This is a genomic window from Streptomyces sp. NBC_00038 (genome assembly GCF_026343635.1).
Classification (GTDB): Bacteria; Actinomycetota; Actinomycetes; order Streptomycetales; family Streptomycetaceae; genus Streptomyces.
In genome coordinates this window covers 5,037,573-5,152,915 of record NZ_JAPELQ010000001.1, presented here as the reverse complement: position 1 = coordinate 5,152,915, position 115,343 = coordinate 5,037,573, and the positions used below count along the sequence as shown (strand labels likewise).

Genomic DNA, 115,343 nt, shown 5'->3' with positions numbered 1-115,343 from the left:
CCCCGCCCCGGACTGCCCGGTGGGCCTCGTCCAGGGCGAGCCGCATCGCGGCCCGCCAGTGGTCGCGTACCGGATCGGGTCGGGGGGTCTTGTCGGCGGTGCTCACCCGGGGAACCTAACGGACGGTCTCCAGGACCTCTGCGGCTCCCAGGGCGTCGGCGATCGTGCTGAGCGCGTCGCCTTCGTCCAGGGCGAGCAGTTCCTTCTCGCTCACACCGAGGTCGGCGAGGATGTCGCGGTCCCCGACGGGGCTGTGCGACACGGCCTCACCGGAGGTGGCGGCTTCCTCGTCCTCCTCGTCGGAGTCGTTTCCGTTGTCGGGCTCACCGTCCTCCGTGCCGTCCAGGTCCAGGGAGTCGAGGTCGGCGACATCGTCGTCGCCGGGCTCCCTTCCGAGCAGTTCGTCGGTGAGCAGGATCTCGCCGTACGAGCTGCGGGCAGCCGCGGCGGCGTCAGAGACGTAGATGCGAGGGTCTTCCTCGCCGTCCAGGCGGAGGACGCCGAACCACGCGTCCTCCTGCTCGATGAGTACGAGTACCGTGTCCGCCTCCTCCGAGGCTTCACGTGCCAGATCTGTCAGATCCGACAGGGTCTCCACATCGTCCAGCTCTGTGTCGCTCGCTTCCCACCCGTCTTCGGTGCGCGCGAGCAGTGCGGCGAAGTACACCGTGACTCTCCCACTGTCATAGGCGTGCCGGTTGGCGGTCCCCCCGGCGGAGGCTGTGGGCGGGGAGCGTTTCTCCGAGCCCCACCCACTCGGAATCGTGGCAGAAACAGAGCCCTCAGGGGACGTCTTCGGCCTGCTGTGTCTGCCTCTTTTGATCGCTAACAGCGGATCGTACGCGGCTGTCGGCACCACGTACGCACCTCCCGGCCCTCACGGCGTGGGCGGCGCGCGGGCGGGCTACCTGCGGATGTCGCGCACCCGCACGGCGTGGCTACCGGCGGATGATGCGCAAGCACATGGTGCGACCGCCGGTGAAGGGCGCGCAAGCACCTCGCGGGGCCCTCGGCTGTCGGCGGATGCCGTGCGCGCGTGGCGCGGCACCACCAGCGATGGCTACCAGCGGAACGTGCGCATACGCATGGCGTGGCGCAGGCGCGCCGTCTTGGCGCGGCGGGGCTGGACACGGTCGCGCAGTTCGCGCGCCTCGGCCAGGTCGCGGAGGAACTGGGCGCGGCGCCTGCGGCGCTCGGCGTCGGTCTCCGGCCGCTCGGGAAACTCCTCGTCCGGGTCTCGCACAGGCACACCACCCAAGGTCCGTCCTTCCCACTTTCCCCCTGATGGGCGGTTTGATGCGAGCGGACGGGTGAAGGGGAGCGCCGGACCGTACCTTGCGGGATCAGGCGGGACAGTGGCGGGCGCCCGGAGCGCGGTTACTGTTGTGGACATGCGTCTCCACGTCGTCGACCACCCCCTGGTCGCCCATAAGCTCACCACTCTGCGCGACCGGCGCACCGATTCCGCGACCTTCCGGCGGCTCGCCGACGAGCTGGTCACCCTGCTCGCCTACGAGGCCACCAGGGACGTGCGCACGGAGCAGGTCGACATCGTGACCCCGGTCTCCCCGACCACCGGCGTCAAGCTCTCCTACCCCCGGCCCCTCGTCGTCCCGATCCTGCGGGCGGGCCTCGGCATGCTCGACGGCATGGTGCGGCTGCTGCCGACCGCCGAGGTGGGCTTCCTGGGCATGGTGCGCGACGAGGAGACGCTCCAGGCGTCCACGTACGCGACCCGCATGCCCGACGACCTCTCAGGCCGCCAGGTGTACGTCCTCGACCCGATGCTGGCCACCGGCGGCACCCTCGTCGCGGCGATCCACGAGCTGATCAAGCGCGGCGCCGACGACGTCACCGCCGTGGTGCTTCTCGCCGCCCCCGAGGGCGTCGAGCTCATGGAGCGCGAGCTGGCGGGCACGCCGGTGACGGTCGTGACCGCGTCGGTCGACGAGCGGCTCAACGAGCACGGCTACATCGTGCCGGGGCTCGGGGATGCGGGGGACCGGATGTACGGGGCTGCCGAGTAACGGACGTCCACTTCAGGACGTCTTGAAGTGGACGTCCTTAAGTGACGTCCAGTCGTACGGACTTCAGCAGCTGTTCTTCGTGGCGGAGGGCGTCGGCTGGGGCTGGGCCAGTACGGCCAGCGCCTTGTCGGCGTCCTCCTTCGTCGTCAGGTTCTTGAAGCCGGTGCCGATGATCAGGTCGACCTGGTCGGCCTTCGCGCGGCCGTCGGTCTTCAGCTGGGCGCCGGAGAGCTGGGTGTTGAGCACCGGCAGGGCGGCCTGGGCGGCCGTCTTCGCGCCGAGCAGTATCCCCGCGCCCTCGACCTTCTTGTCGTACGTGTCCGTCGCGTTGCCCACGTCGCCGATCCGGAAGCCACGTTTCTTCAGCTCGTCGGCGGTCTCCTTGGCCAGCCCGCTGCGGGGCGTGGCGTTGAAGACGTTGACCGTGATCTGGCCGGGCTTGGGGAGGGCCTTGGCGTTGGCCGCGGTGGAGGCCGCGGACGTCGCCGACGCGGTGGCGGAAGGGCTTGCCTTCGAGGCGCAGTCCGACTTCGGTCCCGCCGCCGCGGCCTTGTCGCCGCCGCCCGTGAAGACGTCGATGAGCTGGAGGGTTCCCCAACCGGCCAGCCCCAGCGCGGTGACGGAGGCGACGACCAGGAACGCGAGCCTGCGACGCCCCCGGGGTCGGCGCATCCGCGGGTACTTGTCGCCCGTGATCCGGTACTGGCCGCCCATGCCAGGGGGAGTGAGCATGCTCATGGGCGCAGCGTAGTGCGCCGCGGCGACGATAACTACTAGATGATCATTGTCCCGCGCTCAGTCCAACCCGAAAGGGTCAACAAACCGGTGCCGGTTCGGCTGTCCGTCCTGAATCGGACCGGCTGTCGGCCTCGAATCGGTTCGGCTGTCCGTCCCGATCGGTCCGGCTGTCCGTCCCGAATCGGTCCGGGTGTCAGCCCAGTTCCAGGACGCGCGCGTGCAGCACCTGGCGCTGCTGGAGCGCCGCGCGGACGGCGCGGTGCAGGCCGTCCTCCAGGTACAGGTCGCCCTGCCACTTCACGACGTGCGCGAAGAGGTCGCCGTAGAACGTGGAGTCCTCGGCGAGCAGCGTTTCCAGGTCGAGCTGGCCCTTGGTCGTCACCAGCTGATCGAGGCGGACCGGGCGCGGCGCGACATCCGCCCACTGCCGGGTGCTTTCCCGGCCGTGGTCGGGGTACGGCCGGCCGTTTCCGATGCGCTTGAAGATCACACGGAAAGCCTACCGGTCAAGACGTTCCGGGCGCAGCCTTGGCGGCGGAGTGCGACGCTGGAAAAGACGCCTTAAATCAGGGCAAACCGGGAACAGGGGCCTGATATGAGTGACAGCGAGACCGTACCTGCGGCCACTGCCGGGACCACGCCCGCGGCTGCCGCTGCTCGGACGGAGGGGAGCGCTCCCGCGACGGGCGGCAACTCCCCCGAGGTGATCGGCAGCGCCGCCGCTCTTCCCAGGGAAGCCCTGGAGATCGCCTCCGGATACGCCTTCTCCGGGCCCGCCCTCGATCTCGGTGCCCTCCTCTGGGACGCGCGGTGCCTGCCGGACGTACAGATCCGCATTCCGCTTCCGATGCTGAACCGGCACGGCCTCGTCGCCGGCGCCACCGGCACCGGCAAGACCAAGACCCTTCAGCTCGTCGCCGAGCAGTTGTCCGCGCAGGGCGTTCCCGTCTTCCTCGCCGACATCAAGGGCGACGTCTCCGGGATCTCGGCGCCGGGCATCCCGAACGACAAGGTCCAGGGGCGGGCCGCCGACGTGCACCAGAAGTGGGCCCCGACCGGATTTCCGAGTGAGTTCTATGCGCTTGGAGGCATGGGGTACGGCATCCCCGTACGGGCCACGATCACGAGCTTCGGGCCGGTGCTCCTGTCCAAGGTGCTCCAGCTCAACCAGACCCAGGAGCAGTCGCTCGGCCTGATCTTCCACTACGCCGACCAGAAGGGCCTGGAACTCGTCGATCTGAAGGACCTGCGCGCGGTCGCCACCTTTCTGACCTCGGACGAGGGCAAGGCGGAGCTGAAGGGGATCGGCGGGCTCTCGACCGCGACTGCGGGGGTGATCCTGCGTTCGCTCACCGCCTTCGAGGCGCAGGGCATGAGTCCCTTCTTCGGGGAGCCGGAGTTCGACACGAGTGAGCTGTTGCGGGTGGCGGGGGACGGGCGGGGTGTTGTGTCCGTGCTGGAGCTGCCTGAGGTTCAGGACAAACCTCAGCTCTTCTCGACCTTTCTGATGTGGCTGCTCGCCGATCTCTTTCACGACCTTCCTGAGGTCGGTGACTCCGAGAAGCCGAAGCTTGTTTTCTTCTTTGACGAGGCCCATCTGCTTTTCAACGATGCCTCGAAGGCCTTCCTGGACTCCATCACGCAGACCGTCCGCCTCATTCGCTCGAAAGGGGTCGGCGTCTTCTTCGTGACGCAGACCCCGAAGGACGTCCCCGCCGATGTCCTCGGGCAGCTCGGCAACCGCGTCCAGCACGCGTTGCGCGCCTTCACTCCGGACGACCAGAAGGCGCTGAAGGCCACGGTGAAGACCTTCCCGAACTCGCCGTACGACCTCGAGGAGGTCCTCACCGGTCTCGGCACCGGCGAGGCCGTGATCACCGTGCTGAGCGAGAAGGGTGCGCCTACGCCGGTCGCGGTGACTCGGCTGCGGGCGCCGGAGTCGCTGATGGGGCCCGTCGATGTGGGGGTGCTCGACGCGGCGGTGACGGGGTCGGCGTTGTACGGGCGGTACGCGCAGGCGGTGGATCGTGAGTCCGCGTACGAGAAGCTCACGGCGGCGGAGGCTGCGCGTCAGCGCCCGGCGCGTGAGCCGGCGGCTCCTGAGGCCGCGTCGGCGCCCTCCAAAGGGCGGGGCAAGGCGCCCAAGGAGGATGCCTCCGTTGTCGAGCAGGTCGTGGGGAGCGGCATGTTCAAGTCGCTTGCTCGGTCTGTGGGTACGCAGATCGGGCGGGAGATCACTCGGTCGTTGTTCGGGACGGCTCGGCGGAAGCGGTAGGTCTGCCGACCTGTTCACCGTCCGGAGGTGGCCGCCCCTGGGAAGGGGCGGCCACCTTTGTGTCAGTTGGTTCCGGTCTTCTTCGGGGGTGCCTTCTGTTCGGCCGGGCCTCGGCGGGGTTCCGGCTTGGGTGCGTTGCGTACGGCGTCTGCGCGCAGCAGGGCGCGCAGGACCGCGTACGGGTCCTTGGGCATGGGTGTGTCCTTTGCGTTCGCTGGTGAGTGACGGGTCCGGAGGCCGGGTCCGTCAGCAGCGCAGGACCACGCAGCGCAGGGCGTGCAGGGTGGGGTTGTGCGACGGGGGCGCCTGTACGGGGAGGGGGTGCGGCTCTGGTGCCGGGTGGGCCGCCCTGGTGCGGAGCGCGGGGCGCAGGGAGGGTGCGGGGCGGTTGCCCTGGCGGGCGGGTGGGCGCAGGGCCGTGTCGAGTACGTCGGGTTCGGCGGCCGGGGCCTCGGTGGTGATCGTGGCGGGGGTCGCGGTGAGCGCGGCGGGGTGCGGGGTGGTCGCGAGGATCGCGACGACCAGGAGGACCAGCACCCGTAGCTTCATGACACGTCATGTCCCCGTCGGGGGCCGGTGGTTCATCCGGTGGGGGGCAGATCCGCCCTCTTGGCGTACGGCCGGTGCCGGTGGGTGGGTCGGGGGCGCGCCGGTACATCCGCCCGCATCCGAACGGATCGACTGTGGGTGATCAGTGGACGTGTGTTCCGGATCCGTTCGGATGCGGGCATTTGATGTACCGACACGCCCCCTTCCGTTGTCGTCCGGCTGCGGGGACGTGGGGGCTTGGGGGTGGGGGGCTTGGCGTTATTTGCCGGAGGCCTTTGCTGCCTTTGCCGCTGCCTTCATCTCCTGTTTGTGGGCTCGGACCTTGGCGAGGGACTCGGGGCCGGTGATGTCGGCGACCGAGCGGAAGGACTTGGGCTCGCCGTAGGGCCCTGCGGCTTCGCGCCAGCCCTTGGGCCGGACGTCGAGCTGTTTGCCGAGGAGGGCCAGGAAGATCTGGGCCTTCTGCGGACCGAAGCCGGGGAGTTCCTTGAGGCGCCGGAGGAGTTCGTCGCCGGTCTCGGCGTCCTTCCAGACGGCGGTGGCGTCTCCGTCGTAGTGCTCGACGAGGTACTGGCACAGCTGATGGATGCGCTTGCCCATGGAACCGGGATAGCGGTGTACGGCCGGCTTGGTGGAGAGGAGGGTGGCGAAGGCATCCGGGTCGTACGAGGCGATCTCGTGGGCGTCCAGGTCGTTCCGGCCCATGCGCTGGGCGATCGTGTACGGGCCCGCGAACGCCCACTCCATCGGAACCTGCTGGTCCAGGAGCATCCCGACGAGGGCGGCGAGCGGACTGCGTCCGAGGAGTTCGTCGGCCTCGGGCTGCTGGGCCAGGTGAAGGGTCACGTCCATGGACCGATGATCCCGCTTACGGGGTCAGGTCGCGCGCCAGTAGGAGGACCGCACCCTCCCCGTCATGGCCTCTCCACCCCTCCCGTACGATTTCCCCCCAATGGAAGTTAGGTTAGCCTAACCTGCGAAGAGTGGGGATATGCCGTGACCGTCGAGATCTACCGTGACGCCTGGGGAATCCCGCACCTGCGTGCCGACAGTGCACTCGAACTCGCCCGCGCCCAGGGTCGTACCACCGCCGTGGACCGGGCCTGGCAGCTGGAGGTCGAACGGCACCGCGCCCAGGGCACCTCCGCCGCGTTCCTCGGCGCCGAGGCCGTTGCCTGGGACCGGTTCGCGCGGCAGGCCCGGCTCGACGACACCGCCAGACGCTGTTTCGCCGCCCTGGAGAGACGCGATCCCGAGACTGCCGCGTGGGTCGTCTCGTATGTGGACGGCGTCAATGAAGGGCTTGGGGAGGGTGGTCCGCGGGCGCCTGAATTTGCGGAGGCCGGGCTTGTTCCCGGGCGCTGGGAGCCCTGGACTCCGCTCGGTGTCTGGCTTGCCACGCACATCCTGTTCGCCGGGTTCCCGGCCAAGCTCTGGCGCGAGGAGGTCGTACGGCGGCTCGGTGCCGAGGCCGTGGGACTCTTCGCCACCGACGGGAACGGTACCTCCGGCAGCAACGGCTGGCTGGTGAGCGGTGCTCGTACGGCCACTGGGCGCGCGGTCATCGGTGGCGATCCCCACCGGTTCATCGAGGAACCCGGCGTCTATCAGCAGATCCATCTGGCCTGCCCCGAGTTCGACGTCGTCGGCCTTGCCGTTCCCGGTGTTCCGGGCATCGCCCACTTCGGCCACACGGGCCATGTCGCCTGGGCGATCACGAACGCCATGGCCGACTATCAAGACCTTTACCGGGAGCGGTTGCGGGGGGTTGGCTCGTCCTCGTCGTCCGTCGAGGCGCTCGGGCCCGATGGTGAGTGGCGGGTCGCGGCGCGGCATGTGGAGCGGGTGGAGGTGGCCGGGGGCGAGTCCGTCGAGGTCGAGGTGATCGAGACCGAGCGGGGGCCCGTGGTCATCGGGGGAGGCGGGGAGGGCCCGTCCATCAGTCTTCGTTATCCGCCGCGCGTTACCGAAGATCTTGGCTTCAGTGCGCTGCTTCCGCTTCTTCGGGCTCGTGAAGTCGCCGATGTGGACCGGGCGTTCGACCTCTGGGCCGAGCCCGTCAATGTTGTTCAGGCCGCCGATACTGCGGGTGGGTTGCTGCATCGGGTCGCCGGACGAGTGCCGGTGCGGAGTGAGGGCAACCGGACGAGGGTCGTCGACGCCTGGGAGGAGGGGAGGGAGTGGCGGGGCTGGCATGAGATGCCCCGGGTGGATGTGGGCGAGATCGCTGTCATGGCCAATCAGCGGGGGCTGGCGGAGGTGCTTGGGGTTGAGTTCGCCGCGCCGCATCGGGCCTCGCGCATTCGCGAACTTCTCGGGTCTCGGGCCGAGTGGGCCGCCTCTGACATGGCTGCCATTCATGTGGACACCCATCTCGCTTCCGCTGCCGTCCTGTTGGGTCATCTCGACGGTGGTGGGGGTGGTGGGCAGCGGCTGAGTCCGGAGGGGGCGGTGTTGCGGGATCAACTGCTCGCCTGGGATCGGCGGATGGATGCCGGCAGCGGATCGGCGGGGGTGTACGCGGCGGTTCGTAGCGCTGTTGTGCGGCGGCTTGCGGCCGAGCCTGCGCTGGCCGTTCTTGCCGAGCCGCCCGCGTATCCGGAGGTCTTTCTTCCCTGGCTCGCGCTCACCCCGCGTATCGGCTTTGCTCTCGAAAACCTGTTGAGGGTCGAGGAGTTGTACGGCATCGATCGTGCGGCGGTTGTGTGCGCTGCGGTCGAGGACGTGGCGGTCGGCTGGGCGCCGCGTGCATGGGGGGATACACACCGGCTCGCGCCCTGGCGTGCGCTCGCCGGTGCTGCGTACGACGAACCCGGGCTCTCGGGTGACCATGACTGCGTGCTGTGCACCTCGGCGGTTCCGGGGGTGACCGACCTTGCCGCGCGCGGTCCTGCCGCCCGTTACGTATGGGATCTGGCCGACCGGGACCAGAGCCTTTGGGTGGTGCCGCTCGGTGCCGACGGTGTTCCGGGGGCCGTCCACCATCGTGACCAACTCCCCTTGTGGGTCGAGGGAGTTCTGGCCCCGGTGATCACAGACTGGGACAAGCTGGCCCAGGGGAACAAGGAGAACCATGACGACTGAGTCGTACGCACCCGCCCGCGTCGCCCTTCACGAGCAGGTCATCGACGGGCTCGGGACCGTCCGCATCCTGCGCGTCGACCCGCATGCCGACCTGGACGTCATCCACGGCTGGGTGAGTGAGGAGCGGGCCAGGTTCTGGGGCATGAACGGGCTCAGCAAGGAGCAGGTGCTGGAGACCTACGTCCACCTGGACTCGCTCGACACCCACCACGCCTTCCTCGCGCTCAAGGACGGCGAACCGGCCGCGCTCTTCCAGTCGTACGAGCCCGAGGCCGACCGCGTCAGCGAGTGCTACGACGTCGAGGACGGGGACATCGGGATCCATCTGCTGATCGGGCCCCCGGGGACCGGCGGGGGGCGGCCGGGCTGGTCCGCCGGGCTGCTGACCGCGTTCACCACGTATGTCCTGGCCGGTCTTGACCGGCGGCGGGTCGTCGTCGAGCCCGACGCACGCAACACGAAGGCCATCTCCCGTCTGACCAGGCAGGGATTCGTCCCGGGGCCGGAGATCGTGCTGCCCGAGATCGATCTGCCCGAGGTGTACCTGCCCGAGAAGCGCGCCCGGCTCGCCTTCCTGACGCGAGAGACGGTCTTTGGGGGGTCTTTGGGGAGGGCTTGAAGCGGGGCGGGTGAGCACGGCGTCGCTTTCGGCCGTACGTATCCGAGACTGAGCGAATGCGGATACGGAGACGGTACGTGAGCGGACAGCGAGCGCGACGGCACATCGTCCGGGGACTGGCGCTGCTGGGCACCGTGCTCGGCCTGGTGCTTTTCGGCGGGGTGGGCGCGGCGTCCGCGCACGCCGCGCTGACCGGCACCGATCCGCAGGACGGCAGTGTGGTGAAGGAGGCGCCCACGCAGATCACGCTGACGTTCACCGAGTCCGTCGGCCTCCTCGACGACTCCTTCCGCGTGATCACCCCGGACAACCGGCGCGTCCACACGGGCAAGCCGGCGCACGCGGGCGACCGCTCCAACACCGCCCTCGTGACCCTCCCGGACGACATGGGCACCGGCACCTTCACCGTGGCCTGGCGGGTCGTCTCGGCGGACAGCCACCCGGTCTCCGGCGCCTTCACCTTCTCCATCGGCAAACCCTCCGCGACCACCGCCGCCCTGCCCACCGAATCCGCCGAGGACACCGTCGCGGGCAACCTCTACGACATCACCCGCTACGTCGCGTACGGCGGCCTCGCCGTGCTCATCGGCGCCGCCGTCTTCGTCCTGGCCTGCGGATTCCCGGGCAGCGTGCACCGCCTGCTGCTGGCCGGCTGGTGGACGCTGCTCGTCTCCACCCTCGCCCTGCTGCTCCTGCGCGGCCCGTACGAACGGGGCAGCGGGCTCGCGGCGGCCGTCGATCCGGCCGTCCTGCGCGAGACGCTGACCAGCAGGCCCGGGATCGCGCTGGTGGCGCGGCTGGTGCTGCTGGGGGCGGTGGCCTTCTATCCCGTACGAGTACGGGAGCGCAGGCCGGTCATAGGGGCACTGGGCGGGCTGCTCGCCCTCGGCCTCGCGGTCACCTGGGCCGCCGCCGAGCACGCGTCCGCCGGGATCCAGGTCCCCGTCGCGATGGTCTCCTCCGTACTGCACCTGCTCGCCATGGCCGTCTGGCTCGGCGGCCTGACCGCCCTGCTCACCGCGCTCTACCGCCCGGCCGAACCGGTCCCGGCAGCCGTCGTCACCCGCTTCTCCCGACTCGCCCTCACCTCGGTCACCGTCCTCGCCGTCACCGGCGTCTACCAGTCCTGGCGCGGCCTCGGCTCCTGGGACGCCCTGACCTCGACGTCGTACGGCCGTCTCCTCGTCGTCAAGCTGTGCGCGGTGCTGCTTCTGCTGGTGGGGGCCGGGTATTCGCGGCGCTGGACGGGGCGGCTGGCTGCGACGGCTGCGACGGCCGTCACGGCATCTGTTCCGGTGGTGGTGCGGGAACGGGAGCGGGAGCGGGTGCCGGAAGTGGTCGGGGCGCCGGGGGAGCCTGGGGCGCCGGGTGACTCCAAGGGCGTACGCGCCGGTGTGACGGAGGAGGCGGTGGCAGAGGCCGGTCCGTATCGGCGGGGGCTGCGTCGGTCCGTGCTTGCCGAGGTCAGCGTCGGGATCGTGGTCCTCGTGGTCACCACCTTGCTGACCGGTACGCAGCCGGGGCGGGCGGCCACCGAGTCGGCGGCCGCGGTCACCGCGGCGGAGCAGCCCACGGGGTCCTCGACGCTGATTCCCTTCGACGTCGGTACACCCGGGGGGCGCGGCAAGGTCCAGATCGAGCTGGCGCCCGGCCGGGTGGGCGAGAACTCCGTCCAGGCCGTGATCTTCGGGCCCGACGGCGGGATCGCCACCGTCCCCGAACTGCGCCTGACCTTCACGCTGCCGAAGCAGGACGTCGGCCCGATCGACGCCCAGCTCACGGACAAGGGCGGCTACTGGGCCACCGACGGCCTCACCCTCCCGCTGGCCGGCACCTGGACGATGAAGGCCACGGTGCGGACGACGGACATCGACCAGGTCACGGTCTCGAAGACCGTCACCATCGGTTAGTAGTCGGTTAGTAGTCGGTTAGTTGTCGGCTAGGAATCGGCTGGTAGCTGCCTCATTTCTCCGGGGTGAGGTCGGTGATCGACTGGATCTCCTCGGGGGTCAGTTCGAGGTCCTGTGCGGCGAGGTTTTCCTCGATGTGCGTGATGCTGGTGGTGCCGGGGATTGGCATGACCGCGGGTGAGCGGGCGAGCAGCCAGGCGAGTGCGATCTGGGAGACCGTCGCGCCGTGCCGGGCGGCGACGGCGCCGAGGACGCGGCGGACCGCTTCCGGGCCGTCGGTGTCCGTGGGGGTGCCGGGCCGTGTGAGGGAGACCGGCTGCCAGGGGACGAAGACGGCGCCGGCTTCTACGGTCGCGTCGAGCAGGGCGGTCTCGTGGCGGTCGACGACGTTGAAGTGGGCGGTCACGGCGGCGATTTCGGTGATCTCGCGGGCAGCACGGAGTTGTTCGGGGGTGACGTTCGACAGGCCGATGTGCCGGATCACGCCCTGTTGCCGCAGTTCGGCCAGGGTGCCGACCTGCTCTTCGAACGAGGCGTCCCGCGCCCAGCCGCTGTGCAGGTAGTACAGGTCGATCCGCTCGACACCGAGGCGCCGCGCACTCAACTGGGCGCACTGGCGGAGGTAGTTGGCGTTACCGACCGCGTCGATCGAGGTGAGGTCGAGGCCACCGCGTACGAAGCCGCCCTTGGTGGCGATCACCAGGTCCTCGGGGTAGGGGTGAAGCGCCTCGCGGATCAGCAGCTCGTTGGTGTGCGGACCGTAGACGTCGGCGGTGTCGATCAGGGTCACGCCCGCCTCGACCGCCTTGCGCAGAAGCGTGATCCCGCTGTCGCGGTCGGGGTACTCGCCCCAGAGGTGACTGCCGGTGAGCCGCATCGCGCCGTAGCCGACACGGCCGGTCCGGAGGTCGCCGCCGAGGGTGATGGGTGTGTGTATGGGGGTGGGTGGGGGTGCGTGTATGGGTGTGTGTTCTGTCATGCGTCCAGCGTTGTGCGGTGGTGGTGGGGGTGCCAGGGAGGGTGCTGCCTATGCGGATCAGTACCAGGCACGGGGGTGGGGTACGGCGGACACTGGAGGCATGGAGCAGCATGGTGGTGCGTCTTCTTCTGGGGGTCGTTCCGGGGGCCGATCCGGCGGCCGTTTCGGGGGCCGGTCCAGTGGTTCGGCCAGTGGGCCGCCAGGTGGTGGGTCCAGTGGTCTGGCAAGTGGCTCGGCCAGTGGTCCGCCCGGTGGTCTGGCAAGTGGCTCGGCCAGTAGTCCGCCCGGTGGTCCGGCAAGTGGGTCAGCCAGTGGTCCGCCAGGTGGTCGATCCAGTGGTCCGGCCAGTGGCTCGTCCAGTCGTCCGCTGGGTGGTCCGGCCGGTGGGCTGTCCGGCGGCAACGAGCTGGGCGACTTCCTGCGTGCTCGCCGTGCCGCGCTCGATCCGCGTCGGGCGGGGGTGCCGGACGACGGACGCCTGCGCCGGGTGCCGGGGCTGCGCCGGGAGGAGCTGGCCCAGCTCGCGCACGTGAGCATCGACTACGTCGTACGGCTGGAGCAGGGCCGGACCCGCCGGGTGTCCCGCCCGGTCCTCGACGCGCTCGCGGACGCGCTGGAGCTCGCCCCGGACGAGCGGGCGTACCTCTTCGCCGTGGCCGACGTGACGCAGACCGCCCCCGCGCGGCAGTCGGCCGGGCCCGGGGTACCTCCCGGGGAGAGGGTCGGCCGGCCGCTGCTGCAGCTGCTCGACGGCATGCGGGACACCCCCGCGATGGTTCTGAACCGCCGCATGGACGTACTGGCCTGGAACAGCGCGGCCACCGCCCTGCTCACCGACTTCGGCGCGCTGCCCCCGGCCGAGCGGAACCTGATCCGGCTGACCTTCCTCGACGACGCCTTCCGAGCCCTGTACGCGGACTGGCCGCGCGCGGCCCGCGAGTGCGTGGCGGTGCTGCGGATGGAGGCGGGCCGTCACCCCGACGACCAGGCCCTGGCCGCGCTGGTGGGCGAACTGAGCGTGCGGGACCCGGACTTCAGGAACTGGTGGGCCAGCCACCTGGTGCGCGGCCCCCGCCGACTCACCAAGACCTACCACCACCCGGTGGCGGGCCCCCTCACCCTCGACGTCCAGCAACTCTCCGTCGACACCCAGCCCGACCAGCGGCTCGTCGCCTACACCGCCCCGCCCGACTCCCCGTCCCAGGAAGCCCTGCGCTTCCTCCTCCAGTGGTCGGCCCGCAGCGCCGCCGGAGCCAACTGACGGGGACCGCCCGGTCCTTGCTTGCTCTGGCCACGTGAACCGTCAAGCCGTACGGCATGTCTCGACGATGGCCATGCCGAAGGACTCCAAGGGAGAGAGTCGTTGAGCGCTCGGATTCTGGTCGCGAGGACGACGAGGAACGTCGCGAGGACGACGAGAACAGTGTCCAGTGCCCAGCGTCGACCAATCCGGAGGTGATGTTCCCCTGGGGGTGCCATCGACCGCTGCCAGGTCCTCAGATCCCGGGATCGCTGGACAGCGGGCGCGGGTAGTGCTCCGGCTAATGCACGGGATTGTGCTCCGGCTCGTCGAGTTCGGGCAGCGGCGGAAGGTTCCGTCGTGGTGTCGCAACCGGCTCGGCGTCCGCCGGGAGTTCGCCGCGGGAGCGGCGCCAGGCCGCCCGGGCTCGCGGGTGGTAGCGGCGGTCGTGCGGGAGGAGCCTGAACACAGCGTTGATCAGCTGGCAGGTCCTTCGATGCCGCCGGGCGTCGCGTCGCGACCAGGTGAAGCCGAGCAGGTCGCGGACCTCCCCGTCGTACAGCCCGATGGTGAACCAGACGAAGGTCCGCCCGATCAGCGAGCCGACCGGACGCCACACCGCGTTCGGCAGCCACGGCAGAAACGGCGGCCTCGCGAGCCCGGCTATGTCGAGCACGTCCCGGGTGGCCTTGTTGTCCTCCAGCACCTCCGCGCACATGTGCTTCCAGTAGAGCTGGAAGTCCTCCCAACTCTCCGGCACCGGCCGCATACTCATGCCGTACATCCGGTACCACTGCACGTGCTCGTCGAACAGTCGGCGTTTCTCCGCCTCACCGATGCCGCCCGCGAAGTGCTCCCCGATGAGGATCGTGCTGACGAAGAACGTGGAGTGCGCCCAGTAGTAAGTGTCAGGGTCCAGCGCGTGGTACCGACGGCCCTGCGCATCGACGCCCTTGATCCGGTCGTGGTAGCCGCGCACCTCGAGCGCGGTCCGCCATGCGTGCGGGCCGTCGTAGACGACTCCGCTGATGGGATAGAGCGAACGGAACAGCCGCTGCCAGCGCTCCTCGAAGAACCGCGAGTGCTGTTCAACTCCCGCGCCCAGCCCGGGATGCATGTTCTGCATGGACCCGGCCCACAGCGCGGTGAGAAGCCCCCGCCAGTCCCCGAGATACTCCCAGGTCAACGACTCCGGCCCGAGCGGCTCGGGCACCTCGTCCCCTAACTCCCGCTCCCCGTCCGCCATTTGACTGATCGCTTCCATACTCAGACCATGCCCGTCGACGCCGGATTCCGGAAGCTTGTGCAGCGGCAGGACGTCGGTACGGGCGGTTGCAGCCGCTGGTGACGTCGATGTTCGGGCGTGCGGGTGACCCCACTGTGAGGCACTGGCGGAGGGTACGAGATTCGAAGTTACAGACCACGAAGCGCCTGATAGAGATCGTCGTAGGCGCTCCAGCAGTCGATACTGCCGTCGTCGTTCAGACTGCCCATGTACCAGTCGTCGTCGTTGACCGGCTTCACCAGACACAGTCCATGGAACCCCAAGACGATCTCAGCACAGAGCCGTTCATCCGGTGCCGGCCAGCCCAGCCACGTCACTACGCGATCGGTGTCGAGAGCTGTGGCCTCCCGATCACCGGAGACCTTGCGGATCTCCTCCAGAGTCCACCCTGCCGGTAGGTGCCCGCCCGTCATCCAACGATGATGGCAGCCATTGCGGTAGCCGACTGCTGCCCGGCCCGCGCGGCCTCTCAGAGCACCGATTTAGGACGGTCGGGCAGGTGCCCGTGCCTCCACGGGGCGCTTCGTTTCTCGGTGTCCCGAAGCGGACCAAGGTGCTCGTCCGGCGACTGCTGGTTGAAGAAGAAGACGGGGAGCCGGTTGAGCTCTCCTCCTCCTACTTCCCCGGGGCGGCTTCAGGCGTCGCGTCCAACACCGCGATCGGGTGCGCTCATGTCCCCCGTCCCGGGTGTGCCATCGGCGAGCCCGTAGCGCAGGTAAACGGTGCCCTTCGGTCCGGCTACCGGCGGTTCGAGGAGGGTGACGTTCGTGGGTACCGCGCCATCGTCGAAGACCTTCTTCCCGACGCCGAGCACGATGGGGTGCACCCAGAGGTCGAGGCGGTCGAAGAGCTTCTCGCGCAGGAGGGTCTGCACCAGGTTCAGGCTCCCGACGACCTTCACGTGCTCATGCTTGTCACGGAGCTCGCGTACCGCGCCGGCCAGATCCGGGCCGAGCTGCGTGGACCCGGCCCAGGGGAGGTCGGGCTTGCCGCGGGAGGCCACGTACTTCGGGACGCTGTTGAAGAGGGTGGCGATCTCGTTGTCCTCGCCACCCTCCTGGTGGGGCCAGTAGGCGGCGAAGATGTCATACGTCCGCCGGCCGAGCAGGAGAGCGTCCGTGCCCTCGTACGCGGCACCGATCTGCGCCCCGGTGGCCTCGTCAAGCAGGGGCGCCTGCCAGCCGCCGAACGGGAACCCCACCGGGTCCTCGTCGGGGCCGCCGGGCGCCTGCCCGACGAGGTCGAGCGTTGCGAACATCTCGACGTGGATGAGGCCCATGACTTACTCCCGACGCATTGGTTTTCTCGGTCAGGAGGTAGACCCGTGGGCGCCGGCAGACTCATCGCTGCGGCGGCACCCAACTCCAGTCACTTTGACAAGTCAACCTGGCGTCTTTGGGGGAGCCGGGGCGAACGACACGGCGCAGATGGCAGGAACGCAAGGCCGTCTGAGACAAAAAATGAGACGGGCAACGTTGAAGGGCCCCACCGCGAACGGTGGGGCCCTTCAACGTTAGTGCCCGGTGAGGCACTGGCGGAGGATACGAGATTCGAACTCGTGAGGGGTTGCCCCCAACACGCTTTCCAAGCGTGCGCCCTAGGCCACTAGGCGAATCCTCCGCGGCAAACAATACAAGACGTTGAGGAGTGCTCGCGAACTCGTTCCCCCCGCTCAGATCCTGTACCCTGTGCGGAGCCCCTCACGTGGCGCTATCTGACTGAACTCCCCCAGGGCCGGAAGGCAGCAAGGGTAGGTTGGCTCTGGCGGGTGCGTGGGGGGCGCTTGCGTTTGCGGTCCGGGTTGTCAGTGGGCGCCTATAACCTCGTATGCGTGTCGTCTCTCGCGCTGTACCGCCGTTATCGCCCGGAGTCGTTCGCCGAGGTCATCGGGCAGGAGCATGTAACCGACCCGTTGCAGCAGGCGCTGCGGAACAACCGGGTCAATCACGCGTACCTGTTCAGCGGCCCGCGCGGGTGCGGGAAGACCACCAGCGCGCGGATTCTGGCCCGGTGTCTGAACTGCGAGCAGGGGCCGACGCCGACGCCCTGCGGGGAGTGCCAGTCGTGCCGGGACCTGGCCAGGAACGGGCCGGGTTCTATCGACGTGATCGAGATCGACGCCGCCTCGCACGGTGGTGTCGACGACGCCCGTGACCTGCGAGAGAAGGCCTTCTTCGGGCCCGCCGGCAGTCGGTACAAGATCTACATCATCGACGAGGCCCACATGGTCACGTCGGCCGGCTTCAACGCGCTGCTCAAGGTCGTCGAAGAGCCGCCCGAGCATCTGAAGTTCATCTTCGCCACCACCGAGCCCGAGAAGGTCATCGGGACGATCCGGTCGCGGACTCACCACTACCCGTTCCGGCTCGTGCCGCCGGGAACCCTTCGGGAGTACCTCGGTGAGGTCTGTGGACAGGAGGGCATTCCCGTCGCTGACGGGGTGTTGCCGCTGGTCGTACGGGCCGGTGCCGGGTCCGTGCGTGACTCCATGTCCGTCATGGACCAGCTGCTCGCGGGGGCGGGCGACGCCGGTGTGACGTACGCCATGGCCACCTCGCTGCTCGGGTACACGGACGGGTCGCTGCTCGATTCGGTTGTCGAGGCCTTCGCCTCGGGGGACGGCGCCGCGGCCTTCGAGGTCGTGGACCGGGTCATCGAGGGCGGTAACGACCCTCGGCGGTTCGTCGCCGATCTGCTGGAGCGGCTGCGGGATCTGGTGATCCTGGCCGCCGTGCCGGACGCCGCGGAGAAGGGGCTCATCGATGCCCCTGTAGACGTCGTGGAGCGGATGCAGGCCCAGGCGGGCGTTTTCGGCGCCGCCGAGCTGAGCCGCTCCGCCGATCTCGTCAACGAAGGCCTGACGGAGATGCGTGGCGCCACCTCGCCGCGGCTCCAGCTCGAACTCATCTGCGCGCGCGTGCTGCTTCCCGCTGCGTACGGGGACGAGCGGTCCGTCATGGCCCGGCTGGACCGTATCGAGCGCGGCGTGAACTTCTCCGGCGGCGGGGGTGCGCCTGCCATGGGGTACGTGCCTGGGGCTGATGCGCATGGGTATGGGCATGGGCCTGGGCACGGGATAGGGCATGCGCACGGTGGGGCGCCGGCCCCGGTCGGCCAGGCGGCTCCAGCGGCTGTACAAGGACAGGGCGGCGCGGTTCCACCGGGCGGTGGCGTCGCAGCGGCTCGGGCCGCCGTGCGTGCGGCGGGGCCGGGGTCGGCCCCTGACTCCGCTGCCCCGGTCGCTCCTCCCGCGGCCGCTCCGGTCGCGCCTCCAGCGACTCCTGCGCCCCCCGTGGCTGAGCCGCAGCCGCAGCCGCAGCCGCAGGCCCCGGCCACGCCACCGCCCGCCGCTGCCCCGGCGCCCCCCGGTCCGTCGGGGGCCGCGCCCGGCGCCTGGCCCACCGCGACGGCCGCGGGCAGTGGCCGGCGTCCCGGCGGGTGGCCGACGGCGGCTCCCACGGGCGGCGGCCAGCCACCGGCTACGCCCGCAGCCCCGGCACCCTCCGCTGCGGCACCCGCCCCGGCTCCTGCCGCCGCCCCACCGGCAGCCCAGGCTCCCCCGAGCGGCGGCCCCGACCCCCGCATGCTGTGGCCGAACATCCTGGAGGCGGTGAAGAACCGCCGCCGGTTCACCTGGATCCTGCTCAGCCAGAACGCGCAGGTCACCGGGTTCGACGGTACGACTCTGCAGATCGGCTTCGTCAACGCGGGCGCCCGGGACAACTTCGCGAGCAGCGGCAGCGAAGAGGTGCTGCGGCAGGCGCTGTCCGAGCAGTTCAACGTCCAGTGGAGGATCGACGCGATCGTCGACACCTCGGGCGGCTCCGGTGGTCCAGGCGGCTCGGCGCCGCCCGCTCCGGCCGGTCCAGGGTTCGGCGGTGGATACGGCGGGGCGCAGGCAGCCCCCCATTCCGCGCCCCAGCAGCAGTCGGCCCCGGCCTCGCGCCCCGCCGCGTCGCCGGGCCCGTCCATGAACCACGCTCCGGCCGCGCCCGCCCCAGCACCCACCCCGGCTCCCGCCGCCCCCGAACCACCCCCGGTCGCCCCCGAGGACGACACTCCCGAGGACGACGACCCGGACCTCGTCGAGTCCGCCCTCTCGGGCTACGACCTGATCGTCCGCGAACTGGGCGCGACGGTGGTGGAGGAGTTCTCGAACGAGTAGAGCCGGGGACGGCGAGGGGGCACCGTCCGGCGGCCCACCTTGGAGGATCCCACCATCCCTCCAGGCCCCCCGCTTCGGAAGCCCCCACAAAGGCACCCTCTCCCGGCGGTTAGGCTGACCCCGTGAAGGTCCTTGTCATCGGTAGCGGCGCCCGCGAACACGCCCTGTGCCGTTCCCTGTCCCTCGACCCCGACGTCACCGCCCTGTACTGCGCCCCCGGGAACGCAGGCATCGCGGAGGTGGCCGAGCTGCACCCGGTCGACGCCCTCGACGGCGCCGCCGTGGCCGCGCTGGCGGCCGATCTCGGTGCCGAGCTGGTGATCGTGGGCCCGGAGGCCCCGCTTGTCGCGGGGGTCGCCGATGCCGTGCGCGCGGCGGGCATCCCGGTTTTCGGCCCCTCCAAGGAGGCGGCGGAGCTGGAGGGCTCCAAGGCCTTCGCCAAGGATGTGATGGCGGGGGCGGGCGTCCCGACGGCGCGCTCGTACGTCTGCACGACACCCGACGAGGTCGAGGAGGCGCTCGACGCCTTCGGTGCCCCGTACGTCGTGAAGGACGACGGGCTCGCGGCCGGCAAGGGAGTCGTCGTGACCGACGACCTCGCGAAGGCCCGCGACCACGCCAACGCCTGCGACCGCGTCGTCATCGAGGAGTTTCTCGACGGCCCCGAGGTCTCCCTCTTCGCGATCACGGACGGCGAGACCGTCGTCCCGCTGCAGCCCGCCCAGGACTTCAAGCGCGCGCTGGACGGCGACGAGGGCCCGAACACCGGCGGCATGGGTGCGTACTCGCCCCTGCCCTGGGCGGACCCGAAGCTCGTCGAGGAGGTCATGCAGACCGTCCTCCAGCCGACCGTCGACGAACTGCGCCGCCGCGGCACCCCGTTCTCCGGCCTGCTTTACGCGGGTCTGGCGATCACCGGCCGAGGCGTACGGGTCATCGAGTTCAACGCCCGCTTCGGCGACCCCGAGACCCAGGTGGTCCTCGCCCGCCTGAAGACCCCTCTCTCCGGCGTGCTCCTGGCCGCGGCGAACGGCACTCTCGCCGACCTGGAGCCCCTGCGCTGGAGCGACGCGGCTGCCGTCACCGTGGTCGTCGCCTCGCACAACTACCCGGACACCCCGCGCACCGGCGACCCGATCACCGGGCTCGACGAGGTGGCGGCCCAGGACGCGCCGTACGCGTACGTCCTGCACGCCGGGACGAAGCGCGCCGGCGACGCGGTCGTCAGCGCGGGCGGCCGGGTGCTCTCCGTCACGGCGACCGGCACCGACCTCACCCAGGCCCGCGAGCGCGCGTACGCGGCGGTCGCCCGCATCGGCCTCGACGGTTCGCAGCACCGCACGGACATCGCGGCGAAGGCGGCGGCAGAGGCGTAGAGCCTGGTCAACACAGTGACGCGCCATTGACCGGCCACGAGTGGGTCGGCAGGCCGTCGGCAGTCCCCCGGGCCCCGGATTCCGTACGGAATCCGGGGCCTGATCATTGCCCACCGTCATCCACCTTTCCCCAAAGCCATTCCATCGAGTGACCGATGCCCCATCCGGCTGACGGGGGCCGGGGCCCCAACTAGGGTGCGGCGAAAGCGTTCCGGCACTTGGCCCACCGGCATTGCGATGTCGGTGGCGGGTGCCACAGTGGGGGAGTGAGCAACGCCAGGACATCCGCCGGCGCGGGCTGCGACGCAGCCCGGGTGGGGCGGACCGTAGGGGGTGAGGTCCGGTCGTGACCGGTATGGGTGTGGAGGTGGGCGCGCAGTCCGCGCGCTCCCGGGCTCTCGCCGTGCTGCGTATCCGCAGCAGGGCGCTGGCCGTCGCCCTGCTGCCCGCGGCCGTCGCCGTGGTGCTGCTGGCCGGCGGCTCCACGGGCCACATCACCGGCCAGGGCTGGGACACCACCAGCTGGATAGTGACCGTCGTCGCCGTCCTCGTCCTCCTCGCCGCCGCGGGCATCGCGCTCGTCGTCGCCCGCGCCCGGCCGGCCATGAGTCCCACGGTCGCCATCGCGGAGGAATCGGCGCCCGACCTCTACCGCATGGTCCGCGACCTGGCCGACCGTCTCGACGTCCCGGCCCCCTCGGCGATAGCGCTCACCCCGGACTGCGACAGCTGGCTGGAGGACCGCACCCACCTGGCGCACGGCCGCCCGCCGCCCGGGGACAGGGACGAAGCGGAAGGCATGCAAGGCCTGCGCGGCGTACGTGGCCTGTCCGCGCGCCCCCGCCGGGCACCTTCCGCCCCCGTCCTCGTCATCGGCTCCCCCTTCCTGTGGTGGATGCGCGTCGGGGAACTGCGCGCGGTCCTGGCCCCGGTCGTCGCCGGTACGGGCCCGTCGGCGCACCCCGACATAGCCGCGGCCCGTCGTTTCGTACGGGGACTGGACGCGGCCGTGGCCGTGACCTCGGCGCCCACCCGCGGCCCGCTGACCCGCATGGTGCTGGGCGGTGTCGGCTGGGTGACCCGCCTGCTGCTGCGCAGCTGCCGGGGCCACGCGGCCGAAATGGAGCGTGGCGTGGCGGCCGCCGCGGCCGAGCGTGCACAGGCTGTGGACTACGGCCTGCGGATCGTCGCGCAGGAACAGGTGGGACTGGCGTACGCGGGCTGGGACCGGCTCCTGACCCGCGTCGCGCTGCCCGCCTGGCGGATGGGCCGCTGGCCGTCCCGGCTGGACGCGGGCGTCGTCGCGGCCCTCACCGAACTGTCCCGCCGTGACCGCCTCGCCGAGGGCTTCACCTCGCGGCTGGGCGAGCGCCCCGCGTGTGACCTGCTCGAAGAGCCCGGCACGGTGGACGAGGCGGCGTCACTCCTCGCCGCCCGCCTCTTCCACGGCGGTCCCGCAGAGCCCGGGCCCGACTGGGCACCCGTGGACTGGCTGGAGTACCCGGACGAGGTCGTCGACCGCAAATGGCGTGCCGATGCGGCCCGCCTCCACCGGGTCCTGGACGCGCTGGGCGTCCGGCACTCCACGGATCCGGCGGCGCCCGACTCGGGCGGTCCCACGCTGGCGCGGGTGATGGACCACCTGATGACGTCACCGGACGACGACACACACGCACCGGGTCCGAACCCGGACTTGGACGCCGGCGCACTTGCCACCAATCGCGGGGGTGCGTACGAGGAGATGGGCATAGGCCTGGACGAGGACGACGCGGAACTCGTCCTCGGGAACGAGCGGACGGCTGCGCTTGCGGCGGGGCTCAGTGCCGAGCTGGCTCGTGAGGAGGCGGCGGCACCGGACCTTGCGGCGTCGCCGGCCGGGGGCGCGGACCAGGGGCCCGACCGGGCTCTCTGGGACGACGGGATGCTGCTTCCCCTCTTCCCGCTTCAGCCGCCTCGGACCGGGCGGGAGCTGCTGGCCGACCATGTGACGGCCATGGTGTGCTGCGCCGCGATGGACACGGCGGGGGCCGCGCCGGGGCTCGACTGGCTCGACGGCCCGTCCCTCCTCGTCGACGGCGAACGCGCCGCCGATCTGACCCCCCGCGTCCTCACCCTCGTCGAATCCGGCGACCCCGCCCCCCTCCGCGACTGGCTCCGCCACCTCGGCGTCCGCCCAGAGAAACCGGTCCGCCTGGTCTGACAGCGGCCACCGCCGTCCGTGGGGTGAGTTTTTTCGCCCCCTCCGCCCCTACCCGTCCCTTGCCCCTGGGGGCTCCGCCCCCAGACCCCCGCTCGCCCGAAGGGCTCGTCCTCAAACGCCGGACGGGCTGAAAAGACCTTCCCAGCCCCGGGACTGAAGGGCACAGCCCCCACGGGTGGGCGGGGGGTCGGGACGGCATACCTGGTCCTCAAACGCCGGACAGGCTGAAAAGACCTTCCCCGCCCCGGGACTGAAGAGACAGCCCCCACGGGTGGGTGGGGGGTCGGGACGGCATACCTGGTCCTCAAACGCCGGACGGGCCGAAAAGACCTTCCCCGCCCCGGGACTGAAGAGACAGCCCCCACGGGTGGGTGGGGGATCGGGACGGCATACCTCGTCCTCAAACACCGGACAGGCTGAAACCCCAGCCCCGACGGGTGGGCGGGGGACCGGGACGGCACTTCCTCACCCGCAGACGGCGGACGGGCTGGACGGTCCCCCCGGCCGAGAACGCACCCGCAGCCGCCCACACACCGAAGGGGCCGGGGGCCGGTACATCAAATGCCCGTCGCGTACGTTCGCGTCACCGGACGCCTCACTGCTCGGCCAAGGTCTGATCCGTCGGCGACGGGCGGATGTACCGGCCCCCGGCCCCGCCCCCCCACCGAACCGGAGGCGACACCGCGCCCCCCAGGCGGAGCCCCCCGTTCCACTCCCGCCAATTCGCGACGAACGGTGACGATGTGCGTGCGTAATGTGATGTGCTGGGACCGATCGCGCACACGGCAAGGGCTTACAAGGACGACGGGGGCAACAGGGAGGGGAGCAGGCATGGGGTCGGAGCAGATTCGCCGGTGGGAGTCGGGAGCGCTCGCCCACGCCGTCACGGACCCCTTCGGACAGGGCCCCGTCCCATGGCTCCGCGGCGATGAGCAGTACTTCGACGACACCGGGCACGTCGTCCCCTGGTACATCGACCACGCCCCCGGCGCCACCCAGCTCCAGGACACCGGACGCGACCGCAAGGCAGCCACCAGGGGAGCCATCCCCCACCCCCGAGCCGGAGGCCCCCGCTCCGCAGACGACGTCCACCGCCAGATCAAGGGTTTCACCTCCACCGGCGCGGCCGCCCCCGGCGAGGCCATCGACTTCCACATCACGGTGGACCCACCGCAGGAATTCAGCGTCGACATCTACCGCATCGGCCACTACGGAGGCGACGGCGCGTCAAAGATCACCACCAGCCCCCGCCTCTCCGGCATCGTCCAGCCCCCGCCCCTCACCGCGGACCGCACCGTCTCCTGCCACCACTGGTGGCTCTCCTGGCGCCTGCAGATCCCGAGCTACTGGAACATCGGCGCGTACGTCGCCGTACTCACCACCGTCGACGGCTACCGCTCCCACGTCCCCTTCACGGTCCGCGACGACCACCCCGCCGACCTGCTCCTCCTGCTCCCCGACATCACCTGGCAGGCGTACAACCTCTACCCGGAGGACGGCCGCACGGGGGCGAGCCTCTACCACGCCTGGGACGAGAACGGCCGCCTGCTCGGCGAGGCCGACGCCGCGACGACGGTCTCCTTCGACCGCCCGTACGCGGGCGCGGGCCTCCCCCTCCACGTGGGCCACGCCTACGACTTCATCCGCTGGGCCGAGCGCTACGGCTACGACCTCGCCTACGCCGACGCCCGCGACCTGCACGCCGGCCGGGTCGACCCCACCCGTTACCGCGGCCTGGTCTTCCCGGGCCACGACGAGTACTGGTCGCCGACGATGCGCCGCACCACGGAGCTCGCCCGCGAGCACGGCACCTCGCTCGTCTTCCTCTCCGCCAACACCATGTACTGGCAAGTGGAGTTGGGCCCGTCCCCGTCCGGCGTCGCCGACCGCCTGCTCACCTGCCTCAAGCGCAGAGGCCCCGGAAAACCGGCCCTGTGGCGTGAGATCGACCGTCCGGAACAGCAACTCATCGGCATCCAGTACGCGGGACGGGTCCCCGACCCCCACCCCCTGGTCGTCCGCAACGCGGACCACTGGCTCTGGGAGGCGACCGGCGCGCACGAGGGCGACGAGCTCACCGGCATGGTCGCGGGCGAGGCCGACCGCTACTTCCCCCGCACCCCTCTCCCCGAGCACCAGGGCCGCATCCTCCTGGCCCACTCCCCGTACGCCGACAGCGAGGGCACCCCCCGCCACCAGGAGACCTCCCTCTACCGCGCCCCGTCCGGCGCCCTGGTCTTCGCCTCCGGAACCTTCGCCTGGTCCCCGGCCCTGGACCGCCCCGGCCATGTGGACCCCCGCATCCAGCGAGCCACGGCCAACCTATTGGACCGCATCTGCAAACACGACTGAAGCCGCATGAGGCACCCCCCCATGGGGGACCCCACGCACCCCCTGGCCAAAGCCACTCCTCCCATACGGGAGAATCGAGCCACTTGGACAGAACCACGCGGAGGAACCGTGTCCGGATTCGTTGAAAAGCCCGAACCGCTTCAGGTTCCGGGTCTGGTGCATCTGCACACCGGCAAGGTGCGCGACCTGTACCAGAACGAGGCGGGCGACCTCGTGATGGTCGCCAGCGACCGCATCTCCGCATTCGACTGGGTGCTGCCGACCGAGATCCCCGACAAGGGCCGCACGCTCACCCAGCTCTCCCTGTGGTGGTTCGACCAGCTCGCCGACCTGGTCCCCAACCACGTGCTGAGCACCGAACTCCCGCAGGGCGCCCCCGCCGACTGGGAGGGCCGCACCCTGATCTGCAAGTCGCTGCGGATGACCCCGGTCGAGTGCGTCGCCCGCGGCTACCTCACCGGCTCGGGCCTCGCCGAGTACAAGCAGACCCGCACGGTCTGCGGCCTCGCCCTCCCCGAGGGCCTGACCGACGGTTCCGAACTCCCCGCACCGATCTTCACCCCCGCCACCAAGGCCGAGGTCGGCGAGCACGACGAGAACGTGTCGTACGAGGAGGTCGCCCGCCAGGTCGGCGCCGAGACCGCGGCCCAGCTGCGGCAGACGACCCTCGCGGTCTACAGCCGCGCCCGCGACATCGCCCGCGACCGGGGAATCATCCTCGCGGACACCAAGTTCGAGTTCGGCTTCGAGGGCGAGAACCTGATCCTCGCCGACGAGGTGCTGACCCCGGACTCGTCCCGCTTCTGGCCGGCCGACGAGTGGGAGCCGGGCCATGCGCAGCCGTCGTACGACAAGCAGTTCGTGCGCGACTGGCTGACGTCCGCCGAGTCCGGCTGGGACCGGGCGAGCGAGCAGCCCCCGCCGGCCCTGCCCCAGCACATCGTGGACGTGACCCGCGCCAAGTACATCGAGGCGTACGAGCGCCTGACGGGTACGAGCTGGTCGTAGCGCACGACAAAGGCCCCGGTCGATGACCGGGGCCTTTGCCTTCTGCTGCCTTCTCTTGAGCGGACGACCAGGTTCGAACTGGCGACCTCAACCTTGGCAAGGTTGCGCTCTACCAACTGAGCTACGTCCGCGCTGCGCCGTGGCGCGAGAGCAACTATACCCAACCTCGCTCGCGCGCGAGACGCACCGCCGTGTGACGGTTCTCGGCCCCGAGCTTGGTCGCGGCGGACGACAGATAGTTCCGTACGGTCCCCTGGGACAGCGCGGCCCGCTCGGCGATCTCCGCGACGGGCGCCCCGTCCGCGGCGAATTCGAGCACCTCGGCCTCGCGCGCGGTCAGCGGCGAGTCCCCGGCGGAGATCGCGTCGGCGGCCAACTCCGGGTCCACGTAACGGTTTCCCGCGTGCACCGTACGGATGATCTCCGCGAGCCGCTGCGCGCTGACCGTCTTGGGGACGAACCCGCGCACACCCGCCGCAAGTGCCCGCTTGAGATGCCCGGGCCGCCCGTGACTCGTCACGATCAGCACCTGGCAACCGGGCAGTTCGGCCCGCAGCGATGTGGCCACCCTCACACCGTCGGCCCCCGGCATCTGAAGATCCAGCACGGCGACATCAGGCGCGTGCGCCCGCGCCATCGCCAGCGCCTCGGGCCCGGTCGCCGCCTCGGCCACCACGACGAGATCGTCCTCCAGGGCCAGCAGCGCGGCGAGCGCTCCCCGGATCAGATGTTCGTCATCGGCGAGCAGCAGCCGTACGGAAGTCACGACGCAACCTCTCTCGCCGAAGCCGGAGCCGGAGCCGGAGCCGGAGCCGGAGCCGGAGCCGAAGCCGGAGCCGGAGCCGGAGCCGGAACCAGACCCTGGCCCCCACCAGGCCCCGGACCCGGCCCCGGACCCGGACCCGGACCCGGCCCCGCACCAGCCACAGAAACCCCAGGCAACGGCACCTCCGCCACCAACCGGAACACACCGTCCCCGACAGCCCCCGCCCGCAACACCCCACCCACCTCCATCAGCCGCTCCCGAAGCCCCACGAGCCCGGATCCCGACTCCCCGTCGCGCGCTTCCCCCGGCACCCCGTCGTTCTCGACGGTCAGCGTCACCCGCCCCCCATCCCCCCGCCCCTCGGTCACCCGCAGCGACACCGAACACCGCCCCGCGTCCCCGTGCCGCAGCACATTCGTCGCCGCCTCCCGTACGACCCAGCCGAGCGCCGCCTGGACCTGCGCGGGCAGCCCGGTCACCGGGCCGCTGACCTCGCAGTCGATGCCGGCGGCCGTCAACACGCCCTGGGCGCCCGCGAGTTCGGTAGCCAGGTCGGCCTCCCGGTAGCCGCGTACGACCTCGCGCACTTCCCGCTGCGACTCCTGCGCGATGCGCTGCACCTCGATCATCTGCTCCACGGCTTCGGGCCGTCCGCGCCGCGCCAGCTGGACGGCGAGCTCGCTCTTCAGGGCGATCACCGCGAGATTGCGGCCCATCACGTCGTGCAGGTCGCGCCCGAAACGGAGCCGCTCCTCGGCGACGGCGAGGCGGGTGCGGGTCTCGCGGGCCTCGTCGAGTGCGTAGACGGTGTTGAGCAGCCAGACGGAGAGGACGGAGGTGAACACGATGAACCCGGTGGCGAGAAACTCCGCTCCCGCCGCACCCAGCGCGGCGGGAGCGGGGACGCCCACCAGGACCAGGACACCCCCGACGCCGACCGCGGAGCCCATCACCATGACGAACGCGCGCCGCCAGTCGCGGATACCGAGGGCGATGATCCCGACACCGAAAGCGGGCACCAGCACGGACAGCATGGCCGCCGCGGATTCGGCGTCATCGCCGCCGGAACCGTGCTCCGTGAGGACGGCCGCACCGACCGTGATCAGCGCGGTGACCGCGCCGAGCGCCCACAGGAGACGTACGGGCTGATCACGGATGCCCCGAGTCCAGTCGAGAGCCCGGGACGCGGTCAGGGCGCAGCACGCACCGTGGACGCACACCGCCGCGAGCGTCAAGCCCCCGAACCGCGACCCCAACTGGCCGAACGCCGGGAGCCCGATGGAGGCGATCTCGAGCAGGGCGAGGAAGTGGAACGACCACCGCGTATACGTCTCGACCTTCGCCGGCGTGCTCTTCCCCCGCCACCACACCCCAGGCTTCCGCAAAGCCCCGCCCCCGCTCCCGTACGCATTCACCGCCGCGGCTCCCACCGGAACCACCGTCCTACAGCAAACACCGCGACGACGGTCCAGGCCACCGCCGTGGCGGAGGCGCCCAGGGTCTCGTACGCGGAGAGGTCGCCGGTCCAGCCGCCGCGTATCAGCGTGATCACCGGGGTCAGCGGCAGCAGTTCGCAGACCGAGGCCAGCCGGTCTGGCATGGCTTCGAGGGGGATGAAGGTGCCCGAGCCGAGCAGCGAGACCATCATCAGCGGCATGGCGGCCACCTGGGCGCCCTCCACGCTCTTGCTGAAGGTCGCGGTGACCGCCGCGAGCGGGGGCCACATCGCCAGGCCCAACAGCAGCCCCAGGACGGCGAGATGAGGTGCCTTCGGCGCCCCCATGTCCAGAAGGACGCCGCACGCCGCCGTCAGGACCAGGCACTGTGCGAGCCCTATCGCCGCCGAGGGCAGGGCGGCCCCCGCGAGGATCTCCGCGTCCCGCAGCTCCCCGGTGCGCAGCCGCTTGAGGACGAGTTCCTCGCGTCGGGCCGCGTACACGCTGACCAGTGAGCTGTAGACCGCGAAGAGGAGCGAGAAGCCGACGGAGGAGGGCAGGATGACCGACCCGACCGAGAGCCCCACGCCCTTCAGATCCATCTGGTCGACCGTCGAGCGAAGGCTGAACGGCAGCACCAGCGGCACGAACAGCGCGGCGAAGAGCGTCGCCTTCGTACGCCCCAGGAGTGTGAGCTCGGCCCGCGCGAGGGCGGCCATCCGCCCCACCGCGGTGGTGGTCGCTCCCTTATTGGTCGTACTCGTACTCGTCACAGTCACCGCGCTCACGCCACAGTCTCCTTGTCCGTACGGGCGTTCTCCCACGCGGCGGCCTCCGAAGCGGCCGCCTCCTCCCGCGCGATCCGCAGGAACGCCTCCTCCAGCGAGGCCGACCGCACATCGAGCCCCCGCAGCTCGATCCCGGTCCGTTCGGCCCACAACAGCAGTGCGGTGGCGGCCCGTTGCAGCTCGTGCGTGCGCAGCCGGACGGTACGTCCCTCGACCTCGTGCCCGGTGATGCCGAGCGAGGCGAGCGGGGGCAGGTCCCCGAGGAAGTAGCCGTCGGGAAGTTCGAAGGCGATCCGGGACGGCTGGGAGGCGGTCACCTGGGCCGGGGTGCCGGTGGCGGCGATGCGTCCCTCGTGGAGGATCGCGAGTCGGTCGGCGAGTTCCTCCGCCTCTTCCAGGTAGTGGGTGGTCAGCAGCACCGTCGTACCTCCGTCGCGCAGCTCCCGTACCAACTCCCAGGTACTCCGGCGTCCTTCGGCGTCGAGTCCGGTCGTCGGCTCGTCGAGGAAGAGGACCTCGGGGCGGCCGAGGAGCGCGAGTGCCAGGTCCAGGCGCCGCTTCTCGCCCCCGGACAGCTGCTTCACCCGTACACCGGACCGCCGCGTGAGCCCGACCATGTCCAGGGCCTCCGCCGTGGGGCGCGCCCCGCTCGTGCAGCCCGCCCACATCCGTACGGTCTCCGCGACCGTCAGCTCGGAGGGGAAACCGCCCTCCTGAAGCATCACGCCGATCCGGGGGCGTACGACCGCCCGCTCCTCGTACGGATCGTGCCCGAGGACCCGTACCCGCCCGCCTGCCGGGGGTGCGAGGCCTTCGAGGAGCTCGACTGTGCTGGTCTTGCCGGCCCCGTTCGTCCCCAGCAGCGCGAAGAGCTCACCGTGGCCCACGGAGAACGTGATTCCGCGCACCGCCTCGAAGTCGCCCCCGTACACACGCCGCAGATCCGTGACCTCGATCACGTCATCGCGCTCGTTGTGCTCATTCGTCTTCATGGATTCAGCGTCCCCGCGGACGGCCCCCGGCAGCAGTGCGCGGTGTCATCACTCCGCATGACATATGTCAGAAGCCACTACCGAGCGGAGAAGACACGACAAAGGCCCCGGTCGATGACCGGGGCCTTTGCTTTCTCTGGAGCGGACGACCAGGTTCGAACTGGCGACCTCAACCTTGGCAAGGTTGCGCTCTACCAACTGAGCTACGTCCGCATTGCCTCCGACAGGCTCTCACCGATCGGCGCGAGCACCACCTTACCTGATCCAAATGGATGCCCGGTAAGGGATGCAGAGCGGGTGACAGGAATTGCACACTGCGCCTTCCCCCTGGAAGGGGGATGTTCTACTACTGAACTACACCCGCGTGACTCCGTGAGGTCCGGCCTTGCGGCCTCGCCCCTCGGCGTGCTCCAGACTCTAGCTGACCAGCGGGGGGTCAGCGCAAGTCGACTCTTCCCAGGGGCGGATGACCGGCCGGGCCGAGAGCTCGGCCGGTCCGCGGGCCCCCGGTTTCAGCGAGCCCCGACCTCGGTCCCAGTGAGTCGTGGCTCCGGCTCAGTGCGCCTCGGCGAACGCCTCGTACACCTTCTTGGGGATGCGTCCGCGCGGCGGCACGTCGAGCTTGTTGGAGCGGGCCCAGGCGCGGACGGCCGCCGGGTCGGGGGTCAACGCGGTGTGCGTGTACGCCTTCCCGGACCTCGATTGCTTGCGGCCGGCCTCGAGGTAGGGCGCGAGCACCTTACGCAGTTTCTTGGCATTGGCTGGATTGAGGTCGATCTCGTACGACTTGCCGTCCAGTCCGAAGGCGATCGTCTCCGCCGCTTCTGAGCCGTCGATGTCGTCGGAGAGAGTGACCACGACACGCTGCGCCACGAATATCGGTCCCTTCGTGCGGCACCTCTGCGATCAACCGTCATGACGTGCGAAGACGTCACGGAGTTGTCGGCGAGATGTCGACTGTCCGGCTGTTATTGGGCAAAGTATCGGCTATTGCCATTTCATTTGTACAGTGCCCGGCATTGCATTGTGAAGCCCGACTAAATCCTTCCGCGTGTCCGGAGGCAATAGGGTCCCGCCGCTCTTCTGCGGTTTTTCCCAGGATTTTCCGTGGATGCCCCCGCGTCGATGCGAGATCGTGATCGGGGTCACGTAGGATTCTACGAATCTACGCGAGTAGAAATTTTGTGCGGGTAGTCTGAAGCGACCTGCTCAGCACCACACACCGGGAGTGCCAGTGGCACGCGTCGTAGTCGACGTCATGCTCAAGCCGGAGATCCTCGACCCCCAGGGCCAGGCGGTGCAGCGTGCACTGCCGCGTCTCGGTTTCGACGGTGTCTCCGACGTACGTCAGGGAAAGCGATTCGAACTGGAAGTGGACGGACCGGTGGACGACGCCGCGCTCGCCCGCATCCATGAACTCGCGGAATCCTTCCTCGCCAACACCGTGATCGAGGACTTCACCGTCAAGGTCGAGGAAGTCGCGGAGGCAGGAAAGTGACCGCTCGTATTGGAGTCGTCACCTTTCCCGGCAGCCTGGACGACCGGGACACGCAGCGCGCGATCCGGCTCGCCGGTGCCGAACCCGTCGCCCTCTGGCACAAGGACAAGGACCTGAAGCAGGTCGACGCCGTGGTGCTGCCCGGCGGTTTCTCGTACGGCGACTATCTGCGGGCCGGCGCGATCTCGCGCTTCTCGCCGGTGATGGCGACCGTCATCGAGCAGGCGAAGTCCGGAATGCCGGTTCTCGGCATCTGCAACGGCTTCCAGGTCCTCACCGAGGCCCACCTCCTCCCTGGCGCCATGCTCGGCAACAACCACCTGCACTTCATCTGCCGCGACCAGAAGCTGCGGGTGGAGAACGCGGAGACCTCCTGGACCGCCGACTACACGGCCGGCCAGGAGATCCACATCCCGCTGAAGAACATGGACGGGCGGTACGTCGCCGACGAGCACACGCTCGATGAGCTGGAGGCGGAGGGCCGGGTCGTCTTCCGGTACGTCGACTTCAACCCCAATGGCAGCCTTCGGGACATCGCCGGCATCGCGAACGCCGCCGGGAACGTCGTAGGCCTCATGCCGCACCCGGAGCACGCCGTCGAGCCCCTCATCGGGTCCGGCCGCACCGACGGCCTCCCCTTCTTCACCTCGATCCTCAAGAAGCTGGTCAACGCATGAGCCGCACGCCTCTGGACACGGTCGAGAACGCGGCCGCGACCCCCGACGTCGAGCTGCCCTGGGCCGAACTGGGCCTGAAGAAGGACGAGTACGAGCGGGTCGTGGAGATCCTCGGCCGCCGCCCGACCGGTGCCGAGCTCGCCATGTACTCGGTCATGTGGTCCGAGCACTGCAGCTACAAGTCCTCGAAGGTCCACCTGCGCCAGTTCGGCGAGAAGGCCCCCCAGTCCGATGCGCTGCTCGTGGGCATCGGCGAGAACGCCGGCGTGGTCGACGTCGGCCAGGGTTACGCCGTCACCTTCAAGGTCGAGTCGCACAACCACCCCTCGTACGTGGAGCCCTACCAGGGTGCCGCCACGGGCGTCGGCGGCATCGTGCGCGACATCATCGCGATGGGCGCCAGGCCGGTCGCGGTCGTCGACCCGCTTCGCTTCGGTGCGGCCGACCACCCCGACACCAAGCGCGTCCTGCCCGGCGTCGTCGCCGGCATCGGCGGCTACGGCAACTGTCTCGGCCTCCCGAACATCGGCGGCGAGGTCGTCTTCGACGCCTGCTACCAGGGCAACCCGCTGGTCAACGCCGGTGCCATCGGCGTCATGCGGCACGAGGACATCCACCTCGCGAAGGCGTCGGGCTCGGGCAACAAGGTCATCCTGTACGGGGCTCGCACGGGCGGCGACGGCATCGGCGGCGCCTCGATCCTCGCCTCCGAGACCTTCGACGACGCCAAGCCGAGCAAGCGCCCGGCGGTCCAGGTCGGCGACCCCTTCCAGGAGAAGCTGCTCATCGAGTGCACCCTGGAGGCCTTCGCCGAGAAGCTGGTCGTCGGTATCCAGGACCTCGGTGCGGCCGGACTCTCCTGCGCCACCAGCGAGTTGGCGTCCAACGGCTCCGGCGGCATGCGCGTGACGCTGGACGACGTACCGCTGCGCGACTCGACTCTCTCGCCCGAGGAAATCCTCATGAGCGAGTCGCAGGAACGCATGTGCGCGGTCGTCGAGCCGGCGAAGGTCGAACGGTTCCTGGAGATCTGCGACAAGTGGGATGTCATCGCCACGGTGATCGGTGAGGTCACCGACGGCGACCGCCTGGAGATCTACTGGCACGGCGGCAAGATCGTCGACGTCGACCCCCGCACGGTCGCGCACGACGGCCCGGTCTACGAGCGCCCGTACGCCCGCCCGGAGTGGCAGGACGCCCTCCAGGCGGACGACGCGAACAAGCTGCCGAGGCCTACGTCGGGTGAGGAACTGAGGGACCAGGTACTGCAGTTGGTCGCCTCGCCCAACCAGGCCTCCAAGTCCTGGATCACCTCCCAGTACGACCACTTCGTGCAGGGCAACACCGTGCTGGCGCAGCCCGAGGACTCGGGCATGATCCGCATCGACGAGGAGACCGGGCTCGGCGTCGCGATCGCCACGGACGGCAACGGCCGGTACGCGAAGCTCGACCCGTACGCGGGTGCGCAGCTCGCGCTCTCCGAGGCGTACCGCAATGTCGCGACGACCGGCGCCAAGCCGCTCGCCGTCTCCGACTGCCTGAACTTCGGCTCGCCCGAGGACCCGGCGGTGATGTGGCAGTTCGCGGAGGCCATCCGCGGACTGGCCGACGCCTGCCAGCAGTTGGGCACCCCGGTGACCGGCGGCAACGTCTCGCTCTACAACCAGACGGGCGAGGTGGCCATCCACCCGACCCCGGTGGTCGCCGTCCTCGGCGTCATCGACGATGTCGCCCGCCGCACGCCGGTCGCCTTCCAGGAGGAAGGGCAGCTGCTCTACCTCCTCGGCGACACCCGCGAGGAGTTCGGCGGTTCGGCCTGGTCGCAGGTCGTCCACGACCACCTGGGGGGCCTGCCCCCGAAGGTCGACCTGGAGCGCGAGCGCCTCCTCGCCGAGATCCTGATCTCCGCCTCCCGCGACGGCATGATCGACTCCGCGCACGACCTGTCCGACGGCGGTCTGATCCAGGCCGTGGTCGAGTCCGCGCTGCTCGGCGACAAGGGCGCGCGGCTGATCGTGCCCGACGGCCTCGACGCCTTCACCTTCCTGTTCTCGGAGTCGGCGGGCCGCGCGGTCGTCGCGGTGCCGCGCTCGGAGGAGCTCCGCTTCAACGACATGTGCGGGGCGCGGGGGCTGCCCGTCACCCGCATCGGTGTCGTCGACGGGGACGCGGTGGAGATCCAGGGCGAGTTCACCCTCCCCCTGGCCGAACTGCGCACCGCGCACGAGGCGACGATCCCGGCGCTGCTGGCGTAAATCCCTTTGGCCGTACGGCATTGAAGGCTCCGCCCGTGAAAACGGGCGGGGCCTTCAGCGTTCACGTCCTGTCACGTCCCGACGGCGACGGGCCGCGGTGCCTCCGGAGTCGCCTGTTCCGGGCGGGACTTGGGCAGCAGCAGCCCCAGCAGCACGCACACCGCCATCAGCCCCGCCCCGCACAGGAACACCGTGTCCATCGCGGAGACGTAGGCCTCGACCCCCGCCACTCGCTCCGCCCCGGTCAGCGAGGCCAGCGCGTCGGAGCCGCCGCCCGGACCGTCGTAGAGACGCGTGATGAGGGTGCCGAAGAGAGCCGCGCCCAGCGCCGTCCCGAGGGTCTGGAAGAACCGGATGGAGGTGGTGGCGACGCCCAACTGGTGGGCGGGGGCCGCCTCCTGGACGAGTTGGATGAGCTGGCCGAGGAGCATGCCGAAGCCGAGGCCGACGAGGAGCATGTCGGCGCGCAGCAGCCACAGGGAGGTGTGGGTGCCGAGGGTGGACAGGAGCAGGAAGGCGAACGTGGCGACGGCCGAGCCGCCGATGGTGAACGTCCGCTCCGCCCAGCCCCGTTCGGCCAGCTTCGCGGAGACGATGCCGACGGCCGTCATCCCGAAGGCCATGGGGAGCAGGTACAGCCCGGCGGACGAACTCGCGACGCCCCGCGCCACCTGCAGATAGACCATCACGTAGTACATGGCGCCGACCATCGCCGCGCCCATCAGACCCTGGATCGCGAAGCCCCAGCGCAGTTCCGGGACCCGGAACATGGACAGCGGCAGGATCGGTTCGGCGGCTGTGACCTGGCGCCACAGGAACAGGCCGAGGGCGGCTACCGACAGCACGGCCAGGCCCACCATCGGCGGTGACGACCAGGCGTACTGCTTGCCGCCCCACTCGGTCACCAGCAACAGCGCGGTGGAGAAGGCGGCGGCGAGGCCCGCGCCGGGGAAGTCGATGCGATGGATGCCCGAACCGCCGGTGGGGCGCGGGAGTTTCAGGACGAGGGCGCCGAGGGCCAGGACGGCGACGCCGAGCGGCAGGTTGACGTAGAAGATCCAGCGCCAGCTCGCGTGGTCGGCGAGGACACCGCCGATCCACGGGCCGACCGCCATGCCGCCGCCGGCGATGATCCCGCCCATGCCCGCGCCCTTGGCGTCCTTCTCGCCGGGCCCTCTGAGCTGGGCGATCACGACCATCGTCACGCTCATCAGGCCGCCCGCCCCGATGCCCTGCACGGCCCGCGCGGCGATCAGCTGGCCGATCGACTGGGCCGCCCCGCACAACGCCGAGCCGAGGATGAAGGTGCCGACGGCTCCCAGGAACACGCGCTTGGCGCCGAGGACGTCGCACAGCCTGCCGTACAGCGGCAGCATCGCGGCCGACGCCAGCGAGAACGCGCTGATCAGCCAAGGGATCTTGTCGATGCCGTGCCCCGGATCGAGGTCGCGGACGATCGGGACGGTGGCCGCGGACACGATCTGCATGTCCAGGACGGCCAGGACGATCGTGACGAGGCAGACGAGGAAGCCGATCTTTCGCTGGGTTTCGGTCATGGGCACCACCATGACGAGAAATATGTACTGAGTCAATCTTTTATCTGGGATCAAATTTCGTCTTGGTACAGTGATTTCATGGCTGAGGCGATGGGGCTGCGCGAACGCAAGAAGCTGCAGACGGCGATGCGGATCTACCGGACGGCGGTCGCGCTGTTCGCCGAGAAGGGCTTCGACAGCGTCTCCGTGCAGGAGATCGCCGACGCCGCCGACGTCTCTAAGATGACCGTCTTCAACTACTTCGGTACGAAAGAGGACTTGGTCTTCAAGCCCATGGAGGAGCACTTCTCCGACGCCGCCCGTGCCGTGCGCGAGCGGGCGCCCGGCGAGTCCGCGGTGGAGGCCGTACGCCGCCAGCTCCTGGACATGATCGACGCGCGCGACCCCTCGGTGGGCCTGCACAGCGAGCCGTTCGCCCGCCGGATCCGCGCGGTCGTCATGGCGACGCCGGTCCTCAGGGAACGCGCGTACCTGCTGTCCGAGAAAGGCGCGCGCGAACTGGCCGACCTGCTCACCGAGGAGACCGGCGACACCACACTCGCCCTGATCGCCGCCGCCACACTCACCGCCGCCCGCCAGGCCCTGGTCGAGGAGCACCACCTCCGCATCGACGCCGGCGAGAGTGTCGACGAGGTCGCCGCCGACGCCGCCCTGCTCGCCGAACGGGCCTTCGCGCTGGTGGAGGGGGGTCTCAAGGACTACGCGCGAAAGGAGTGAGACGTCCGCGGGGACTGTCCCGGCCTGTCACGCGGACTAGGCTCACCGCCATGCCTCCGGCCAAAAAGCGACGCACCCGTACGTACGACTCCGTCAAGATCCGTGCCGCGGTGCTGGCCCAGCTCGGGAACGTACGTGAAGCCGTACGCGGCCTGGGTGACGAGGAGTTGGCCCTGCCCGCGAACCTCGGGGACTGGACCGTACGGGAGTTGGCCGCGCACATCACGATGGCCGTCGAGACGGTCAGCCGGAACATCGACAGGCCGGAGCCCGGCAAGTCCGAACTCGCCCTGCTCGACTGGCCGTTCGCGACCGCCGCGCGGGCCGGTGACATCGCCGACGGCACCCGGGAGCTGGCCGTCGCCAACCCCGACCTCGACGCCCTCTACGCCCGCACCGAGGAACGCCTCAGGCACCGGCTCGCGGAAGCCCCCGGCGACCGCGTCCTCGCCGCCCGCACCGGCGCCATGACCCTCGCCGACTACCTCGTCACCCGCACCGTCGAACTCGTCGTCCACACCGACGACCTGAACCGCGCCGTACCCGGCCTGGACATTCCGTACGACCGCCAGGCGCTCGCCGCCTGCACCCGGCTGCTCGCCGACGCGCTCGCGGTGAAGTCGCCCGGTGCGTCGACGGAGGTGCGGATTCCGCCGTACGCGGTCGTGCAGTGCGTGGAGGGGCCGCGGCACACGCGGGGCACCCCGCCCAACGTCGTCGAGACCGATCCGCTGACCTGGATCCGGCTCGCGACGGGGCGTACGGAATGGAAGGCGGCGCTGGCGGACGCCAAGGTGGGCGCGAGCGGGGAGCGGGCGGACCTGGGCGGACTGCTGCCGCTCATGGGCTGAGCGGAGGCGGGCAGGACGGGACCGTCCTGACCTGGGTGGAACCAACCACCCCACCCGCCCCGTCACATCGGCATGTACAGGCCTCGACTCACCCTCACCGCCCTGACCCTCATCCCGCTCGCCATGGCCTGCGGGAACGAAACCGGCAGCGGAAGCGACAGCGGCTCGGTCGGCTCGGGCGCGAAAGCGGACGTCACCGGCGCCCACTGGATCATCGACAGCGTCACCGTGGACGGCACCAGTCATGCCGCCCCCGCCGGGGCGAACGTCGAGTTCGGCGAGAACGGCAAGGTCCAGGGGAACTACGGCTGCAACCACTTCAGCGCGGCCGCCACCTTCAAGGACGGCCGCATCGACGTCGGCGACACGTCGATGACCGAGATGGCCTGCGAGGAAGGCCCCATGGAGTTCGAGCGGACCCTCGCCCGCACGCTCGCCGACGGCGCGCTCACCACGGCGGTCAAGGGCGACGAACTCACCCTCACCACTGGCACAGGTGACCGCGTCCACCTCACCAAGGAGCAGGCCGCCCCGCTCTACGGCACCAAGTGGGCCGTCACGGCACTCGGTGACGGGGAAGTGGCCCAGTCCCTCCCGGAGGGCGCCGACCCGTACCTCGTCCTCGACAAGGAGAAGGGGATGGTTTCCGGCCACCTCGGCTGCAACGACGTGTCCGCGAAAGCCACCGTCAGCGACGGACATATCACCCTCGGAACGCCGAAGACGACCCGCATGATGTGCGACAGCTCACTCATGGACACCGAGAAGACGCTCCTCGGCCTGTTCGACAGCAAGATCGGCTACGAACTGGATCACCGATCCCTCACGCTGACCAGCACAAACGGCGAGAGCGTGACGGCCGTCCCCGGTAAGTGAGCCGTCAGGGTCCCGTATCCCCAATTCGGACCAGTGGTCGATCTCGCCTACACTCGGTGCCGTGCCACGTGGTGACGGTCGACTCAATCATGATCTGCTCCCCGGTGAGAAAGGCCCCCAGGACGCTTGCGGCGTCTTCGGAGTCTGGGCTCCGGGCGAAGAGGTCGCCAAGCTCACTTACTTCGGGCTCTACGCCCTCCAGCATCGAGGCCAGGAATCCGCGGGGATCGCGGTCAGCAACGGCTCCAAGATCCTCGTCTTCAAGGACATGGGCCTCGTGTCCCAGGTCTTCGACGAGACCTCACTCGGCTCCCTCCAGGGTCATATCGCGGTCGGTCACGCCCGCTACTCGACCACCGGAGCCTCCACCTGGGAGAACGCCCAGCCGACGTTCCGCGCCACCGCGCACGGTTCCATCGCGCTCGGCCACAACGGCAACCTGGTCAACACGGCGCAGCTCGCCGAGATGGTCGCCGACCTCCCCAAGCAGCAGGACGGCCGCTCCCCGCGCGTGGCGGCCACCAACGACACCGACCTCCTGACGGCCCTCCTCGCCGCGCAGGTCGACGACGACGGCAAGCCGCTGACCATAGAAGAGGCGTCCGCCAGGATCCTCCCGCAGGTCAAGGGCGCCTTCTCGCTCGTCTTCATGGACGAGGACACCCTGTACGCGGCCCGCGACCCGCAGGGCGTCCGCCCGCTGGTCCTCGGCCGTCTGGAGCGCGGCTGGGTCGTCGCCTCCGAGTCCGCCGCCCTCGACATCTGCGGCGCCTCCTTCGTCCGTGAGATCGAGCCGGGTGAGTTCGTCGCCATCGACGCGGACGGCCTGCGTACGTCGCGATTCGCTGAGGCAAAGCCCAAGGGCTGCGTCTTCGAGTACGTCTATCTGGCCCGCCCCGACACGGACATCGCCGGTCGGAACGTGTACCTCTCGCGCGTCGAAATGGGCCGCAAACTCGCCGAAGAAGCTCCCGTCGAGGCGGATCTGGTCATAGCTACTCCGGAGTCCGGGACGCCCGCGGCGATCGGTTACGCGGAGGCCAGCGGCATCCCCTTCGGCGCGGGTCTCGTCAAGAACGCCTACGTCGGCCGGACCTTCATCCAGCCCTCGCAGACCATCCGCCAGCTCGGCATCCGTCTGAAGCTGAACCCCTTGAAGGAAGTCATCAAGGGCAAGCGCCTGGTCGTCGTCGACGACTCGATCGTGCGCGGCAACACCCAGCGCGCGCTGGTGCGGATGCTGCGCGAAGCCGGCGCGGCGGAGGTCCACATCCGGATCTCCTCGCCCCCGGTGAAGTGGCCCTGCTTCTTCGGCATCGACTTCCCGACCCGCGCCGAGCTGATCGCCAACGGCATGACCATCGAGGAGATCGGTACCTCGCTGGGCGCTGACTCCCTCTCGTACATCTCCATCGACGGCATGATCGAGGCCACCACCATCGACAAGCCGAACCTGTGCCGCGCCTGCTTCGACGGCGAGTACCCGATGGAGCTCCCGGACCCCGAGCTGCTGGGCAAGCAGCTCCTGGAGACCGAGCTGGCGGCAGGTCCTGCCGCCACGGCCGCGGCTGACGCGATCCGTCGCCCGTAAGCGCCCCGTATCCCAACCCGAAAGATCCCAGGCTATGTCTGAGACCACTCGTACCGGTGCTTCCTACGCGTCCGCCGGCGTCGACATCGAAGCCGGCGACCGCGCCGTAGAGCTGATGAAGGAATGGGTGAAGAAGACGCAGCGCCCCGAGGTCCTCGGCGGCCTCGGCGGCTTCGCCGGTCTCTTCGACGCCTCGGCCCTCAAGCGCTTCGAGCGGCCGCTGCTCGCCTCCGCCACGGACGGCGTGGGCACGAAGGTCGACCTCGCCCGGCAGCTCGGCGTGTACGACACCATCGGCCACGACCTGGTCGCGATGGTCATGGACGACATCGTGGTGTGCGGCGCCGAGCCGCTCTTCATGACCGACTACATCTGCGTCGGCAAGGTCCACCCCGAGCGCGTCGCCGCCATCGTCAAGGGCATCGCCGAGGGCTGTGTCCTCGCGGGCTGCGCCCTCGTGGGCGGCGAGACGGCCGAACACCCGGGCCTCCTCGGCCCGGACGACTTCGACGTCGCGGGCGCGGGCACCGGCGTGGTCGAGGCCGACCAGCTCCTCGGCGCGGATCGCATCCGTACGGGTGACGCGGTGATCGCCATGGCGGCCTCCGGTCTTCACTCGAACGGGTACTCGCTCGTGAGGCACGTCCTCTTCGAGCGCGCGAAGCTGAAGCTCGACAGCCGCATCGAGGAGTTCGGCCGCACGCTCGGCGAGGAGCTCCTGGAGCCCACCAAGATCTACTCGCTGGACTGCCTGGCCCTCACCCGCACCACCGAGGTGCACGCCTTCTCGCACATCACCGGCGGCGGACTCGCGGCCAACCTGGCCCGCGTCATCCCCGACGGCCTGCACGCGATCGTCGACCGCGAGACCTGGACCCCGGCCCCGGTCTTCGACCTCGTCGGCAGGACCGGAGACGTCGAGCGCCTGGAGCTGGAGAAGACCCTCAACATGGGCGTCGGCATGATCGCGATCGTCCCCGAGGAATCGGCGGACGCGGCCCTCGCCACCCTCGGAGACCGCGGGGTGGAGGCCTGGATCGCCGGCGAGATCACCGAGCGGGGCGAGTACACGACGGGCGCGGCGCTGATCGGCGACTACGCCAAGTAAGCCACCCGGGGCAGCACAAAACCCGGTCCGGTGTGAAACCACCCCGGACCGGGTGAGGTGCAGATGCTAGCTATGAGGCTCTACGAGAACGCCGAACCTGCTGAGCCCGCTGCAAGCGCTACGCGCCGCGACGTTGCGATTGAGGACCGGACTCGTCGTCCTCGTCCTCATCGTCGTCGTTATAGAGATCCGCGTACTGCGCGTACGGGTCGTCTTCTTCCTCGTCGTCGTCCTCGAACGGCTCGCCATTCGGCGGCTGTTGCGAAGTCGAAGCGCCCAGCTCATTGGCCAGACGCGAGAGGTCAGTCCCGCCGCTGCTGTACTTCAGCTGGCGGGCGACCTTCGTCTGCTTGGCCTTTGCCCGGCCGCGCCCCATGGCTCGACCCCCTCGGATACGGGGCTCGGTGGCCCCAGAGTCTTGACACGCGTTCATGATCTGGAACGGGCTCTCCGTGAAGAGACCGGTCCGTAGGGCTTCCACGGTACCTGCTCCCGCGCCCATACGGTACGTCGCCCGCAGGACGCGCGTGTGCGCAGAACCTGCGAGGAGCCCTGTCCTCGCTGGTCAACCGCGATTTTAACCTCTTCTTGGCGGCCGACCCGCCGACAGACGTGAGAGTTCTCTCCAACACCCGCCGGCGGGTACCTCCCAGACCTCAGACGCGGCGTGCCTCGGCCATCCGCTGCTCGGCGATCCGGTCGGCCGCGGCGGCCGGCGGAATCCCGTCTTCCTTCGCACGTGCGAATATGGCCAGCGTGGTGTCGAAGATCTTCGCGGCCTTCGCCCGGCACCGCTCGAAGTCGAACCCGTGCAGTTCGTCGGCGACCTGGATGACACCGCCGGCGTTCACGACGTAGTCGGGCGCGTAGAGGATCCCGCGGTCGGCGAGGTCCTTCTCGACGCCCGGGTGCGCGAGCTGGTTGTTGGCGGCGCCGCACACGATCTTGGCGGTGAGCACCGGCACGGAGTCGTCGCCGAGCGCCCCGCCGAGTGCGCAGGGGGCGTAGATGTCGAGGCCTTCGACGCGGATCAGCGACTCGGTGTCCGCCACCGACCGCACGAAGGGGTAGCGGTCGGTGATGTGCCGTACGGACTCTTCGCGCACGTCCGTGATCACGACCTCGGCGCCGTCCTGGATCAGGTGCTGCACCAGGTGGTGCCCGACCTTGCCGACGCCCGCGACGCCGACCGTACGGCCGCGCAGTGTCGGGTCGCCCCACAGGTGCTGGGCGCTCGCCCGCATGCCCTGGAAGACACCGAAGGCCGTCAGCACGGACGAGTCGCCCGCGCCGCCGTTCTCCGGGGACCGCCCGGTCGTCCAGCGGCACTCGCGCGCCACGACGTCCATGTCGGCGACGTACGTGCCGACGTCGCACGCGGTCACGTACCGGCCGCCGAGCGAGGCCACGAACCGGCCGTACGCGAGGAGCAGTTCCTCGCTCTTGAGCGTCTCGGGGTCGCCGATGATGACGGCCTTGCCGCCGCCGTGGTCGAGACCGGCCATGGCGTTCTTGTACGACATCCCTCGCGAGAGGTTCAGGGCGTCGGCGACGGCCTCCTCCTCGCTCGCGTACGGGTAGAAGCGCGTACCGCCGAGGGCGGGGCCCAGGGCGGTGGAGTGGATGGCGATGACGGCCTTGAGGCCGCTGGAGCGGTCCTGGCAGAGCACTACTTGCTCATGACCGCCCTGGTCCGAGTGGAACAGGGTGTGCAGGACGCCGTTGGTTACGTCGGTCACGGTGGTGACTCCCAGGTAATGAGCGGCGGTTGAGGTGCGGGTCCCGTACGGGTGGCGGGCGCCCGTGCGCATGAGACTAGAGCCTGTGCCCGGCCGCCATCCGCGCAGTGTTCAGGATCACCTTCCACCGGAGTACGGTCCTCTTCGGCCGTGGCACGATTTGCAGTGTTTTCCCGGTCTTGTGTGCGTGGGTCGAGCGGGATCGGAGCCCGGGTTTCGGGTCCGGTCGGTTGGGGAGGGAGCAGGCGTGCCCAAGGTGTCCTCCGTGATCGTCCCTTACGCGTCCTATCTGCGCGTGTACGAACCGCTGGCCGCCTTCCCGGAGCCGGAGCGCGGCCACTGGGCCCGTTACGCCCGCCGCCCCGAGCGCCCCTCGTACCAGGACGAACTACGGCGTTCCCTGGCCGACTTGCTGCCCACCCCGCCGATCCCCGTGCCGGTGCACGAGAGCGGCGACGCGTTCGTGGTGGAGGTCGACGGGGTGCTCTGCGTGTGCCCCTGGCGCACCCGGCTGCGCGGCTGGCAGGCGCTGGGCGAGCTGGGCGAGGAACTGCCGGAGTCGGTCCTGGACGCGGTCCTGCCCTCGCTCGTACGCCGTCAGGCCGCCCTCGACTACGAACGCTGGCTGGAGCGCAACCCCGACGCCCGCCCGTGGATCCGCACGTCGACCTGGCAGGTGCCGCTGAACTGGTTCGTGCTCGTCTCCGACGAGGAGCGGCTGTACGAGAAGGGCGCGGGGCCCGACGGAGCCGCGCCTGGGCTGCGGTACCGGACGCCGATGGTGCAGGCGCGGCGGCGGACGGCGCGGGCCCTGAAGACGCTGAAGGACACCATCGAGGACGGGCCGCTCATCGACGGCCTGCTGGACGTGGGGCGCTGGCTGGAGGAGTTCCACCCGCGCTCGCTGGTCGAGCTGGACTACGGCGGTCTTGTGCACGTGCTGCCCGCGGGGGAGCTCGAAGGGGACCACTCGGCCGCGGACGTCCACGAGGGCATCGACGCGCTGCGCACCGGGGACGGGGCGGCCGCGGGCGAGGCCTACGGGCGGCTTGTGGAACGCTGGCGGTCGGTCAGGGACCGGCGCTCGGCGAACTGACGTGATCCCGGTCTCGGTGACGCCCGTGAACTCACGTGGCGTGCTTACGCTCTGAAGGTGCCTCATCGCGGGACGTAGGTCCCGATCCGGTCTTTTGCGTCAATGGCGTGTCAAGCGTGACGGATGGCACTTACCTGGCCCTTGCGCCCCTTGCCCATCCTCGTGCCAAAATAGGACAAGGAGCCCGGGGGAGGGCTCCGCCCGCCCACGTATGGGTGGAATCTCAGCATTGCACGCTATGGGGGGTCTCGTGACTCCTGATCGCCCTGTGACTGATCGTCACAGTGGCGTGACTGTCCGCTATGGCATGGTCCATCGGCTTCCGTCGCTGATGAACACCTGGGAGGGCAATTCCATCGGTTTGGCCGACGTGGCTGGACGGATGGTGTAGTTGTAGTGCCGAGGACAAGCCGTTCGTCCTATAACCGACTCGGCCCGCGTCCGCCATTTCGGGCAACGCGGGTCAAGGTGCAGAATTTAGAGGAATGAACCGAGAAGGTTCGGTTCTCCCGAGGAGGCCGCTCATGACCGCTCGCACCCCTGATGCCGAGCCGCTGCTGACCCCGGCTGAGGTCGCCACGATGTTCCGCGTGGACCCGAAGACGGTCACGCGGTGGGCGAAGGCCGGCAAGCTTACGTCCATCCGCACGCTCGGCGGACACCGCCGCTACCGCGAAGCTGAGGTACGCGCGCTACTCGCGGGTATCCCGCAGCAGCGCAGCGAGGTCTGAACAAGTGCATAACCGGGCATTTCGGTAGGTCCCCCAACCCGCCGTCACGCCCGAACCACAGCTCCAAGCGACGCGTGTCCTGCCCCAACGGGACCCACGCCCGACCCAATTTCACAAGCGACAAGGGTGCGTCGTAGATCGCGCTGGACTCCGCCGGGTCCAGCGCGATCTTTTTTGTGCGCCGGCAGTGCCTTGGGTGATGGGTCTGTGAGTGGGCTTGTCGGAGTCTGGGGAGGGGTGTCGGATCTCCTGTGGGCGGCCCCAGCGGGTGGTGCAATTGCACATATTAAATTGACCAGTTGTAGGTGAGGTGTAAGTTCCTCGGTTTCTAAAACTTATGCGGTGACACCCATCACATGCCACAGTCCTTGTTGCCTGTGATGCTTGTGCGCTAGGGGAGTTGGGGTCCAGCGACGGCCTCGGCCTCGGTGGCCTCCTCGGCGTCATCGGCCCCATCGGTGTCCTCGACGCCGCGCGGGGAGGGTTCCATTGCCAGCCGCAGGAGCCGGTGGCAGATCGGGCAGTGCCGCGTCAGATGCCGGTACCCGGAAGCGGCCGCCAGATGGGCGCGGAGCAGCGCGCGGGTCTCGTGCCGGGCGGTCGCCGCCATACACACCTCCGGGAGGCCTCACGGGGTCGAGGGCCCTGGTTCTCTGGGTACCGGCGGAATGTGACGACGTCAAGACATGCGGAGACGAGCTCACGGCACGCGAAAGGCCCGGAGCCGAAGCTCCGGGCCTTTCGATCATGCGGTCCTGACGGGATTTGAACCCGCGGCCTCCACCTTGACAGGGTGGCGAGCACTCCAAACTGCTCCACAGGACCAGGTTTCGCAGCCACTTGGTGTTGCGCTGGGCTGCGAAAAGAGACTGTACAGGAGGGTGGGTCCGGGGTCGAACTCACCCACCGTACATACGCCGTTACGGGGCCAGCGCGTCGATCGCCTTCACGATGCGCTTGTCGGAGACGGGGTACGCCGTGCCGAGCGCGTGGGCGAAATAGCTGACCCGGAGCTCCTCGATCATCCAGCGGATGTCCAGGACCTGCTGGGGCACCGGCCGGCCCTGCGGCAGCTGCTCCAGGAGCCAGGCGTACTCGTCCTGCATCTCGTGGACCTTCTCCATGCGGGAGGTGTCCCGCTGGACGTTCGTCGGCATCTGCTGGAGGCGGCGGTCGGCCGCGACCAGATAGCGCATCAGATCCGGCAGCCGGCGCAGCCCGGTCCCGGTGACGAAGCCGGGCTTCACGAGGGCGTCCAGCTGCGTCCGTACGTCCGTGAGGTTCGCGAGCAGCGTCGGGCTCCGGGTGCCCTTCAGGCGGCGCTCACAGGCCTGCCAGGCGGCCAGGACCTGCTGCACCTGGCCGACCGTGCGGACCGTCGTGTCGACGATCTCGGCACGCACCTTGTCGTACAGCTTCCGGTAGGACTCCTCGTCCCACGCCGGGCCCCCGAAGTCCCCGATCAGCTTGTCCGCCGCCGCCATCGCGCAGTCGTCGAAGAGGGCCTGGACGGAGCCGTGCGGGTTCGCGGACAGGGCGAGCTTGTGGGCGTTGGTGAGCTTGTCCGAGGCGAACTTGCCCGGGTTCACCGGGATGTTGCGCAGGATCAGGCGCCGGGTGCCCTTCCACATCGCCTGCGCCTGCTCGGCCTCCGTGTCGAAGAGCCGTACGGAGACGGTGTCGCCGTCGTCCACGAGCGCGGGGTACGCCTTGACCGGCTGGCCGGCCCTCCGCGTCTCGAAGACGCGCGTGAGCGAGCCGATCGTCCAGTCGGTCAGGCCCTTGCGCTCCAGGGACTCGCCGCCCTCGCGCTCCGCCGTCGCCGCAGCGGCCTGCGAGATGGCCTGGCGCGCCTTCGGCTTCAGCTGGATCTGGAGGGTCTCCAGGTCCTTGTCCTCGGCGAGCTTGCGGCGCCGCTCGTCGACGATCCGGAAGGTGATCTTCAGGTGGTCGGGGACGCGGGACCAGTCGAAGTCGTCGGCGCTCACCGGCACACCGACCATCCGCTTCAGCTCGCGCGCCATCGTCACCGGCAGCGGCTCCTGGAGGGGCACGGCCCGCTCCAGGAACTTCGTCGCGTAGTTGGGCGCGGGCACGTAGTGGCGGCGGATCGGCTTGGGCAGGGAGCGGATGAGCTCGGTGACGACCTCTTCCCTGAGGCCCGGGATCTGCCAGTCGAAGCCCTCGTCCGTGACCTGGTTCAGGACGTGCAGCGGAATGTGGACGGTGACGCCGTCCGCGTCCGCGCCCGGCTCGAACTGGTAGGTCACACGGAACTTCAGCGGGCCCTGGCGCCACGAGTCGGGATAGTCGTCCTTGCTGACGTCCCCGGCCCGCTCGTTGATGAGCATCGACCGCTCGAAGTCGAGGAGTTCGGGCTCCTCATGGCGCTTGTGCTTCCACCAGGAGTCGAAGTGCGCGCCGGACACCACGTGTTCGGGCACCCGCTGGTCGTAGAAGTCGAAGAGCGTCTCGTCGTCGACGAGGATGTCGCGGCGCCGCGCCCGGTGCTCCAACTCCTCGACCTCGGTGAGGAGTCGGCGGTTGTCCGCGAAGAACTTGTGGTGCGTACGCCAGTCGCCCTCGACGAGCGCGTTGCGGATGAAAAGCTCGCGGCTGGCCTCCGGGTCGATCCGCCCGTAGTTGACCTTGCGCTGGGCGATGATCGGTACGCCGTACAGCGTGACCTTCTCGTACGCCATCACCGCGGCCTGGTCCTTCTCCCAGTGCGGTTCGCTGTAGGTGTGCTTGAGGAGATGGCCGGCGAGCGGCTCGACCCACTCGGGCTCGATCCTCGCGTTGACGCGGGCCCAGAGACGGGAGGTCTCCACGAGCTCGGCGGACATCACGAAACGCGGGGGCTTCTTGAACAGGGCCGAGCCCGGGAAGATCGCGAACTTGGCGCTGCGGGCGCCCAGATACTCGTTCTTGCCCGTGCTCCTCGCGCCTTCGCCCGCGGCCTCCTTCACGTCCTTCATGCCGATGTGGGAGAGGAGACCGGCGAGGAGGGAGACGTGGACACTCTGCTCGGCGGCGTCGTCCTCGTTCGGATGGATGCCCATCTGCTTGGCGACCGTGCGGAGCTGGGTGTAGATGTCCTGCCATTCGCGGATGCGCAGGAAGTTCAGGTACTCCTGCTTGCACATCCGGCGGAACGCGGATGAGCCCCGCTCCTTCTGCTGCTCACGGACGTACCGCCACAGGTTCAGAAAGGCGAGGAAGTCGGACGTCTCGTCCTTGAAGCGGGCGTGCTGCTGGTCCGCCTGCGCCTGTTTCTCGGCCGGGCGCTCGCGCGGGTCCTGGATGGACAGCGCGGCCGCGATCACCATGACCTCGCGCACACAGCCGTTCTTGTCGGCCTCCAGGACCATCCGGGCCAGCCGGGGGTCGACGGGCAGCTGGGCCAGCTTGCGGCCGGTGTCGGTGAGCCGCTTGCGTACGTCCTTCTCGCTCGGGTCCAACGCGCCCAGTTCCTGAAGGAGTTGGACGCCGTCACGGATGTTGCGGTGGTCCGGCGGGTCGATGAAGGGGAACTTCTCGATGTCGCCGAGGCCGGCGGCGGTCATCTGGAGGATGACGGAGGCGAGGTTCGTACGGAGGATCTCCGCGTCCGTGAACTCCGGGCGGGCGAGGAAGTCGTCCTCGGAGTACAGGCGGATGCAGATGCCGTCGGACGTACGGCCGCAGCGGCCCTTGCGCTGGTTGGCGCTGGCCTGCGAGACCGGCTCGATGGGCAGCCGCTGGACCTTGGTGCGGTGGCTGTATCTGGAGATACGGGCGGTACCCGGGTCGATGACGAACTTGATGCCCGGGACGGTGAGCGAGGTCTCGGCGACGTTGGTCGCCAGAACGATCCTGCGCCCGGTGTGTTGCTGGAAGACGCGGTGCTGCTCGGCGTGCGAGAGGCGCGCGTAGAGGGGGAGGACCTCGGTGAACCGGTAGTTCTTCTTCGTCAGCGCGTCCGCCGTGTCGCGGATCTCCCGCTCTCCGGAGAGGAAGACCAGGATGTCGCCCTTGCCCTCGCCCTGGAGCTCCTCGACGGCGTCGCAGATCGCGGTGATCTGGTCGCGGTCGGAATCGTCGCCCTCCTCTTCGAGAAGCGGGCGGTAGCGGACCTCGACGGGGTACGTACGGCCGCTGACCTCGACGATCGGGGCTTCGCCGAAGTGGCGGGAGAAGCGCTCGGGGTCGATGGTCGCGGAGGTGATGACGACCTTGAGATCGGGACGCTTGGGCAGCAGCTGAGCGAGATAGCCAAGCAGGAAGTCGATGTTCAGAGACCGCTCGTGGGCCTCGTCGATGATGATCGTGTCGTACGCGCGCAGCTCGCGGTCCGTCTGGATCTCGGCCAGCAGGATGCCGTCGGTCATCAGCTTGACGAAGGTGCCGTCCGGGTTCACCTGGTCGGTGAAGCGAACCTTCCAGCCGACTGCCTCGCCGAGCGGGACGTCGAGCTCGTCCGCCACGCGCTCGGCCACGGTCCGGGCGGCGATACGGCGGGGCTGCGTGTGCCCGATCATGCCGCGGACGCCGCGGCCGAGTTCCATGCAGATCTTGGGGATCTGCGTCGTCTTACCGGACCCGGTCTCGCCGGCGACGATGACGACCTGGTGGTCGCGGATGGCGGCCGCGATGTCGTCCTTCTTCTGGCTGACCGGGAGCTGTTCGGGATAGGTGATCTCGGGTACCCGAGTGCGCCGCTCGGCCATCCGGGCCTCGGCCCTGGTGACCTCCGCGTCGATCTCGGCGAGCACGGCGGACCGGGCTTCGGGCTTGCGGATCTTGCGTGCGCCTTCGAGCCTGCGCCCGAGCCGGTGCGCGTCGCGCAGTGACAGCTCGGCCAGGCGGGCGGCGAGATCGCCGAGGGCGGGGGCGGGATGCGTAGACATACGCCGTCCAGGATCTCACCTCGGCGAAATGACTGGCGAACGCTTTTGCGTGCGGGTGCCGGGCGGGGTGGTCGAGGTGTGGTGGTTCGCGTGGTGGCGTGCGTGTTGGCGGCGCGTGCGGCGGCGGGTGTGAAGCCGCTCGTGAAGTCACGTGTGGCACCGCGTGTGGCGTCGCGGAGAAATATCCCCAGGGCGGCTCTAGCTTGGTCGATATGTCCGAGATGCCGCACGGTGCCCATGGCAGGCCGCCCAGTCGTCGTGAACGTTGGACGGCCTTCAAGGAGTCGCCGTTCCTGCCCGCGACGGTGCTCGTGCTGATCATCACCGCGGCGGCGGGCCTGTTCGCGGGCTCGTACACGTACACCATGGCGAATCCGACACCGCACCACGTGCCGACGGCGGTCGTGGGGGCGTACGACGAGGCACGCGGCAAGGCGTTCCTCGACGGGATGGAGAAGGCGCTCGACGCCTCGCTGAAGATCCACACGTACGACAGCAGGGCGGCGGCCGTCGAGGCGGTGGACGACCAGAAGGTCTTCGCGATCCTCGAAGTGCGGGAGCCGGGACGGGCGGTCACCCTCGACGTCTCCGGGGCGTCCGGGGCCTCGGTCGCGGAACTGCTGGCGGAGGCCGCGCCGGCCGTCGGCAAGGAAACGGGGGTCGCGGTCACCGTCACGGACATCAAGCCCCTGCAGAAGGGCGACCCGCGAGGCCTGGCGATCTTCTACATCTCACTCGCGGCCGTGATCATCGGCTTCGTCGGAGCGATCCAGCTCAGCGTGCACGCGCGGGCGCTGAACCCGCTGGAGCGGATCGCGTTCACCGCCGCGTACGCCCTGCTCGGCGGGTTCGCGATCGCGGCGGTGGTGGACTGGCTCCTGGGCGCGCTGGATCTGCCCTTCGTCGAGTCCTGGCTGATCCTCGCGTTCACCATGTTCACGTCGGGCATGGTCTTCACGATGTTCAACACCCTCTTCGGGCGCTGGGCGATGATCCCCACCTGGGGCCTGATGGTCCTCCTCGGCAACCCGTCCTCGGGCGGCGCCGTCTCCTGGCCCCTGCTCCCGTCCGTACTCGGCTACATCGGCCGCTGGCTGCCACCGGGCGCCTCCGTCAACGCCCAGCACACAGCGGTGTACTTCGCCGGCCACCAGCACGTGTTCCCGTTCCTGGTCCTCGCCGGATGGGCCCTGGTCTCCTGCGCGGTCTTCTGGACGTGGCGCCACCGGCACCCCGGAGGACGTGAGGCGGCGCCGGCACACGCGGCGGACTGACCGGCAGGGTGCGTGCTGCTCGCCGCACGCCGGTCGCGTCTGAGCTGCCCGGCCACGAAGTTCCTCGCGGAACTTCAGCGGTCCTGACGGGATTTGCTGCATCCGATTGCGGCTGCGCCGCAGGCGCGGCCGGGAGTGGCTACGACGAAGACCCCGTCCGTGTGGACGGGGTCTTCGGGGTTGTGGCTGGGGCCGGGGTCGAACCGGCGACCTATCGCTTTTCAGGCGATCGCTCGTACCAACTGAGCTACCCAGCCACGAAGTTCCTCGCGGAACTTCAGCGGTCCTGACGGGATTTGCTGCATCCGATTGCGGCTGCGCCGCGGGCGCGGCCGGGAGTGGCTACGACGAAGACCCCGTCCGTGTGGACGGGGTCTTCGGGGTTGTGGCTGGGGCCGGGGTCGAACCGGCGACCTATCGCTTTTCAGGCGATCGCTCGTACCAACTGAGCTACCCAGCCACGAAGTTCCTCGCGGAACTTCAGCGGTCCTGACGGGATTTGAACCCGCGGCCTCCACCTTGACAGGGTGGCGAGCACTCCAAACTGCTCCACAGGACCAAGCTGCTGCGCGCGACATGCGTAAAACAGTGTCGCACACGGTATTGCGTGCCCCCAACGGGATTCGAACCCGTGCTACCGCCTTGAAAGGGCGGCGTCCTAGGCCGCTAGACGATGAGGGCTATCGGCCCGCCTGGGCGCTTCTCAGCGCGTCGGGGACGTGAGAAGCATATGGGATGGCGGGAGGTATCGCCAAAACGGTTTAAGGGGTGCCCGCGGAGGGCGTGGGAGAGGGGGTCGGGGACGGTGTGGGCGAGGGTGTGGAGGGCGCAGCGGAGGACGGCGTGGGCGACGGAGTGGGGGACTGGGTGGCGCCCGGTTTGTTCTCCTCGGGGAGGTGGCGGCTCACCTCGGCCGTCGTCAGGCCAAGGCCGCCCAGCTTGATCTCGTCCCAGGCCTGGAGGCGGCGGGTGTCCCGGTCGAGGTAGAGGACCGAGGCCTCGATCGGGTCGGGGTACTTGCCCTCCAGGGCACGCAGGCCGCTGCCGCCCGTCGAGCCCTCGATGCGCAGGCGGGTGCCGCCCGGCATGACCTCCATCTCCTGGTGGTGCAGATGCCCCGCCAGGACCAGCGGCACCTCGCCGTCCGTCTGACGGGCCGCCTCCGGTTCGTGTGCGACGGCGATGTCGACGGGCGTACCCGCCACCCGCTGGTCGCGCAGCACCGACGCCAGGAGCGAGCCCGCCAGCTGCTGCGCCTGGCCGCCTCCCGGGTCGACCGACCGGTCGGGGGTGAACTGCGGGTCGCCGATGCCCGCGAAACGCAGGCCGGCGACCGTGACCGCCCGGCCGTCGTCCAGAACGCGCACGTTCTTGATCTTTTCGAGGTAGCGCTGAGTGATGAGGGAGTCGTGGTTGCCCCGGACCCAGACGTACGGCGCTCCGAGGTCCGCGATCGGGTCCAGGAAGCCGTTCTCCGCCGCCGTGCCGTGATCCATCGTGTCGCCGGAGTCGACGATCACATTGATGTCGTACTGCTCCACGAGCGAGGCCACGATCTTCCAGCTCGCCGGGTTGAGGTGGATGTCGGAGACGTGCAGGACCCGGATGGTGGACGGGTCCGGCTCGTAGCCCGGGAGCGTGGAGGTGACGTCGTACAGCTTCGTCACGTTCGTCACCAGGCGCGCCAACTCCTTCTGGTAGACGTCGAATTCGCTGACGATGCTGCGGGCGTTGCCGACCAGGGAGGGGGCGGAGGAGAGGAGTCCGGAGAACTTCGGTTCCAGGACCGAGTTGGGGTTCCAGGTGGCGAAGGCGGTGCCGCCGCAGGCGGTGAGGAGGGTGAGGGCCAGGCCGCCCGCCGCGAGGGCCCGGCGGGGCCGGCGGTAGACCGCGAGACCGAGCGCGGTGGCGCCGGAGACGACGGCCACGCAGGACCGCAGCGCCAGGTCGAGCGTGCCGTGCTCCACATCCTGGGCGACCTCCTCCTGGAGGCCGGAAAGCCGCTCCGGGTGATCGACCAGCGCCTGCGAGCGCACCGGGTCGAGCCGGTCCACGTCCACGTCGAGCCGCAGCGGGGCCTGGTGACTGCGCAGCTCCAGCGCGCCGAGCGGGGCCACGTTGATCTTCGTGCCGCCGTCGAGGGAGGGCCGCAGGGTCATGGTGGTGTCCATGGGGCCGACCGGCACGCGTACGTTGCCCACGATCAGCAGACCCAGCCAGGCGCCGAGCAGTACGACCGTCATGAGGCCGAGGACCCGGGCGTACGGGTGGGGCTGGTGGACGAGTTCGGTCACCGGGTGGGGCCGGCGGGCGCGGTGGCGGCGGACGAGCGCGAGGACGCGGGGGGACGTCCGGGGACCTCGGAGGCGGTTCCTTCGGGTTCTTCGTATGCGGTGCAGGGCGGTGGTCACGGCAGCGGGGACGCGGGCCATTGGTCGCGTATGCCCAAGTGCGGGGGCGGGTATGCCGGACTGTCCCGACTCTCGTACGGGGGCGTCCGCGACTCTCGTACCGGGGCTTCGTAACGGACAATGGCCGTGTGCTGGAGATGACGCGCGAGGAGTTCGAGGAATTGGTCGCCGAGGCGCTGGACCGGATTCCGCCTGAGCTGACTCGGCTGATGGACAACGTGGCGGTGTTCGTCGAGGACGAGCCCGACCCGTCCGATCCCGAGCTGCTCGGGCTCTACGAGGGGACTCCGCTGACCGATCGCGGTGAGTGGTACGCGGGGGTGCTGCCGGACCGGATCACGATCTACCGGGGGCCGACGCTGCGGATGTGCGCGACCCGGGAGGAAGTGGTCGCGGAGACCGAGGTGACCGTGGTGCACGAGATCGCCCATCATTTCGGGATCGACGACGCTCGGCTGCATGCGCTCGGGTATGGGTGACTGTCGGTCGTGCGGGGGCGGGTACGGGTGACGTTCGTCCCGTTCCCCCGGTCGCTCGTAGGGTGCGCGTGTCTTCTTGTGGGCGGCGGGAGTTGGGCAGGGGGACTCCCCGATCCGCCCTCGGAGGTGGCTGCCCGTGCGCGCCTTGTACGTACCCGTCCGTCTGGCCGCCACGGTCATGGCCGTCGCCGCGGCCGCCGGCTGTATGAGCGTGGGTGACGACGGGGACCGGCCCGCGCCGTCGCATTCGGCGGAGCGGGGCGGGGAGGCGCCCGACGGGGGGTCTGCGGTGAGTGGGGGTGGCGCCGGGTTCCATGGGGCGAAGGGGGCCAAGGGGGACGGTGGTTCGCCGAAGCCCGGTGAGTCCGCGTCCGGGTCGGCGTCGCCGAGCGCGTCGGTGTCCGCGGGTGTGAAGCCGTCCGCGAAGGCTACGGAGAAGGGCGGGTCGGGGCGGCCGGTGGAGCCGGGGCCGACCAAGGCGGAGCCGAGTCCCACGCGTACGACGGCGGAACCGACGCCCGAGCCGCCTCCGCCGCCGGTGTCCTCACCGCCGGTGTCCGAGCCGAGTACGGCGGAGCCGTCGTCCTCGGCGCACGAGCAGGCCACGCAGTTGATGGAGCGGGAGCCGGCGCCTCGGGCGGGGGAGCCGGTCTAGCCGCCCGAGGCGCTGGGGTCCTCAAACGCCGGACGGGCTAAAATATCCCCCTGACCTGCACCTATGAGGCCCAGTTTGCCTTTGGGGGGCAGGGGTGCGTATGGTAGTAGATCGTTTGATACCAATTGCCCGGCGCCAAGAAGAGAGCGTCGCGTGGCGCGTACTCTCCCTTGCCGTGGCCGGACCGCATAGAGGCGGTCGATTGCGACTTCACGGAGTTTGGGCGCGTGCCGTAGAACTCCGGAAGGTTCGCATTTCGCATGTCTGTTTCCAGTACTGATCACGTCGTCGTGCCCGAGAACAACGAGAACATCGAGGCCGACACCGAGGGCACCCAGCTCGTCGAGACCGCAGAGACGACCGTGGAGACGGCCGCCGACACGACCGTCGAGTCCGCTCCCGAGACCCCCGCGATCACCTTCGGCTCCCTCGGTCTCCCCGACGGAATCGTCCGCAAGCTCGCGCAGAACGGCGTGACCGCCCCCTTCCCGATCCAGGCCGCGACCATCCCGGACGCCCTGGCCGGCAAGGACATCCTCGGCCGCGGACGCACCGGCTCCGGCAAGACCCTCTCCTTCGGTCTGCCGCTGCTTGCGTCGCTGTCCGGCGGCCACACCGACAAGAAGAAGCCGCGCGGCATCATCCTCACGCCGACGCGTGAGCTCGCGATGCAGGTCGCGGACGCGCTTCAGCCGTACGGCGACGTACTCGGCCTGAAGATGAAGGTCGTCTGCGGCGGTACGTCCATGAGCAACCAGATGTACGCCCTGGAGCGCGGCGTCGACGTCCTCGTCGCCACCCCGGGCCGTCTGCGCGACCTCATCAACCGCGGCGCCTGCTCGCTCGAGAACGTCCAGGTCGCCGTCCTCGACGAGGCCGACCAGATGTCCGACCTGGGCTTCCTGCCCGAGGTCACCGAGCTGCTCGACCAGATCCCCGGCGGCGGCCAGCGCATGCTGTTCTCGGCCACGATGGAGAACGAGATCTCCACGCTGGTCAAGCGCTACCTGAGCAACCCGGTCACGCACGAGGTCGACAGCGCCCAGGGCAACGTCACGACCATGTCGCACCACATCCTCATCGTGAAGCCCAAGGACAAGGCGCCGGTCACCGCCGCGATCGCCTCCCGCAAGGGCCGCACGATCATCTTCGTCCGCACCCAGCTGGGCGCCGACCGCATCGCCGAGCAGCTCGTCGAGTCCGGTGTGAAGGCCGACGCGCTGCACGGCGGTATGACGCAGGGCGCGCGTACCCGCGTGCTCGAGGACTTCAAGAAGGGCTACGTCAACGCCCTCGTCGCCACCGACGTCGCCGCCCGCGGCATCCACGTCGACGGCATCGACCTGGTCCTGAACGTGGACCCGGCCGGCGACCACAAGGACTACCTGCACCGCTCGGGCCGTACCGCCCGCGCGGGCCGCAGCGGCACCGTCGTATCCCTCTCCCTGCCGCACCAGCGCCGCCAGATCTTCCGGCTGATGGAGGACGCGGGCGTCGACGCCACGCGTCACATCATCAACACCGGTACGGCCTTCGAGCCCGAGGTCGCCGAGATCACCGGCGCCCGTTCGATGACCGAGGTCCAGGCCCAGTCCGCGGGCGACGCCGCTCAGCAGGCCGAGCGTGAGGTCACGCAGCTCACCAAGGAACTGGAGCGTGCGCAGCGTCGTGCGGTCGAGCTGCGTGGCGAGGCCGACCGCCTGGTCGCCCGTGCCGCGCGTGAGCGTGGCGACGACCCGGATGCCGCGCTCGCCGAGGCCGCGCTCGTCGTGGAGGCCGCCGCTGCCGAGGCCGCCGTGGAGCAGGCCGCGGTCGCCGCGGCGCCGGTGCGCGAGGAGCGTTCCTCGTACGAGTCGCGTCCGCGCCGTGACGACCGGGGCAACTACGAGCGCCGTGACCGTCGTGACGACCGTCCCTCCGGCGGCTTCCGTCGCGACGACCGTCCCTCGGGCGGTTCCGGTGGTTTCAACCGTGACCGTCGTGATGAGCGTCCGTCGGGCGGCTTCCGTCGCGACGACCGTCGGGACAACGACCGTGGCGGCGACCGTCCCTCCGGTGGTTTCCGTCGTGACGAACGTCCCTCGGGCGGCTCGGGCGGGTTCAACCGTGACCGTCGTGACGAGCGTCCGTCGGGCGGCTTCCGTCGCGACGACCGTCGGGACAACGACCGTGGCGGCGACCGCGGTGGCTTCCGCCGTGACGACCGTCCCTCGGGCGGTTCCGGTGGCTTCAACCGTGACCGTCGTGACGAGCGTCCCTCCGGTGGTTTCCGTCGCGACGACCGTCCCTCGGGCGGCTCGGGCGGGTTCAACCGTGACCGTCGTGACGAGCGTCCGTCCACCCACCGGGGCAGCGACCGTCCCTTCAACCGCGACCGTCAGGGCGACCGTCCCACCGGCGGCTTCCGCTCCGGCGGCCACGACCGCCCGACCGGCCGTCGTGACGACCACCGCGGTGGCACCGGCACCGGTACCGCCACCGGTTCCTTCGGCCGCCGTGACGACAAGCCGCGCTGGAAGCGCAACGGCTGACGCAGGGCAGTAAGCATCTAGGCAGAGCGCCGTGGTCCCCCGTTCCGGGTGGGCCACGGCGCTCTGTCGTACGGCCGCTTGGAAAAAGCTCTCCCCAGTGCTTTTGAACTGGCTGTAAGATCAGCCGACTTCTGAGGGGGATGCGACGGCCGGGGCCGGGGACATCTGATGCGGGGCCCGCTTCCTCTCGTGGCTTCTGGGGAGGGTTCGCCTTGATTCGTCATGCCTTCGTACGTCACTCGCGCGTCAGACGCGTCGCCGTCGTCGTGGCGGCATCCGCGGTGCTCGGGGGCGGGTTGAGCCCGCTGCTGCCGGTCGCTTCGGCGGCGGAAGCGGCGCAGGAGACGGTGGTACCGGCGACGCTCGAGAGCAGCTACACACAGGCGAGCCTCTTCCACCCCGACGAGACCTACGGCGGGGAGGGGGCGGGCAGCCAGGGCGTCTTCCACCGGCTCTACGACCCCTTCCGGCTGGTGTGGACGCGGTACTCGGACGGCAAGTCCTTCGAGGTACCTGCGGCCTCCACGGGCCTGGCGTACGACGACGGGACGGGCAGTGACGTCGCGGTGTTCCGATACCAGGACGGTCACGTCGACCTGTGGAACGCCGTCGACGGAACGATGAGCACCTTGCAGATCCCCGAGGGGCGCAGCGTGTGGTCCGGGACCTTCGGCGACATCGTCGCCACCTTCGAGACGGTCACCGCCGAGGACGGGACCACCACGCGGGTCAACCACCTGCTGAGCCCGGGCCCCGACGGGACCACCCGTGACGTGGTCGTCTCGGGCATCCCCGCGGAGCTCAAGCTCGGAGCCCCGTTGCGTGGTGACGCCACTGGGCTCATCTTCAGCGGCGCGGTCGACGGAACCATCCGCTCGGTGGCCGTCGACCCGCAGACCGGCCAGGTCCAGAGCTGGACCCAGACCCGGCCCAGCGGCGCTGCCTACACCGAGCTGTCGTCCGACTACCTGGTCCAGTACGGGGGCCGGTCCGCCTCGAAGGTGTACGTCTACTCCCGTGCCGACCTCTCGGCAGCCCCCGTCGAGGTGACCCTGGACGGTACCGACGGCGTGTACCCCGCCGACGACCTCTCGGTGGTCGGCGACTGGCTCGTCCACCGGCCCGCCGGCGGCGTCAAGGTGACCGCCGTTCCGATCAAGGGCGGCGACCCGATCACCCTGCTCACTTCCTCCAAGGACGGCATATCCGCCTCGCCGTCCGGCAACGCCGTCGTCATCGGCCGCACCGGCGCCGTCGTCGACGACTGGGGCATCCAGCGCATCCACCCCGGCGAGGACGGCACGCCCGTCGTCACGCAGATCAAGGCGCTGCCGAAACCGCCGTACGAGATCCAGGGCCTCGCGCTGGACCAGGGGCGGCTGCTGGTCGCCGACGAGAGCTGGGCCGGGTACCGGGACACCTATGTCCGGACCGTCACCGCGACCGGCACGCCCCAGTTCGGTGCGCGCTCCTCGTACGACGGGACGAACACGCTGCTTCACGACTGCCCGCCGGCGGAGGGCGGTTGCCGGATCTTCGGCACTGCCGACAACCGTGCCGTCTGGCTGTCGAAGGACTCGGCCGCATACGACCGTCTCCGGGTCAACGGGCCCGCTGAGTACGGCTTCAGGGAGATCTATGTCCCTGCCGGCGGGCAGATCACCGACGTGTCCGGCCAGTACGTGATCCATACGACCGCGACCCTGCAGAACGTCTACAAGATCGAGGGCGGCGGCACCCCCGCCGTCACCCGCGGCCCGGGCGCCGCCGCCCTGTCCGGCGACATTCTCTGGACGGCCGGAACGACCCCCGGCACCGTCACCGCGTACAACCTGACGACGAAGAAGACCACCGAGACCCTCACCACCGACGCCGGCTGCACCCCCACCGAACTCCAGGCGCTCGGCCGCTACTTGTACTGGACCTGCGACGGCAAGGCAGGCGTCTACGACCGTACGGCGAAGAAGTCCGTGTCCGTGCCGACGGGCGAGGCCAAGCTCGGCGACGGGTTCGTCGTCACGCACGACAAGCAGGCCGGGAAGCTGACGCTCACCACGGTCGCCGACGGGACGGCCGCGAGCCGGGTCATCGGAGACCTGCCCGACACCGGCGTCTCGCAGCGCGATGTGCGCTGGACCGTGGACGAGTCCGGGGCGAACGCCGCGTACGTCGACGACAAGGAGCAGGTGCACCTCGTGCCGTCCGGGGTGCCTCAGCAGCCGCTGCGCCTGCTCGGTCCGGCGCAGAGCGCGCCGTCCGTCGAGGCGCACGAGATCGACACGGTGCTGGACACGCTGACCACCGTGCTGCTGTCGAAGCCGTCCGCGAGCTGGCGGCTGACCGTGCGCAGCCACACGACCGGCAAGGTCGTCGACACCCGGGACGGCGGTGCGGCGCGCGGCGAGCTGAGCGTCGTGTGGGCCGGCGACGACCCGACGGTGGGCGGGGACGTGTTCCTGCCGAACGGCCAGTACGACTGGACGCTGTCCGTCTCGCCCGCGGACGGGGTCGGCGGGCCGGTCGAGGCAAAGGGGTCCGTGCGGCTGGAGAAGGGCAGTCCGGTGCGCCACGACCACCTCGGCGGCGACGCCGTCGGCGACCTGCTCACCCTCAACTCCTCGGGTGCGCTGACCTTCCAGCAGGGCACGGGTACGGGCACGTTCTCCGGAAAGGTCAGCGGCTCGGGCTGGGCCACCAGCATCAAGGCCGTGCCGTTCGGGGATCTGAGCGGTGACCGCTGCAACGACGTGCTGGTCCGGCTGAGCAGCGGCGCCCTGCGGCTGTACAAGCCGGGCTGCGACGCGGCGCTGAAGCCGTCGACGTCGTACACGACACTCGGGGCGAGCGGCTGGAACCAGTACGACGTGCTGACCTCGCCGGGTGATGTGACGAAGGATGGCCTTCCGGATCTGATCGCCCGCAACACCTCCACCGGCGCGGTCTACCTGTACAAGGGCACCAGCGCGGGCAAGCTCTCCGCCCGCGTGAAGCTCTACGACAACTGGAAGACGTACAAGAAGGTCGTCGGCGTCGGGGACTTGAACGGTGACGGTATCGGTGACCTGGTCGCGCAGGACAAGGCCAACAACCTCTACCGGTACTACGGCAAGGGCAACGGCACCTTCGCGGCCCGTGTGAAGGTCTTCGTCAACTGGGGCGGCTCCTACAACGTCATCGTCGGCGCCGGTGACCTCAACCGCGACGGCAAGGCCGACCTGGTCTCGCGTGACACTGCCGGCAACCTCTGGCGCAACTACGGGAACGGTGCGGGGTCGTTCGGGGCGCGTACGAAGATCGCCACCGGCTGGCAGGGCTACAAGGGAATCTTCTAGCCGTAGTTTTTCGGCCACGGTGTGACGCATGTCATGCCCTCGGCGAGGGAATCGCTGGGGGCATGACAGATGACGCCAAAGTGAGTGGGCTGTCGGACGGAACTCTCTCTGACGAAGAACGGCTTGCCCAGCTCGGCTATACGCAGGTTCTCGCCCGCCGCATGTCGGCGTTCTCCAACTACGCGGTCTCCTTCACGATCATCTCGGTCCTGTCGGGCTGCCTGACGCTGTACCTGTTCGGTATGAACACCGGCGGTCCCGCCGTGATCACCTGGGGCTGGGTCGCCGTAGGCCTGATGACACTCTTCGTCGGCCTCGCGATGGCCGAGATCTGTTCGGCCTATCCGACCTCCGCGGGCCTCTACTTCTGGGCCCACCGGCTCGCTCCGTCCCGTACGGCCGCCGCCTGGGCCTGGTTCACGGGCTGGTTCAACGTCCTGGGCCAGGTGGCGGTGACAGCGGGCATCGACTTCGGGGCGGCGTCCTTCCTGGGCGCCTATCTGAACCTGCAGTTCGACTTCGAGGTCACACCGGGCCGCACGGTGCTGCTGTTCGCCGGGATCCTGGTCCTGCACGGGCTGCTGAACACCTTCGGGGTGCGCATAGTCGGCCTCCTCAACAACGTCAGCGTGTGGTGGCACGTGCTGGGCGTGGGGGTCATCGTCGGCGCGCTGACCTTCGTACCGGACCAACACCAGTCGGCCTCCTTCGTGTTCACGGAGTTCGTGAACAACACGGGCTGGGGCAGCGGCGTGTACGTCGTCGCCCTCGGCCTGCTGATGGCGCAGTACACCTTCACCGGGTACGACGCCTCCGCCCACATGACGGAGGAGACGCACGACGCGTCGACAGCGGGCCCCAAGGGCATCGTCCGCTCGATCTGGACCTCCTGGATAGCGGGCTTCGTCCTCCTCCTCGGCTTCACGTTCGCGATCCAGTCGTACGACGGTGCCCTCGGGTCGCCGACGGGCGTGCCGCCGGCCCAGATCCTGCTCGACGCGCTGGGCGCGACGGCGGGCAAACTGCTGCTGCTCGTGGTGATCGGCGCACAGCTGTTCTGCGGGATGGCGTCGGTCACGGCCAACTCCCGCATGATCTACGCCTTTTCACGCGACGGCGCGCTGCCCTTCTCGCACATCTGGCACACCGTGAACCCGCGCACGCGGACGCCGGTCGCGGCGGTCTGGCTGGCCGCGCTGGGCGCCCTGGTCCTCGGCCTCCCGTACCTGATCAACGTCACGGCGTACGCGGCGGTGACCTCGATCGCCGTCATCGGCCTCTACATCGCGTACGTCATCCCGACCCTGCTGCGGATTCGCAAGGGCGACGCCTTCGAACGCGGGCCCTGGCACCTGGGCCGCTGGTCCCGCCCGATCGGCGTGGTGTCGGTGCTCTGGGTCGTCGTGATCACGATCCTCTTCATGCTCCCCCAGGTCTCCCCGGTCACCTGGGAGACCTTCAACTACGCCCCGGTCGCCGTCCTCGTCGTCCTCGGCTTCGCCACGACCTGGTGGCTGGTCTCCGCCCGCCACTGGTTCCTCAACCCCGCCCACGAACGCACCCTCGCCCGCGAGGCGGCCCGCGCGAACGACGTCGAACCGGTCGAACCCTGACCATCCCACCCGCCCGGCGCGGCCGGGTCCCCGATACCCGATCGGAGTCCCGGCCTCGTCCGGCTATGCTCGGGGATGCATCGCCACAGGATCCTCAACGGGATCGGCGTGGGCCGGTGCGTGGACCCTTAGCTCAATTGGCAGAGCAGTGGACTTTTAATCCATTGGTTGTGGGTTCGAGTCCCACAGGGTCTACCGGGAAGCCCCAGTTCAGAGCGTTCTGAGCTGGGGCTTTGGTGTGTTTCGGGGGCGTGGTGGTCCGTGGTCCGCAGTCATCCCGCCCGTCCGATTCGCACGGAGTGGTGACAGCGCCCCATAGCGGCCTCGGCGGGAGTAGCGGCGCGGAAGACTTCCCCTCTCGCGCACCGCGCGGCATGCCACACGCCGAGGGGGACCATGACCGACAAGCTTCAGCGCCCGTTGCGCCCCGACGAGGAACTCGTCCGCTTCCACAACGGCGACACCCTCGACAACATCCCGATCGTCCGGCTGCCCGTTCCGTCGAGTCGTCGGCCGTCCCTCCTGTGGTGGGGGGCCGTGATCGTGCCCGTGGCGGTGTTCGGTGCGCTTGCCGGGGCCGCTGTCGCCCACTTCGCGGGTGACGGCTCATCGCGGGATGACGGGAGGTCATCTGCGGTCGGGAGCACGCCGTTGCGGGAGTCCGAGCCGGAGATCACGCCCTCGGCGTCCGTGTCCGTGTGGACCGCGCCTCCGGCGTCGAGCGAGTCGCCGGAGGTGGCGGCGGAGGCCGGGCCCGAACAGGTCAGCGTGATCCAGGCGCCCACGGTCCAGGGTGACGTGGCCACTTCGTTCTGCCTCGTCTACACCGGCTCGTGGAGCGAAGGCGCGAGGGAGGCGGTCCTGTTGATCGAAGCACCGGCGTATCAGTGCACGGATCTGCTGCGGTACGCGCCGGAGGACGGCGGGGCGTTCTCGGAGGTTCCGGTGATGTGCCAGACCCCGGCGCGCGCCGCGGTGTTGAGCTTCGCGGAGAGCTCAGGGTGGGCCGGAGCCGTGTACTTCACCTGTCTGACGCTGCACAGCGGGGCCTAGACCGCCGGTCCGGTGCTGCGAGCTGGAGGGGTCAGCCCGCCGTGAGTTCCGGGAGCGGGAGCGTGTGGTGGGTCTGGAGGACCTTCGCTCGGAGGTAGCGGACGTTGTGGGCCGTGGTGAACACGCCTGTCGGGACGCGGTGGGAGACGTCGATGCCCAGGTCGCGGAGCTGGTCGGCCTTGTCGGGGTTGTTGGAGAGCAGGTCCAGGGAGTCGATGCCGAGGGCCTGGAGCATCTGGGCGGCCGCCGTGTAGTCGCGGGCGTCCTCGGGGAGGCCGAGCGCGGCGTTCGCGGCGTAGGTGTCGAGGCCCTGGTCCTGGAGGGCGTACGCGTCGAGCTTGTTGTAGAGGCCGATGCCGCGGCCCTCCTGGCGGAGGTAGAGCAGGACGCCGCCGCGGTCCGCTATCCGTTCCACCGCCTCGCGCAGCTGCGGGCCGCAGTCGCAGCGGGCCGAGCCGAAGACGTCTCCGGTCAGGCACTCGGAGTGCAGTCGCACCAGCGGGTTCGCGCCGGGTTCGCCCAGGACGACGGCCAGGTGTTCCAGGCCGTCGGTGAGGCCGTGGAAGGTGACCAGCTCCGCGTCGACCGAGTAGCCGTCGCCGAAACGCAGGGGCACGGCGACGCGGGTGCGCACCGTGGCGGTGGGGAAGTCGCGCATGTTGTCTCTCCGGTCCAGCGGGTTCGTGCCAGCTTGTGTTTCAGATTTGAAGCACATCCTTGGAGGGAGACAGTACACGCTGCTTTAAAGTTCAAGCAATACGTTTTGCGGCTTACGCAGTGACTTGTAAGCGTCTTGTACGTCTCACCGCTCGCGCGGCCCGCGCCTCATGGTGTGGATGAACGCCGCCGCCACGGCAGATCTTCCCTGTACGCGCCCGGAGTTTCCCCCTGGATCCCGCGTGCGATGCTCCCGCAGATCTCCTCCAGCTGCCCCACCTGCTCGGGGGTCAACCGGTCGAAGAGCGCCCGCCGTACCGTCTCCACATGCCCCGGCGCCGTCCGCTCCAGGACGGCCATGCCCTCGTCCGTGAGGACGGCCACGTGTCCGCGCTTGTCCGTGGGGCAGCCCTCCCGGCGCACCGTGCCGTCGTTCTCCAGCCGGGTCACGGCGTACGTCAGCCGGCTGCGGGTGATCTTCAGGACCTCGGCGAGATCGGTCATCCGCAGCCGCCGGTCCGGCGCTTCGGAGAGCATGGCGAGGATGGAGTAGTAAAGGTGGGGCATCCCCGCCTGCGCCTGGAGTTGCCGGTCGATCGCGTCCTCCAGGAGCGAGGTCGCGGAGATGTACGAGCGCCAGGCGCGCTGTTCGGCGGGGGAGAGCCAGCGGGTCGTCATGCCGCCAGTCTAGGTATTGTTCAAAAGTTGAACCAACTTGAACCGACTTGAACCCCGACTTGAATCAACTTGTATTCGACTTGCATCGACTTGAACCACTGAGAGCCGAGAGCTCCGAGCTGGAGGGTGCGCCCCATGCCACACCCCTACGTCCTGCTGTCCGCCGCCGTCTCCCTCGACGGCTTCCTCGACGACACCGGACCCGAACGGCTGCTGCTCTCCGGCGCGGCCGACTTCGACCGGGTCGACGAGGTACGGGCGTCCAGCGACGCGATCCTGGTCGGCGCCGGCACGCTCCGCACGGACAACCCCCGGCTGCTGGTCAACTCGGCCGAGCGGCGCGCGGCCCGGGTCGCCGCGGGGCGCTCCGAGTACCCGTTGAAGGTCACGGTCAGCGGGTCCGGTGACCTCGATCCCGGTGCCCAGTTCTGGCACACCGGCGGCGAGAAGGTCGTCTATACGACGGACAAGGGTGCCGAGCGGCTGCGCGGGCTCGGGCTGGACGCCGATGTCGTCCCGGTCGGGACCGAGGTGGACTGGCGGGCCGTTCTCGCCCACCTCCATGACGTACGCGGTGTGCGGCGCCTCATGGTCGAGGGGGGCGGGCGGGTGCACACGCAGCTGATGCGGGAGGGGCTCGCGGACGAACTCCAGCTCGCCGTGGCGCCGCTCTTCGTCGGGGAGGCGGACGCGCCTCGGCTCTTCGGGCCCGGGCCCTATCCCGCCGGGCGGATGCGGATGGTGGAGACGCGGGCGGTCGGGGACGTCGTGCTCATTCGGTACGTCCCCACGGCGCCCGGGGTCGGGGGGCTCGCCTCCGCCGCCGACCGGTACTGGCTGGGGGTCGCGTGTGAGCTGGCGGCGTTGTGTCCGGTGTCGGAGACCGCGTTCAGTGTGGGGGCGGTGGTGGTGGCCGCGGACGGGAGCGAGCTGGCGCGCGGGTACTCCCGGGAGGGGGGTGATTCCGTGGTGCACGCGGAGGAGGCGGCGCTTGCCAAGGTCGATGGCGGTGATCCGCGGCTCTCGTCCGCCACGGTGTACAGCAGCCTTGAACCGTGTGCTCGGCGGGCGTCCCGGCCTGCGCCTTGTGCGCGGCTCATTCTTGATGCCGGGGTGCGGCGGGTTGTCACCGCGTGGCGGGAGCCGGACACGTTCGTGGCGGGGGCCGACGGGAGCGGGATTCTTGTGGGGGCGGGGGCCGATGTGGTCGTGCTTCCGGAGTACGAGGAGCGGGCGGTGGCGCCCAATCGGCATCTGGTGGGGTAGCGCGGGGCCGGGTTGGCGGGGCGGGCCTGGGGGTTTTTCGCCCCCTCCGCCCCTACCCGTCCCTTGTTCCTGGGGCTCCGCCCCAGACCCCGCTCCTCAAACGCCGGAGGGGCTATCTCCAGCCCGTCCGGCGTTTGAGGACGAGGCCGTCCAGGCCGATAGCGGGGGTCAGGGGGCGGCAGCCCCCAGGAACGGGACGGGAAGGGGCGGAGGGGGCGAAAAAAGCCACCCGCCCCAGGCGGCCTAAGAGATCCTGCGGCCCCTCCCCCCACGCGTCAGGCTGCTCCTGAGCCGACTCGGAGGCAGGAGTAGCGATGGGTTCAGTGGGGCGGCGTGTGACGGCGGTGCTGTTGGCGCCGGTGGTGGTCGGGCTGGTGGCGTCCTGTGGGGTGTCGGGGCAGACGCGGTCGGTGCGGGCGCGGCCCCAGGATGCGGCGTTCGAGCATCCCGGGGTGCTCGTGAGCAAGGATCAGCTGGCCGCCGTACGCGAGCACGTGGACGCGGGGAGGCAGCCGTGGCTGCAGGCGTTCCTGGACATGCGGGACAGCAAGTACGGGTCGTACAAGTACCAGGCGAAGCCTTACGCGACTGTCGACTGCCCGCCGGGCAGCAAGGCCGGGCACGGGTGCGTCGAGGAGCGCGAGGACGCCATCGCGGCGTACACGCAGGCGTTGCTGTGGAGCATCACGGGCAAGCAGGAGCACGCCGACAAGGCGGTTCAGATCATGGACGCCTGGTCGGGGAAGGTGAAGAAGCACACGGCGGGGAACGCCGGCCTGCAGACCGCGTGGGCCGGGTCCACCTGGGCGCGGGCCGGAGAGATCGTACGGCACACGGGAGCCGTCTGGCCTGCGGTGGGCGTCGCACGGTTCGAGGGCATGCTGCGGACCGCCTACCTGCCCGAAGTCAGCAGGAAAGTCCCGGACTTCAACGGGAACTGGGATCTCGTCATGACCGATGCCGCGATCGGCATCGCCGTGTTCCTCGATGACCACAAGGCGTTCGACGACGCCGTCGAGCGCTTCCGGCAGCGTGTGCCCGCGTACTTCTACCTGGCCAAGGACGGGAAGGTGCCGCTGACGCCCGTCGGCAGCACCGTCGACACCCCGCAGAAGCTGACCACGTACTGGTTCGGGCAGCAGCGGTACACGGACGGGGTCTCGCAGGAGACCTGCCGCAACTTCAAGCACGTCGGATACTCGCTCGCCGCCACCGCGCACATCGCCGAGACCGCCTGGCACCAGGGCGTCGACCTCTACCGCGGCGTCAAGGACCGGCTGAAGGCCGCGCTCGACTTCCACTCCAGGTACCAGATGGGGGAGACGGCGCCCGCGTGGCTGTGCGGCGGGCGGGTCGACCGGAACATGGGGCCCGACCTGGAGGTCGCGCTCAACCACCTGGAGGACCGGCTCGACGTCCACGTCCCGGCCGCCCACCGGCTGGCCGAGCAGACGCGGCCCGCCGGTACGGACGATCTGTTCGTGTCCTGGGAGACGCTCACGCACGCGGGGAATCCGGCCGACTGAGGGGTGACGGCGACATTGGTACTGGGTGTCCCGCGAGTGGCGTATAGTTGGGTTTAACGACGCGGGGTGGAGCAGCTCGGTAGCTCGCTGGGCTCATAACCCAGAGGTCGCAGGTTCAAATCCTGTCCCCGCTACTGAAGGCCAAGGGCCGGAACTCGGATTCACGAGTTCCGGCCCTTGGTGTTTCCGGTGGGGGCCGGTGTCCCCCGTGCGGCCCACAGCGGTCGCCCCCCGACCCCGCTCCGGGAAACCTGGACGGGTGGGGCAGCGAGCAGGTACGCAGCGGGCGGGGGATCCGTCCGACCCGCGCGATGGCTCGTACGACCCCGCTTACGACCGGTCCGGCGGGCGGCTGCCCGGGGACCCCGTGCCCGTGCCCGATCCCGGGCCGGGCGACGGACTGCAGGCCCGGTCGGCGGGAGCGAACCCTCGCAGGATCTCGTACACACGCAGATTCGTCCGGGTGCTCCCCGCGCTGCTCATCGTCGCCGGTGCCCTGTACGAGGACCTCACGCCGAGGGATTTCACCGGCGGGCCCCTCTTCACGGCCGCCCCGCTCGTGGCGGCTCCCCTCTATTCGCTGCGCGGCACCGTACTCACCGGCGCCGCGGCCTTCGTGGCGGCGCTCGCGGTCCACATCAGGCTCGGCCTCGTCCGGCAGGCCGAGTCGGCCACCGAGATGGCCACGGTGCTGACAGCCGCCGTCCTGGCCGTCCTCATCAACGTCCTCGTCCGGCGCGGCAACGCACGCCTCGCCTCCGTCCGCGAGATCGCCGAGGCCGCCCAGCGCGCCGTACTGCCGGAGCCCGGCGAGCGGATCGGCGCGCTCGATGTCGCGGCGCGGTACGAGGCGGCGCAGGAGGACGCGTTCATCGGCGGGGACCTGTACGCGGTGCAGGACTCCCCGTACGGCGTACGGCTGGTCGTGGGCGACGTACGCGGAAAGGGGATGGGCGCCGTGGCGGCGGTCGCCGTGGTCATCGGGGCGTTCCGGGAGGCCGCCGAGCAGGAGGCGAGCCTGGAGGCGGTCGCCGGGCGGCTCGAGCGGGCGCTGGCGCGCGAGGGCACCCGGCGCGAGGGCCTCGACGCCTTCGAGGGGTTCACCACGGCCGTCCTCGCGGAGATCCCGCGCGGCGAGGAGGTCGTACGGATCGTCAACCGGGGCCATCCGCCGCCGCTGCTCCTGCACGCGGACGGCGCGCTCGTCACGCTCGACGCCGGGGAGCCCGCACTGCCGCTCGGGCTGGGTGAGTTGGGCGGCGGGCCCGACCGCGCGCAGCAGGCGGAGTTCCCGCAGGGGGCCACGCTGCTCCTGCACACCGACGGGCTGTCCGAGGCCCGCGACGGGCGCGGGCGCTTCTACGATCCCGCGGCCTTCCTCGCCGGACGGACCTTCCCCGCGCCCGGCGCGCTGCTGACCGCACTCGCCGACGAGGTCCGCCGGCACTCGGGCGGCAGGACGACGGACGACATGGCGCTGCTCGCGGTACGGCGACCGTGAGAGGTTCCGGCGCCGAAGGGTCTGGCCCGGAGGGTTTTGGCTTCGTTGTCACCGGGGGTGATCGAGTGACGCCCCTCCGCATAACAACTGACACACCGTCAAGAGTGTTGTGACTGATGAGGTGTGGTCAACTCGCCCGTTTTACGCCTGTGATGACCCGTAAGTCCTGGCCAGAAGCGTTAATGATCAGTCCGAACGGCTTGGAATCCAGTGCCCGCGTCTATTAACGTTCGATAACGCAGCGCGGTCGTCCCAGCCGTCACGAGAGTCGGCTCCGTGCGCACGCGCCTAATCCCGCAAGGGAGCCGGGGAACCACCAACTTGGGGTGAATCGAGCGTCTTTCGCAGTGGGAACACCGCGAATGACGCGCGTAGGAGACCTTCCTGCTCCGAACCCGTCAGCTAACCCGGTAGGCGAGAAGGAAGGAAAGGAGCACGCCCACGTGGCGTCCAACCCGCCTGCCCAGGCAACCTCGTATCCGCCGAGCGAAACGCACACCTTCGTTTACGGCAAAGAAGACGAGGGCCCCCGGGAGGAGTGGAATCCCACCGAGGACTCCCTCCGTCCCGTCCGTGGCCGGCACCGCGTAGGCAAGCAGCGCGGGGGCGGCGGACTCGCGCGCAGCTCCACCGTTCTGGGCGTCGGCGTCATAGCCGCGGTCGGCGCGGGCGGCATGGCCACCGCGGCGCCCAACAAGCCGCCGGTCTCGATCTCGCTGCCCGACCTGCCGTCCGTGAGCACGATCCTCTCGGACGACACCTCCGACGACGAGGCAGTGGGCTCCACCACCCCGCTCACCAGCGCCGGCCTGACCAGCGCCGAGACCGAGCAGGGCACCACGGACGCGGGCGAGGCCCTGCGCGCCCGCATCGTGCAGCAAGCCGAGTCCCAGCAGGACCAGGCCGACACCGCGGCCCAGCAGGCCGCCCAGACCGCCGCCGTCAAGAAGGCCGCCGACGCGGCCGCCGCGGAGCAGAAGGCGGCCGAGGCCAAGGAAGCCGCCGCGAAGAAGGCGGCGGAGGAAGAGGCCGCGGCGAAAGCCGAGGCCGAGCGCCTCGCCGAGCTCGCCAAGAGCTACACGCTGCCGACCTCCTCGTACACCATCACCTCGACCTTCGGTCAGGCCGGCGCCCTCTGGTCCTCCGGCTACCACACCGGTCTGGACTTCGCCGCGCCCACGGGCACGCTGATCAAGGCGATCCACAGCGGCACGATCACCCAGGCCGGCTGGGACGGGTCGTACGGCTACAAGACGGTGCTCACGCTCGACGACGGCACCGAGCTCTGGTTCGCCCACCAGTCGTCGATCAGCGTCAGCGTGGGGCAGAAGGTCGCCACCGGTGATGTCATCGGGCGCGTGGGTGCGACGGGCAATGTCACCGGGGCGCATCTGCACCTCGAGGTCCACCCCGACGGCGCCGCGACCGGGATCGACCCGATGGCCTGGCTGCAGAGCAAGGGCATCAATCCCTGACAGGTCAGTTCTTCAGGGCTGCCGCGTACGTTCTCTCGCGTGTACGTTCCCTGATCCCCGGCGGTTCTGACGGCACCCCCCCGGCGTCAGAGCCGCCGGTCAGGTATGTGCGGAATACATCCATCCACTTGGGACGTTGAAGTCGGGCATGACTTCTCTTCGCAAGCTCGGCTCGTCCGGCCTCGAGGTCTTCCCGCTCGCCCTCGGCGGCAACGTCTTCGGCTGGACCGCCGACGAGGCCCGGTCCTTCGCCGTGCTCGACGCGTACGCCGCCGCGGGCGGCAACTTCCTCGACACGGCCGACTCGTACTCGGCGTGGATCGACGGCAACAAGGGCGGCGAGTCCGAGACCATCATCGGCAAGTGGGTCAAGGCGCGCGGCAACCGGGCCGACGTCGTGATCGCCACCAAGGTCAGCCAGCACCCCGACTATCCGGGGCTGTCCGGCGTCAACATCAAGGCCGCCGCCGACGCCTCCCTGCGCCGCCTGGACACCGACTACATCGACCTCTACTTCACGCACTTCGACAAGCCCGAGGTGCCGGTCGAGGAGATCATCGGCGCGCTCGACGAGCTGGTGAAGGCGGGCAAGGTCCGGAACATCGCGGCCTCCAACATCTCGCCCGAGCGGCTCCAGGAGTCCCTGGACCTCTCCGACCGCGAGGGCCTCGCCCGCTACGTCGCCATCCAGCCGCACTACAACCTGGTCTCGCGCGACACCTACGAGGGCCCGCTGCGCGACATCGCCTCCCGCTCGGGCCTGGCGGCCGTCCCGTACTCCGCCCTCGCGGCCGGCTTCCTCACCGGCAAGTACCGGCCGGGTACGACGGTCGACTCCCCGCGTGCGGCGGGCGCGGGCAAGCACCTGGAGACCGAGCGGGGCCTTCGCGTGCTGGCCGCGCTCGACGAGGCCGCCCAGGCCCACGACGTCCCGGTCGCCACGGTCGCCCTGGCCTGGCTCGCCGCCCAGCCGACGGTCGCGGCACCTATCGCCTCGGCACGGGTGGTCGAGCAGCTTCCGGCGCTGCTGGGGGTGGCGGACCTTGTCCTCACGGACGCGGAGCTGGGCAGGCTGACGGAGGCGTCGGCGTAACGGCTTAGCTTCCCCTCGCGAGGAAGCTACGAGCGGTACGGGTTGTACGTGGGATACGGCGCCGCGGTCCCGTAGGGCCCTGGGTGGGGCCGGCCGTACGTGGGCGCGTAGCCGTACGCGGGCCAGGGCGGGGGCACCGGAACCGGAGCCGTCGCCCGTGCCGCGTACGCCAGGGCGGGGCGCGCCACCTCCCGGCGGAGCCACAGCTCGTGTAGCAACTTCCGTTCCCGTACGAGGAAGTCGGGGCCCGCGCGGCCGTCGCGAGCCCGGTGCCGCAGGAAGGCGAGCGAGGTCGCGTACGCCTCGTACTCGGCGACGGAGCGGGCGGCGGGCCTGCCTCCCGGGTGGCGGGCGGCGTACTCGCGGGCGAGCCGGCGCGCGCGCATCGAGCCGAGCACGTACGGCTCGGACGCGGACAGCCACCCGGCGGCGGCGTAGGCGGGCAGCTCCGCACGCACCGTGCGCAGTTCCCGCTGCCGGGTCCAGATGACCAGCCAGGTCAGCAGTGCGAACGCGGGCACCATGAACGTGGCGTACACCGCGAAGAACCCGAACTCCCCGAAGCTCGACGAGCCGTTCCACATGGCGTGCATGCCCATGGCGAGCAGGAGTCCGGCGAGCGGCAGCAGGACGCGGCGCACATGGTGGTGTTCGGCGGACAGGGCCGCGATGCCGAAGCCGATGCCGGTCAGGACCGTGAACAGGGGGTGCGCGAAGGGGGACATCACCACGCGCACGAAGAAGGTCGCGGCGGTGACGGATGCCAGCCCGCTGTCGCCGCTGAGCTGGTCGGTGCCGAAGGCGGTGCCGAGATAGAGGATGTTCTCGGTGAAGGCGAAGCCGGTGGCGGTGACCCCGGCGATGACGACCCCGTCGACGATCCCGGTGAAGTCCCGCTTGCGGAAGAGGAAGACCAGCAGGACGGCCGCCGCCTTCGCGGACTCCTCCACGATGGGCGCTATGACGGTCGCGCCGAGGGTGTCGGCGCTGGTCGGGTCGGCCGTCGCGGTCGCTATCCATCTGGTCGCGAAGCTGTTGGCGACGATCGCTATCAGCGCGGCCGCGCACGCGCCCCAGGCGAAGGCGAAGAGCAGGTTCCGCCAGGGGCCCGGTTCGACGCGGTCCAGCCAGCGGAACGCGGCGACGAGGAGTGGGACGGGGAACACGGCGAGGCCGAGGCCGACCAGGAAGCCCTCGGTGCCGGTCTGCCGGCGGACCAGGGCCAGGATCACGAGCCCGGAGATCGCGAGCAGGGTGACCAGCGCGCCGTACCGCACCCACTTTCTCTGCCACCAGTGCGCATGCCTCCGCGGTGCACCGTCGGCCGGGCCGGTGGGGTGCGTCGGGTACGGAGGGCAGGTGGCCACGGCATTGACCCTAACGAGGGAGGGGCGCTGCCCGCGACGGTGTGTTGAGCCTGGCGCCGTCTTCCGGGTTCAGTCGCCGACGGATTGCTGGTCCCGGTGCTGTACGCGTCGGAACAGAAGGTCGTTCACCACATGGCCTTTGTCCAGTCCCTGGCCCTCGAAACGGGTCAGGGGGCGGAACGTCGGACGTGGCGCGTAACCGCCGTCGGGCCGGGTGTTCTCGAAGTCCGGGTGCGCGCTCAGCACTTCGAGCATCTGTTCGGCGTACGGCTCCCAGTCGGTCGCGCAGTGCACGAGGGCGTCCGGCCTGAGGCGGGTCGCGGCGAGGTTGAGGAACTCCGGCTGGATCAGTCGTCGTTTGTGGTGGCGCTTCTTGGGCCAGGGGTCGGGGAAGTACACGCGCAGGCCGCTCAGGGAGTCCGGCGTCAGCATCTCCCTGAGCAGGATGATCGCGTCGCCGTTGGCCACCCGGATGTTGGACAGGCCGTTCTGCTCCGCGAGATTGAGCAGGTTGCCCTGGCCGGGGGTGTGGACGTCGACGGCCAGAATCCCCGTCTCCGGGTCCTCGGCCGCCATCTGTGCGGTGGCCTCGCCCATGCCGAAGCCGATCTCCAGCACGACGGGGCGATCGCTTCCGAACAGCTCGGCGAGGTCCAGTGTCCGCTGCCCGTCGATGTCCAGCCCCCACTTGGGCCACAGCCGCTGCAACGCGTCCGCCTGCCCGGTCGTCACCCGGCTCCGCCGCGGCTGAAAACTCCGGATCCGCCGCTCGAAGTGCGACCCGGCGGGGTCGGGCTTCGGGCCGTCGGGGAAACGGGGCTCGCCCTTGGGACGGGGGGTGGTGGACTGGGGGGCTTGGGGGGAGTTATTGGGCTCAGACACAGTGGGGTCGATTTTAGGCGAGTGGGGGAGGGGGCTGGGGTGGGTGGGTTTTTCGCCCCCTCCGCCCTTGCCCGTCCCTTGCTTCCGGGCTACGCCCGGGTTCAGCCCGTCCGGCGTTTGAGGACGAGCGCGTCAGCGCGAAACGGGGGTCTGGGGGCGGAGCCCCCAGGAACAAGGGACGGGTAGGGGCGGAGGGGGCGAAAAACCTCACGTCCCCGCCAGCGCAGCCAGCGCCCTCCGAGCAACCTCCCGCCCGATCGGCAGCGAAGCCGTCGCCGCAGGCGAAGGCGCGTTCAGTACATGCACCGTCCGGGGCCCCTCCCGGATGAGGAAGTCGTCCACGAGGGTCCCGTCACGGAGGACCGCCTGCGCCCGCACCCCTGCACTGGCGGGCACCAGATCGCCCGACGTCACCGCGGGCAACAGCCGCCGCACGGCCCCCGTGAACGCCGACCTGGACACAGACCGCCGCAGCTCCCCCACCCCGTACCGCCAATGCCGCCCCGCCATCCGCCAGGCCCCGGGCCACGCCAGCGTCGCCCCCACCTCCCGGGGCCGTACGACACCCCACCCGTACCCCTCCCGGGCCAGCGCGGGCACCGCGTTCGGCCCGATGTGCACGCCTCCGTCGATCCCCCGGGTGAGATGCACCCCGAGGAAGGGGAACGCCGGGTCGGGCACGGGGTAGACCAGCCCGCGGACGAGCTCGGGCCGCGCGAGCGTGTAGTACTCGCCGCGGAAGGGCACGATCCGCATCTCGGGATCGTCCCCCGCGAGCCGGGCGATCTCGTCGCAGTGCAGCCCCGCGCAGTTGACCAGCACGCGCCCGCGTACGACCGTCCCGTCGGCCGTGAGGACGGCGGCCCCGAGCCCGGGCCGCCGGTCGATACGGACGACATCGGCCCCGTACCGGACCTCCGCCCCGGAGGACTCCGCGAGCTGCCGGGTCACCGCGACGAAGTCGCAGACCCCGGTCGTGCCGACGTGGATGGCGGCGAGTCCGCGCACTTCGGGCTCGTACTCCGCTATCTGGGAGGGCCCCAGCTCCCGGACCGGAATGCCGTTCTCCCGGCCGCGCTGGACCAGTCCGTGCAGCCGGGGCAGCTCGGCCTTCTCGGTGGCGACGATCAGCTTGCCGGTGACGGCGTGCGCGATGTCGTACTCCGAGCAGAACTTGACCATCTCGGCGGCGCCCCGCACCGCGTACCGCGCCTTCAGGGAGCCCGGGCGGTAGTAGATCCCGCTGTGGATCACCCCGCTGTTGCGCCCCGTCTGGTGCCGGGCCGGCGCCCCCTCCTTCTCCAGCACCGTCACCCGTGTCCCCGGCGCGGCGCGCGTGATCGCATACGCCGTCGACAGCCCGACGATCCCGCCGCCGATCACCAGCACATCGCAGTCGTACCCGATCCCCACCCGCACCACCTCCAGGCTTCAAGAGTGCACTGCGCCACTGACAACGCCCTCAAACCCCGGAGGAGCCCCCGGTCGCCCCGCAGGGGCGCCTCAGGGGCGCGGGGAACTGCGCGACCAGCCACAGATCACCCGCACCCGAAGGCGGCACCAGCCAGGCAGACGCGAAGGAACCCGGCACCTAGGCGGGAGCCATGAGCAGCGGCCGCGCCCGCTCCCGCAGCTCGACCACGCGCGGTTCGTCGCCGTACGGCTCCAGCCGGTGCAGGAGGTCCTTCACGTACTCGGTGGTGCGCGCGGAGGAGATCCGCCCGGCCACCTCCACCGCCCGCACACCCTGCGCGCAGGCCGCGTCCAGGTTGCCCGACTCCAGTTCGGCGACCGCCGAGACCACCAGGCGCAGCCCGTGGGACCGTACGAACTCCTCGGTCGGCTGCGACAGCGCCTGCTCGGTGAAGCGGCGCACCTGGCGCGGCGCCTTCAGGTCGCGGTAGCACTCGGCCGCGTCGGCGGCGAAACGGTCGTACGAGTAGAAGCCGAGCCAGGACGGGTCGTTGTCGCCGTCCCGGGCCCGCTCGAGCCAGCCCTCGGCGGCCCGCAGGGAGGCGCCGGCCGCGTGGGCGTCACCGGCGCGCGCGTGGGCGCGTGCTTCGACGAGGCGGAAGAAGCTCATGTTGCGGGCGGTGGCCAGGCCGCGGTTGCGTTCCAGGGCGGCCTGGGCGAGGTCGACGCCCTCGTCGCCGAAGCCCCGGTAGGTCGCCTGGAGGGACATGGAGGCCAGTACATAGCCGCCCAAGGGCACGTCGGCGGCCGCGCGGGCCAGCCGCAGGGCCTGGATGTAGTAGCGCTGGGCGGCCTCCTGCTGGCCGGTGTCGAAGGCCATCCACCCGGCGAGGCGGGTGAGTTCGGCCGACGCCCCGAAGAGGGCTCTTCCGACCTCGTCGGAGTACGAGCCGAGCAGCAGCGGCGCCGCCTCCACCCGCAGGCACTCGGGCACCATGGACGAACGCCAGTCACCGCCTCCGTACTTGGAGTCCCAGCGCCTGGCGTCCTCGGCTGCCTCGCGCAGCTTCAGCACATCACTGTGGCCGACTTTCTGCGGTGCTCCGGAGCCCTCACCGGGGCTCACCTCGCGCGCCACCGAGCTGTCGGCCGGGGTTATCAGCCACCGTGAAGCGGGAGTTGCGTAAGCGCTCACTGCGAACGATCCGGCCAGCGACTGCCAGATGCCACCACCGCCCGCCCGGCGCCCGGCGAGGTCGAGACGGTACAGCTCTGTCGCCGACCGCACCGCCTGTCCGACGTCACGAGGGAATGCGAGGCCCACCTCCGGTGCGGGATCCGCGTCCGCCAGGCCGATCTCGTGGAGCGGCACAGGGCGGCCGAGCTTCTGGCCGATCGCGGCCGCGATGAGGTGCGGCGCCGCACCTTGGGGCACCATTCCCTTCGACACCCAGCGCGCCACCGACGTCTTGTCGTAGCGAAGAGTCAACCCGCGTTGAGCGCCAAGGTCGTTGACGCGTCGTGCGAGTCCTGCGTTGCTGATTCCCGCGAGGGCGAGAACGGTGCCGAGTTTTTCGTTCGGCCCGCGTTGCTCCCTGGACATGCGCCACCCCTCGACACAGACGGCTGCCGCGCTGGCATAACCACGCGGCATTCGTAAACCCAGCGTAGTTCGCTGCATCCCAAGCGTTAAGGGGCATAGTTCCGGATGGCGGGATTGTGGTCCGTACGACAGTACGGACGGTTGCGGTGTGCTCCCGTTGTGTGGCCGTGCGCCCGTCCGTGCGCTCTTCTCCGGCCACCTCGGGAGCGCTTCCATGGATGGTGCGTGGGTCGGCCCGCTGTACTGGATCCAGTGGGCTGGGGGACACCGCCGCCTACATCCCCGCGGGCGGCGGACCGGTCCGGGAGGCGAACTCCGCCTCCCGGACTGTGCGTTGGCCAAGTGGTGCGGAAGGCCTGTACGGAGCGTGTGCAGGCCTGTCCGGCAAAAGTCGATTTGGCTGAAAATCGACTGTGGTCTTTGCGGGCAAATAGCGCTCCTACCACGTCACTTGAGGGCGCGCGGGGTGTTTTTGGGGAGTGTATCGGGGGCGCATTCACGTCGCAGATTTGTCGGTGGTTGGTTCTTGGTCCGTCGCCGGTGCGTGGCCGCTCGGTCGCCGCTCGGCCGTCGGTGCGTTGCCGCTTCGTCGCCGGTGACGCGCTGGTGAAGCGCCGGCGGGGCGCACTTCAGGGAGCGCAAGCCGCCCCAGGTGCCCTCCCGTGTGCCTCCTTCGTGGCAGCATGGTGCCCAGTTCGTACGGTGCACTGGTTGTCCACAGCCTGTGGAGGCGGCGATGCGGTGGTTGGTGGGGTGGAGCAGTACCGCCGCCAGAGCGCCTGAGATCGGCTCGGCGGGCGCAACGGGCAGCGACGGGGAGACCGTTCACCCGGTGGGTTCCCAACTCCTGTGGGGCGACCCCGATCCGCTCTGGGCCGTCGGCGACTGGCGCCCCGACGAGGTGCGCGTCGTCAAGGCGGACGCGCAGAACCGGATGGCCGTACTCGGCACCTGCGGAGCCTCCGACGAAGAGTTGCGAGTGGGACTGTTCGCCGCGCGCGGAGGGGCACTTCGCCATCTCACCGCCTGGTCCGGCAGTTACACCGCCGTCGTCCAGGTCGGCCGTCGCCTCATGGTCGCGGGCGACCTCGCGGGCGCACGGCCCGTCTTCTACACCCCCTGGGCGGGCGGTACGGCGTATGCGACCGCCGCCCTGCCGCTGGCCGACCTCATCGAGGCCAACCTCGACTTCGGGCACCTCGCGGCGCTGCTCGCCGCTCCCGACGTACCGGCCGCGGTGCACGACTCCACCCCGTACGAGGGCGTACGGCGCATTCCGCCGGGGCACGCGCTGATCCTGCGCGCCGGGGCGCGCGAGATCGCAAGCTACGAGCAGACCGTCTCCCTCGCCGTCGCCACCCCCTCGGCCGATCCCGCCAGCGCGGTGGACGCCGTACGTGACGCCCTCGTAGAGGCCGTACGCGCCCGTCTCGCCGCGCCCCGGCACGTGCCGGGGACCGATGTGGACCCCGGGCCCGTACCCGGGATGGGGCCCGCCGAGCGGCGGGCCGCGCGCGGGACGCCCGTCCCGGGGATCGGCGCCGACCTCTCCGGAGGGCCCGCCTCGGGGACGCTGGCGCTGCTCGCGGCGGGACTGCCGGGGGCGCCCGGGACGGTACTCGGGCATGGCACCGGGGCCGGTGAGCGTCTCCTCGCGGTCACTTTCAACGACCTCGCCGTCAGCGGGCGGGAGTCCGAGCTGGAGCGGGCGGGCTCCCTGGCCGCGAACCCCCGGCTGCACCATGTTGTGGTCGCCGGGGGCGAAGAGACGCTTCCCTACGCCGACTTGGACGGGCCGCTCACCGACGAGCCGGGTCCTTCGCTGGTGACCGCCGCCCGGCACCGGGCGCGGCTCTCCTCCGGGAGCGCCGACCACTTCACGGGGTACGGCGCCCGGCAGGTCCTGGACGCCCATCCCGCCCGGCTCGCCGACCTGTTGATGGACCGCAAACGCCGTCACCTGGTGAAGCCCGTCGCCGCGCTGGCCAAGGCGGACGGGTCCGTCATGGTCCCCGCGCGCGTGTACGGCGCGGCACGCAAGCTCGCCCGTACGCCGTACCGGACCGGAGTCGACATCCTCGCCGACCGGCTGATGCAGCGGCGGTTCGAGGAGCCGGGCGGTGCGGTCGGGGCGTCGCTCGCCGCGCTCACCTGGGCCAGGCCCGGGCCCGCGGCGCGCTGGCTGACCGGCGAGGCGCTCGCTGAAGTATCGGTTCGCCTGGGGGCTGCCTCGGGGCGGCCGGGTGTCGGTCCCGGCCAGCGGCCGGGCGACTTCCGCGCGCGTGCCGCCCTCGCGCGCCACGCGTCCGATCTGCGCGTCCTTGAACAGGCCGCCGAGATCCGCTTCCAGCGGCTGCACGCGCCGTTCCTGGACAACCAGGTCGTACGCGCGTGCCGCGCCCTGCCGGAGGCGCTGCGCGTGCAGCCCGGGGCGCGTGCGGCGATCCTCCGTACGGTGCTGGAGGGGGCCGGCGTGGGGGATCTGCCGCCCGGGTGGGGCGCGCCCTCGCACGCGTCCTCGGCGGCTGCCGCGCGTACGGGGCTGCGGGTGGCCGCGGATTCCCTGATCGCTCTGTTCGACACGCCTCTGCTGGCGCAGGCGGGTCTTGTGGAGGCGCGCGTCGTCCGCAAGGCGCTGCGGGCTGCTGCGGAGGGGGAGCCGCTGCCTCTGGACGGGCTGGCGGATCTGGTCTCCCTGGAGCTGTGGTTGCGGCGGTTGCTGGCTCGGCGGGGGACCTGTTGGACGGGGACGCCGGCTCGGCAGCGGGCGGTGCCTGCGGGGATTGTGCCGCAGGGGCGGGCGTTGGGGGCGGGGGCTGCTCGCCGCGGTTAGCCTGCTGTGCCGGGTGGTGGGTGGGTCGGGGGCGTGCCGGTACGTCCGCCCGTCGCCGCCGGATCAGACGTTGGGCGGGAAGGAAACCGTCCGGTGACGCGAACGTACGCGACGGGCTTTGGACGTACCGGCACGCCCCCTTCCGCCGGTGGGCGGGTGCGGGGGGTCTCGGCATGTTCAGTCCGGCCGGTCCGGTGTTTGAGGGCGAGGTACGCCGATCCGTGGCGGCTGCGTTCTTCCGCTCCGGGGAAGCATGTTCAGCCCGTCCGCCGCCTGAAGTGATCCCCACCCACCTGTAGGGGCTGGGGTTTCAGCCTGTCCGGCCTTTGAGGGCGAGGTTTGCCGTCCCGGTCCCCCACCCACCCGTGGGGGCTACGCACTTCAGCCCGGCTGGGGGAGATCTTTCAGCCCGTCCGGCGTTTGAGGACGAGGCGGTGCCGTCCCGATCCCCCACCCACCCGTGGGGGCTCCACTTTTCAGCCCAGCTGGGCACCATCAGCCCGTCCGGCGTTTGAGGACGAGCCCTTCGGGCGAGCGGGGGTCTGGGGGCGGAGCCCCCAGAAGCAAGGGACGGGTAGGGGCGGAGGGGGCGAAGAAAGCTTGTCCAGGCGGCCGCGGCGGGGTGCCCTGGGGGGCTCGCCGGAGAAAGGCGGTGCTCCTCGGGGTGGGGGCGGTGAGAATGGGTGGGTGCGGTACGGGATTCTGGGGGTCACCCAGGTGGAGGACGACCGGGGGGCCCTGGTGGCTGTGGGCGGCCCCCGGGTACGGGCGCTGCTCGCTGCCCTGGCCCAGCGCCCCGACCGGACGGTACCGCCGGAGACGCTGATCGACGAGGTGTGGGCGGACGAGCCCCCGCAGGACGCGCCCGCCGCGCTGCAGGCCCTGATCGGCCGCCTGCGCCGGGCGGTCGGGAAGGACACGGTCACCTCGGAGGCCGGCGGCTACCGACTGAGGGCCGCCAAGGAGGACGTGGACCTGTTCGTCTTCGAGCACCTCGTGGGGAAGGGCAAGTCCGCCCTCGCACACGAAGACGCCGCCACCGCCACCGACCACCTGCGCGACGCACTCGCCCTCTGGCGGGGCCCCGCCCTCGCGGACCTCCCGGACCGCACCGCCGCGACCCGCCCGGAGGCCCTGCGCCTGGAGGCGACCCGGACCCGAGTCGAGGCCGACCTGCGACTCGGCCGCGCCGGCGACGTCGTACCGGAGCTGAAGGAACTGACGGAGGCTCACCCGTACGACGAAACGCTGCAAGCACTGCTCATCCGCGCCCTGCGCGAGACCGGCCGCGGCGCACACGCCCTGGCCGCCTATGAGGGGGTCCGGCGCACCCTGATGGACGGACTGGGTACCGATCCCGGGCCGGAACTACGCGCCCTTCATGCGGAGTTGTTGGATGGGGAGGGTGGAGGTGAGCCGGGCGCGTCGGCTCAGGGCCCGGCACCGAGGGACTCCTCCCGCGCCGCACGTCACGGCAACATTCGTCCGCGTTTGAACTCTTTCGTGGGGCGGGAACCCGAAATCGACGCCATCCGTTCGGATGTGCAGAGGGCACGACTGGTCACTCTGACCGGACCGGGGGGTTCGGGCAAGACCCGCCTCGCCGAGGAAGCCGCCGCCGGGCTTCCGCAGGCGTGGCTGGTCGAACTCGCCCCGCTGGACCGGCCGGAGGCGGTCCCCGGCGCCGTGGTCAGCGCCCTCGGTCTGCGCGAAACCGTGCTGATCACCAACGAGATGTCGGGGCCGCAGTACGACCCCGTCGCCCTGCTCGTCGAGTACTGCGCCCAGCGCAGCGAGCTCCTGATCCTTGACAACTGCGAACACGTCATCGGCGCCGCGGCCGAACTCGCCGAAACCCTCCTGACGCACTGCCCCGGGCTCACGATCCTCGCCACCAGCCGTGAACCCCTGGGCGTGCCCGGCGAGTTGCTGCGCCCGGTCGAGCCCCTGCCGCCCGATCCGGCGCGCCGGCTCTTCCTGGAGCGGGCGTCGGCAGTACGTCCCGATGCCGACGCCGCGCTCCACGACTCCGCGGCGGTGGACGAGATCTGCCGGCGGCTCGACGGTCTGCCCCTGGCCATCGAGCTGGCCGCCGCGCGGCTGCGGCTGCTCACGGCCCGGCAGATCGCCGACCGCCTCGACGACCGCTTCCGGCTCCTCACCTCCGGAAGCCGCACGGTGCTGCCCCGCCAGCAGACCTTGCGCGCCGTCGTCGACTGGTCCTGGGACCTGCTCGACGAGCGGGAGCGGACCGTGCTGCGCGAGGTGTCCGTCTTCGCGGGCGGCTGGGACCTCACGGCCGCGGAGGCCGTGTGCACCGGGCCCGCCGCCGACCTCATCGGGGCACTGGTCGACAAGTCCCTGATCGTCGCGACGCCGTACGACGGTGGTGATGGCGGTGATGGCGGTGGTGGGGGAAGTGACGGTCGCTCGGGAGTCGTCGGCGGTATGCGGTACCGCATGCTGGAGACGATCCACGAATACGCCGCCGAGCGCGCCGCCGAGGTGCCCGAGCTGCGTGCCGCTGCCGAGCGGCGCCATCGCGCGTGGGTGCGCGCGCTGGTCGAGGAGGCCGAGCCGTTGCTGCGCTCCGCCGAGCAACTGCCGTGGATCCGGCGCCTGGAGACCGAGCTCGACAACATCCGGGTGGCCATCTACCGCGCCGTCGTCGTCGGTGACGAGGAGGAGGCCGGTGCCCTCGTCCTCGCGATGGGCTGGTTCTGGTGGCTGCGCAACTTCCGCCGGGAGGGCGCGGAGTGGACGGACCTGGTGCTGCGGCTGTGCACGGTCAACAGTGGCGCTGCCCCGTCCGGGCCCGGGCGGTGCGACAACCCGGGTGTCGCGCGCGGCACCGGCCGGGACGACCCCCTCGCCCATCTGTCAGCCGTCGACCCGGTGGTGGCCTTCCTCGCCACCCGGACCCCCACCACCGGTGCCGACCGCGACGAGCAGCACCCGCTGTACGACATGCGGATGAGGCTGCGGATGCTGAACCTGTTCATGACGGTGGAGACCGACCCGCTGGCCCGGCAGGGGGACGAGCAGATGCGCGAGTACATCGTGCGTGTGCGGTCCGTCTTCGCGAAGGGCGGTCCGGTGGCGGCGAGCATACCGGGCATCATTTGGCCGATGACCGTCCACTTCCTGGGCGGCAGCTCGGACGACATGCGGCCCGCCATGGACGCGGCGGTCGCCAACTGCCGTGCGTACGGCGGTGAGTGGGAGGTCGGCGTCACCCTGATGTTCCGTACGCACATGGTCGTCGACGCCCCGGGCGGGATGCCGGGCGTGGACGACGACCTGGCGGAGCTGCGGGTGCTCAGCCGACGGGTGGGCGACCGCTGGATGCGGGCCCAGGTGTGCAGCGCGGCCGGTGAGGCGGCCATGGCGCGCAGTCTCTTCGAGGAGGCGAAGGGGGAGTACGCGGAGGCGCTGCGGCTCGCCTACGAGGTGGGCGCGTACGCCGAGGCGCCCTTCCTCCTGGCGCGGCTGGCCGAGATCGCCTACCGCGCGGGCGAGCGGTCCCGGGCGCTGACCGCTCTGGACGAGGCGAGCGCCGCGTCCGATCGGTACGGGGTGCCGGACGCCCGCGCGTTCGTCCTCATGCTGCGTGCCCAGATGGCCCTGGACGACGGGGAGTTCGCTCTCGCCCGCGAACTGTACGAGAAGGCACGCGTGGAGAGCGTCCGGGGAACTCCGCCCCCGCAGTTCGTGGCCGCACTGGACTGGGTCGACGCGCTCATCACGGCCGCCCAGAGCGGCCCGGAGCCCAGTCTGCGGAAGCTGTCCGACGCCCTGCTCGCGGCGGCGACCGGACGCTGCGCCGATGTGGTGCTGGCCGGCCTCGTCGACTGCGCCGCGGGCCTTCTCTCCGACCTGAGCGACCATCCGCGCGCGGCCCGCCTGCTCGCCGTCGGTACGCGATGGCGTGGCGGCCATCCCCGGCCCGTCCAGGAGCATGCGGTGGCCGAGCGCACGGAGGCCGCCGCGATCACGGCCCTCGGCCCCGTCGGCTACGAGTCCGAGCGAGCCACGGGTACGGACTTCACCAGGGACGACGCCCTGCGGGACCTGGCCGAGGCGCTGAAGGAGCATCCCGCTGCCTCGTAGCCGCGCGGCGTGGAGGTGGTCACCCGCGCACGAACGCAGCCGCGCGCCTCGCAGGTCCTCACTCGCACAGGAACTTCGACTCCGCCCAGTCCGCCAGTGCCGTCGTGTCGAAGACGGAGTGGGGTTCGACGACGAGGCGGATGGTCTTGCGGCCGGTGAGATTGACATGGAGCGGGACCGCCGGGTCGCCGCCCTTGATCAGCGGAGACTGCCACATGCGTGAGCCGTCGGCGTACACGGAGAAGCGCACCTGCCCCAGGCCCAGGGTCATGTCGTCGATGCCCACGACAGCGTCGTACGCCGAGCAGCTGCGGTTGAGGTCGATGGTGACGGAGGACTGGCCGTGGACGGTCACCCCGTGCGTGTACTGCTTGTCCGCGATCGACACCCCGTAGCGCTGCCACACCCAGCTGCTCTCGCCGAGCCGCATCTCGGGCTTGGTGCCGTCTCCGTTGACGCCGTAGTCCAGTTCGCTCCACTGGTAGACGGCCGGCGCGGGCGGAGGCGGCGGCGTCGGTGTGGGGGTCGGAGCAGGGGTAGGGGTCGGCTTGGGTGTGGGCTTCGGCTTCGTCGGGGTGGGCGAAGGCGTGGGTGTGGGCTTCGGGGTGGGCTCGGGCGTCGGAGTGGGGGTCGGTGTCGGAGCCGGCTCGGGCGCCACCACGGGCGGCTTCGGCGCGGGCTCCTTCTTCGGCGGCTTGGGCGACGGCAGCGGTACCTCGACGGCGGGCGAGGTGGCCGGCTTGGCCTCGGGCTTCTTGGGCGGGGCTTCGCTGCCGGCCAGGGCGAGCGCGATCGCCGTAGCGGCCACCGCGACGACACCCGCCGCGATACCGGCCTTGACCGGCGCGCCGAGCCCCTCCGAGGCCGCCGCACCGCCGCCCGCGCTCGCACCGCCGGAGCCGCCGGCCGCCGCGGAGGCGGCACCCGCCGCTCCGGCCGCACCCGCGCCCGCGCCACCGGCGATGAGCGCGGCGACCTTCGCGTACCCGGCGGCACCGAACCAGCCGATGACCGCGATCGGCACGAACGCCGGGATCCCGCTGGCGACTTCCTTGATCTGGCCCGCCGCGAGGCGGCACTTGGCGCACTCCTCCAAGTGCTTGCGCAGCCCGCGTTCGGCGCGCGTACGCAGCCCGCCGCGGGCGTAGGCGCCGAGCCGGTCGGCGTAGCGCGCGCACTCCCCGTCCATGGTGAGCGTGGCGCTGACATGCGCCTGGAGGTAGGCCTGCTTGAGGCCCTCGCGGGCGCGACTGGCCAGTACCCGCGTGCCGTTGGCGTCGAGTCCGAAGAGCGTGGCGACCTCGCTCGGCGACTCGTCCTCGACCTCCGTGTGCCACAGCACGGCCTGCCAGCGCTCCGGCAGCGACCGGAACGCCTGCATGGCCATGGACTGTTCGGCCTCGTGCATCGCGCGCACATCGGCGCCGAGGTCGAGTGTGTCGTCGTCGGACACCTCGGAGCCGCGGGCGGCCTGCGCGGCGAACACCGCGAAGTCGTCGACCAGTTGCTCACGCTTCGCCGTCTTCGTCCAATTCGCGGCGACCCGGCGGACGGTGGTGAGGAGATACGCGCGTACGGCGTGCTCGGGGCCACTGCCGCCGCGTACCGCCTGCAGCATGCGGGCGAACACCTCGGCCGTGAGGTCGTCCGCGGTGTGCGCGTCCCGGCAGCAGGTGCGGGCGTAACGGCGCACGGCCTCGGCATGGCGCCGGTACAGCCCCTCGTACGCCGTGTCGTCGCCCGCGCGCATCCGCTCGATCAGATCGGCGTCGGACGGCGGCAGATCGAGCGGGAGCGGCAGGACGCCGCCGCTCTCCCGCCGGTCGAACCGGTCGCGCTGCGGCGGAACGCTGGGATCGGGCGTCGAGGGCGCGGCACCGGAGGGCACGGCACCCGGGGTGCCACCCTGCGGTCCGCCCTGGCTGGGTACCTGCCTGGGCGGCAGCCCGCCGGTTTCCGTGTCGCCGTCCGCGTCACCGTCACCGAGTGACTCGTCCCGACCGTCAACGCTCATTGCGGAAAGCCCCCGCCTGCACACTCGGACCCGAATACCGGGCAAGACTGCCACAGGCTTCACGGACGTGACGCCCCAGTACGGACCAACCACTCGTCCGTGGGGACTTCCCATACGACAGCACTAGCGGTCACTCTTTTGGGGAATAGTCAACGAACGGCTCCCGGTGGGGAGTTGGCGCCTTGCCTGAAATGTCCGGAGTGTCGTACGTGGCGCCTGGTACGCGAGTGATGCGGCACCCGCGCCCAGGCAAGCCCGGTGTCCGGTGTTCGGGGAACCGCTCACGCGGGACGCGAGCGCAGCCCCTCCAGCAGGATGTCGAGAAGCCGGGCCGAGGCCGCGGCCTGCTGGGCGGGGTCCGGCAGCGAGGGCGCCGCCGTCGCGATCACCAGCAGTACGTCCGCCACGGTCACGTCCGCCCGCAGCTCGCCCGCCGCACGCGCCCGCTCCACCAGCCGTCCTACCACGTCGAGCAGCTGCGCCGCACCGGCGTCGTCCGCCGCCGCGACCAGCACCTCGTCCGCGGGCACCGACCGCTGCTCGACGAGCCGCAGCTCGGGAGCGAGTTGGGACCGCTGCTGCGGCACCCGCGTCTCGTCCGCCTCGGTAGCGTCCTCCGCGACGCCGACCCGCAGTATCTGCGGCGGCAGCAGCCGTCCCGCGCCCGAGGCCACCGACGTACGCAGGAAGCGCGAGAGCGCCGACCACGGCTCGTCCTCCTGCCCGAGCGCCGAGCGCGCCTGGTCCGTCAGCCGGGAGGTCTCCTCCTCGGCTATCCGGCGGACCAGGACGTCCTTGCTCGGGAAGCGCCGGTACACCGTGCCGACACCGACCCGGGCGCGACGTGCCACGTCCTCCATCGGTGCGCCGTACCCCAGCTCGCCGAAGACCTCGCGAGCCGCGCGCAGTACGTGCTCCAGATTGCGCTGTGCGTCCACGCGCAGCGGCGTCGTACGCGATCCGTTGCCGGGACCGCGGCCTTCACCGCCCGCTGCCGCGCCGACCATGCCACCGGACGCGGTGGCGGACGCGGATGACCAATGAGATTCCTGAATGTGCATAAGTGTTCCCCCGGTTATGACCGTCTCCCCCCGGAGACTCTCCCCGCCATCGGCAGCCGGAGCGTGCGGGAACAAGCTTGTGTGCACGAGTCCGTCGTACGGACTCGACTAGCGCATCCCCCTACACCCCGTCGACACACGAACATAGTTGAGAGGGGGTCAATTCAGAAGGGGCAGGTTCCGCACGGAGCGCCGCCCGATCGGAGTATGGATCGTTTACGTCCCGTTTGCACCCCCATTCGGCACCCCATGCACCCCCACTGACCTGCGCGTCTTCCCTGCACTCCGCAAATTCGGCAACCCCCGCGCGTTGACGGCGGCCGGTCACACAAATTGTCGGGGCTGTGGACAAACTCCAGAGGTAGGTGCGTCATGGGATGGTGAAGGAACGTACGCGCATTCTCATGGTCGGCGGCGGCTACGTCGGGATGTACACCGCTCTGCGCCTCCAACAGAAGTTGAAGGCCGAACTTAAGCGGGGCGAAGTCGAGATCACGGTCCTCTCCCCGGACCCGTACATGACTTATCAACCGTTTCTTCCCGAGGCCGCAGCGGGCTCCATCTCGCCGCGCCACGTGGTCGTCCCGCTGCGCCGGGTACTGGACCAGTGCAGGATCGTCATCGGCGAGGCCCGGTCGATCGACCACGCCAAGCGCACCGTCACTCTCACGACCCTCGCCACCGAGGAAGAGGGCGCGGGCGCGGAACAGATCTCGTACGACGAACTCGTCCTCGCCCCCGGCTCGATCGCGCGCACCCTCCCCATCCCCGGTCTCGCCGAGTACGCCATCGGCTTCAAGACCGTCGAGGAGGCCATCGGCCTGCGCAACCACGTCATCGAGCAGATGGACATCGCCTCCTCCACCCGCGACCCCGCGATCCGCGACGCGGCCCTGACCTTCGTCTTCGTAGGAGGCGGTTACGCGGGAGTGGAGGCGCTCGGCGAACTCGAGGACATGGCCCGCTACACCGCGCGCTACTACCACAACATCCGGCCCGAGGACATGAAGTGGATCCTCGTCGAGGCCTCGAACCGCATCCTCCCCGAGGTCGGCGAGGAGATGGGCAAGTACACGGTCACCCAGCTGCGCCGCCGCAACATCGACGTACGCCTGGAGACCCGCCTCGACTCCTGCGCGGACCGGATCGCCGTCCTCAGTGACGGCGCCCGCTTCCCGACCCGTACGGTCGTGTGGACCGCCGGAGTGAAACCGCACCCGATCCTCGCCGCCAGCGACCTCCCCCTGAACGAGCGCGGCCGGCTCAAGTGCACCCCCCAGCTGACCGTCGACGGCGTCACGCACGTGTGGGCCGCGGGAGACGCGGCCGCCGTCCCCGACGTCACCGCGGAACCCGGCACCGACACGGCGCCCAACGCCCAGCACGCGGTACGCCAGGCCAGGGTCCTCGGCGACAACATCGCGCACTCCCTGCGCGGCGAGCCGCTCGAAACGTACTCCCACAAATACGTCGGCTCGGTCGCGTCCCTGGGGCTGCACAAAGGCGTCGCACACGTCTACGGGCGCAAGCTGAAGGGCTATCCTGCCTGGTTCATGCACCGCGTCTACCACCTGAGCAGGGTGCCTACCTTCAACCGCAAGGCCCGTGTGCTCGCCGAATGGACCCTGTCGGGGCTCTTCAAGAGGGAGATCGTCTCTCTCGGATCGCTCGAACATCCCCGCGCGGAGTTCGAACTCGCGGCCGGTGGAAAGCCTCCTCTCGACCCGAAGCTCGGCCCGAAGGGGTCGTCCTGACCGGACCCAGGAACTACACCGGTCAGGACTGCGTCTGACGGATGTCGGTCCGGTCGGCCAGACTGGTCCACGACCTTGGGCGGGCCCACCGCTCGCCCTTCTAACCCACGAGGCCTTCCCCACAGTGAACTTCACGCGTTGGAGCGCCCGGCTCCCCGGAACGCAGCGCCGCACCGCGGCGCGGACCGAGCACACGGTCTCCCCGGACCGGCGAGGGGAAGGCGCTCCCGTGCCGGCGGCCCGCGCCGAGCAGCTGACCGACGACGCGCCGCCCGTGCCCGCCGTCGACGAACTCCCCGTACGCGACGTCCTCGACCGCGTCCCCGCGCTCGTCGCCCTCGTCCACGGCCCCGAACACCGAGTCGCGTACGTCAACGACTCCTACACGGCGGCCTTCGGCGCCCGACCGGCCGGCGAGCCCGCCCGCGAAGCCCTCCCCGAGCTGGACGAACTCGGCCTGCTCCCGCTCCTCGACCAGGTCCTGCGCAGCGCCAAGTCCCGCACGGTCAAGTCCCGGAAGACCTCCAACGGCCGCTCGTACACCTTCACCTGCACCCCCGTCGACACCTCCCCGGAAGCGGAAGGCCAGGGCGGCGGCGTACTCATCTTCGCGACCGACGTCACCGACCACGCCGAGGCCGCCGAGCGGCTCCGCGCCAGCGAGCGCAGCCAGCGCGAGACCGCCGTCACCCTCCAGCGCTCCCTGCTCCCCCAGGAACTGGAGGAGCCCGACGACCTGCGCATCGCGGCCACCTACCAGCCCGGCGGCACGGAGGCCGCGGTCGGCGGCGACTGGTACGACGTGATCACCCTCGGCGGCGGCCGCACCGCACTCGTCATCGGCGACGTCATGGGCCGCGGCGTCCGCGCGGCCGCGGTCATGGGCCAGCTGCGCACCGCCGTACGCGCGTACGCCCGCCTCGACCTGCCCCCGCACGAGGTCCTGCAACTCCTCGACGGCCTCGCCACCGAGATCGACGCCAACCAGATCGCCACCTGCGTGTACGCCGTCCACGACCCCAACGAGGGACGGCTGATCTACGCCTCCGCGGGCCACCTCCCGATCCTCGTCCGCGACGAGAGCGGCAACGTCCTGCGCGCCGACGAACCCACCGGGCCGCCGCTCGGCACCGGCGGCTGGCTGCACGCCTCCGGCTCGGTCCCGCTCGGCCCCGGCTCGACGGCCGTCCTCTACACCGACGGCCTCGTCGAGCGCCGCGACGAGGACCTCGACGAGGGAATCGCCTCCCTGGAGCGCGCCCTCGCCGGCGCCACCGGCACCCCCCAGGTCGTCTGCGACCGCCTTGTCCGCTCGGCGGGCGTCACCGCCGACCACGACGACGACGTGGCCGTCCTGGTCCTTCAGCATCCCGCCCGTACGGGCCCGGACGCCGACCTCTTCCGCAACGCCGCCCTGGAACTCCTCGGCGGCGTGGAAGCGGCTCCACGCGCGCGTGCCTTCGCCTCCGGCGTCCTGACGAGCTGGCACTTCCCGGCCGACCTGCAGGATCTCGGCATCCTCGCCGCCAGCGAACTCGTCGCCAACTCCCTCCAGCACGGCACCCCGCCCATGCGACTGCGCCTCCGCCGCACCGACCGCCGCCTGATCATCGAGGTCACCGACGGCGACGACCACCTCCCACGCCGCCGCCGCGCCGAGCCCGCCGACGAGGCCGGTCGCGGCATCGCGATCGTCGCGACGATCGCCTCCGGCTGGGGGTCGCGGCGTACCCCGGGCGGGGGGAAGGCGGTGTGGTGCGAGTTCGCGTTGCCGCGGGGGGAGGGGTGAGTCCACCCGGTTTCAGCCCGTCCGGCGTTTGAGGACGAGCGCGTCAGCGCGATACGGGGGTCTGGGGGCGGAGCCCCCAGGAGCAAGGGACGGGTAGGGGCGGAGGGGGCGAAAAACCCACCCCCGGCACCCACCCCCGGCACCCACCCCTGCGCGCCACCTAGCCCCCCACCCCATCCCCTGCTAGTAGCTCACCCATGGCAGACGAAACGGGCTTTCAGCTCAGCGGCAGTGCGCCTGAGCGTTACGAGCAGTACGCCGCGCCGATCATGGCGCCCTTCGTGGCGGCGATCCTGGACGCCGCGGACCTCTCACCCGGCGCCACGGTCCTCGACCTCGCCTGCGGCACCGGCTTCGTGGCCCGCGCGGCAGCGGCCCGGGTCGGCCCCGCCGGCCGCGTCTCGGGCGCGGACATCAACGAGGGCATGCTCAGGGTCGCCAAGGCACACGCACCCCGCATGTACCCCGACATCGAGTTCACGGAGGCCTCCGCGGACGGACTCCCCTACCAGGACGCCACCTTCGACGCGGTCGTCTGCCAGCAGGGCGTCCAGTTCTTCCCCGACCTGCCCGCGGCCCTCGCGGAGGTGGCCCGAGTCACCCGCCCCGGAGGACGCTTCGTGGCCACCGCCTGGGCGGACAGGAACCTCATCCCGTACTTCGTGGGCCAGTACGAAGCGGTCAAGAAGTACGTGGCTCCAGAGAGGGTTCCAGAGGTCGCCGCGAGCTACGAAGCCGCCTTCTCCGGCACTCCAGACCGCCTCACCACCACACTCCGCGAGGCCGGCTTCCACGACGTCACCGTCCACGAGGTCACCTTCGGCGTCTCCGTCCCACCCCTCGCCGACTACGCGGCGGCCCAACTCTCGTCCGTGCCCTGGGGCCAGGCGATCGTCGACCACGGCGGCCACGAAGCCCTCGTACAGGCAGGCCGAGCGGTCCACACCCACCTCAAGGACCGCACCGCCCCGGACGGCAGCGCGACCCTCCCTTTCGCGGCCAACCTGGTGACCGGGATCCGCTGACGACAAACCGAAACGGCCGCCACCACTTCGAGAAGTGATGGCGGCCGTCGTATGTCCGTCAGGCCCCGGCCCGCACAGGCTCCGCCGGAGCTCCACCCCGCGCGACGACCCGGCTCTTCGCGAGCGACGGCTGATTCTGTACGGGTGTCAGCTGCCGGCCCAGCCGTATCGCGAGGTAGGTGATGCCCAGCGAGAACAGCAGGAACGTCACGATGTACGGCCCGTGCAGCGAGGCCCCCATCGGCCCGCCCACCGCCGGACCGACCGCCAGCGCGAGCTGCTTCACCAGGGCGAAGGCCGAGTTGTACTGTCCCGCCATGCCCGAAGGCGCCAGATCGGCGACCAGTGGCGCGATGGTCGGCGACAGCATGGACTCACCAAGACCGAAGAGGGCGTACGTCGAGATGAACGCGGCGGTGGCCATGGTCTGGCTGCCGTGCCCGAGGCCCGCGTAACCGGCCGTGAGCCATGCGACCGCCCAGATGAGCCCCACCGCGGCGATCACCCGCGACCGCTTCCGGCGCTCGACGAACTTGAGCACCGCGAACTGCGCGACCACGATCATCGCGGTGTTCGCCGCCATCGCCGTACCGAGCGCCGAGGTGGAGATCCCGGCCGCCTCGACGCCGTACGCCGAGAGCCCCGACTCGAACTGCCCGTAGCAGGCGAAGAACAGCACGAAGCCCAGCACGGACAGCTGCACCATGGCCCGGTTGCCGAGCAGCTGCTTCCAGCTGCCGCCCCTGGCCTGCGGCGCACCCTCGACCTTCGGCGCGTGCGGCAGCCGTACGGTCGACATGATCACGACCAGCAGCAGGAACATCGCCGCCTCGATCGAGAAAAGCAGCGTGAACGAGCTCGCGCGTGACGTGTCGACGATGTGGCCGCCGATCAGACCGCCGACGCCGAGTCCCAGGTTCTGCAGGAAGAACTGCGTCGCGAAGGCACGCGAGCGGGTGTCCGCCGACGAGCAGTCCACGATCATCGTCGCGAGCGCCGGCTGCATCACGGCCTGTCCGGCACCGAGTGCGGCCGCCGAAAGCAGCACGGTCGTGGCACTGTTCGCGAGCCCGAGGCTCAGCGCTCCCAGGGCGGCGGTGAGCAGGGCGGTGAGCAGCACCGGCAACGGGCCGCGCCGGACGATGGCCCGCCCGGCGAACGGCAGCACGGCGAGCGCGGCCACGGCGAACACGGCGAGCACGATGCCCGCCGTCATGGAGCCGAGTCCCCGCACCTGCGCCACATAGACGTAGAGGAAGGGGACGGTAAAGCCGAGCCCGAACGCACTGAGTGCGTTGCCCACATGGATCCGGCGCATCGCTGCGCCCATCGCCCTGGTCACTTTCACCTGCCTTGGTCGTGAGGTCGTCAGGGTGCCGAAGGATGCAGACCTGAAGACTTCGAAGCTAAAGTTAGGATCTAAACAGTACACATCGAAGGACTTCAACGCCAAGTGAGGCCGTGCCATACTGCGGCCATGGGCGACAACCCCGGCGTCAGCGAGCCGACACTCGACGAACAGATCGCCGCTTACCAGCGCGAGTTCCAGGACCTCGACCCCCAGGTCGAGCAGATCGTGTCGGCCCTCTCCCGCCTCAACCGGCGGATGAACGTCGCCTACGGACGCCAGACCGCCGCGCTCGGCATCAGCAACGCCGAGTGGGAGGTCCTCAAGGCCCTGGTCGTTTCCGGCGCCCCGTACCGCATGGGCCCCAGCGACCTCGCCAAGCTGCTGGGTCTGACCCCGGCCGCGATGACCCACCGCATCGACCGCATGGTGGCGGAGGGTCTCGTCACCCGGGAGCGCGACGAGTCGAATCGCGTACGCGTCATCGTGGGACTCACCGACGAGGGCCGAGAGAAGTGGCTGGAGGTCATGCGCCTCGCCTCGGGCTTCGAGGAAGACCTGCTCCAGGACCTTTCCGCCGACGAGCGCGGCGTCCTCGGTGAGGTCCTGACCCGCCTCCTGCGTCGCGTGGAGCACGCCCAGCCGGATGCCGGCGGCCGGCTCACCGACCTCGATTAAAGATCTTGACAGGGAATGTTGACACCCCCATGCCCGACGCGTAAGGTTCTTCGAGTTGCCACGGGGCCGTAACGGTTCTGCGGCAGCACCTCCGCCGCAAAAGCGGCAACCAAACCATCAGCACGATCTCCCAACGGGGTCGAATTCGGCATGCCCGAATTCAATTCGATTTGGGCCCGGCAGCCCGATTAGGAACTGCCGAGAGGATCCGCTAAAGTTTGGGACGTCGGAACGGCCCAACAGCCGGGAAGACAAGCCCCACTGACTGGGAATCAGGCCCGAAAGGATCTGATAGAGTCGGAACCGCAGGAAAGGGAAACGCGAAAGCGGAAACCTGGAAAGCGCCGAGGAAATCGGATCGGAAACGGTCTGATAGAGTCGGAAACGCAAGACCGAAGGGAAACTGCCCGGAGGAAAGCCTGAGAGAGTCTCTCGGGTGAGTACAAAGGAAGCGTCCGTTCCTTGAGAACTCAACAGCGTGCCAAAAATCAACGCCAAGTTTGTTGATACCCCGTCTCCGGCCGATCGGCCGGGGCGAGGTTCCTTTGAAGAAAAACATCAGCGAGGACGCTGTGGACCGTGGGGATTATTCCTCCCTTCGGTTCCGCTCTCGTGGTGTCGCACCGGATTACCGGTACACATTCACGGAGAGTTTGATCCTGGCTCAGGACGAACGCTGGCGGCGTGCTTAACACATGCAAGTCGAACGATGAAGCCTTTCGGGGTGGATTAGTGGCGAACGGGTGAGTAACACGTGGGCAATCTGCCCTTCACTCTGGGACAAGCCCTGGAAACGGGGTCTAATACCGGATAACACTCCTCTGGGCATCCAGGGGGGTTGAAAGCTCCGGCGGTGAAGGATGAGCCCGCGGCCTATCAGCTTGTTGGTGAGGTAGTGGCTCACCAAGGCGACGACGGGTAGCCGGCCTGAGAGGGCGACCGGCCACACTGGGACTGAGACACGGCCCAGACTCCTACGGGAGGCAGCAGTGGGGAATATTGCACAATGGGCGAAAGCCTGATGCAGCGACGCCGCGTGAGGGATGACGGCCTTCGGGTTGTAAACCTCTTTCAGCAGGGAAGAAGCGAAAGTGACGGTACCTGCAGAAGAAGCGCCGGCTAACTACGTGCCAGCAGCCGCGGTAATACGTAGGGCGCAAGCGTTGTCCGGAATTATTGGGCGTAAAGAGCTCGTAGGCGGCTTGTCGCGTCGGTTGTGAAAGCCCGGGGCTTAACCCCGGGTCTGCAGTCGATACGGGCAGGCTAGAGTGTGGTAGGGGAGATCGGAATTCCTGGTGTAGCGGTGAAATGCGCAGATATCAGGAGGAACACCGGTGGCGAAGGCGGATCTCTGGGCCATTACTGACGCTGAGGAGCGAAAGCGTGGGGAGCGAACAGGATTAGATACCCTGGTAGTCCACGCCGTAAACGGTGGGAACTAGGTGTTGGCGACATTCCACGTCGTCGGTGCCGCAGCTAACGCATTAAGTTCCCCGCCTGGGGAGTACGGCCGCAAGGCTAAAACTCAAAGGAATTGACGGGGGCCCGCACAAGCAGCGGAGCATGTGGCTTAATTCGACGCAACGCGAAGAACCTTACCAAGGCTTGACATACGCCGGAAAGCATCAGAGATGGTGCCCCCCTTGTGGTCGGTGTACAGGTGGTGCATGGCTGTCGTCAGCTCGTGTCGTGAGATGTTGGGTTAAGTCCCGCAACGAGCGCAACCCTTGTTCTGTGTTGCCAGCATGCCCTTCGGGGTGATGGGGACTCACAGGAGACTGCCGGGGTCAACTCGGAGGAAGGTGGGGACGACGTCAAGTCATCATGCCCCTTATGTCTTGGGCTGCACACGTGCTACAATGGCAGGTACAATGAGCTGCGATGCCGCGAGGCGGAGCGAATCTCAAAAAGCCTGTCTCAGTTCGGATTGGGGTCTGCAACTCGACCCCATGAAGTCGGAGTTGCTAGTAATCGCAGATCAGCATTGCTGCGGTGAATACGTTCCCGGGCCTTGTACACACCGCCCGTCACGTCACGAAAGTCGGTAACACCCGAAGCCGGTGGCCCAACCCCCTTGTGGGGAGGGAGCTGTCGAAGGTGGGACTGGCGATTGGGACGAAGTCGTAACAAGGTAGCCGTACCGGAAGGTGCGGCTGGATCACCTCCTTTCTAAGGAGCATCTAGGCGCCCGCTCCACGGAGTTGGCGTCCAGGGCCATTACGTCGGCACACGTCCGGCGGTGGTTGCTCATGGGTGGAACGTTGATTATTCGGCACACTTGATCGTCTTCTCCTTCCAGTACTGCTCGCAAGAGTGTGGATCGTTGAGGGAAGCGGCGAGGGTGTCGGGCACGCTGTTGGGTGTCTGAGGGTACGGACTTTGAGTCTGGATCTTCAGTTGCCGGCCCCGGTGAAAATCTGCTTCGGCGGGTTGTGACGGGTGGTTGGTCGTTGTTTGAGAACTGCACAGTGGACGCGAGCATCTGTGGCCAAGTTTTTAAGGGCGCACGGTGGATGCCTTGGCACCAGGAACCGATGAAGGACGTGGGAGGCCACGATAGTCCCCGGGGAGCCGTCAACCAGGCTTTGATCCGGGGGTTTCCGAATGGGGAAACCCGGCAGTCGTCATGGGCTGTCACCCGTACCTGAACACATAGGGTATGTGGAGGGAACGCGGGGAAGTGAAACATCTCAGTACCCGCAGGAAGAGAAAACAACCGTGATTCCGGGAGTAGTGGCGAGCGAAACTGGATGAGGCTAAACCATATGCGTGTGAGACCCGGCAGGGGTTGCGTATGTGGGGTTGTGGGATTTCTCTTTCACGGTCTGCCGATCGTGAGACGAGTCAGAAACCGTTGATGTAGGCGAAGGACATGCGAAAGGTCCGGCGTAGAGGGTAAGACCCCCGTAGTCGAAACGTCAACGGCTCGTTTGAGAAACACCCAAGTAGCACGGGGCCCGAGAAATCCCGTGTGAATCTGGCGGGACCACCCGCTAAGCCTAAATATTCCCTGGTGACCGATAGCGGATAGTACCGTGAGGGAATGGTGAAAAGTACCGCGGGAGCGGAGTGAAATAGTACCTGAAACCGTGTGCCTACAAGCCGTGGGAGCGTCGGAGTGCATGCTTGCATGTACTCTCGTGACTGCGTGCCTTTTGAAGAATGAGCCTGCGAGTTTGCGGTGTGTTGCGAGGTTAACCCGTGTGGGGAAGCCGTAGCGAAAGCGAGTCCGAATAGGGCGTTTTAGTAGCGCGCTCAAGACCCGAAGCGGAGTGATCTAGCCATGGGCAGGTTGAAGCGGCTGTAAGAGGTCGTGGAGGACCGAACCCACCAGGGTTGAAAACCTGGGGGATGACCTGTGGTTAGGGGTGAAAGGCCAATCAAACTCCGTGATAGCTGGTTCTCCCCGAAATGCATTTAGGTGCAGCGTCGTGTGTTTCTTGCCGGAGGTAGAGCACTGGATAGGCGATGGGCCCTACCGGGTTACTGACCTTAGCCAAACTCCGAATGCCGGTAAGTGAGAGCGCGGCAGTGAGACTGTGGGGGATAAGCTCCATGGTCGAGAGGGAAACAGCCCAGAGCATCGACTAAGGCCCCTAAGCGTACGCTAAGTGGGAAAGGATGTGGAGTCGCACAGACAACCAGGAGGTTGGCTTAGAAGCAGCCACCCTTGAAAGAGTGCGTAATAGCTCACTGGTCTAGTGATTCCGCGCCGACAATGTAGCGGGGCTCAAGCGTACCGCCGAAGTCGTGTCATTCATACAATAGGGCCAACGCCCGTATGGATGGGTAGGGGAGCGTCGTGTGCCGGGTGAAGCCGCAGCGGAAGCTAGTGGTGGACGGTTCACGAGTGAGAATGCAGGCATGAGTAGCGATACACACGTGAGAAACGTGTGCGCCGATTGACTAAGGGTTCCTGGGTCAAGCTGATCTGCCCAGGGTAAGTCGGGACCTAAGGCGAGGCCGACAGGCGTAGTCGATGGATAACCGGTTGATATTCCGGTACCCGCTGTGAAGCGTCAAACATTGAACCAGGCGATGCTAAGTCCGTGAAGCCGTCCCGGACCCTTCGGGGAAAGGGAAGTGGTGGAGCCGACGGACCAGACCTGCAGTAGGTGAGTGATGGGGTGACGCAGGAAGGTAGTCCATCCCGGGCGGTGGTTGTCCCGGGGTAAGGGTGTAGCCCGTCATCTAGGCAAATCCGGATGACACGAGGGTGAGACCTGATGCCGAGCCGATTGTGGTGAAGTGGATGATCCTATGCTGTCGAGAAAAGCCTCTAGCGAGTTTCATGGCGGCCCGTACCCTAAACCGACTCAGGTGGTCAGGTAGAGAATACCGAGGCGTTCGGGTGAACTATGGTTAAGGAACTCGGCAAAATGCCCCCGTAACTTCGGGAGAAGGGGGGCCATCACCGGTGATCGGATTTACTCCGTGAGCTGGGGGTGGCCGCAGAGACCAGCGAGAAGCGACTGTTTACTAAAAACACAGGTCCGTGCGAAGCCGTAAGGCGATGTATACGGACTGACGCCTGCCCGGTGCTGGAACGTTAAGGGGACCGGTTAGTCACTCTTCGGGGTGGCGAAGCTGAGAACTTAAGCGCCAGTAAACGGCGGTGGTAACTATAACCATCCTAAGGTAGCGAAATTCCTTGTCGGGTAAGTTCCGACCTGCACGAATGGCGTAACGACTTCTCGACTGTCTCAACCATAGGCCCGGTGAAATTGCACTACGAGTAAAGATGCTCGTTTCGCGCAGCAGGACGGAAAGACCCCGGGACCTTTACTACAGTTTGATATTGGTGTTCGGTTCGGCTTGTGTAGGATAGCTGGGAGACTGTGAAGCTCGAGCGCCAGCTCGGGTGGAGTCGTCGTTGAAATACCAGTCTGGTCGTGCTGGATGTCTAACCTGGGTCCGTGATCCGGATCAGGGACAGTGTCTGATGGGTAGTTTAACTGGGGCGGTTGCCTCCTAAAGAGTAACGGAGGCGCCCAAAGGTTCCCTCAGCCTGGTTGGTAATCAGGTGTTGAGTGTAAGTGCACAAGGGAGCTTGACTGTGAGACCGACGGGTCGAGCAGGGACGAAAGTCGGGACTAGTGATCCGGCGGTGGCTTGTGGAAGCGCCGTCGCTCAACGGATAAAAGGTACCCCGGGGATAACAGGCTGATCTTCCCCAAGAGTCCATATCGACGGGATGGTTTGGCACCTCGATGTCGGCTCGTCGCATCCTGGGGCTGGAGTCGGTCCCAAGGGTTGGGCTGTTCGCCCATTAAAGCGGTACGCGAGCTGGGTTTAGAACGTCGTGAGACAGTTCGGTCCCTATCCGCTGCGCGCGCAGGAATATTGAGAAGGGCTGTCCCTAGTACGAGAGGACCGGGACGGACGAACCTCTGGTGTGCCAGTTGTCCTGCCAAGGGCATGGCTGGTTGGCTACGTTCGGGAGGGATAACCGCTGAAAGCATCTAAGCGGGAAGCCTGCTTCGAGATGAGTATTCCCACCCACTAGATGGGTTAAGGCTCCCAGTAGACGACTGGGTTGATAGGCCAGATGTGGAAGCCCAGTAATGGGCGAAGCTGACTGGTACTAATAGGCCGAGGGCTTGTCCTCAGTTGCTCGCGTCCACTGTGTTGGTTCTGAAACCACGAACAACCGTTGTAGCCATGCCACGGCTCCGGTTGAACAGTTTCATAGTGTTTCGGTGGTCATAGCGTGAGGGAAACGCCCGGTTACATTCCGAACCCGGAAGCTAAGCCTCACAGCGCCGATGGTACTGCAGGGGGGACCCTGTGGGAGAGTAGGACGCCGCCGAACTAATTGTAGAGAAAACCCCCTTGCCATATGGCAAGGGGGTTTTCTGTTTTCAGGACAGGCGTTTTCAGGACGGCCGCACCAACCTTGTGTCGTACGCCAGGATCACTGCCTGGATTCGGTCGCGTGATCCCGTCTTGGCGAGGATGCGGCTGACATGCGTCTTCACCGTGGATTCGGCGAGGTGGAGGCGCGTGGAGATCTCCGTGTTCGTCCAGCCCTGGCCGATGATCGTGAGGATTTCGCGTTCGCGGTCCGTGAGGGCGGCAAGTCGGGGGTCCAGTTCCGGAGCCGTGTCCGAGGTGGTTGCCGGCAGGTGCTGGACGTATGCGTCGAGGAGTCGTCGAGTGAGGCTCGGGGCGACCACCGCGTCCCCCGTCGCCACCGCGCGGATGCCGGACAGCAGTTCTTCCGGTAGCGCGTCCTTGATGAGGAAGCCGGAGGCGCCGGCGCGCAGGCCTGCGTAGACGTACTCGTCGAGGTCGAAGGTCGTGAGGATGAGGACGCGGGTGCGGTCGCCGGTGGCGGCGATGCGGCGGGTGGCCTCGATGCCGTCCAGGCCCGGCATACGGATGTCCATGAGGACGACGTCCGGGTGGAGTTCGGACGTCATGCGGATGGCCTCGCTGCCGTTGCCGGCCTCGCCCAGCACCGCCATGTCGTCCTGGCTCTCCAGGAGCATGCGGAAGCCGAAGCGTTGGAGGGGCTGGTCGTCGGCGATCAGGACGGTGGTCACGGGGCGGGCTCCTCCTTGCGGTGCGGGGCGGATTCCCCCTGTGGCAAGTGGTCGGAATCCTGGGGCACATGGGCGGATTCCTTCGGCAGGTGCAGGTGGACGCGCCAGCCGGATTCCGGGCCCGGACCCGGAGCGGCCTCAAGTGTGCCTCCGTACAGGGAAGTTCGTTCGCGCATGCCGGGGAGGCCGCGGCCGTCCTCCGTCGAGGGGGTGCCGCCGCGTCCGGTGTCCGTGATGGTGACGGTGACGGCGCCTCCGTCCTCGTACGAGATCTCGATCTGTGAAGTCGACCCGGGGCCCCCGTGTTTGAGGGTGTTGGTGAGGGCTTCCTGGATGACGCGGTAGACGGTGAGCTGGCGGCCCGGGGGGAGGGAGGCGCGGCCGTGGATGGTGGTGCGGACGGGGAGGCCTGCGGCTCGTACGCCTTTGATGAGGTGGTCGAGGTCGGTGAGGGAGGGCTGTGGGGCCAGTTCGAGGTCTTCGGGGTCGTCGCGCAACACGTCCAGCAGGCGGCGGAGTTCGGCGAGGGCCTGGCGGCTGGTGGTTCCTATGGCGTCGAGGGCTTGGGCCGCGCGTTCGGGGGACTTGGTGGCGGCGTACCGGCCGCCGTCCGCGAGGCCTGTGATGACGGACAGGTTGTGGCCGATGATGTCGTGCATCTCGCGGGCGATGCGGGCGCGTTCGGCGGCGGCTGCCAGCATGCTCTGCTGGTCGCGTTCGATCTCCAGCTGGCGGGCTCGTTCGACGAGGGAGGCGAGGTACTCCTTGCGGGTGCGTACGGCGATGCCGCCGACCGCTGCCAGGGCGAGGCTCATCGCGGCGGGGACGATGTTCTGCTCGGCGCCCTGTTCGGCGGGGTAGCGGAAGCCGGTCACGATGAACGGGGTCACCACCAGGGCGTACGAACAGAGCAGGGTGCGCAGGCGGGTGCGCAGGGCGACGTTGAAGAGGACGACGAGCAGGGTGAGGTTGGCCTGGAGGACCGCGCCGGTCCAGGCGTTGGTGACGGACGCGGGGAACATCACCAGGAGGACCGCGAACGGGTGGGTGCGGCGCCACAGCAGGGGGACCGAGAAGCAGAGGGACATCGTGGTGACGAGCCAGACCGGCACGTCGGGGTTCTCGGCGATGTTCCGCCAGCCGCCGCTGGTGACGTCGATCAGGGAGGCGGTGATGAAGAACCCGGTGAGCAGGAAGTTCCACGGGAGCGGGTGGCGCCTGTCGATGGCGCGCACCCGCTGGACGATGCGGTGGAACTGGCGGGTCAGGGGCTGTCCGTTCGGTGTCCAGTCGCCGTCGCCGTCCTGCCGGTTCTGGGCGCCCTGGTCGCGTGTCACGGAGCCATCCTCGTACGGAGTGGCGTCATACGTCCCGTCGCTTCAGCAGCAGAGCGGCCACCGCGAGCGTCGCCGCCGTCCACAGGGCCAGGGCGAGCAACGCCGGGCCCTGTGAGGCCATTTCGGCGGTCGGGTGGGCGTGGGTCAGGGAGTCGAGGGCCTTGGAGGGGAAGTAGGGCACGGCGTCTTCGGCGATGTCGTACGGAATCGCGCCGACGACCTCCGGCAGGATCAGGATGCCGCCGATGAACGCGCCGATGCTGCCCGGCACGGAGCGGATCAGGGTGCCGAGGCCGAGGGCCATGACGGCGAGGAGGGTGAGGCCGGCCGCGTTGCCCACGAGGGCGCGGGCGATGCCCGGGTCGGTGAGGGAGGCCGCCTGGTCGGTGCCGGCGAGGAGGGTCTGGGCGAGGGGGAACGTGAGGAAGTTCGTCGCCAGTACGACGGTGAAGGCGACCGCGCCCAGGACCGCGGCCTTGGACCACAGGACGGGGAGGCGGCGCGGGACCGCCGTCATGGTGGAGCGGATCATGCCGGTGGAGTGCTCGCCCGCCGTGAGCAGGATGCCCAGTACGCCGATGATGATCTGCGTGAACTGCATGCCGAGCAGGACCAGGAGGACGGTGTCCACGTCTCCGTCGCCGCCGCCGGACTTGTAGGTCGCGCCGATCAGGAGGCCCACGCCGATCGTCACGACGCTCGTCAGGGCCAGGGTGATCCACGTGGAGCGGACCGTCCACAGCTTGTGCCATTCGGAGCGCAGGACGCCCCGGGGGGTCACGCGGTACGCGAGGGTGCTCATGCCGCCGCTCCTTCCAGGCTCGCGTTGAACTCGACGGAGTCGCGGGTGAGGTCCATGAAGGCCTGTTCCAACGAGGCTGCGTGCGGGGTGAGTTCGTAGAGCGGGATGCCGTGGGCGGCGGCGGTGCGGCCGATCTGCTCGGCTTGCTTGCCGCGGACGTCCAGGGTCCCGGGGGTGTCGCTGGTGATGTCGACCTCGGGTTCGGCGAGGAGCTGTGCGAGGGTGCCCGCGTCGGGGCTGACGACCCTGACGGTGCCCGCGCCGGAGTCCCGTACGAAGGCGGAGACGGTCGTGTCGGCGAGGAGCCGGCCGCGGCCGATGATGACGAGGTGCTCGGCGGTCAGCGCCATCTCGCTCATCAGATGCGAGGAGACCAGGACCGTACGGCCTTCTGCCGCAAGGGACTTGAGGAGGGTACGGATCCACAGCACGCCCTCGGGATCGAGGCCGTTGACCGGTTCGTCGAGGATGACGGTGGCCGGGTCGCCGAGCAGGGCGGCCGCGATGCCGAGGCGCTGGCCCATGCCGAGGGAGAAGCCCTTGACGCGGCGGTCGGCGACCTCGGTCAGGCCGCTCAGGTCCAGGACGTGCTGGACGCGGGTGCGGGGGATCCCGTGGGTGTGGGCGAGCGCCATGAGGTGGTGGTAGGCCGTGCGGCCCGGGTGGACCGAGCGGGCTTCCAGGAGGGCGCCGACCTCGTGGAGGGGCGCGGGGTGTTCCTGATAGGCGCGGTCGCCGACGGTCGCGCTGCCGCGGGTCGGGGCGTCCAGGCCCAGGATCATGCGCATCGTGGTGGACTTGCCGGCGCCGTTCGGGCCGAGGAAGCCGGTGACGGTGCCGGGCTGGACGGTGAAGGCCAGGTCGTGGACGACGGTCTTGTCGCCGTAGCGCTTGGTGAGTCCGGAGGCCGTAATCATGCCTTCGATGCTCGCGGCGGGGCGCGGGGCGGGCGTCGGACCGGGGCGGGATGTCTCGGGTGGCGGTAGTACCGGGGTACGACCCCTACCCCGGTACGTGAAGCTGCGGGCGGCTACTTGAGGCGGGACGAAGCGACGATCGAGACGATGTGGGCGGGGACGAGCAGCCACACGATCGCCGTGATGGCCACGGTGGCGATCTTCGTCGCTGTCAGGTCGCCGAGTGCCGTGTCGACGATCGCGGTCACGAGGAGCAGGAGGGTGGCCTCGATGCCGTTGCACAGGCGGTGGAGCTGGACGGACGAGGCGAGGCGGCGTACGCGGGCCAGGCCGCTGGAGCGGGGGACCACGGACTGGTCGGTGGCCTTCTGCATGCCGCTGTCCGAGCGGGCCACGTGGACGAGGTCGGAGGACGACTTGAGGAGCAGGACGCCGATGGCTGCCGCCAGGCCGGCCACCAGGTAGGGGTCCAGGCCGAGTTCGGAGGCGCGCAGGCCCATGCCGACCATGACCGCGGCGTCGGCGAGGTAGGCGCCGAGGCGGTCCAGGTAGACGCCGAGGGGGCTGAACTGCTTGCGCCAGCGGGCTACTTCGCCGTCCACGCAGTCGAGCAGCAGGTAGAGCTGCATGAAGAGGACGGAGAGTACGGCGCCGGCCAGGCCCGGCAGGAGCAGGGCCACCCCGGAGAGCACGCCCGCGAACAGCATCGCCGTCGTGATCTGGTTCGCAGAGACGCGGGTGCCGAGCATCAGGCGGGTCACCCGGAGGGACAGGGCGCGCATGTAGAGGCGGCCGGCCCAGTGTTCCGCCCTGCTGTCCAGCTTGCCCGGGGGGTGGATCACATTGCGGAGTTCGTCGAGCTGGACCTTGGGCATGCGGCGCTTCTCCATGGGGGGTGGGCGAGTTGGGTGTTCGACGTCGTACAAGGAGATCATGACGGGAGGCCTGATGACGGGTGACGGCAGGGTGGCCGGTGGATATCCGGTGGGCGCTGTCGTAGGCGCGGATTACGGTGGTTTTCATGAATCACGTGATCCGTTCCATACGTTCCGACGAGTGGGCCCAGGTGAGGGAGCTGCGGCTCGCCGCGCTGCGGGACCCCGTCGCTCATCTCGCGTTCCTGGAGACGTACGAGGATGCCGCGGCCAGGCCCGACGAGTTCTGGCAGGAGCGGGCGGCCGGGGCCTGTGAGGGGACGGCCGAGCGGCGGCAGTTCGTGGCCGTGGGGCAGGGCGGGGTGTGGGACGGGTCCGTGGCCGTGCTCGTGGAGGAGGCCGGGGAGCGGGACTTCTTCGGGGGCGTGGTCGAGCGGCGCCAGGGGCATCTGGTGGGGGTGTATGTGCGGCCCGAGCGCCGGGGGAGTGCGGTCGGGGTGACCCGGGGGCTCTTCGATGCCGCGCTTGAGTGGAGCTGGGGGGTCGGGCTTGAGCGCGTACGGCTGTTCGTGCACGAGAAGAACGGGCGTGCCGAGGCGTTCTATCGGAAGGCGGGGTTTCTGCCGAGCGGGGTGACCGTGCCTTCGTCGGGGGGTTCGGGGGACACCGGGGATTTGGGTGATTCGGGGGAACGGGAGCTGGAGTTCGTGGTTGACCGCCCGGTGGAGGGTAAGGGGCCGAGCTAGACCGGGAGTTCGTACTGCGGCCAGCGGGAGCGGGCCTGCTCGTGGGAGCGGAGGAGGGCCAGGGTCGGGAGGCCTCGGGTCGCTCCGGTGGACAGGAGGTCCGGGAGCTGGGGGAGGGGGGCCACGGCCGCCACGTCGTCCAGGACGAGGGTCAGTGGTGGGTCGAGGCGACCGGAGGATGACCGTTCGGCCATGCGCCGGCCGCGCTCGACCACGCTTGAGGCGAGGGCCGTCAGGAGCGGCATCGCGCCGGGATTCGCCCTGGGGTCCTCGATGGGTTCACCGACCACATAAAGCGTGCCCCCTTCGTTCACGAAGGAATCCAGGGTGAGGGTGTCACTTCGGTTTGGGGTGCAGGATTCACGGACGTTGACCGTGAAGAGGGAGGAGAGGGCGCGGGCCGCCAACTCCTGGGCGATGTCCCTGCGTTGGGGGTGTGAGGTGAGGGCGGCCTCGAGTTCGCCCGCTGCGCCGGATGCGGCCTTGGGGTTGGTACGGAGGGCTCGTACCGCGTCTTGTACCTGCGTGCCCTGGGACCAGCGGTGGACGTGGCGGAAGGGCTTGCCCTCCACCGCGGCGGCGTGCAGATAGCTGCGCAGGAGCGTTTCCGCTACGTCCGCCATGGCCTGGTCCACCTTGGCGGTGGGGCGTACGGGGGCGAGTAGTGCTGCCGCTCTTGCCGCTGCGGTGGGTTTGTCCTCGCAGCCGGTGGAGGGGGACCAGTGGAGGCGGGCCGGGGTGTCGCACAGGTGTGCGGGGTCGTAGAGGAGGACTGGGCCCAGCTTGGCTCGGGCGTCCTTGGTGTCCGACCAGGTTTTCGGGTTCGAGGTGACTACCAGGGCGGGGCCCTCTGCGTCCTGGATTGCCTGGACGGCTTGGGGGTGGCGGGAATCGGCGGGGCCGAGTCTGACGGGGCGGGTCGGTTTTGCTGCGGGGACTTCCCACCCGCCCGCCCGCTCGCCCTGCTCCAGCGGCTGCGCCGCGGCTGCCACGGGTTGCTCCTGCATCGTCGCCTGCGGGAACGTCGTGGTTTCGGTGCGAGCGTTCTCCCGCCCGCCCGCCCGTTCACCCTCCGATGACAAGCGAGCCGTCTCCGTCAGTGGTTGCTCGTGCGTTGGCGGCTGCGGAGCCGTCGTCGTGTCCGGCTCAGCCGCCGTGCTCGGCTCGCCCGCCTGTCTCGGTACCCTCGCCGCCGTCTTCGCCCCGCGGTTCTCCCCTCGGCTTGCCCGCCACCGTGCCACCGTGCCCAGCACGAACACCGTGAGTACCACCAGCACCATCAACTGTCCGATGAACAGGCCCCAGAAGAGCCCCCACCCCGACAGCTGGTCCGCCGGTGTCTCCGGCCACGCCCCGGTCAGGTCATGCGGCTGGCCGATGAGATGGCGCATGGCCAGAGGTGTGTGGGGGAACGTGACCGCGTCCGGCCAGGCGCCCTTGGAGAACAGGCCCGCGAGTCCCGTGGCCGTCCACACCATCAGCGTCATGCCGAGCAGGAAGGCCAGCACCCCGATCAACAGGCCGTCGGGGACGCCTCGTTCCTCGACCCGTTCTTCCCGTCTCATCTCACGCCACCGTTCTCACGCCACCGTGGACTCGGACGAACCGTCGAGATCGCCGAGGTGCTGCTCCATGAAGGCCGCCGCGCGTTCCTCCGCCTCTAGTTCCGCGGCGTGCAGCGCGTCGTCGGCGATGAGTTCGGCGGAGGTCTGGGTCATGGCGCGGTCGGTGAAGACGAGGGGGCGTTCGGTCTCGGTGATCAGGTGTTTGACCACCTGGACGTTGCCGTTGACGTCCCAGACCGCGATGCCGGGGGTCAGGGTGGGGATGATCTCCACCGCCCACCTGGGCAGGCCGAGCACCCGTCCCGTCGACCTCGCCTCGTCCGCCTTCTGGGCGTAGATCGTGCGCGTCGACGCCATCTTCAGGATCGCGGCCGCCTCCTTCGCCGCCGCCCCGTCCACGACGTCGGACAGGTGGTGGACCACCGCGACGAAGGACAGTCCCAGACGGCGCCCGAACTTCAGCAGGCGCTGGAAGAGCTGGGCCACGAACGGGCTGTTGATGATGTGCCAGGCCTCCTCGACCAGGAAGATGCGCTTCTTCCGATCGGGGCGGATCCAGGTGTGCTCCAGCCACACACCCACGATCGCCATCAGGATCGGCATGGCGATGGAGTTCCGGTCGATGTGCGAGAGGTCGAAGACGATGAGGGGGGCGTCGAGGTCGATGCCCACCGTCGTCGGGCCGTCGAACATGCCCCGCAGGTCGCCGTCCACCAGTCGGTCGATGACCAGGGCCACGTCCAGGCCCCACGCCCGTACGTCGTCTATGGCGACGTTCATCGCCTCGGCCGACTCCGGTTCGGGGTGGCGCAGTTGCTCCACGATGTCGGTCAGGACCGGCTGGCGTTCGACGATCGTCTCGTTGACGTAGGCGTGCGCGACCTTCAGCGCGAAGCCGGAGCGCTCGTCGAGGCCGTGGCCGAGTGCGACCTCGATGATCGTCCGGAGCAGCGCGAGCTGCCCGGTCGTGGTGATCGCCGGGTCGAGCGGGTTGAGGCGGATGCCCATGTCCAGGGCGGCGGTGGGGTCCAGGCGGATGGGGGTTATTCCCAGCTCCTGGGCGATGAGGTTCCACTCGCCGACGCCGTCCTCGCCCTGTGCGTCGAGGACGACGACCTGGCGGTCGCGGAACCTCAACTGCCGTAGGACGTACGTCTTCTCCAGCGCCGACTTGCCGTTGCCCGACTCGCCGAGGACCAGCCAGTGCGGCGCCGGGAGCTGCTGCCCGTACAGCTGGAAGGGGTCGTAGATGTAGCCCTTCCCGGAGTACACCTCGCGGCCGATGATGACGCCGGAGTCGCCGAGGCCGGGCGCGGCGGTCGGCAGGTAGACCGCCTGGGCCTGACCCGTGGACGTGCGCACCGGGAGTCGGGTCGTCTCGATCTTGCCGAAGAGGAACGACGTGAAGGCATCTGTCGCCGTGGAAAGCGGATCCCGCATCAGAGCATCAGCCCCATCAGAACATCAGCCCCTACCTGCGGATTCCGGTGGCGAACGGCAGTGTGTTGACGAAGGCGCGGTGGTGCTCGCGGTCGCACCACTCCAGCTTCAGATACGACTTGCCGGCCGAGGCGCGGATCGTCCGCTTGTCGCGGGCGAGGGCCTCGGGGGACCGGGAGCTGACCGTGATGTAGCCGACGAGGTTCACGCCCGCCGCGCCGCTCGCGAGGTCCTCGCCGCGCTGGTCCATACGTCCGTGGGCGGCGACGTCGCGCGGGTCCACGGTCCGGTTCATCTTGGCGGCGCGGCTGGCCTCGGCGTCGTCGTTCGTCTTCTCGGTCAGCATCCGCTCGATGGCGATCTCGGTGGGTTCGAGGTCCATCGTGACGGCCACGGTCCGGATGACGTCCGGGGTGTGGACGAGCAGCGGGGCAAGGAAGTTGACGCCCACCGGTGTCATCGGCCACTCCTTCACCCAGGCCGTGGAGTGGCACCAGGGCGCGCGGGTGGAGGACTCGCGGGTCTTCGCCTGGAGGTAGGTGGGCTCCATGGCGTCGAGCTCGGCGGGCCAGGCGTTGCGCTTGGTCATCGCCTGGATGTGGTCGATGGGGTGGTCCGGGTCGTACATGGAGTGGACGAGGGAGGAGAGCCGGCCCTGGCCCAGCGGCTGCCGTACGCGGATGTCGGCTTCCTGGAGCCGCGAGCAGATGTCGGTCAGCTCACGGGCCATGACGACGGCCAGACCGGCGTCGCGGTCCAGCTTCCGGCCGCCGTGCGGGCGGGCCGCGCGGGCCATCGCCTGTGCCTCGGAGGCGAGTTCGCGGGTGTAGTGCATGCACGCGACGAGGTACGCGCGGTGCTGCTCGCTGCTCGTGGACACCATCGACGCGAGCTGGTCGTACGACTGCTGCAGCCAGCCGGGGGCGCGCTCGTCGCCGCGTACGGAGACGTCCTTGGCGTGTGCGTCCGGGTCGGCGGGGAGGGTGCGGGCGAGCATCTGGATGCGGGTGACGAAGCCGTCGCCGTTCGCGACGTGCTTGAGGAGCGTGCCGAAGCGGTCGACGAGGGCCTCTTGGTCCTCGGAGTCGCGCAGACCGACGCCCGGACCCTCGATCTCGATCGCTGCGGTGACCGTGCGGCGGTCGGCGTGCAGGAGTACGGCGATCTCGTCGGGGCCGAAGGGCGCCGCGAGCCAGGAGATCCGTCCGATGCCCGGGGGCGGCCCGATCTCGACCTCACGCCCGTCGGCGCTCGTGCCGGCCTCCATGACACTGCTGCGGTACGCCGTGCCCCGGCGCAGGCTCCGCTTGTAACTGCGGTTGATCTCGAACCACTTGTAGAACGTGCGGCGCTTGTAGGGGACGTACACCGCCGCGAGGGCCACCAGCGGGAAGCCCATCAGCAGCACGATCCGCAGGGACAGCACCGGGACGAGCAGGCCGCACATCATGCCCAGGAACGCGCCCGCGATGATCAGCGCGATCTCGCCGGACTCGCGGTTCCGGCCGACGATCGCGTTGGGCCGGGCGCGGCCGATCAGATACGTACGGCGGGGCGTGACCACGTGGGACACGTGGGACTCGGTCGTCAACGCCCGTCACCTCCTGTGCGGTTGCTGTTGCGGGTGTTGCTGGCGTGCGGGGTGTTGGCCGGGCTGGTACGGGGTGCGGGTGCGGCGGAGGGGACAGATCCGCCGCCTCCGTTCGACGTACGGGTGCTGTGTGCGGCCACGCCGCCGGACGCGGGGTTGGCGGGGCGCGGCTGGCTGTTGCCGCCTCCGCCTCCGCCGCCGTTGTCGGCGCGGGTGCTGTGGGTCTTGATGCCCTGCGCGACCAGGGTCGCCGGGGAGCTCATCACGGCGGCGGCCTTGCCCTCGGCGCCCTGCATGATGCGGTTGTTGCGGGAGTTGGCGATCTCGTCGCCGAAGCCGGGTACGAAGCGGTAGATCATCGCGCTCGCGAAGATGGCGAGCAGGATGATGGCGAGGCCGGAGACCACGGCAGAGAACGCGTCCGGGCCGTCCGCGGTCGACAGCGCGCCGGCCAGGCCCAGCACGATCACGATCACCGGTTTGACCAGGATCACCGCGATCATGATGCCCGCCCAGCGGCGGACGTGGCCCCACAGGTTCTTGTCGACCAGGCCCGCGTACACGACGGTGCCGAGCAGGGCGCCCACGTAGAGGAGCGCGGCTCTGATGACGAGCTCCAGCCAGAGCACTCCGGCCGCCAGGATCGACACCATCGACACGACGATCAGCATGATCGGGCCGCCGCCGATGTCCTCGCCCTTGGCCAGGGCGCCGGAGAAGTTCCCGAAGAAGGTGTCCGTCTGGTTGCCCGTCGTCGCCGACAGGACCTCTGTGACGCCGTCCGTCGCCGACACGACCGTGTACAGGATCAGCGGGGTGAACGCCGACGCCAGCACCGTCAGCCACAGGAACCCGACGGCCTCCCCGAGCGCGGTGGTGAGCGGGACACCCCGCACCGCCCTCTTCGCCACGGCCAGCAGCCACAGCACCAGCGTCAGGATCGTCGACGCCGCGAAGACCACCGCGTACTGCTGGAGGAACTTCGGGTTCGTGAAGTCGACGTTCGCGGTGTCCTTGACGGCCGCGCTGAGCTTGTCGATGGTCCAGGAGGCGGCGTCGGCGCAGCCCTGGGCGAGGGAGGAGAGGGGGTCGAGGGTGTCGGTTACGGGGTTGCTGGGGGTGCCGGTGCCGCTGCTGCCGTCTTCGCAGTAGTCCTTGGCGGGGCCGCGGATGAGTTCGCAAGGGTCGCTGCTGGGAGTGGGAGTCGGGGTGGGGGCTGCGAGGGCCTTGGTGGCCAGCAGGACGGCAGCCGACTGCACCACGGCCACGGTGGCGGCGAGTGAGAGGGCACGGCGGGCCTTGTTAGCGGGCATACGTGAACCCTCCGAACTCCTCGACAGCCTTGGTCATGTCGTCGGCGGTGGAAGCCTGCTGGTCCCGGCCGACCGGCACCGGCCCGTCCTTCTGCGTGAAGTCGGTGACCTTCCAGTCCCCGTTGGTCCACGCCATCTTGTACGTCGTCGTGTACCAGCTCTCGGACACTGGGTTCGTGGACCCGTCACCGGCGAGGCCGAAGAGCGATGTGTACCAGAGCTCGACCGTGGCGCTGTCGGCGGTGGAGGACGTGACCTTGGTGCCCACCGGAATGATCCGTGAGATGAAGGTCTGGCCTGCCGGTGCGGAGCCGTCCTTGTTCAGCCCGATGTTGGTCAGGAACTCCTCGCTGGAGTAGGCCGAGTCGAGTTCCGGTTGCCGCGTGGCGGCGACGTCGGGTGCGTACACGGCGTCGACGATCGCGTGACGCTGCGCCGTGTCGAACATGCCGGTCGAGCCCAGCGCCACGCCGTAGTTGGTCGCCGCGCTCTCCGCTCCTACCGGACTGTGCGCAAACCCCGAAGGAATCCCCGAGTCCTTCGACCCCACCGGCCGCTCCCCCGAAGCCGCCGTAGGCGAAGTCCCCGCGTTGTCGGAGCCATCTCCCCCGGAGGACGACGAATCGTCACCCCCACGGTTCGCGAAGGCGATCGCGGCGATCAGCAGGACCACCACACCCACGATCGTGACCAGGCTCCGCGAGGAGGACCGCCCGCGGCGGGCACCGCCGTACACGTCGCCGCCGCCACCGCCGGGGAGGCGGGTACGGGTCTGGCCGGAGCCCCCGTACCCACCGTCCTCGCCGCGCGAGTTGTCGCCGTAGCCGGGTTCGTCACCGAGACTCATGCCGTGTACGCCCCCTCAACCTCTCGCCGGACCGCGTAGTACGACGGTAGCCGTGCTGGTTCCCGCGCGGGCGCGGTGTGGTGACTCGACATCAGGGAAACGCAACCTCAGCCGGTGGGCGCGACGGATGGGTGGGTCGGAGGGGGAGGCGAGAGGATCCGGGCGCGCCCGGCCGGGCCTAGACGGCCATGCCGTACACGATGGTGAACAGCGTGCCGAGGGATCCGATGATGAAGACGCCGGTGAGGCCCGCGATGATGAGGCCCTTGCCCTGCTCGGCGCTGAAGGTGTCCCGGAGGGCCGTCGCGCCGATGCGCTGCTTGGCCGCGCCCCAGATTGCGATCCCGAGGCAGAGCATGATGGCGACCGCCATCACAACCTGGACCATCGTCTTGGCTTCGTTGCCCAGGCTGCCGAAGGGACCCCAGTCCGGAGCGATCCCGCCGATAATTGTGGTGATGTCGCCCTTTTCGGCTGCGAAAAGCATGTAAGTCACCGCCCCTAGTGGGTAGTTCCGCACCCTCTGCCCTGTGCGCAGAGGTCGAGCCCATTCTCGCCGACGATGGCGCCCTCGGATGTCGACTTGGGCGTCATTGATTGGCGGGTTTGGTATGCAAAGGATCGTATGGTCACTCTGTGTATCACGGCTGGTTACGCCGAGCAATGAAGTCGGTGCGGAACCTGTCGTGTGGTTCCGTCGTTAACCCCTCTTCATGGAGATCCACGGAGCTGCGGACGGTCGCGCGTCCGCGGGGTGTGGCCGAGTGACCGTCAGTCCGAAGGCTATCCCGGGTCGTTGTGGGACAGGGAAACGGGCCGCGGCTGGTAGCCGCGGCCCGTTCTCATCTGCCGCCGGCTTGACTCGACTCACAGATAGGTGGCCGACATCAAGAGCCGTCGATCAGCTTCTTGATCTCAGGCAGTTTCTTGTCGGAGTCGACGTTGATGAAGATGACGTCATCAGGTGCCTGTTCCAACATGATGGCGATGCTGGGATCCACTCCCTCGATCGCATGGGCGGTCGTAGAGGCCGGCGCCGTCTGACCGTCACTGCCATCGCTCGGTGTGTCGTCGCACGGCGGAACGGCGGCGGCACCGAGCTTGTCCCCGATGGTGAAGCCCCTGGCCTCCGCGCCCGAGTACCTGTGGTTCTGGTAGTCGACCACGTACGCGCAAGATGGCGCGGACTCGCCGCCATCGCTGTCGCTCGACGACGTGCAGGCGACGGACCCCGCGAGGGTGGCTGCCGCCAGCAGCATCCCCACGGGTGCTCTCATGCCGATCGGGGGTACGGCTTTCATGTGTATGCCTCCGCAGATGTGTCCGGTCTCATGAGACCGACGCTGCGGAGGCCTTGTTCGTTCGAGCAACTGGGTTGTCGTGGCGGCGGACCGGACGACGGCGGCGTACCGGGGCGGAGTCCGCCTGGGTCAGGCCGACTTGTCGCCCTCCGTGTCCACGTGCGGGAGGATGCGGTCGAGCCAGTGGGGTGTCCACCAGGCGTGGTGGCCCAGCAGGGTCATGACCGCCGGGACCATCAGCAGGCGTACGACCGTCGCGTCGATCAGGACGCTCACGGCCAGGCCGAGGCCGAGCATCTTGACGACGACGTTGTCGCTGACGATGAACGCGGCGAAGACGCTGACCATGATCAGGGCGGCGCAGGTGATCACGCGGGCGGTGATCTCCAGGGCGTGCGCGACGCTGGCCTTCGCGTCGCCGGTGCGGAGCCAGGCCTCGTGGACGCGGGAGAGCAGGAAGATCTCGTAGTCCATGCTCAGTCCGAAGATGATCGCGAACATCATCATCGGCACATAGCTCTCGATCGGCACCTTGCCCTCGACGCCCAACGCGGGCCCGCCCCAGCCCCATTGGAAGACGGCGACGACGACGCCGTACGACGCGGCGATCGAGAGCACGTTGAGGACGGCCGCCTTCAGGGCGACGAGGAGCCCCCGGAAGACGATGAGGATGATCAGGAAGGCGAGGGCGACGACGACGCCGATGATCAGGGGGAGGCGGCTCGCGACGATGTCGCGGAAGTCGACCTGGGCGGCGGTCGTGCCGGTCACATAGCCGCTGGCCTTCGTCCCCGAGACGGCCTGCGGCAGGGTCTCGTCGACGAGGCGGTTGGTGAGGTCGGTGGTCGTGGCGCTCTGCGGTGCCTCCTTCGAGTACACCGTGCCGACGAGTACGTCTCCGTCCTGCGTCGGCGTGAGCTGGGTGACGGTGGCCGCGCCCGCCACGGCGTTGAGGTCTTTCTGTGCCTGGGAGGAGAGGGCGGAGCGCTGGTCGGAGGGGACGTCGGTCTGGTCGATGACGACCGTCAGGGGACCGTTCGAGCCGGGGCCGAAGGACTGCGCCATGATGTCGTAGGCCCGGCGGTCCGTGAACGACTTCGGGTCCGCGCCGTCCCCGATGTGGCCGAGCTGGATGGACAGCACGGGGATCGCCAGCACGAGTACGACGACGATTCCGCCGGTCAGGAACCACCAGGGGCGTCGCTCCACGCGTTGCGCGTAGCGGTGCCAGGTGCCGTTCGCGGTGGCTTCCGCTCCCGCTCCGGGTTCCGCGCCCGTCTCGGCGACCGGGCGGCGCAGGTGGTAGCGGTCGATGCGTTTGCCGATGAGGCCGAGGAGTGCCGGTACGAGGGTGAGGGCGCCCAGGACCGCGGAGACCACCGTGACGGCCGCGGCCACGCCGAGCAGCCCGATGAAGGAGACTCCGGAGACCGAAAGACCGGCCAGGGCGATGATCACCGTGCAGCCGGAGACGAGCACGGCCCGGCCGCTGGTGGCGGCGGCGCGGCCGGCCGCCTTGACCGGATCCGCGCCGTCCATGAGGTTCTGGCGGTGCCGGGTGATCAGGAACAGCGCGTAGTCGATGCCGACGCCGAGCCCGATCATCGTGGCCAGGGTGGGCGAGACGGTGGCGAAGGTGAACGCGGACGCCAGCAGTCCCAGGCAGGCCAGCCCTCCGATCACGCTGATCAGCGCGGTGAGCAGCGGGATGCCCGCGGCGATCACACTCCCGAACCCGACGAGCAGCACGACGATCGCCACCGCGAACCCGATCAGCTCGCTGACCCGGTCGTCCGCCTCCGGCCTCGCCAACTCGCCCAGCGGTCCGCCGTACTCGACGTCGACACCGGCCGCGCGCAGGGGCTGCACCGAGGTGTCCACGCCGGTGAGGTAGTCGTCGCCGAGGGTGGAGGGCTGTACGTCGAAGCGGACGGTGATGTAGGCGGTCTTGGAGTCGGAGGAGAGGGGGCCGACGCTCGATTGCGTGGACTGTCCCGAGGAGGACTGCAACGGGTTCTGTACGGACAGGACGTGCGGCAGTTTCTGCAGGTCGCCGACCGTCTGGGACATCTGCGAGTCCACGTCGGTCAGCGGTTTCGACTTGTCCTGGAGCACGATCTGGCTGCTGTAGCCGCCGGCTGCCGGATCGTGCGCCTTGAGGACGTCCAGACCCTGCTGCGACTGCACTCCCGACAGGGAGAAGTTGTCCGAATACTCCCCGCCGAACGAGCGGTTGAGCATTTGCAGGGCGACGAGGGCGGCCAGCCACAGCACGATGACGATCACGAAGTGCCGTGCACACCATTCACCCAGCCGACGCAGTCGCACGGGTCGCTCCCAGCGCTCCAGGCGGAGACGTTCAGTCACGTCCATTAGACGTCGTGCTGATCACCGTGTCCTGTTGGGCCGCCGTCGCCCTGCTGTCGCTCGGGTCAGCCCACCGCGTCCGCCAGGACCGTGGCCGTCCCCGCGACCAGCGGATTGTCCGCGCCGGCGGCCGGGTCGGGCTTGGTGGTCAGCACCGCCACGACTACGGGGGTGCCGTCCGGTGTCCAGGCGATGCCCACGTCGTTGGCCGTCCCGTACTGGCCCGTGCCCGTCTTGTCGGCGACCGTCCAGTCCTGCGGCAGGCCTTTGCGCAGGCGTTCGCCGCCGGTCGTGTTGCCGAGGAGCCAGACCGTCAGGCGGGTCCGGTCCTCGTCGTTCAGGGCGTTGCCGAGCACCAGCCGGGCGTACGTGTGGGCGATGGCGCCCGGGGTGGTCGTGTCCTCCAACCGCCCCGGCTCCGCCGAGTTCAACTCCGGCTCCCAGCGGTCCAGTCGGGTCGTCGTGTCCCCGATCGAATGGCAGAAGCGGGTCACTGCCGTGGGGCCGCCCAGCTCGCGGAGCAGCAGGTTGGCGGCGGCGTTGTCGCTGAACCGGATCGCCGCGTCGCAGAGTTCCTCGACGGTCAGGCCCGCCGCCACGTTCTCCGGTTTGACCGTGACCGCTCCGCCGCCGGCCGCCGTCACGTACTCCGCCGTGTAGTGGATGCGCCTGGCGAGCGTCTCGCCGTGGTGGTCGAGGTCCCGCAGCACGGCCGCCACCGCCAGCGTCTTGAACACCGAACACATCGGGAAGAGCTCCGACGCCCTGTACCCCACGGTCGCCTTTGTCCCCAGGTTGTGGGCGAACGCGCCGATCCTGGCGCCGTGTTGTTCTTCGAGTCGGCGTAGGCGGGTGTGTGTGGTGTTGCGGGTACGGGGGGTTGCCTGTGCCGGGTTCCCGGTG

Annotated in this window: 86 protein-coding genes, 11 tRNA genes, 3 rRNA genes, 1 other RNA gene and 1 riboswitch (2 of these 102 cut by a window edge); of the genes, 46 read left to right on the top strand and 55 right to left on the bottom strand. The window is 69.5% G+C overall.

From position 1 onward, the window contains the following. The 3 genes from tadA to OG219_RS23210 all read right to left on the bottom strand — a co-directional run. A protein-coding gene (gene tadA / locus OG219_RS23220) for a tRNA adenosine(34) deaminase TadA (RefSeq protein ID WP_266836199.1) crosses the window boundary here: on the bottom strand, positions 1–46 show its beginning. Its footprint begins 386 nt before the window's first position; only the first 46 of its 432 coding nucleotides appear in the window; it begins with the start codon at positions 44–46; the stop codon falls past the left edge of the window. 69 nt (positions 47–115) lie between these two features. Further along, positions 116–667, bottom strand: a complete 552-nt coding sequence (locus OG219_RS23215; protein WP_266829403.1) for a hypothetical protein — start codon at positions 665–667, stop codon at positions 116–118. 393 nt (positions 668–1,060) lie between these two features. Beyond that, positions 1,061–1,249: a hypothetical protein gene (locus OG219_RS23210; RefSeq protein WP_266829401.1), complete on the bottom strand. Its 189-nt coding sequence runs from the start codon at positions 1,247–1,249 to the stop codon at positions 1,061–1,063. A 142-nt stretch (positions 1,250–1,391) separates the two neighbouring features. Between OG219_RS23210 and upp the strand changes: the two genes are divergently transcribed. Continuing rightward, on the top strand, positions 1,392–2,027 hold the full coding sequence (gene upp / locus OG219_RS23205) for a uracil phosphoribosyltransferase (protein ID WP_266829399.1): 636 nt from the start codon (positions 1,392–1,394) through the stop codon (positions 2,025–2,027). Positions 2,028–2,090: 63 nt separating this feature from the next. On the opposite strand, the gene OG219_RS23200 is transcribed toward upp, so the two are convergent. Beyond that, positions 2,091–2,741: a LytR C-terminal domain-containing protein gene (locus tag OG219_RS23200; RefSeq protein WP_266836198.1), complete on the bottom strand. Its 651-nt coding sequence runs from the start codon at positions 2,739–2,741 to the stop codon at positions 2,091–2,093. 217 nt (positions 2,742–2,958) lie between these two features. After that, complete coding sequence (locus OG219_RS23195; RefSeq protein WP_003955420.1) at positions 2,959–3,255, bottom strand: type II toxin-antitoxin system VapB family antitoxin; 297 nt, start codon at positions 3,253–3,255, stop codon at positions 2,959–2,961. Between the two features lie 105 nt (positions 3,256–3,360). On the opposite strand from OG219_RS23195, the gene OG219_RS23190 reads away from it, so the two are divergent. Further along, the gene (locus OG219_RS23190; RefSeq protein ID WP_266829397.1) at positions 3,361–5,040 is read left to right on the top strand and encodes a helicase HerA-like domain-containing protein; all 1,680 of its coding nucleotides are present in this window, start codon (positions 3,361–3,363) and stop codon (positions 5,038–5,040) included. 62 nt (positions 5,041–5,102) lie between these two features. Here the strand turns inward: OG219_RS23190 and OG219_RS23185 are convergent, their stop codons facing one another. The 3 genes from OG219_RS23185 to OG219_RS23175 form a co-directional block, all read right to left on the bottom strand. Continuing rightward, positions 5,103–5,234 carry a hypothetical protein gene (locus tag OG219_RS23185; protein ID WP_266829395.1) on the bottom strand — a complete coding sequence of 44 codons (132 nt, stop codon included), beginning with the start codon at positions 5,232–5,234 and terminating at the stop codon, positions 5,103–5,105. Between the two features lie 52 nt (positions 5,235–5,286). Further along, positions 5,287–5,589 (bottom strand): hypothetical protein, encoded by a 303-nt coding sequence (locus OG219_RS23180; protein ID WP_266829393.1) that lies wholly within the window; start codon positions 5,587–5,589, stop codon positions 5,287–5,289. Between the two features lie 258 nt (positions 5,590–5,847). Further along, positions 5,848–6,441, bottom strand: coding sequence for an HhH-GPD-type base excision DNA repair protein (locus OG219_RS23175; RefSeq protein ID WP_266829391.1), 594 nt, complete (start codon positions 6,439–6,441; stop codon positions 5,848–5,850). Between the two features lie 144 nt (positions 6,442–6,585). On the opposite strand from OG219_RS23175, the gene OG219_RS23170 reads away from it, so the two are divergent. The 3 genes from OG219_RS23170 to OG219_RS23160 all read left to right on the top strand — a co-directional run bounded on the left by OG219_RS23170 (position 6,586) and on the right by OG219_RS23160 (position 11,202). Next, complete coding sequence (locus OG219_RS23170) at positions 6,586–8,673, top strand: penicillin acylase family protein (RefSeq protein ID WP_266829389.1); 2,088 nt, start codon at positions 6,586–6,588, stop codon at positions 8,671–8,673. Beyond that, the gene (locus OG219_RS23165) at positions 8,663–9,292 is read left to right on the top strand and encodes a GNAT family N-acetyltransferase (protein WP_266829387.1); all 630 of its coding nucleotides are present in this window, start codon (positions 8,663–8,665) and stop codon (positions 9,290–9,292) included. The genes OG219_RS23170 and OG219_RS23165 overlap by 11 nt, the downstream gene beginning before the upstream one ends. A 77-nt stretch (positions 9,293–9,369) precedes the next feature. Beyond that, the gene (locus tag OG219_RS23160; RefSeq protein WP_266829385.1) at positions 9,370–11,202 is read left to right on the top strand and encodes a copper resistance CopC/CopD family protein; all 1,833 of its coding nucleotides are present in this window, start codon (positions 9,370–9,372) and stop codon (positions 11,200–11,202) included. 52 nt (positions 11,203–11,254) lie between these two features. Here the strand turns inward: OG219_RS23160 and OG219_RS23155 are convergent, their stop codons facing one another. Next, positions 11,255–12,181 carry an aldo/keto reductase gene (locus OG219_RS23155; protein WP_266829383.1) on the bottom strand — a complete coding sequence of 309 codons (927 nt, stop codon included), beginning with the start codon at positions 12,179–12,181 and terminating at the stop codon, positions 11,255–11,257. A gap of 367 nt (positions 12,182–12,548) precedes the next feature. On the opposite strand from OG219_RS23155, the gene OG219_RS23150 reads away from it, so the two are divergent. After that, on the top strand, positions 12,549–13,442 hold the full coding sequence (locus tag OG219_RS23150) for a helix-turn-helix transcriptional regulator (RefSeq protein ID WP_323183354.1): 894 nt from the start codon (positions 12,549–12,551) through the stop codon (positions 13,440–13,442). A 280-nt stretch (positions 13,443–13,722) separates the two neighbouring features. Here the strand turns inward: OG219_RS23150 and OG219_RS23145 are convergent, their stop codons facing one another. From OG219_RS23145 to OG219_RS23130, 4 genes are all read right to left on the bottom strand, one after another. After that, positions 13,723–14,685: an oxygenase MpaB family protein gene (locus OG219_RS23145; RefSeq protein ID WP_266829381.1), complete on the bottom strand. Its 963-nt coding sequence runs from the start codon at positions 14,683–14,685 to the stop codon at positions 13,723–13,725. Positions 14,686–14,834: 149 nt separating this feature from the next. Beyond that, the gene (locus OG219_RS23140) at positions 14,835–15,119 is read right to left on the bottom strand and encodes a hypothetical protein (protein WP_266829379.1); all 285 of its coding nucleotides are present in this window, start codon (positions 15,117–15,119) and stop codon (positions 14,835–14,837) included. Positions 15,120–15,340: 221 nt separating this feature from the next. Next, complete coding sequence (locus tag OG219_RS23135; protein WP_266829377.1) at positions 15,341–15,985, bottom strand: dihydrofolate reductase family protein; 645 nt, start codon at positions 15,983–15,985, stop codon at positions 15,341–15,343. Positions 15,986–16,238: 253 nt separating this feature from the next. After that, positions 16,239–16,326: transfer RNA gene (locus tag OG219_RS23130), tRNA-Ser, on the bottom strand. 71 nt (positions 16,327–16,397) lie between these two features. Here OG219_RS23130 and ffs point away from each other — a divergent pair. The 6 genes from ffs (at position 16,398) to OG219_RS23100 (ending at position 25,807) form a co-directional block, all read left to right on the top strand. Beyond that, an RNA gene (ffs, locus tag OG219_RS23125) (signal recognition particle sRNA small type) lies at positions 16,398–16,496 on the top strand. Between the two features lie 41 nt (positions 16,497–16,537). Further along, a complete protein-coding gene (locus tag OG219_RS23120; RefSeq protein ID WP_266829375.1) occupies positions 16,538–18,871 on the top strand; it encodes a DNA polymerase III subunit gamma and tau in 2,334 nt (777 codons plus the stop codon). A 122-nt stretch (positions 18,872–18,993) separates the two neighbouring features. After that, positions 18,994–20,247: a phosphoribosylamine--glycine ligase gene (purD, locus tag OG219_RS23115; protein ID WP_266829373.1), complete on the top strand. Its 1,254-nt coding sequence runs from the start codon at positions 18,994–18,996 to the stop codon at positions 20,245–20,247. Positions 20,248–20,602: 355 nt separating this feature from the next. Then, entirely contained in the window at positions 20,603–22,447 is a 1,845-nt protein-coding gene (locus OG219_RS23110; RefSeq protein ID WP_266836196.1) for a hypothetical protein, read from the top strand. Between the two features lie 831 nt (positions 22,448–23,278). Continuing rightward, positions 23,279–24,799, top strand: a complete 1,521-nt coding sequence (locus tag OG219_RS23105; protein WP_266829371.1) for a N,N-dimethylformamidase beta subunit family domain-containing protein — start codon at positions 23,279–23,281, stop codon at positions 24,797–24,799. Between the two features lie 108 nt (positions 24,800–24,907). Next, a complete protein-coding gene (locus OG219_RS23100) occupies positions 24,908–25,807 on the top strand; it encodes a phosphoribosylaminoimidazolesuccinocarboxamide synthase (protein WP_266829369.1) in 900 nt (299 codons plus the stop codon). A gap of 58 nt (positions 25,808–25,865) precedes the next feature. On the opposite strand, the gene OG219_RS23095 is transcribed toward OG219_RS23100, so the two are convergent. The 8 genes from OG219_RS23095 to OG219_RS23060 all read right to left on the bottom strand — a co-directional run bounded on the left by OG219_RS23095 (position 25,866) and on the right by OG219_RS23060 (position 30,662). After that, positions 25,866–25,938: transfer RNA gene (locus OG219_RS23095), tRNA-Gly, on the bottom strand. Between the two features lie 23 nt (positions 25,939–25,961). Further along, a complete protein-coding gene (locus tag OG219_RS23090; protein WP_266829367.1) occupies positions 25,962–26,573 on the bottom strand; it encodes a response regulator transcription factor in 612 nt (203 codons plus the stop codon). Next, on the bottom strand, positions 26,570–27,958 hold the full coding sequence (locus tag OG219_RS23085; protein ID WP_266829365.1) for a sensor histidine kinase: 1,389 nt from the start codon (positions 27,956–27,958) through the stop codon (positions 26,570–26,572). The genes OG219_RS23090 and OG219_RS23085 overlap by 4 nt, the downstream gene beginning before the upstream one ends. Before the next feature lie 26 nt (positions 27,959–27,984). Then, a complete protein-coding gene (locus OG219_RS23080) occupies positions 27,985–28,728 on the bottom strand; it encodes an ABC transporter permease (protein ID WP_266836195.1) in 744 nt (247 codons plus the stop codon). 65 nt (positions 28,729–28,793) lie between these two features. Further along, the gene (locus tag OG219_RS23075; RefSeq protein ID WP_266829363.1) at positions 28,794–29,789 is read right to left on the bottom strand and encodes an ABC transporter ATP-binding protein; all 996 of its coding nucleotides are present in this window, start codon (positions 29,787–29,789) and stop codon (positions 28,794–28,796) included. Between the two features lie 137 nt (positions 29,790–29,926). Continuing rightward, positions 29,927–30,002: transfer RNA gene (locus OG219_RS23070), tRNA-Gly, on the bottom strand. A gap of 79 nt (positions 30,003–30,081) precedes the next feature. Further along, positions 30,082–30,153 (bottom strand) — tRNA-Gly (locus tag OG219_RS23065). Positions 30,154–30,344: 191 nt separating this feature from the next. Beyond that, positions 30,345–30,662, bottom strand: coding sequence for an Lsr2 family protein (locus tag OG219_RS23060; protein WP_266829361.1), 318 nt, complete (start codon positions 30,660–30,662; stop codon positions 30,345–30,347). 361 nt (positions 30,663–31,023) lie between these two features. Between OG219_RS23060 and purS the strand changes: the two genes are divergently transcribed. The 3 genes from purS to purL are packed head-to-tail and all read left to right on the top strand — an operon-like array spanning position 31,024 to position 34,219. Further along, positions 31,024–31,287 (top strand): phosphoribosylformylglycinamidine synthase subunit PurS, encoded by a 264-nt coding sequence (gene purS, locus OG219_RS23055; protein ID WP_060898438.1) that lies wholly within the window; start codon positions 31,024–31,026, stop codon positions 31,285–31,287. Further along, positions 31,284–31,964: a phosphoribosylformylglycinamidine synthase subunit PurQ gene (purQ, locus tag OG219_RS23050; protein WP_266829359.1), complete on the top strand. Its 681-nt coding sequence runs from the start codon at positions 31,284–31,286 to the stop codon at positions 31,962–31,964. Before purS ends, purQ begins: the two co-directional genes overlap by 4 nt. Further along, entirely contained in the window at positions 31,961–34,219 is a 2,259-nt protein-coding gene (gene purL / locus OG219_RS23045; RefSeq protein ID WP_266829357.1) for a phosphoribosylformylglycinamidine synthase subunit PurL, read from the top strand. The genes purQ and purL overlap by 4 nt, the downstream gene beginning before the upstream one ends. A gap of 71 nt (positions 34,220–34,290) precedes the next feature. Here the strand turns inward: purL and OG219_RS23040 are convergent, their stop codons facing one another. Next, positions 34,291–35,775, bottom strand: coding sequence for an MFS transporter (locus OG219_RS23040; RefSeq protein ID WP_266829355.1), 1,485 nt, complete (start codon positions 35,773–35,775; stop codon positions 34,291–34,293). 78 nt (positions 35,776–35,853) lie between these two features. Here OG219_RS23040 and OG219_RS23035 point away from each other — a divergent pair, with 78 nt between their 5' ends. The 5 genes from OG219_RS23035 (at position 35,854) to purM (ending at position 40,918) form a co-directional block, all read left to right on the top strand. Continuing rightward, positions 35,854–36,492, top strand: a complete 639-nt coding sequence (locus OG219_RS23035; protein WP_266829353.1) for a TetR/AcrR family transcriptional regulator — start codon at positions 35,854–35,856, stop codon at positions 36,490–36,492. Positions 36,493–36,542: 50 nt separating this feature from the next. Beyond that, complete coding sequence (locus OG219_RS23030) at positions 36,543–37,343, top strand: maleylpyruvate isomerase family mycothiol-dependent enzyme (RefSeq protein ID WP_266829351.1); 801 nt, start codon at positions 36,543–36,545, stop codon at positions 37,341–37,343. A 72-nt stretch (positions 37,344–37,415) separates the two neighbouring features. Beyond that, positions 37,416–38,219, top strand: coding sequence for an META domain-containing protein (locus OG219_RS23025; RefSeq protein WP_266829349.1), 804 nt, complete (start codon positions 37,416–37,418; stop codon positions 38,217–38,219). A gap of 61 nt (positions 38,220–38,280) precedes the next feature. Continuing rightward, positions 38,281–39,810, top strand: coding sequence for an amidophosphoribosyltransferase (gene purF, locus OG219_RS23020; RefSeq protein ID WP_266829347.1), 1,530 nt, complete (start codon positions 38,281–38,283; stop codon positions 39,808–39,810). A 34-nt stretch (positions 39,811–39,844) separates the two neighbouring features. Then, complete coding sequence (gene purM, locus OG219_RS23015) at positions 39,845–40,918, top strand: phosphoribosylformylglycinamidine cyclo-ligase (protein WP_266829345.1); 1,074 nt, start codon at positions 39,845–39,847, stop codon at positions 40,916–40,918. Between the two features lie 118 nt (positions 40,919–41,036). Here the strand turns inward: purM and OG219_RS23010 are convergent, their stop codons facing one another. Further along, complete coding sequence (locus OG219_RS23010) at positions 41,037–41,294, bottom strand: DUF3073 domain-containing protein (RefSeq protein WP_266459026.1); 258 nt, start codon at positions 41,292–41,294, stop codon at positions 41,037–41,039. A gap of 280 nt (positions 41,295–41,574) precedes the next feature. Then, positions 41,575–42,657 carry a Glu/Leu/Phe/Val dehydrogenase dimerization domain-containing protein gene (locus OG219_RS23005; RefSeq protein WP_266829344.1) on the bottom strand — a complete coding sequence of 361 codons (1,083 nt, stop codon included), beginning with the start codon at positions 42,655–42,657 and terminating at the stop codon, positions 41,575–41,577. Positions 42,658–42,904: 247 nt separating this feature from the next. Between OG219_RS23005 and OG219_RS23000 the strand changes: the two genes are divergently transcribed. Both OG219_RS23000 and bldC read left to right on the top strand, forming a co-directional pair. Further along, positions 42,905–43,753, top strand: coding sequence for a hypothetical protein (locus OG219_RS23000; RefSeq protein ID WP_266829342.1), 849 nt, complete (start codon positions 42,905–42,907; stop codon positions 43,751–43,753). A 524-nt stretch (positions 43,754–44,277) separates the two neighbouring features. Then, the gene (gene bldC, locus OG219_RS22995) at positions 44,278–44,484 is read left to right on the top strand and encodes a developmental transcriptional regulator BldC (protein WP_027749187.1); all 207 of its coding nucleotides are present in this window, start codon (positions 44,278–44,280) and stop codon (positions 44,482–44,484) included. A gap of 391 nt (positions 44,485–44,875) precedes the next feature. Here bldC and OG219_RS22990 read toward each other — a convergent pair whose 3' ends face one another. The 3 genes from OG219_RS22990 to hrpA all read right to left on the bottom strand — a co-directional run bounded on the left by OG219_RS22990 (position 44,876) and on the right by hrpA (position 49,373). Beyond that, a complete protein-coding gene (locus OG219_RS22990) occupies positions 44,876–45,094 on the bottom strand; it encodes a DUF6274 family protein (protein WP_266829340.1) in 219 nt (72 codons plus the stop codon). Between the two features lie 140 nt (positions 45,095–45,234). Next, positions 45,235–45,309, bottom strand: a tRNA-Asp gene (locus OG219_RS22985). A 95-nt stretch (positions 45,310–45,404) separates the two neighbouring features. Further along, entirely contained in the window at positions 45,405–49,373 is a 3,969-nt protein-coding gene (gene hrpA, locus OG219_RS22980; RefSeq protein ID WP_266829338.1) for an ATP-dependent RNA helicase HrpA, read from the bottom strand. Between the two features lie 212 nt (positions 49,374–49,585). On the opposite strand from hrpA, the gene OG219_RS22975 reads away from it, so the two are divergent. Beyond that, on the top strand, positions 49,586–50,647 hold the full coding sequence (locus OG219_RS22975) for an ABC transporter permease (protein ID WP_266829336.1): 1,062 nt from the start codon (positions 49,586–49,588) through the stop codon (positions 50,645–50,647). Between the two features lie 183 nt (positions 50,648–50,830). Here OG219_RS22975 and OG219_RS22970 read toward each other — a convergent pair. From OG219_RS22970 to OG219_RS22950, 5 genes are all read right to left on the bottom strand, one after another. Continuing rightward, positions 50,831–50,904, bottom strand: a tRNA-Phe gene (locus OG219_RS22970). A gap of 129 nt (positions 50,905–51,033) precedes the next feature. Then, positions 51,034–51,107: transfer RNA gene (locus OG219_RS22965), tRNA-Phe, on the bottom strand. A 24-nt stretch (positions 51,108–51,131) separates the two neighbouring features. After that, positions 51,132–51,206, bottom strand: a tRNA-Asp gene (locus OG219_RS22960). 49 nt (positions 51,207–51,255) lie between these two features. After that, positions 51,256–51,328, bottom strand: a tRNA-Glu gene (locus OG219_RS22955). 80 nt (positions 51,329–51,408) lie between these two features. Further along, a complete protein-coding gene (locus OG219_RS22950; RefSeq protein WP_266829334.1) occupies positions 51,409–53,079 on the bottom strand; it encodes a metallophosphoesterase in 1,671 nt (556 codons plus the stop codon). A 107-nt stretch (positions 53,080–53,186) separates the two neighbouring features. Between OG219_RS22950 and OG219_RS22945 the strand changes: the two genes are divergently transcribed. From OG219_RS22945 to OG219_RS22915, 7 genes are all read left to right on the top strand, one after another. Further along, positions 53,187–53,537 carry a metallopeptidase family protein gene (locus tag OG219_RS22945; protein ID WP_266829332.1) on the top strand — a complete coding sequence of 117 codons (351 nt, stop codon included), beginning with the start codon at positions 53,187–53,189 and terminating at the stop codon, positions 53,535–53,537. A gap of 136 nt (positions 53,538–53,673) precedes the next feature. Then, positions 53,674–54,192, top strand: coding sequence for a hypothetical protein (locus OG219_RS22940; protein ID WP_266829330.1), 519 nt, complete (start codon positions 53,674–53,676; stop codon positions 54,190–54,192). Positions 54,193–54,452: 260 nt separating this feature from the next. Further along, entirely contained in the window at positions 54,453–56,723 is a 2,271-nt protein-coding gene (locus OG219_RS22935; protein WP_266829328.1) for a DEAD/DEAH box helicase, read from the top strand. 212 nt (positions 56,724–56,935) lie between these two features. Further along, positions 56,936–60,055 carry a VCBS repeat-containing protein gene (locus OG219_RS22930; protein ID WP_266829326.1) on the top strand — a complete coding sequence of 1,040 codons (3,120 nt, stop codon included), beginning with the start codon at positions 56,936–56,938 and terminating at the stop codon, positions 60,053–60,055. A 62-nt stretch (positions 60,056–60,117) separates the two neighbouring features. Then, positions 60,118–61,668: an amino acid permease gene (locus tag OG219_RS22925; protein WP_266829324.1), complete on the top strand. Its 1,551-nt coding sequence runs from the start codon at positions 60,118–60,120 to the stop codon at positions 61,666–61,668. A 122-nt stretch (positions 61,669–61,790) separates the two neighbouring features. Next, positions 61,791–61,863 (top strand) — tRNA-Lys (locus OG219_RS22920). 201 nt (positions 61,864–62,064) lie between these two features. Further along, the gene (locus OG219_RS22915) at positions 62,065–62,721 is read left to right on the top strand and encodes a hypothetical protein (RefSeq protein ID WP_266829322.1); all 657 of its coding nucleotides are present in this window, start codon (positions 62,065–62,067) and stop codon (positions 62,719–62,721) included. 31 nt (positions 62,722–62,752) lie between these two features. Here OG219_RS22915 and ribA read toward each other — a convergent pair whose 3' ends face one another. Further along, the gene (ribA, locus tag OG219_RS22910) at positions 62,753–63,379 is read right to left on the bottom strand and encodes a GTP cyclohydrolase II (RefSeq protein ID WP_266829320.1); all 627 of its coding nucleotides are present in this window, start codon (positions 63,377–63,379) and stop codon (positions 62,753–62,755) included. Positions 63,380–63,546: 167 nt separating this feature from the next. Next, a complete protein-coding gene (locus OG219_RS22905; protein WP_266829318.1) occupies positions 63,547–64,056 on the bottom strand; it encodes a MarR family winged helix-turn-helix transcriptional regulator in 510 nt (169 codons plus the stop codon). A gap of 135 nt (positions 64,057–64,191) precedes the next feature. On the opposite strand from OG219_RS22905, the gene OG219_RS22900 reads away from it, so the two are divergent. The 6 genes from OG219_RS22900 to OG219_RS22875 all read left to right on the top strand — a co-directional run bounded on the left by OG219_RS22900 (position 64,192) and on the right by OG219_RS22875 (position 70,917). After that, complete coding sequence (locus OG219_RS22900) at positions 64,192–65,322, top strand: dihydrofolate reductase family protein (protein ID WP_266829316.1); 1,131 nt, start codon at positions 64,192–64,194, stop codon at positions 65,320–65,322. Between the two features lie 314 nt (positions 65,323–65,636). Continuing rightward, positions 65,637–66,848 carry an alginate lyase family protein gene (locus OG219_RS22895; protein ID WP_266829314.1) on the top strand — a complete coding sequence of 404 codons (1,212 nt, stop codon included), beginning with the start codon at positions 65,637–65,639 and terminating at the stop codon, positions 66,846–66,848. 60 nt (positions 66,849–66,908) lie between these two features. Beyond that, positions 66,909–66,982 (top strand) — tRNA-Met (locus OG219_RS22890). Between the two features lie 125 nt (positions 66,983–67,107). Continuing rightward, positions 67,108–68,349, top strand: a complete 1,242-nt coding sequence (locus OG219_RS22885; protein WP_266829312.1) for a PP2C family protein-serine/threonine phosphatase — start codon at positions 67,108–67,110, stop codon at positions 68,347–68,349. A gap of 275 nt (positions 68,350–68,624) precedes the next feature. Beyond that, positions 68,625–68,781, top strand: a riboswitch (cyclic di-AMP (ydaO/yuaA leader). An 11-nt stretch (positions 68,782–68,792) separates the two neighbouring features. Further along, positions 68,793–69,824, top strand: coding sequence for a M23 family metallopeptidase (locus OG219_RS22880; protein WP_266829310.1), 1,032 nt, complete (start codon positions 68,793–68,795; stop codon positions 69,822–69,824). Positions 69,825–69,972: 148 nt separating this feature from the next. Further along, positions 69,973–70,917 carry an aldo/keto reductase gene (locus OG219_RS22875; RefSeq protein WP_266829308.1) on the top strand — a complete coding sequence of 315 codons (945 nt, stop codon included), beginning with the start codon at positions 69,973–69,975 and terminating at the stop codon, positions 70,915–70,917. 26 nt (positions 70,918–70,943) lie between these two features. Here the strand turns inward: OG219_RS22875 and OG219_RS22870 are convergent, their stop codons facing one another. From OG219_RS22870 to OG219_RS22855, 4 genes are all read right to left on the bottom strand, one after another. Continuing rightward, positions 70,944–72,284 carry a PrsW family intramembrane metalloprotease gene (locus tag OG219_RS22870; RefSeq protein WP_266829306.1) on the bottom strand — a complete coding sequence of 447 codons (1,341 nt, stop codon included), beginning with the start codon at positions 72,282–72,284 and terminating at the stop codon, positions 70,944–70,946. 69 nt (positions 72,285–72,353) lie between these two features. Then, positions 72,354–73,166 carry a tRNA (guanosine(46)-N7)-methyltransferase TrmB gene (trmB, locus tag OG219_RS22865; RefSeq protein ID WP_266829303.1) on the bottom strand — a complete coding sequence of 271 codons (813 nt, stop codon included), beginning with the start codon at positions 73,164–73,166 and terminating at the stop codon, positions 72,354–72,356. A 207-nt stretch (positions 73,167–73,373) separates the two neighbouring features. Beyond that, positions 73,374–74,585 (bottom strand): L-2-hydroxyglutarate oxidase, encoded by a 1,212-nt coding sequence (gene lhgO, locus OG219_RS22860; protein WP_266829301.1) that lies wholly within the window; start codon positions 74,583–74,585, stop codon positions 73,374–73,376. Positions 74,586–74,757: 172 nt separating this feature from the next. Beyond that, positions 74,758–76,182, bottom strand: a complete 1,425-nt coding sequence (locus OG219_RS22855; protein ID WP_266459137.1) for an MFS transporter — start codon at positions 76,180–76,182, stop codon at positions 74,758–74,760. Positions 76,183–76,918: 736 nt separating this feature from the next. Between OG219_RS22855 and OG219_RS22850 the strand changes: the two genes are divergently transcribed. Continuing rightward, positions 76,919–79,015 carry an asparagine synthase-related protein gene (locus tag OG219_RS22850; protein WP_266829299.1) on the top strand — a complete coding sequence of 699 codons (2,097 nt, stop codon included), beginning with the start codon at positions 76,919–76,921 and terminating at the stop codon, positions 79,013–79,015. 687 nt (positions 79,016–79,702) lie between these two features. Further along, complete coding sequence (locus tag OG219_RS22845) at positions 79,703–83,125, top strand: BTAD domain-containing putative transcriptional regulator (RefSeq protein ID WP_266829297.1); 3,423 nt, start codon at positions 79,703–79,705, stop codon at positions 83,123–83,125. 58 nt (positions 83,126–83,183) lie between these two features. Here the strand turns inward: OG219_RS22845 and OG219_RS22840 are convergent, their stop codons facing one another. Further along, entirely contained in the window at positions 83,184–85,139 is a 1,956-nt protein-coding gene (locus OG219_RS22840; protein ID WP_266829295.1) for a sigma-70 family RNA polymerase sigma factor, read from the bottom strand. Positions 85,140–85,420: 281 nt separating this feature from the next. Beyond that, positions 85,421–86,200, bottom strand: coding sequence for a TetR/AcrR family transcriptional regulator (locus tag OG219_RS22835; protein WP_266829293.1), 780 nt, complete (start codon positions 86,198–86,200; stop codon positions 85,421–85,423). Between the two features lie 377 nt (positions 86,201–86,577). On the opposite strand from OG219_RS22835, the gene OG219_RS22830 reads away from it, so the two are divergent. The 3 genes from OG219_RS22830 to OG219_RS22820 all read left to right on the top strand — a co-directional run bounded on the left by OG219_RS22830 (position 86,578) and on the right by OG219_RS22820 (position 90,768). Beyond that, positions 86,578–87,954 carry an NAD(P)/FAD-dependent oxidoreductase gene (locus OG219_RS22830; RefSeq protein ID WP_266829291.1) on the top strand — a complete coding sequence of 459 codons (1,377 nt, stop codon included), beginning with the start codon at positions 86,578–86,580 and terminating at the stop codon, positions 87,952–87,954. 124 nt (positions 87,955–88,078) lie between these two features. Continuing rightward, complete coding sequence (locus OG219_RS22825; protein ID WP_266829289.1) at positions 88,079–89,743, top strand: SpoIIE family protein phosphatase; 1,665 nt, start codon at positions 88,079–88,081, stop codon at positions 89,741–89,743. A 197-nt stretch (positions 89,744–89,940) separates the two neighbouring features. After that, positions 89,941–90,768: a class I SAM-dependent methyltransferase gene (locus OG219_RS22820; RefSeq protein WP_266829287.1), complete on the top strand. Its 828-nt coding sequence runs from the start codon at positions 89,941–89,943 to the stop codon at positions 90,766–90,768. 58 nt (positions 90,769–90,826) lie between these two features. Here OG219_RS22820 and OG219_RS22815 read toward each other — a convergent pair whose 3' ends face one another. Next, positions 90,827–92,098, bottom strand: a complete 1,272-nt coding sequence (locus OG219_RS22815; RefSeq protein WP_266836194.1) for an MFS transporter — start codon at positions 92,096–92,098, stop codon at positions 90,827–90,829. Positions 92,099–92,245: 147 nt separating this feature from the next. Here OG219_RS22815 and OG219_RS22810 point away from each other — a divergent pair, with 147 nt between their 5' ends. From OG219_RS22810 to rrf, 4 genes are all read left to right on the top strand, one after another. Continuing rightward, positions 92,246–92,794: a MarR family winged helix-turn-helix transcriptional regulator gene (locus OG219_RS22810; protein WP_266829285.1), complete on the top strand. Its 549-nt coding sequence runs from the start codon at positions 92,246–92,248 to the stop codon at positions 92,792–92,794. 641 nt (positions 92,795–93,435) lie between these two features. Next, positions 93,436–94,963 (top strand): 16S ribosomal RNA (locus OG219_RS22805). 317 nt (positions 94,964–95,280) lie between these two features. Then, positions 95,281–98,402: ribosomal RNA gene (locus OG219_RS22800) — 23S ribosomal RNA — on the top strand. 87 nt (positions 98,403–98,489) lie between these two features. Further along, positions 98,490–98,606, top strand: a 5S ribosomal RNA gene (gene rrf / locus OG219_RS22795). Together the 16S, 23S and 5S rRNA genes form the textbook arrangement of a ribosomal RNA operon. Before the next feature lie 64 nt (positions 98,607–98,670). On the opposite strand, the gene OG219_RS22790 is transcribed toward rrf, so the two are convergent. The 5 genes from OG219_RS22790 to OG219_RS22770 all read right to left on the bottom strand — a co-directional run bounded on the left by OG219_RS22790 (position 98,671) and on the right by OG219_RS22770 (position 103,270). Then, entirely contained in the window at positions 98,671–99,339 is a 669-nt protein-coding gene (locus OG219_RS22790; protein WP_266829283.1) for a response regulator transcription factor, read from the bottom strand. After that, positions 99,336–100,607 carry a sensor histidine kinase gene (locus tag OG219_RS22785; RefSeq protein ID WP_266836193.1) on the bottom strand — a complete coding sequence of 424 codons (1,272 nt, stop codon included), beginning with the start codon at positions 100,605–100,607 and terminating at the stop codon, positions 99,336–99,338. The genes OG219_RS22790 and OG219_RS22785 overlap by 4 nt, the downstream gene beginning before the upstream one ends. 94 nt (positions 100,608–100,701) lie before the next feature. After that, the gene (locus OG219_RS22780; RefSeq protein ID WP_266829281.1) at positions 100,702–101,478 is read right to left on the bottom strand and encodes an ABC transporter permease; all 777 of its coding nucleotides are present in this window, start codon (positions 101,476–101,478) and stop codon (positions 100,702–100,704) included. Continuing rightward, a complete protein-coding gene (locus OG219_RS22775; RefSeq protein ID WP_266829279.1) occupies positions 101,475–102,395 on the bottom strand; it encodes an ATP-binding cassette domain-containing protein in 921 nt (306 codons plus the stop codon). The genes OG219_RS22780 and OG219_RS22775 overlap by 4 nt, the downstream gene beginning before the upstream one ends. A gap of 113 nt (positions 102,396–102,508) precedes the next feature. Beyond that, on the bottom strand, positions 102,509–103,270 hold the full coding sequence (locus OG219_RS22770; protein WP_266829277.1) for a CDP-alcohol phosphatidyltransferase family protein: 762 nt from the start codon (positions 103,268–103,270) through the stop codon (positions 102,509–102,511). 146 nt (positions 103,271–103,416) lie between these two features. Between OG219_RS22770 and OG219_RS22765 the strand changes: the two genes are divergently transcribed. Next, positions 103,417–104,016, top strand: coding sequence for a GNAT family N-acetyltransferase (locus OG219_RS22765; protein WP_266829275.1), 600 nt, complete (start codon positions 103,417–103,419; stop codon positions 104,014–104,016). On the opposite strand, the gene OG219_RS22760 is transcribed toward OG219_RS22765, so the two are convergent. From OG219_RS22760 to bla, 9 genes are all read right to left on the bottom strand, one after another. Beyond that, on the bottom strand, positions 104,013–105,581 hold the full coding sequence (locus tag OG219_RS22760; protein WP_266829273.1) for a type IV secretory system conjugative DNA transfer family protein: 1,569 nt from the start codon (positions 105,579–105,581) through the stop codon (positions 104,013–104,015). The genes OG219_RS22765 and OG219_RS22760 overlap by 4 nt on opposite strands. A 15-nt stretch (positions 105,582–105,596) precedes the next feature. Beyond that, entirely contained in the window at positions 105,597–107,021 is a 1,425-nt protein-coding gene (locus OG219_RS22755) for an ATP-binding protein (RefSeq protein WP_266829271.1), read from the bottom strand. 31 nt (positions 107,022–107,052) lie between these two features. Further along, positions 107,053–108,612: an SCO6880 family protein gene (locus OG219_RS22750; RefSeq protein ID WP_266829269.1), complete on the bottom strand. Its 1,560-nt coding sequence runs from the start codon at positions 108,610–108,612 to the stop codon at positions 107,053–107,055. Continuing rightward, a complete protein-coding gene (locus OG219_RS22745; RefSeq protein WP_266829267.1) occupies positions 108,609–109,925 on the bottom strand; it encodes a hypothetical protein in 1,317 nt (438 codons plus the stop codon). The genes OG219_RS22750 and OG219_RS22745 overlap by 4 nt, the downstream gene beginning before the upstream one ends. Then, complete coding sequence (locus OG219_RS22740; protein ID WP_266829265.1) at positions 109,915–110,772, bottom strand: hypothetical protein; 858 nt, start codon at positions 110,770–110,772, stop codon at positions 109,915–109,917. Before OG219_RS22740 ends, OG219_RS22745 begins: the two co-directional genes overlap by 11 nt. Positions 110,773–110,950: 178 nt before the next feature. After that, positions 110,951–111,259 (bottom strand): hypothetical protein, encoded by a 309-nt coding sequence (locus tag OG219_RS22735; RefSeq protein WP_266459173.1) that lies wholly within the window; start codon positions 111,257–111,259, stop codon positions 110,951–110,953. Between the two features lie 400 nt (positions 111,260–111,659). Continuing rightward, the gene (locus OG219_RS22730; protein WP_266829262.1) at positions 111,660–112,073 is read right to left on the bottom strand and encodes a DUF6281 family protein; all 414 of its coding nucleotides are present in this window, start codon (positions 112,071–112,073) and stop codon (positions 111,660–111,662) included. A 129-nt stretch (positions 112,074–112,202) separates the two neighbouring features. Beyond that, the gene (locus OG219_RS22725) at positions 112,203–114,440 is read right to left on the bottom strand and encodes an MMPL family transporter (RefSeq protein ID WP_266829260.1); all 2,238 of its coding nucleotides are present in this window, start codon (positions 114,438–114,440) and stop codon (positions 112,203–112,205) included. A gap of 65 nt (positions 114,441–114,505) precedes the next feature. After that, positions 114,506–115,343, bottom strand: partial view of a class A beta-lactamase gene (gene bla, locus OG219_RS22720; protein ID WP_323183292.1) — the 3' portion only. The gene runs 140 nt beyond the window's last position; 838 of the gene's 978 nt are visible here — the last part of the coding sequence; its start codon lies beyond the right edge, outside the window; the stop codon is at positions 114,506–114,508.

Coding starts and splice junctions, on each gene's coding strand:
- OG219_RS23175 (WP_266829391.1), bottom strand. CDS start 6,441: ATGGACGTGACCCTTCACCTGGCCCAGCAGCCCGAGGCCGACGAACTC.
- upp (WP_266829399.1), top strand. CDS start 1,392: ATGCGTCTCCACGTCGTCGACCACCCCCTGGTCGCCCATAAGCTCACC.
- OG219_RS23135 (WP_266829377.1), bottom strand. CDS start 15,985: ATGGGCCTCATCCACGTCGAGATGTTCGCAACGCTCGACCTCGTCGGG.
- OG219_RS23155 (WP_266829383.1), bottom strand. CDS start 12,181: ATGACAGAACACACACCCATACACGCACCCCCACCCACCCCCATACAC.
- OG219_RS22895 (WP_266829314.1), top strand. CDS start 65,637: ATGGGTTCAGTGGGGCGGCGTGTGACGGCGGTGCTGTTGGCGCCGGTG.
- OG219_RS23140 (WP_266829379.1), bottom strand. CDS start 15,119: ATGACGGGCGGGCACCTACCGGCAGGGTGGACTCTGGAGGAGATCCGC.
- hrpA (WP_266829338.1), bottom strand. CDS start 49,373: ATGTCTACGCATCCCGCCCCCGCCCTCGGCGATCTCGCCGCCCGCCTG.
- OG219_RS23200 (WP_266836198.1), bottom strand. CDS start 2,741: ATGGGCGGCCAGTACCGGATCACGGGCGACAAGTACCCGCGGATGCGC.
- OG219_RS22765 (WP_266829275.1), top strand. CDS start 103,417: ATGAATCACGTGATCCGTTCCATACGTTCCGACGAGTGGGCCCAGGTG.
- OG219_RS22810 (WP_266829285.1), top strand. CDS start 92,246: ATGGGCGACAACCCCGGCGTCAGCGAGCCGACACTCGACGAACAGATC.
- OG219_RS22855 (WP_266459137.1), bottom strand. CDS start 76,182: ATGTCCAGGGAGCAACGCGGGCCGAACGAAAAACTCGGCACCGTTCTC.
- OG219_RS22975 (WP_266829336.1), top strand. CDS start 49,586: ATGTCCGAGATGCCGCACGGTGCCCATGGCAGGCCGCCCAGTCGTCGT.
- OG219_RS22735 (WP_266459173.1), bottom strand. CDS start 111,259: ATGCTTTTCGCAGCCGAAAAGGGCGACATCACCACAATTATCGGCGGG.
- OG219_RS22900 (WP_266829316.1), top strand. CDS start 64,192: ATGCCACACCCCTACGTCCTGCTGTCCGCCGCCGTCTCCCTCGACGGC.
- OG219_RS22935 (WP_266829328.1), top strand. CDS start 54,453: ATGTCTGTTTCCAGTACTGATCACGTCGTCGTGCCCGAGAACAACGAG.
- OG219_RS23030 (WP_266829351.1), top strand. CDS start 36,543: ATGCCTCCGGCCAAAAAGCGACGCACCCGTACGTACGACTCCGTCAAG.
- OG219_RS22950 (WP_266829334.1), bottom strand. CDS start 53,079: ATGGCCCGCGTCCCCGCTGCCGTGACCACCGCCCTGCACCGCATACGA.
- OG219_RS23110 (WP_266836196.1), top strand. CDS start 20,603: ATGGGTGTGGAGGTGGGCGCGCAGTCCGCGCGCTCCCGGGCTCTCGCC.
- OG219_RS23010 (WP_266459026.1), bottom strand. CDS start 41,294: ATGGGGCGCGGCCGGGCAAAGGCCAAGCAGACGAAGGTCGCCCGCCAG.
- OG219_RS23040 (WP_266829355.1), bottom strand. CDS start 35,775: ATGACCGAAACCCAGCGAAAGATCGGCTTCCTCGTCTGCCTCGTCACG.
- OG219_RS22835 (WP_266829293.1), bottom strand. CDS start 86,200: ATGCACATTCAGGAATCTCATTGGTCATCCGCGTCCGCCACCGCGTCC.
- OG219_RS22775 (WP_266829279.1), bottom strand. CDS start 102,395: ATGATTACGGCCTCCGGACTCACCAAGCGCTACGGCGACAAGACCGTC.
- OG219_RS23075 (WP_266829363.1), bottom strand. CDS start 29,789: ATGAAGACGAATGAGCACAACGAGCGCGATGACGTGATCGAGGTCACG.
- purM (WP_266829345.1), top strand. CDS start 39,845: ATGTCTGAGACCACTCGTACCGGTGCTTCCTACGCGTCCGCCGGCGTC.
- OG219_RS23185 (WP_266829395.1), bottom strand. CDS start 5,234: ATGCCCAAGGACCCGTACGCGGTCCTGCGCGCCCTGCTGCGCGCAGAC.
- OG219_RS23025 (WP_266829349.1), top strand. CDS start 37,416: ATGTACAGGCCTCGACTCACCCTCACCGCCCTGACCCTCATCCCGCTC.
- OG219_RS22815 (WP_266836194.1), bottom strand. CDS start 92,098: ATGGGCGCAGCGATGCGCCGGATCCATGTGGGCAACGCACTCAGTGCG.
- OG219_RS23080 (WP_266836195.1), bottom strand. CDS start 28,728: ATGGCCGCCCTCGCGCGGGCCGAGCTCACACTCCTGGGGCGTACGAAG.
- OG219_RS23190 (WP_266829397.1), top strand. CDS start 3,361: ATGAGTGACAGCGAGACCGTACCTGCGGCCACTGCCGGGACCACGCCC.
- OG219_RS23180 (WP_266829393.1), bottom strand. CDS start 5,589: ATGAAGCTACGGGTGCTGGTCCTCCTGGTCGTCGCGATCCTCGCGACC.
- OG219_RS22875 (WP_266829308.1), top strand. CDS start 69,973: ATGACTTCTCTTCGCAAGCTCGGCTCGTCCGGCCTCGAGGTCTTCCCG.
- OG219_RS23145 (WP_266829381.1), bottom strand. CDS start 14,685: ATGGAAGCGATCAGTCAAATGGCGGACGGGGAGCGGGAGTTAGGGGAC.
- OG219_RS22905 (WP_266829318.1), bottom strand. CDS start 64,056: ATGACGACCCGCTGGCTCTCCCCCGCCGAACAGCGCGCCTGGCGCTCG.
- OG219_RS23165 (WP_266829387.1), top strand. CDS start 8,663: ATGACGACTGAGTCGTACGCACCCGCCCGCGTCGCCCTTCACGAGCAG.
- OG219_RS22990 (WP_266829340.1), bottom strand. CDS start 45,094: ATGGCGGCGACCGCCCGGCACGAGACCCGCGCGCTGCTCCGCGCCCAT.
- OG219_RS22780 (WP_266829281.1), bottom strand. CDS start 101,478: ATGAGCACCCTCGCGTACCGCGTGACCCCCCGGGGCGTCCTGCGCTCC.
- OG219_RS23035 (WP_266829353.1), top strand. CDS start 35,854: ATGGCTGAGGCGATGGGGCTGCGCGAACGCAAGAAGCTGCAGACGGCG.
- OG219_RS22840 (WP_266829295.1), bottom strand. CDS start 85,139: ATGAGCGTTGACGGTCGGGACGAGTCACTCGGTGACGGTGACGCGGAC.
- OG219_RS22915 (WP_266829322.1), top strand. CDS start 62,065: ATGACCGACAAGCTTCAGCGCCCGTTGCGCCCCGACGAGGAACTCGTC.
- OG219_RS22745 (WP_266829267.1), bottom strand. CDS start 109,925: ATGCCCGCTAACAAGGCCCGCCGTGCCCTCTCACTCGCCGCCACCGTG.
- ribA (WP_266829320.1), bottom strand. CDS start 63,379: ATGCGCGACTTCCCCACCGCCACGGTGCGCACCCGCGTCGCCGTGCCC.
- OG219_RS22770 (WP_266829277.1), bottom strand. CDS start 103,270: ATGCCCAAGGTCCAGCTCGACGAACTCCGCAATGTGATCCACCCCCCG.
- OG219_RS22740 (WP_266829265.1), bottom strand. CDS start 110,772: ATGAGTCTCGGTGACGAACCCGGCTACGGCGACAACTCGCGCGGCGAG.
- OG219_RS22760 (WP_266829273.1), bottom strand. CDS start 105,581: ATGAGACGGGAAGAACGGGTCGAGGAACGAGGCGTCCCCGACGGCCTG.
- OG219_RS22730 (WP_266829262.1), bottom strand. CDS start 112,073: ATGAAAGCCGTACCCCCGATCGGCATGAGAGCACCCGTGGGGATGCTG.
- purL (WP_266829357.1), top strand. CDS start 31,961: ATGAGCCGCACGCCTCTGGACACGGTCGAGAACGCGGCCGCGACCCCC.
- OG219_RS22755 (WP_266829271.1), bottom strand. CDS start 107,021: ATGCGGGATCCGCTTTCCACGGCGACAGATGCCTTCACGTCGTTCCTC.
- OG219_RS22830 (WP_266829291.1), top strand. CDS start 86,578: ATGGTGAAGGAACGTACGCGCATTCTCATGGTCGGCGGCGGCTACGTC.
- OG219_RS22850 (WP_266829299.1), top strand. CDS start 76,919: ATGCGGTGGTTGGTGGGGTGGAGCAGTACCGCCGCCAGAGCGCCTGAG.
- OG219_RS22820 (WP_266829287.1), top strand. CDS start 89,941: ATGGCAGACGAAACGGGCTTTCAGCTCAGCGGCAGTGCGCCTGAGCGT.
- OG219_RS23105 (WP_266829371.1), top strand. CDS start 23,279: ATGGGGTCGGAGCAGATTCGCCGGTGGGAGTCGGGAGCGCTCGCCCAC.
- bldC (WP_027749187.1), top strand. CDS start 44,278: ATGACCGCTCGCACCCCTGATGCCGAGCCGCTGCTGACCCCGGCTGAG.
- OG219_RS22925 (WP_266829324.1), top strand. CDS start 60,118: ATGACAGATGACGCCAAAGTGAGTGGGCTGTCGGACGGAACTCTCTCT.